Origin of the sequence: Propionispira raffinosivorans DSM 20765 (genome assembly GCF_000381065.1) — a bacterium.
GTDB classification, from domain to species: Bacteria; Bacillota; Negativicutes; order Selenomonadales; family Selenomonadaceae; genus Propionispira; species Propionispira raffinosivorans.
This window is the reverse complement of the sequence record NZ_KB905859.1, coordinates 1-90208: the sequence shown is the minus strand read 5'-3', so window position 1 is coordinate 90208 and position 90208 is coordinate 1. Positions and strand designations below refer to the sequence as shown.

Genomic DNA, 90208 nt, shown 5'->3' with positions numbered 1-90208 from the left:
TACGGTAGGAAGAAATAAAAAGCAGATAGAGAACTACATTAGGAATCAGCTAGAACAAGATCAAATAACAGAACAAATGAGTTTAAAAGAGTTTGTGGACCCGTTTACGGGTAGCAAGAAGCAAAAGGCATAAATAAAAAGCCCCTTTAGGGGTCGCCCGAAAAAGTAAAACGTTGGTTAGACCATTCGGACGCCCCTTGAGGGGCTTATGTTAGTAATATGCCCTTCCAGGGCTTGAGCAAGCCTCCGGTTTACCGGAGGTCATGACTTGCAGCAACTTTGTTTAATTCGTCAATTAAACTGTCGATGTCGATACCATGTGCGCCCGCACCTTGTTCAATATTTTCAAAACGAGCTGCAGCACAACCTAAACAACCCATACCGGCATTCATAAAAACATCAACGGTGTCGGGATATTTTTGGACAACATCCATAATTCCCATTTCTTTTGTAATATTCATGGTAAATAATCCTCCTGTGTTTATAATACTTTGACAAAAAGAATTATATCATAAATAAAATTCTTTTAACACTTATTCTTAAAAGAAACTAGTATTTTTATATGAATAAAGGTACAATATTAGACGTGTATTATTTTTATATAGGGGAGATTACAAATGGGCATCGTTGCATTTTCAATTGGTGATGTAAATGTATATTGGTATGGAATTATCATTACGATTGCAATTCTTATTGGCATGATAATTACTTGGATTAATGTATATTTGCGTGGACAAGAATTTTCAAGAGTGGTTGATATTTTGCTTTTTGGTATACCCATAGGTTTTTTATTTGGCAGACTGGGTCAGGTTATTTTACACTGGGACAACTATCAGAATAATTGGAGTGAAATCCTCCAATGTGCGCATGGCGGCATTTCAATTTATGGCGCTTTTTTGGGGTTTATATTAGTTGTTTTTCTTTATACTTCAGCGAAAAGACTATCTTTTTGGTTTTGGCTGGATATTTTAGTACCCGCAATTGTCTTTGCACTCATGCTGGATCAATTGGGGCATTTTGTTTTGCAGGTTACGGTGGGAACTCCATTGCCGATTAATATTCCGAATGATCATAGTTTGGTCCAATATATTGAATATGATTTTAGACCTTCTGGTTTTGAAGGGTATGAATATTTTAGGCCAGTTGCTTTATACCAAGCCATTGCGCAGTTTTTCGTTTTTGTTGCTGCCATTATCTTATCTTTTTTGCAAATTCGACGCAATCATATTAAGCAGGGCACCATCTTTTTAAGCAGCATTTTTTTTGTGGCACTCATCCGTTTCTTTTGTGGATTTCTTTATTTGGGAGCACCGGCGAATGATACATTACACTTTGGTCAAATAACCTGTCTTTTAGGGTCAATGCTTTGCCTTTGTATATGGTGCTTGCGTAAATATCAGAGACAAAATTTTTTTTGTGGAACTCTATTTAAATTTTTAAAGTGATTTCGGGGAAAGAGGAGCTTGATTCATGAAATTTTCTTATTTATATAAAAAAATAATTTTAGTGATGTTACTTGTTTTAATTCCGTTGCTTTTGCCTGGTCCCAAAATTTTAGATCAAAAACTTGTTGCCGAGAGTGCCAGTGATACAAGTGTTGTAATTTTGAACTATCATAAAGTAGATGATATGAAGATTTCTTTATCGGTCGCGCCAGTTGATTTCGAAAAACAAATGGCTTATTTAAAAGAGCAGGGGTATACGACAATTACAGCAGATCAGCTGCTGGATAATTTGGAAAATGGAACAGAGTTACCAGAAAAACCAATTCTTATAACATTTGATGATGGATATGAAGATAATTATAAAAATGCGTATCCTGTGCTTAAAAAGTATGGATTTAAGGCGACCATTTTTGTGATTACCGATTTTTTAGATCGATATCCGAATTATATAACCTGGGCGCAGGCAAAAGAGTTGCAGAAAAATGGTATCAGTATTGAATCACATACGGTTCAGCATAAATCTTTGACTGAATTAAATGATGAGGAAGTTCGTTCAGAACTTATAAATTCGAAAAAAGCTATTGATGAACACTTAGGTAAAGATACCCGCTACATTGCTTATCCAACTGGTACCTATAATCTTCATATTGCACAAATGGTAAAAGATGCTGGATATCGTGCTGCTTTCACGGTTAAATATGGGAATGTTGATAAAGCGAGTAATATATATGCCTTAGAGAGAGTACCAATTTTTCATACGGAAAATACGTTTAAGTCCTTTTATGAGCGTTTACACTATATTCCGATCTTTGAACACTTAGGATGGATTAAAAGCTAGGACAAAATGTTCAAATATAGCATAATATTCAAAAAACCTTCTAAAAAAGAAGGTTTTTTTTTTTTTACAAAGAATAGAAAATAAGTGATTGAAAGTGGAGAAATGTGGAGAAAAGTGGTTGATTTTACGATAAGGTGGTGATGAACGGTGCTGATGGGGGAATATTTACATAGTGTTGATGTAAAAGGACGAATCATATTGCCCGTCGATTTTCGTGAAGAACTCGGAACAACGTTTATTATCACGAAAGGTTTAGATCGTTGTCTTTTTGTTTATCACCAGAGTGAATGGAAAATTTTATCGGAAAAATTAAAACAGCTGCCGCTTTCAAAACCAGAAGCTCGTGCTTTTGTTCGTTTTTTCTTTTCAGGAGCAAGACAATTGGAATGTGATAAACAAAGCCGGTTTCTTGTGCCAGGAAATTTAAGAGATTATGCAATGTTAGAAAAAGATGTGGTTTTAATTGGAGTATCAAATCGTATTGAAATTTGGAATAAGGTTCAATGGGAAGCATATAATGATGAAATTAATCCGATGGTGACGACAATTGCGGAAACATTAACGGATTTAGGTATATGAGAGGATGTTTACTGTGGAATTTCACCATATAAGTGTATTAATGGAAGAAACTATAAATAATCTGGTAACAAACCCAGATGGTATTTACGTAGATTGCACGTTAGGTGGTTGTGGTCATTCAAAACGTATTATTAAACAGCTAAGTTCAAAAGGGCGATTGATTGGCATTGATCAAGATCCAACGGCGATTGCTGTAGCAAAAGAGCGTTTGGCAGGTGCTGATTGTAATATTGATATCGTCAATGATAATTTCAAAAATTTGTCCGCTGTTTTACAAAATCTGTCCGTGGAAAAAGTAGATGGGATTTTATTTGATTTAGGTGTTTCGTCGTATCAGCTTGATACAGCAGAACGGGGATTTTCCTACATGCAAGATGCACCACTGGATATGAGGATGAATCCAGCGGAAGGATTATCGGCGTATGATGTTGTTAATAAATATGAAGAAGAAAACATTGAAAAGTTATTAAAAGTTTATGGAGAAGAGCGCTGGGCAAAACGCATAGCACAGTTTATTGTAGAAGCGCGCCGGGAAAAACCGATTGAAACGACAGGGGAACTGGTTGATTTAATAAAGAAAGCAATTCCTTCGGCTGTGCGAAAAAATGCAGGAGGGCATCCAGCCAAAAGGACCTTTCAAGCGATTCGTATTGAAGTGAATAATGAGCTGGGAATTTTAGAAACTGCATTTCGCTCAGCCGTAAATCATCTAAATGTCGGTGGTCGGATTTGTATTATTACCTTTCATTCGTTAGAAGATCGAATTGCGAAGCAGACGTTACAAGAACTGGCAAAGGGCTGTATCTGCCCGCCAAGATTGCCAATCTGTGTTTGCAATCATAAGCCGGAGATTAAAATCATTGGAAAACCTATTGTTGCAACGCTTGAGGAGCTGGATCAAAATTCACGCGCCAAGAGTGCTAAATTAAGAACTGCTGAAAAAAAAGATATATGAGAGCATTTAATGGGAGGAAGGGCACATGTTAGCAAAGCGAAAAGAAGAATTTGAGCTTTACCAGGAAGTACCTGCTGTTAAATCGGTCGAGATACCGCAGCCTAAATTAAATACAACCCTTCGCGCGAAATGTTTTATGTTGGTAGTTTTACTTTCAATTATGGCTATGTTTACGATCATTCGCAGTGCGGAAAATGTGAGTAGAGGTTACGAATTAGTATCAATAAAGGCACAGGCCGATAAACTAGAACGCTCCAATGAGCAGCTTAAACTTGATATAGCCTATATGAAATCACCGCAACGGATTAAACAGATTGCCACGCAGGATTTGGGGATGGTGGTTCCCAAGGAAGTGTATTTTGCTTCACAAAAGACACAATAAAGCTTGAGCCTTTATCAAATCTATTCTTAGACTAATGAAAAACCTCAATACAGCAGCCGATTTTGGCTGCTGTATTGAGGTTTATTGAAATTTTTCATAGCTAACAGGCTGTTTTTAATAAAATAAATTAGATTTTTGAATTTTGACTATAAAAAAATGTCTATACGGTTTATAATATAATACGGTTTCATATTATATATATCAAATTATTCTACTTCAATAGAGATTAGAGGAGAATTTTAGATGAGTAAAACAATAAAAGAATTGGCAGCATTATTGACAGAGGTTAGCGTCGTTGGCGACGAAAATACGAGGATTCAATCCATAGCGCATGATTCGCGTAAGGTGACACAAGATACTTTGTTTGTTTGTATATCAGGAGCCACTGTTGATGGTCATAAATTTATCGCACAGGCAATAGAAAATGGCGCAGTTGCAGTCTTGGTTGAAAAAGATGTTATTGTGCCAAAACATATTACAGTGGTGCGCGTACCAGATGTCAAAGCAGCTATGCACCTTGTGGTACCTTATTTTTATGATTACCCAGCTCGCAAAATGAGATTGGTTGGTATTACAGGAACGAATGGTAAAACAACGACCAGTTATGTATTGCGGGCCATTTTACGTGAAGCTGGCTATAAAGTTGGTCTGATTGGAACCATTCAGATTATGATTGAAGATGAAATTCAGCCAATTCATAACACGACTCCAGATGTCATTGATTTGCAGTGCATTTTAGCCGATATGGCAAAGGCAAAGATGGATTATGTAGTGATGGAGGTTTCATCACATGCATTAGCGCAGGATCGTGTGATTGGCTGTGAGTTTGATACGGCAGTTTTTACAAATTTAACGCAAGATCATCTTGATTATCATAAGACTTTGGAAAATTATGCCAAAGCTAAAGCGAGACTTTTTGATCTTGTTAGTGCTGCTGGACAGACAAAGGAAAATAAGTCGGCAGTTATTAATATTGATGATGCGGCAAGTCTTGTTATGCTTGAACATACTACCTGCCAATGCTTGACCTATGCCATTCATAAAGAAAGTGATTTGAGAGCAAGTGCTATTAATGTTTTGGCAAAAGGGGCTAATTTCACAATTTCAGGTGTCTTTGGTACAATGGATTTAAAATTAAAAATTACTGGAATTTTTAATGTGTATAATGTATTGTCAGCAGTTGGTGCGGCTTTAGCGGAAAAAATAGCACCGCAAATTATTCAGGCGACTTTGGAAAAGTTTACAAGTGTTCCTGGACGTTTTGAGCTAGTCGATGAGGGACAGGATTTTAGTGTGATTGTTGATTATGCACATACGCCAGATGGTTTGGAAAACATTTTGCATACAGCTCGTCAAATTGCTAAAAAACGGATTATCACAGTTTTTGGCTGTGGTGGTGACCGTGATCGTACAAAACGGCCAATTATGGGGCGAATTGCGGCCAAGTTATCGGATGTTGTGATTGCAACCTCTGATAATCCACGAACGGAAGATCCGGAATTTATTTTATCGCAAGTGGAAGCGGGCGTTCAAGAAGAATTAGCGGGTAAACCACATGAAAAAATCATTGATCGAAAAACGGCGATTTTTCGGGCGATCGAAATTGCTCAAGTTGATGATATTGTAATTATTGCGGGCAAAGGACATGAAAATTATCAAATTCTTAAGGACCAAACGATCCATTTTGATGATAAAGAAGTGGCTCGTGCTGCAATTAGGGGGAAACACTAATGGCAAGCTTTACCCTTTCTGAAGTTCAGGCAGCTTTTGCGGCAGTTGTACTTCAAACAAAGCAAAACAAATTTTGTGATATTGTTACAGATACCCGATTCGTGAAAAAAGGTGTGCTTTTTGTTGCACTGATCGGAGAAAAATTCGATGGACATGATTTTTTACAAGCGGCTATTGAAAATGGTGCAGCTGGGGTTCTTGTCAGTCGTAAATATTCAGAAGCGGAACTGCATGATTTGCCTGTTACAGTAATTCAGGCAGCGGATACGTTAAAAGCATACCAACTTTTGGCAAAAGTCTATCGGCGACGTTTTTCGATTCCAGTCATTGCAATTACGGGGTCAAATGGGAAAACAACAACGAAAGATTTTACGGCAGCTGTACTTTCTGCTAAATTTAATGTTTTGAAAACGGAAGCAAATTTTAATAATGAAATCGGTTTGCCGAAAACATTGCTGCAATTACAGGCAAATCATCAAGCAGCCGTTGTTGAAATGGGAATGCGCGGATTTGGTCAAATTGCAGAATTGGCTGAAATTGCCCAGCCGACAATTGGAATTGTGACAAATGTTGGTGAGACTCACATGGAAATTTTGGGGTCACTTGCGAATATTGCAAAAGCAAAAGCGGAACTTGTTGAACATTTGGATGAAGCTTCTGTGGTCATTTTAAATGCTGATAATTCTTTTGTAGCAGCCATGCAGAGCAAGGTACAAGGTAAATGTGTTACATTTGGGATAGAAAAGCCAAGTGATCTACGGGCTGGACATATAAAAACCGTGCATAAAAATTGTACGGAGTTTGACTGTATGTTTAAAGGAAAAACGTATTCATTTGTTTTGCCGATAGTAGGCCGTCATAATGTTTATAATGTACTGGCAGCACTTGCTGTAGGGTTTACACTAGGATTTTCTGCACTTGAAATGCAAAAAGGTTTGGCTGGTTTTACCGCGACGAAGATGCGTTTTGAAATCCAGCAGGTAGGATTGTATCAGGTAATTAATGATGCTTATAACGCGAGTCCAATGTCGATGAAAGCTGCACTTGAAACACTAGTTGAAGTTGCCTCAGCACGTAAAATTGCTGTGTTGGGTGATATGCTCGAACTTGGCAGCGTCTCGGTCGAGGCACATAAAAATATAGGAAAAATGGTTGCTGCTCAAAAAATTGATGCATTGATAACATTTGGTGATATGGCAGCTCATATTGCGCATGAAGCCCGGACCGCTGGGGTTAAATTAGTATATACTTGCAACTCTCATGCTGAAGCGGGCACGGTTTTAAAAGAAATATTACAGCCGGATGATACGATCTTATTTAAGGGGTCACGGGGCATGCAGATGGAAAAAATCATTGATTTGATTTAATATTTGGGAGGAATCAGTTTTATTATGTCAGTTTTATTTTATCCGACACTGGTGGCGCTGCTGATTGTTTTAATCAGTGGGCCCGTGCTTATTCCCATATTACATAAAATGAAGTTTGGTCAGAGTATTCGTCAAGAAGGACCGAAGAGTCATCAAGCGAAAACCGGAACGCCAACAATGGGCGGACTTATGATTATGCTTGCTATTGTAATTTCAACGTGTTTATTTGCTAAACTAAATATGGAGGTTTGTTTAGCCCTTTTTGTTATGTTAGGTCATTGTGTTATTGGATTTTTAGATGATTATATAAAAGTTGTTTTAAAACGTAATTTAGGTTTAAAAGCAAAACAGAAACTTTTCGGACAGATTGTTATGGCATTGATTGTTACGTATATCGGGGTAAATTATATGGGAATGAAAACAGATCTATGGCTTCCCTTTAGCGGCATGACGTTTGATTTGGGTATCTTGTATTATTTTTTAGTGTTTTTCGTCCTCGTGGGGACAACAAATGCGGTCAATTTGACCGATGGGCTGGATGGTCTGGCAGCTGGAACAATGACCATTGCTATTTTGGCTTATGCACTTATTTGTTTACATTTTGGGAAAACCGATCTTGCTATTTTTTGTTTGGGTGTAGCGGGGGCAACGATAGGCTTTTTGTGGTTTAATGTGCATCCGGCAAAAGTTTTCATGGGAGATACCGGTTCATTGGCACTTGGCGGTGCGTTAGCTGCGGTCGCAATTTTGACTAAGACCGAAATTTTATTAGCGATTGTTGGTTTTGTTTTTGTCATAGAAGCGTTGTCCGTTATCATACAGGTTATTTCTTTTAAAACAAGAGGCAAACGTGTTTTTTTAATGAGTCCAATTCATCATCATTTTGAATTGAAAGGCTGGTCTGAAACAAAGGTTGTCGGAGTTTTTTGGCTGGTTGGTTTGATTTGCAGCGTGGCAGCTTTACTGATATTGAAGGTAAGTTAATCTGGAGGAATAGAAAAGATGGATTTTGTAGACAAACAAGTTGTTGTTTTAGGTGCTGGAATCAGCGGCTTTGCCGTTGCAAAACTGGCTTGTAAATTGGGAGCCCGTGTTATTTTAAGTGATACAAAAACAGAAGATAAGATTAAGCTTGATTTACATGAGTTGCGCGCTTGTGGCGTTACGGTTGTGCTTGGACCGCAGCAAGATAGTTTGCTGGCTGGTCTTGATTATTTGATTCTTTCACCAGGAGTTCCTATGGCGATTCCACTTGTGGCAAAGGCGAAGCTGCTTGGCATTGAAATTATGAGTGAAGTTGAAGTTGCTTATCGTTTAGCACAGGTACCAATTTATGCGATTACGGGAACGAATGGAAAAACGACCACGACCACACTTTTGGGTGAACTTTTGAAGACGTTGCAGCAAAATGTGGGTATCGGTGGCAATATTGGTGAACCACTTTGTGATGAAGTGATGCGTGTAGGCTCAACAGGTTGTGTTGCGGCTGAAATATCAAGTTATCAACTCGAAGGTGTTCGTGAATTTAAACCGCATATTGCCGCTGTTTTAAATGTGACACCGGATCATATTGCGCGGCACGGGTCGGTGGATGCTTATCAAAAAATGAAGGAACGGATTTTCCAGAAGCAAACCAAAGAGGATTATCTTGTACTTAATTATGATGATGCCAGGACACGTTCAATGGCAGCACGCGCTAGTGGAAAAGTGATGTTTTTTAGTCGTCTGGAGACACTAAAAGAAGGGACTTTTATTCAAGCTGATTCTTTTGTGATTATTTGGGACCAACAAATATATCGTATTTGTGCAGTCAAGGATATGCAGATCAAAGGCGGACATAATGTTGAAAATGCCTTGGCGGCAATTTCAATAGCATTTTTAGCTGGTGTTGATCCGATTGCCATGGTGGAAATTCTGAAGAAATTTGCCGGCGTTGAACATAGAATTGAACTGGTACGGACGATCGGGAAAGTACCCTATTATAATGATTCAAAGGCGACCAATCCGGAATCAGCCATCAAGGCACTCGAAACGTTTGACGGACATATAATTTTGGTTGCTGGCGGGCATGATAAAAATACAGATTTGACAGATTTTATGAAACGGGTTTGTGAAAAAGTGGATCAGCTAATTTTAATCGGTGCGGCAGCAGCTCGGTTTAAAGAGGCTGCCATTAAAAATGGATTTTCAGCAGCGAATATTCATGAAGCGGGCTATTCAATGGAAGCTGCTACACGTTTGGCATATCAGCTGGCACAGTATCCTCAAGTTGTTTTATTGTCCCCAGCGTGTGCAAGCTTTGACATGTTTGATGGATATGAAGAACGTGGTCGTGCCTTTAAAAAGTTAATACAACAGTTGAAATAGAATTTTGTAGTTTATAAGCAAGGAGCGCTTGATTGTGAAAATCATTATATCAGGTGGAGGGACGGGTGGACATATTTACCCGGCTATTACATTGATCAGGACCATCCAAAACCAAGTGGAAAATCTAGAAATTCTTTATGTTGGTACAAAAATTGGTTTGGAAGCAGATATTATTCCAAAAGAAGGATTACCATTTCAAACGGTTGATATCCGCGGGTTGGAACGGAAGCTATCGCTTAAAATGACGAAAACAGTTGGTAAAGCGATTCGTGGTGTTTGGCAGGCTAGACGGATTGTAAAACAATTTAAACCAGATGTTGTAATCGGCACTGGCGGTTTCGTCTGCGGACCTATTTTACTGGCGGCAAGTTTAATGGGGATTCCTACTTTAATTCAAGAACAAAATGTAATTCCGGGGATCACGAATAAGCTTCTGGCAAGATTTGTTACGAAAATTGCCGTGGGCTATCAGGACGCGGTGAAGTATTTCCCAAAAGAAAAAGTTGTGTTTACTGGTAATCCAATTCGAGCAGAAGTTTTATCAATGAATCGTCAGGCTGGTTTAGCAGAGTTTGGTTTTGATACGAATAAAAAGACAATATTAATTTCGGGTGGCAGTCGTGGGGCACGCAGTATGAACCGAGCCATGATTGATGTGCATAAACATTTTGCCGGTAGTCAAAACATACAATTATTGCATGTTACGGGGAAAAATGAGTATAATGATATAGTTGCCAGCGTGCAGGAACAGGGTCTTGATTTACAACAAAGCAGGAATATCCTGATTAAGCCATATTTATATGATATGCCCAAGGCACTGGCACTTGCTGATTTAGCAATATTTCGAGCTGGTGCAACAGGTATTGCTGAATTAACGGCGAAAGGTATACCATCTATTTTGATTCCATATCCATATGCAGCGGAAAATCATCAAGAATTTAATGCTTTAGCATTGGTAAAACGCGGTGCGGCAGTTATGATTCGCGATAAAGATCTTACATCGGCCGGATTGATTGAAGCGATAGAATCAATCATAAGTGAGCCGGTTAAACTTTTAAAAATGGCAACAGCGAGTCGGGAAATGGGTCGACCAGAAGCAGCCGAAGAAATTGCGAAAATCGTAATTTTGCTGGCTGATCAGGGACTAAAAAAATTATGCAATGATGACATATAAATAAAGGGGGAGAGTATCGTTGCTAAAACATATGAATAAAATTCACTTTGTTGGCATTGGCGGTGCCGGGATGAGTGCAATAGCAAAAATTTTAGTGGAAAAAGGTTATAGTGTTTCTGGGTCCGATTTACATGGATCAGAATTGGTTGAAAAATTAAAAGCGCAAGGGGCAAAAATAGTTCAAGGCCATAATAAAGAGAATGTTATTGGTGTTGATGCGATCGTTGTTTCAACGGCTATTGCCAATGATAATCCAGAAGTTATGGCAGCAAGAGAAAATAATATTACGATATTTCATCGTTCTGATATTGTGGCAATGCTGATGAATCAGGAAAAAGGGATTGCTGTAGCAGGTGCTCACGGGAAAACAACGACAACATCTATGCTGGGTGTGACTCTTGATCATGCAGGGATTCAGCCGACAATCATAATTGGCGGTGAAGTTGATTATTTAGGCAGTAATGCTAAGCTCGGCAATGGTGCGTATCTAGTGGCTGAAGCGGATGAAAGTGATGGTTCTTTCTTGAAACTCTTACCACATATTGCTGTAGTTACCAATATTGAAGATGATCATATGGATTATTATGGTTCAATGGAAAATATATTAAAGACGTTTAAACAATTTATTCGTAATTTGTCCCAAAAAGATGGCTTGGCAGTGCTGTGCTTTGAAAATGAGAATATAAGAAATATAGCTCCAACGCTTGATCGCCATTATTTGTCGTATGCTATTGATTATAAAGCCGATTATCAGGCGGCAAATATTCATATTGATGGTGCGGGAACGTCCTTTGATGTTATGCACAATGGTGTGAATTTAGGCAGGATTGCTTTACGTGTACCGGGGCGGCATAATGTACTTAATGCACTCGCGGCAACGGTTGTAGGTATTCAGCTTGGTTTGAGCGTTGAACAAATGGCAGCTGGATTTGTCCATTTTAATGGGGCGAAACGTCGTTTTCAAACCAAAGGACGTATCAATGGTATCTGGATTGTCGATGATTATGCACATCACCCTACAGAAATTCGTACGACACTTATTGCAGCGAAACAGACAAAACCAAATCGTGTGATCTGTGCATTTCAGCCGCATCGTTACACCAGAACAAAGCTTTTACTCAATGATTATGGCTCTTGCTTTAAGGAAGCCGATATTTTGGTTTTAACGGATATTTATTCTGCGGGCGAAGCACCGATTGCTGGTATTAATGGAGAAACGATAAAAAACGAAGTAGAAAAGCAAACTGGTAAAGAAGTAATTTACATTCCTAAGCGTAGCGATATAGCTTTTTATCTGCGAAGCATTGCCAAATCTGGCGACCTTATACTTAGTATGGGCGCTGGCGATATTTACCGTACGGGCGAAGAATTAGTAGACCTTTTAAACGGAAAATAATTGTGATATATATGGCATTAAAAATTTTACATGGTAATCGTCAGGAATGGGGTATAGGGCTCCGTGGCGTTACGTAGGAAGCAAGCGATGCCCTATCATTCCTGGCAGACTGATAGACTGGATGTAATTTATTTAGTGCGTCTATATAGATCGTAAATAGGAGGATTTTTAACGTGAAGGATAAGAAGATTATTGTCTTGATGGGCGGACCTTCAGCCGAAGCAGAAGTTTCATTAAATACAGGCAAGGCAATTTTAGCAGCACTCAAAGAAAAAGGGTATAATGCTGAGGGGTTGGAACTTGACCCGCATCATCTGGTTGAACAATTGCGGGAACGTCATTGTGATATTGTATTTAATGCGGTGCATGGTAAATTTGGTGAAGATGGTGTGCTCCAGGGTGTACTGGACATGATCGGGATACCCTATACGGGGTCGGGTGTTTTAGCCTCTGCGGTAACGATGGATAAAGTTGTTTCAAAAAATATTTTTATGGCACGGGGTATCTCAACACCTCGTTCAAAGTCATATCTCAAAGAAGACCAGCAGCGTGACCTGGTTAAGGAAATCATGCAAGAGTTTTCGCTGCCGGTTGTTGTGAAATCAGCGGCTCAAGGGTCCAGTATTGGCGTTAGCATTGTTGAAAAACAAGCAAGCTTGCAACAAGCGCTCGTTACAGCTTTTGAATACAGTAATGACGTTTTAGTTGAAGAATTTATTAAAGGGCGTGAACTGACGGTGGCTGTCTGGGGAAACTCTGCCGATAAAACAGCCTTGCCGATCATTGAAATCGTACCACATTCGGGTACCTATGATTATCAGTCAAAATACACGAAAGGTGCAACCGAATATATAGTGCCAGCAAACCTTGATGCAACGGTTACAAAATCCGTTCAGGAGCTGGCTGTCCGCACATTTACGGCGGCAGGGTGCTCAGGTATCGCTCGCGTTGATTTGATGCTTGATAAAGACAACATACCCTATGTACTGGAGGTAAACTCAGTTCCAGGAATGACTGCTACTTCTTTGGTGCCTAAAGCCGCGCAAGCTTTGGGAATTGAATTTCCAGATTTGTGTGAAAAACTCCTTGCTATGGTAAACTTGGATTAGATAAAAACTTAAAAATCAGGCGGTAAGTGTACTGCCTGGTTTTTATTTTTAATATACGGGACAAAAGTCGCTTTCTTATTGGTATTCATATGATATATAATAAATCTATTCACTTTAATATATCATGTGGGAGTGTTGTCGTTAAAATGAGGTGGAATTAAATGGATGAGATGGATCATGAAGCGAGAAAAAAAACAATTTCAAAACAATTCTTCCTGCTCGTATTCATTTTACTTATTTTTTTTATTGGCATGATCAGTTTGCTTTGTTCACCAGTTTTTAGTGTTAATCGTGTACAAGTAAGTGGAAACACGTATATGTCACAAGATGAAGTGATACGGATTGCTGGGCTGCCGGATCGAGTTAATATTTTTCGTCTGACAACCAGGGAAATTCAAACGAAACTCTGCAAGGACTTGCGTATTGAACAAGCGGTTGTTCAAAGAAGTTTTCCTAGTACAATTAAAATTCAAATTATAGAGCGCAAACCAATTGCATCTGTGGCCTGTGAGTATGGGTTTCTTGAAATTGATAAAAAGGGTATGGTCTTGGCTGTTCATAAAACCATAACAGATATGCAGGTTCCGATTATAACAGGCGTTGTGCTGCACAATTTATATATTGGTGACAGTGTACTGGATGCGACGTGTCTGAAAGTACTCGAGTATTTAGCGCAGCTTGATGAAACTTCAGTAAATCAAATATCAGAAGTTCATATAGCAGCACCAGACCAGATTGTGGCCTATACAAGAAATTCAGTCCAAATTCGTCTGGGTAGTACAGATCGATTATCGGAAAAGGCAAAAGCAACGCAGGATTTTATTCAAAACATGCAAACCATGAAACAGTCTATTGAATATATTGATTTTAATTTTACAGCACCTTTTATTAAATTTAAAAATAGATAGGAAGAGGGTCTACGAATGTTATCAATCAGACAAGGCCAAGTGTCCATTGCACTTGTCTGCATGGTATTGGGGTTTATGCTGGCGGTACAGTTTCGCACAACACAAGACAGCAAATCTTCGGTTTCTTATCAACGTGTTGAGGAATTGTCGCAGCGCCTGCTGCAGACTGAAAAAGAAAGAGATGGTCTGCTGGATGAGGTGAATCGTTTAAAAACGACTTCAGGTCAGGAGGCCCAATCGCAAGAACTTGCTGATTTAAAAATGGGAGCCGGTGTGGTTCCGGTAGAAGGACAGGGTATTACTATTACAATTGATGATAGTAAAACAAAGTCCAAAGCAGGTGAAAATCCAAATTTATATTTGATTCATGATGATGATTTATTAAAGGTTATCAATGAACTCAAGGCCGCGGGTGCGGAAGCAATTTCGATTAATGAACAGCGTCTTATCGCGACATCTGAAATTCGTTGTGCTGGTCCGACGCTTTCCGTGAATAATATACGGTCTGCTCCACCTTATGAAATTAAAGCCATTGGCGATGCAAAAAATTTGGAAAATGCATTAAAAATGCGAGGTGGTGTAGTGGAAACACTACAAGTTTGGGGTATACAGATTAATGTAAAACCAGATGCAAATGTTCATGTACCAGCCTATAAAAGTACCTTTCATTTTCAGTTTATGAAAGCGGCTGCAGAGGATGGTGAAAAACAATGATTTTACCTATAGCAGCGCTTATCGTTGGAATATTGATCGGTACATTTTCTCCAATTAGTATTCCCCAAGAGTATGCGAAATTATTTTCTGTGGCATTACTCGCATCCCTTGATTCTGTCTTTGGCGGGCTTAGGGCAGCAGCGGAAGAAAAATTTGATAATACAGTTTTTATTTCCGGATTTTTTACGAATGCACTCTTAGCAGCAGTTTTGGTTTACATTGGTGATCGATTGGGTATTGATTTATACTATGTCGCATTATTAGCATTTGGTCTTAGGATCTTTCAGAATCTTGCGATCATCAGACGATATTTTTTGACGAAATAATCCTTAATTTCATACTGTTTGCTAAATATAGCTGATATCTATAAAAATATTTCAGAAAAAAATGTACAGCAGTGGTTTTGATATGATATTATAAATGGTAGATTATTTTAACTGTGAAAAAAATATGTGTGAAACCAATAAAAGGATTTTTGGGGGAAAATTAAAATATTGAATTTAGAATGAAGAATGTCATGGAGGTTGCGTATAGTGCTTGAATTAGATATGGATCTTGATCAGTTTGCGAAAATAAAAGTTATTGGTGTTGGCGGCGGAGGCAACAACGCGGTTAATCGAATGATTTCATCTGGCCTGCAAGGCGTGGAATTTATTTCGGTTAATACAGATGCCCAAGCCTTGATTCATGCAATGGCGCCGAAACGAATCCAAATCGGAGAAAAATTAACGCGAGGGTTAGGCGCAGGTGCTAAACCAGAAATTGGTGAACAGGCAGCACAGGAAAGTCGTGAAGAAATTTTGGAAGCATTAAAAGGTGCTGATATGATTTTTGTCACGGCAGGAATGGGCGGCGGCACGGGAACTGGCGCGGCTCCAGTTGTTGCTGAATGTGCACGGGAAATTGGTGCACTTACAGTGGGGGTTGTAACGAAACCATTTACATTTGAAGGAAAAAAACGCCTAAAGCAAGCCGAATTGGGTATTGCTAAATTGAAAGAAAAAGTTGATACGCTTATAACGATACCAAATGATCGTTTACTGCAAGTCGTTGACAAAAAAACTTCAGTAATGGACGCGTTTCGCATCGCGGATGATGTGCTTCGCCAAGGGGTACAGGGAATTTCAGATTTAATTGCTGTTCCGGGGCTTATTAATTTGGATTTTGCGGATGTTAAATCAATTATGAGCGATACCGGTTCTGCTCTTATGGGAATTGGTATTGGTACTGGTGATAATGCAGCGGTAACGGCAGCTCAGGCTGCGATTAATAGCCCACTTCTAGAAACTTCGATTCAAGGAGCACGTGGTGTTTTACTTAACATTACGGGTGGTGCAAACCTCAGCTTATTTGAAGTCAATGAAGCTTCAGAGATTATTTCTGCAGCTGCTGATGAAGATGCGAATATAATTTTTGGATCCGTTATTGATGAAACGTTGCAGGATGAAGTACGTGTTACGGTTATTGCAACTGGTTTTGATGATCATACTGTAACAGTTGATGTTGCGGGTAAAAAGGTAGACGTAAATACAGATACGCATAAAATTGATGTCTTTAAAGTAAATAATATAGATATTCCAACATGGATGAGAAAAAGCAATAATTAAGTGTAATAGAGAAGTACAGTACAGGTGACCGTTTATTCTTTAAACGGTTATCTGTACTTTTTTTGAATAAAGGTTGTTAAAAAGGCAAATAATGATTATAATAATAATATGTGGCGAATTAAACAAAAAGAAAATAGAATGACTTTTTGGTTTTTTTATTTTTATGTGGAGGTTTGCAATGCAGCGGTATACGCCTTTGTTTTTAATAGCATTTGTATTTTCACTTGTGTTGCTGGCTGGCAATACGTATTTGACCGGATATGCTGACCAGACAGGAGCTAAGACAAATAAGAGCATCACAGTTTATACAACTTTACCAGTCGAACATGTAGCAATTTTGGCAGAAGCCTATGAAAAATCCCATCATGTCAAAGTGAATTTTGTTCCACTAACGAAAGAAGATTTATTGTCGCGTATAAAAACGGAATCAACTGTTCCAACTGGTAAGACAGATTTGGTTTTGGCAGATAAAGAAACTTTACTGCAAAGTGCAGCAACTCATGTATTTAGTCCATATGAATCAGAGCAGACCGATATTATTTCTGATAAATTTAAAGATCAAAATGGAGATTGGGTTGGAGTTTGGTATGATCCAATCATTTTTTGTGCGAATAAAGATTATTTGCTGACATTACCAGTTATACCGAATACCTGGGATGCTTTAGTAGCTTTGCCGAATGTTCGTATTGGTATTACCGATTTTTTTGCCGCAGATGCATCAGCTAATTTATTGTTTACGTTAATTGCGGAATATGATGAAAATAAAGTATTTACATTTTTAAATAAACTGCATCCGAAAGTTGTACAGTATTCAAAATATCTATCGACACCAGTTCGTATGGCTGGCATGGGCGAGGTAGATATATCGATTGCAGTACAGAGTGAAACGATTCGTTATATGAACGAAGGTTTTCCTCTTACTATTATTTACCCAACGGATGGAACGGCTTATAAGCTTACGGGCGTAGGTATCTTGAAAAATGCACCACAAAAGGCAGCAGCTGAGCAATTTATGAAGTGGCTCACCGAAGATGATGTACAATTTGTTTTGCAACAAAATAAATTCTTTTTTGTACCAACGAATCAGTCGACGGTCGCTTATAAATTATTTAACGGTAAAAATTTGACTTTATTTAATAATTATTCAGATCTGACCCTGCAGCAAAAACAAGCTGTAATGGACCGCTGGGTAAAAAATATACGCTTAAAGTAAACAGCAAATGTAGTTCAGATAAGATGATTTCTATCTGAACGTGATTGTTTATATTTGGAGGAATTAAATGTTAAAAGCAGGGTTTATTAGTTTGGGTTGTGCCAAAAATTTAGTAGATACAGAAGTTATGCTGGGGATTTTAGCAGAAAATGCCATAGAATTGACTACAGATCCCAGTACAGCGGACATTTTGATTGTCAATACCTGTAGCTTTATTAAATCGGCCAAAGAAGAATCTATTACGACAATTTTAAATATGGCTGAATATAAGACTGCAGGACAATGTAAGACACTTATTATTGCCGGATGTCTTGGTCAGCGTTATAAGCAAGAACTTTTAGATGAAATGCCAGAAGCTGATGCGATTATTGGTACAGGGGCATGGCATCGGATTATGGAAGCGGTGAATGAAACGCTGAAAGGCAATCGTGTCGTAATTGCTGGAAAAGCGGATACCATTTATGATGATAAAATGCCACGAATTCGGACAACTCCCGATTATAGTGCTTATATCAAGATAGCTGAAGGGTGCGATAATCGTTGTACGTATTGCGTGATTCCTATGGTCCGGGGCAATTACCGCAGCCGGACGATTGAAGATATTACAGCAGAAGTGAAGCGCTTGGCGGCACGAGGTGTCAAAGAAGTAAATCTTATTGCGCAGGATACAACAAACTATGGTCACGATATTTATGGAAAATCAAGACTTACTGATCTTTTACGAGAATTGGTTAAAATTGAGGAATTGAAATGGGTTCGTATTTTATATTGTTATCCCAAATACTTTACCGATGAACTTATTGAACTTATGGCTAATGAGCCTAAAATCTGTAAGTATGTAGACTTGCCGCTCCAACATGCGGATAATGAAGTTTTACGACGCATGAACCGTCGTGACACAAAAGAAAGTGTTGAGGAACTTTTACAAAAAATCCATGCACGCATTCCAAATGTTACCGTACGGTCTTCTTTTATCGTTGGGTTCCCGGGAGAAACGCAAGAACAGTATCAGAATTTGCGTGATTTTGTTGAAGCGCAGCGCTTTGATAAAGTCGGGGTATTTACGTATTCAAGAGAAGAAGATACGCCGGCCTTTGCTATGGAAAATCAAGTTACCGAAGAAGTTATGCAGGAACGCTATCACGATTTAATGAGTTTGCAATGTAAAATTTCCGAAGAAGTCAATTTACAATTGGAAGGCGCTACTTTTGAAGTTTTGATTGAAGGCCGTGATTTAGAGCAAAAGTCTGTTTCATATGGACGGTCTTATCGTGAAGCTCCAGAAGTTGATGGACAGATTTATGTTGAAAATGATCTGGATAGTCAGCCGGGAGATTTTATTAAAGTTAAAATTGTTCAGGGGTTTACGTATGATGTATTAGGTGAAAAAATACCGGAATAAGCGTGTTTTATAAAAAGCCATTCACAGACGGTTTCTTGGGTAAATCTGGTCGTGAAGTTAAGGTTTAAGCAAAGGGGTCACGGGAGTATGATTGTTGAAATTGTAACAACAGGAACTGAACTTTTATTAGGGCAAATTATCAATACGAATTCAGCTTATATGGCTGAGGGTTTAAATAATATTGGTTTTGATGTTTTATACCAGTCGACGGTTGGGGATAACCGTGTGCGAATGGAAAATGTATTGGCACACGCACTTACACGTGCTGATATTGTCATTACGTCAGGTGGCTTGGGACCGACACAGGGAGATATTACCAAAGAGGTTACGGCAAAACTTTTTAACCGCGAGTTGAAACTGCATGAAGAGAGTCTTGATCGGATTAAATCTCATTTTAAAAAGATTGATCGGACAATGACGGATAATAATATTCGTCAGGCAATGATTCCCGTTGGTGCGGAGGCTATTACAAATTATGCGGGAACTGCACCAGGGGTCATGCTTGAAAATGAAGGTAAAATAATCATTAATTTGCCAGGGCCGCCATCGGAAATGAAAGACATGTTTGATCGTAGTATTAAACCATTTTTGAAAGAAAAATATGGTTATAAATCCGTTATTATTTCACGCGTATTGAATACATTTGGAATTGGTGAATCCTCCTTGGAAGAACAGATTAAGGATTTGATTTTAGCTCAGACAAACCCTACACTGGCACTGCTTGTTAGACCAAGTGGTGTGATTATCCGCATCACGGCTAAAGCTGAGAAGGCCGAAAGCGCACGCAATTTGATTGCTGGAATGGAAACGGAAATTCGTCGTAGGATTGGTCAATATATTTATGCGGTTGACGATGAAAATATGGAAGATACCGTTGGAGCAATTTTAAAACAAAAACAGCTTACGATTGGTTGTGCTGAATCTTGCACAGGCGGTTTGCTTACGAGCCGTCTGACGGATGTAGCGGGTAGCTCTGCTTATGTAAAAGGATCTATTATATCATATACAAACGAAGTTAAAAGCGATGAACTTGGCGTGCTGAGGGAGCTTTTGCAGACGAAAGGTGCCGTATGTGAAGATGTGGCGAAAGCCATGGCAGAAGGTATAGCACTAAAAATGCACACAGACATCGGTGTCGGTATTACCGGCATCGCGGGCCCTGATGGCGGTACAGATGAAAAACCGGTGGGACTTGTTTATATAGCTGTTGCCGGTAAAAATGGCACAACAATAGCAAAGAACGTGTTTAGCGGAAAACGTAAAGCCATCAAATATCGAACGACACAAACTGCGCTCGATATGGTAAGACATTATATAGAAGAAATGTAACAAAAATCAGGAGGAAATATAATTTGAAAAAAGAAATGACATCATTCGGGGACATCCAATTAAGTAAAAAACTGCTTTTAGCAGTTAGTGATATGGGGTTTGAAGAACCATCACCAATCCAAAGCCAGACGATACCTTTAGTACTCGAAGGTAAAGATGTAATTGGCCAGGCACAGACAGGTACAGGGAAAACAGCCGCATTTGGTATTCCAACGATTGAAAAAATAATTGATGGTAGCCGTCATATACAAGCGCTTGTACTTACACCAACTCGTGAACTTGCAATTCAGATTGCAGAAGAATTCAACAAAATTGGTAAATACAAACGCGTAAAAACTTTGCCAATTTATGGTGGACAGTCGATTGACCGCCAGATTCGTGCTCTTCATGCTGGTGTACAGATTGTTGTTGGAACACCAGGTCGCTTGCTTGATCATCTTCGCCGCAATACGATGAAATTAAGTGAAGTAAGAATTCTTATTCTTGATGAAGCAGATGAAATGCTTGATATGGGCTTTGTTGAAGATATTGAAACAATTATGAAAAATATTACCCATGAAGATCGTCAAACATTACTGTTTTCAGCAACGATGCCAGCACCTATTGCTAAGCTTGCTGGTAAATACATGCGTGATCCACAGAAAATCTCAATTAGCCGTGAAAATCTGACCGTACCATTAATTGATCAGGTCTATTATGAAACAAGAGAAAAATTTGAAGGTTTATGTCGTGTTCTCGATATTGAAGAAACAGGTAAGCTGATTATTTTCTGTCGTACTAAAAAAGGCGTGGATGATCTTGTTGCATCCATGCAGGCTCGTGCTTACATGGCAGGTGGACTGCATGGTGACTTAAGTCAGGCACAGCGTGATCGTGTTATGAAGAAGTTTAAAGATGGTAAGTTAGAAATCCTTGTAGCGACGGATGTTGCTGCGCGTGGGATTGATATTGATGATATTACACATGTAGTCAATTATGATATTCCGCAGGATCATGAATCCTACGTACATCGTATTGGTCGTACTGGCCGTGCTGGTAAAAAAGGTGTAGCCGTTACATTTATTGAACCACGTGAATATCGCCAACTTAAATTAATTGAACGTTTGGCAAAAACTAAAATTGTTCGCAGAGATTTGCCATCTTCAGCGGATATTTTGGAACGTCAACGTGAAATCATTAAAGAACGTTTGATTAAGACCTTGTCAAATAATAAATTTGCTGATTACCATACGATTGTTTCGGATGTAGCAGCAGATGGCAGCTATGATATTGTTGATGTGGCAGCCGCCGCACTCAAATTGTCGGTTGAAGGTTTTAAGGAAAAAGAAGAAGTCGAAAATATCTCAAATACAAATAGCAGCAATAATGTTTCTTCGGCAGCTCGACTTGAAAATACGGGCGGCTCAGCTGGCATGGTTCGTTTGTTTATCAACATTGGACGCAGTCAGAAAATTCGTCCGGAAGATATTGTTCGTGCTTTCGCAACCGAAGCGGATATCCCGGGTAATGTCATCGGTGTTATTAATATTTATGATCGTTTTACCTTTGTTGAAGTACCGGAAGATGTAGCAGAACGCGTACTTGCGGTAATGCATAAAAATACGGTAAAAGGCTATAAAATCAACGTGGAACCAGCTAAAAAAGGTCGTTAAGATCAATAATTTACTATAAGCTGAAACTTAGAGACTGTGTCAAGATGAACAGTCTCTTTTTGCGATAAAAAATTAGAATTCCTGACGATTGCCATATAAAATATTTAATGCAACTTATATATAATATTTTTTGGGTATTGACTTTTCGAACAAATGTTTTATATAATTTAGTTAGATATAGAAGGGAGCGGGAACGCACATATGGATAAAAAACAGGCTCTGGAAAATGCATTAAAGCAGATTGAAAAAGATTTCGGTAAAGGTTCAATTATGAAACTAGGTGAAGCATCAGCTCATATGAATATAGACGTCATTCCAACGGGGAATTTGCCGTTGGATATTGCTTTGGGAGTTGGTGGTATGCCCAGGGGGCGTATCGTTGAAATATATGGACCGGAATCTTCAGGGAAAACGACCATTGCTCTGCATGTTATTGCCGAAGCACAAAAACTTGGCGGGATTGCAGCTTTTATAGATGCGGAACACGCTTTAGATCCGGTTTATGCAAAAAAACTGGGTGTTGATATTGACAATTTACTCATTTCGCAGCCAGATAATGGTGAACAGGCACTTGATATTGCCGATGCACTCGTTCGTAGTAATGCGATTGACATTGTGGTTGTCGACTCTGTGGCGGCACTTGTACCAAAAGCAGAAATCGAAGGCGAAATGGGTGATTCCCACGTTGGCTTGCAAGCTCGTCTGATGTCACAGGCAATGCGTAAGCTCACCGGTGTTATCAGCAAGTCCCATACGACGGCTATTTTTATCAATCAGATTCGTGAAAAAATTGGGGTTATGTTTGGTAGTCCGGAAACGACAACTGGAGGCAGAGCCTTGAAGTTTTATTCTACGGTTCGTCTGGATGTGCGTAAAATCGACACACTCAAACAGGGAAATGAAATTGTCGGGAATCGTACACGCATTAAAGTGGTAAAAAATAAAATTGCACCACCGTTTAAACAAGCTGAATTTGATATTATGTATGGGGAAGGCGTTTCTAAAGAAGGATGTATTGTTGATATTGGAACAGATCTTGAAATTATTGAAAAAAGTGGAGCTTGGTATTCTTATGCTGGGACAAGACTTGGACAGGGCCGAGAAAATGTAAAAGATTTTTTAAAACAGAATATATCGTTGCGTGATGAAATTGAAGTAAAAATCCGCGAAAAACTAATATTAAAGGCAGCGCCGGAAGAAGTCGAAAATGCAGATGAACCAGACATTAAATCAGAAAAAAAGTAAAAAAACAGCTTTAGTACAAGCAGTGGATTTACTTTCAAAACGGGCGCATAGTAAAAAAAATCTGGAAGATAAACTTAAACTGCGTGGCTACGAAGAAACAGAAATTGCGCTGGCGATTGCTCGGCTTACGGAATTAGGGTATTTAAATGATGAAGAACTTTGCCAAAGGCAGTTTCAGCGTTATTTAAACGAAAGTAAATATAGTGCGAAATATATTTGTTGTAAGCTATTGCAAAAAGGATTTTCGAATTCACTTGTGAATTCTTGCAAATCTTTTTCTTCCGACGAGCGCGAGGCAGCAGCTGCACTCAAGAATCTCGAACTCAAGTTTAAGAAAACAGTGATGCCGGAGCCGTTCAAATTTATGAAGTACTTATATACAAAAGGCTTTGAAGAAAAAGCGATTCAGCACGCTGTAACCGCGTTTCAAATGATTTGTAAAGAAGATGATGTTGAATAAAAAGGAAGATCCAGCGGGTAATGGCATCAAAAATAGATTTGTGACTTATGTTTATAATAAGTCACATTTTTTTTTCTGCGTTAAAGGGTTTTTGCTTTTTATGTCGGTGAAGTACAATTGCCGAAGGTCTAGGATTTTCTTAGCTTGACACCACTTTCAAAAACCTTTAAAATAAAAAATATACAGTTATACCACAATTTTATTATTGTAATTAAACGCTTAAACAGCACATGAGATATTTGTTAAAGGGAGCAATATCTCGAGATGATTCAAGTTATGGGGTTCGCACCCTATTTTGTTGGTACTAACTTAATACAAAAGGGGGTGAAGATTATCGTTGAGATATTATTAGCAGTGATACTTGCGGTAATAATTGGGGCCGGTAGTGGTTATTGGATGCGAAAGAGAACGGCAGAAGCTCAGATCGGATCAGCGGAAGAACAAGCAAAAAAAATCCTGATTGATGCGGAAGAAAAAGGCGAGACCAAAAAGAAAGAAGCTTTAATCGAAGCCAAAGAAGACATCCATAGATTACGACAGGAACTAGATAGAGATACAAAAGAACGACGCAATGAATTACAGCGTCAAGAACGAAGACTCGTACAAAAGGAAGAAAATCTAGACCGTAAGACGGATTCCCTTGAAAAGAAAGAAGAAGTTTTAGGGCAAAAAGAAGAAAAACTTGATGCGAGTCAGGTAGAAATTGCTGAACTTCATGAAAAACAGTTGTCTGAACTTGAACGAATTTCTAGTTTAACTTCAGAAGATGCTCGTACGATGTTACTCGCAAATGCGAAGGAAGAAATTAAGCATGAAACGGCAATTATGATCAAAGATTGTGAACAACAGGCAAAAGAAGAGGCGGATAAGAGAGCTCGTAATATTATTTCTCTGGCCATTCAGCGTTGCGCGGCGGATCATGTTGCGGAAACAACAGTATCCGTAGTTGCTTTGCCAAATGACGAAATGAAGGGCAGAATTATTGGTCGTGAAGGCCGTAATATTCGAACGTTAGAAACACTTACTGGTATTGATTTGATTATTGATGATACACCAGAAGCTGTAATCTTATCTGGGTTTGATCCAGTACGCCGTGAAGTGGCAAGAATTGCTTTAGAAAAACTGATTACTGATGGACGCATTCATCCGGCACGTATTGAAGAAATGGTAGAAAAAGCAAAACGTGAAGTCGAACAACGGATTAAAGAAGCTGGTGAACAGGCTTCTTTTGATACAGGAGTTCATGGATTGCATCCAGAAATTATTAAACTATTGGGTCGTCTTAAATATAGAACCAGCTATGGTCAAAATGTACTCAAGCATTCCATTGAAGTTTGTCATTTAGCTGGTGTCATGGCTGCTGAACTTGGCGTTGATGTCATGCTGGCTAAACGTGGGGGATTACTCCATGATATTGGTAAGGCTGTTGACCATGAAGTAGAGGGTCCTCATGTAACGATTGGTGCCGATTTGGCAAGAAAATACCATGAGTCACCAGAAGTTATCAATGCAATCGCTGCTCATCATGGTGATGAAGAAGCGACGACAGTACAATCCGTACTGGTTGCAGCAGCAGATGCTGTATCAGCGGCGCGTCCTGGTGCTCGTCGTGAAAGTCTGGAATCTTATTTGAAACGTTTGACTCGTTTAGAAGAAATAGCAGAATCATTTGAAGGTGTAGATCGTTCCTTTGCTATTCAAGCTGGTCGTGAAATTCGTATTATGGTAAAACCAGATAAAATCGATGATATTACTTCGGTAGGATTAGTACATGATATTGTGAAGAGAATCGAAAGTGAATTGGAATATCCTGGACAGATTAAAGTAACAGTAATTCGTGAAACACGTGCTGTTGACTATGCAAAATAATTGAATATAAACGACCTTGTATATACAAGGTCGTTTTTTGATAATTAGAAGTAAACGCTAGAGGAGAATCATTTTCTTTTAGCGAATAGAATCAATAGGGAAAGAAATAAGAAATCAAAATTGATTTCTTTGGTATTGGATGGTGAAGTTTTATGGTAAAGAAATTTGAGCAAGAAAAAAAACCTAATATGGATGGCGTAAATTTGCTCGTATCAATTCTTGTTTGTTATCCGGAAATTGGGACAATAAGTATTGAACCGAAAGATGATTCATTAAAGATGACATTTGTACTTGGTAAGGTTCCTGAAACAGGTGAGTTTGAGGCAACTAAAGAGTTTATTTTAAATAGTATTTTAACCTATCACACATTAGAAGGCTTTGAAAATGCAGAAATTCAGATTTCACTGAATCAACAAGATAGTGTAGCATTTATTAACATTCTTCGAGACATGAATACTATATCAAAAGGTGAAATTGCTCTTATCAGTACACTTATGAAAGAGCATTTTGGCACAATTTTGGTAAGTGATGCCAGTGAGGAAGATGCCGAGGAGGCAGATATGATTCAAGATGAATTTATTGATCATATGATAGGCAGCATGAAGATAAACCACGCCAGTGAAAAGTTGGTTGGTATTCGTGAAGATGGCAGAGTGATGGTATTTAATAAATAGTAATTTTTTTGGGGGCTTAGAATTGAATATTTTAATCGTTGGTGATGTTTGTGGTAATCCAGGAAGAAAAGCTGCAAAAAAATATATTCCACAAATGAAAAAAAAATATGCGGTTGATCTAACCATTGTCAATGGTGAAAATTCCGCCGGAGGTAATGGGATTACACAAAATTCACTCGATGAGCTTTACCAAGCCGGTGCTGATGTTATTACGTCTGGTAATCATATTTGGGATAAAAAAGATGTATTACAGTTTATCGACCATGAACCTTTTTTAATTCGTCCAGCAAACTATCCCGAAGGTGCACCTGGGAAAGGGTATTGTATCTATCCGCTTAAAGCGAAAAATATTGGTGTAATTAATTTATCGGGTCGTGCTTTTATGCCGCCACTTGATTGTCCTTTTCAAAAAATTGATGAGATTCTCAGAGAACTTAAAGGTAAATGTGATACCATTATTTTGGATATGCATGCAGAAACAACATCGGAAAAAATGGCAATGGGTTGGTATTTAGATGGTAAGGTTACCTGTGTAGTGGGTACGCATACCCATATTCAAACGGCAGATGAGCGCATTCTGCCACAAGGAACAGCCTATATTACGGATTTGGGGATGGTTGGACCTTGGAATTCCGTGCTTGGGGTAGAGGCAGAACGTATTTTGTATAAATTTCAAACGGGAATGCCCGTGCGTTTTGAATTAGCAGATGGACCCAATGTTTTTTCTGCAGTACTGCTTACTGTATCGGATGAAAACGGCAATGCGGAAAAGATTGAGCGAATCATGATTCAGGAAAGTGAAACTTTATAATATAGTAAAAATATGCGAGATTGCAGAGATCGAGCAGGATTTTATTTGTTTGACCAGAATACCATTACAATAAGATGATAAGCTTTTTTCGCTTCGTTAAAAGTTGGTCTTTTTCAATTATTGAAGGAGGGTGCTAATTAATCATGGGTGTTTTAAAAGTATCAGCAAAGTCAAATCCAAATTCAGTGGCAGGAGCTTTGGCGGGGGTGCTGCGTGAGGCAGGTACTGCGGAACTACAGGCTGTTGGCGCAGGTGCACTAAACCAAGCTGTGAAGGCTGTAGCGATAGCAAGAGGCTTTGTCGCACCACATGGTATTGACTTGATATGCATTCCAGCTTTTACCGACATTTTAATTGAAGGAGAAGAGCGAACTGCGATTAAACTTATTGTAGAACCGAGATAAAGTAGACTTTGAAGTAAACAATAAACCCTGTTCATTTTGAGCAGGGTTTATTGTTTGGGCAGCGAATATCATTTTCTGTTTGTGGAAATGTATGATATTATAGAACTATATAAGTTGCATTAAATATTCTATATGGCAATCGATGACCTATATCTCATTCCTGACAGACTAATAGGTTATGTAATTTCTTTAATGCATTGTATATGTACGCTTTGAGGTGAAGCTATATGAAATTGACTTTAGTATCTGGTTTAGTAGATAGTGTGATAGCCGATATACTTTTTATTACCATTTTTGAGGGTTCTTTATCAATAAAAGAAAATAAGGCAATTTTGTGTTTAAACCCATTAATACAGCAGCAAATTTTAAATTTTAGGCAAGTGTATCCTCAGTGCGTAAATTATGGTGAATATAATTTGATTCACCTGTTTGGGGAATTTAATGTAAAGGCAGTCTTCTTGATTGGGGCTGGTAAATCCGCAGATTGTACACGTGATAGGTTAGGGTCTTTATTTGGCAGTGCTGTAAGGGCTGTGCATAAGTTTATGGTTAAAACAATTTTACTATATGCAAATTTATCGTATACTTTTAATGAAATAGCAGCAGTGCAGACTATTGTAGAAGGCATGGTGCTGGGCAGTTATAAGTTTGATATCTATAAAAGTAAAAAAAATGGAAAAATATATCAGATTTTTTTGGCGGGAGTCAAAGCAGAATCCATTGAGACGATGGAAACCGCCTTGCATCAGACGCAAATCTTAACAGATAGTGTAAATTTGTGCCGCGATTTAATCAATCATCCGGCTTGTTATATAACGCCTGCTTTTATGGCAGAACGAGCACAGAATTTTCGGAAATACAAAAAGTTTGCTGTGGATATTTTTGAAGAAACAGCAATTCAGGAATTTGGGATGAATGCGTTTTTGGCAGTTGCAAAAGGTAGTGATCAATCGCCGCGATTGATTACGATTCATTATCAGGGTAACCCTGATAGTAAAGACCTGTTAGCCTATGTTGGTAAAGGGATTACGTTTGATAGTGGCGGTATCTCTTTAAAGTCAAGTATTAATATGAGCGATATGAAAACGGACATGGCTGGTGCTGCTGCTGTTTTGTATGCGATGCGGGCTATTGGTAAATTGCAGCCGAAAATCAATATCATTGCTGTACTACCATGTTGTGAAAATATGCCATCAGGACATGCAGTGAGACCCAGTGACGTTGTTAAAAGTCTGGATGGTACAACGATTGAAATTGATAATACGGATGCTGAAGGCAGACTCGTTTTAGCGGATGCCATAAGTTATGCAATTCAATTCGGTGCAACTAAAATTATTGATATTGCAACGCTTACTGGTGCCTGTGTCATTGCCTTAGGAAATACGGCAGCTGGTATAGTTAGTAATAATGATATACTTTGCCAACAAGTCTTATCTGCGGCTAGCGAAACGGGTGAAAAAATGTGGCGAATGCCTATATATGAAGAATATAAAGAGAGTCTGCACAGTGATATTGCCGATATAAAAAATACCGGAGGCCGAGCGGCCGGAATGATGAAAGCAGGGAGTTTTATTCAGCATTTTGTGAAAGAGCTGCCTTGGGTTCATTTAGATATTGCTGGCGTAGCCTATCTTAAGCAAATACGTGGGATCAACCCGAAAGGTGCCACTGGGTTTGGTGTTAAAACACTCGTCCAGCTGGCAATGGTAGAACAAATATGAGTAGTGATTTACATATGCATACAACCTTTTCCGATGGTGGATTAACGCCAGAAAAGCTTGTTTTGGCAGCAAAACAAGCAGGGCTTCATTATATGGCGATTACAGATCATGATACGGTTAGTGGTATTCGCAATTTGTATGAAAATGGTTTGTATCCTGCTAAAGGAATTGAACTTATACCTGGTATCGAGTTTAGTGTACAGGACCCGGAACATGAAGTGCATATTTTAGGCTATAATATAGATATCTTTAACTTGCAGTTACAAGAAAAATTAGATGAAGTGGTTGAACACCGTTGGATCCGATTCTCGCAAATTATTGAAAAACTACAAGATTTGGGATATCCGATTTCTGAAACAGATGTACTGACTATTGCTGGTGCAACAAAATCAATTGGGCGAGCCCATATTGCACGTGCTCTGGTAAAAAAAGGCTGCTTTAAAACGATGGGGGATGCTTTTGAAAAAGTCTTATATAAAAATGGACCGGTACATGTACCTCATTATAGATTGTCCTCAATTGATGTAATTCAGTTAATCCATGATGCCGGTGGTCTGGTTGTTTTAGCACACCCGAAGCTTATTCACGATGATGCCGTGATTGAACGGCTTATTAAAGAAGGTATAGATGGTCTTGAAGTATTTTATCCACAGCATAATGCCATTGAAACGCAGCTGTATAAAAATTTAGCGGAAAAATATCATTTATTTATGACTGGCGGGTCGGATTTTCATGCAATTGAAACTAGATATCCCCAAAAAATAGGTCAGTTTACAATAGAAGATTCCTATGCAGAAGAATTGTATGCAAGAAAAAAAGAAGAGGTTTTATGATAAAAGAATGACCCTGGAAAAGCGATTTACAAACAGCAGTTTCGTCAATCGAAAGAAGCAAGAAAAAAGTATTGGAGAGATTAAAAGTGGATGTTATTGCGCTCGTAGGGCCAAGTGGCACGGGAAAAAGCCATCGTGCATTAATTGTAGCACACGAACATAAAGCCGATGCTATTATTGATGATGGTTTATTGATTAAAGATGGGAAAATTATGGCGGGTCATTCGGCAAAAAGAGAAAGTAGTAAGATAATGGCCGTTCGTCGGGCTATTTTTTCTCTACCAGGTCATGCCGAGGAAGTTAGGAATGTTATTCAGGAAGTACAACCGCAGCGAATTCTTATTTTGGGTACTTCAGAAAATATGATCCATAAAATTGCTGAAATTTTAAAATTGCCATCAATTAGCACGATTATTCATATTGAAGATATTGCAACAAAAGAAGATATGGAAAAAGCTTATACTTGCCGGGTCAAAGAAGGTAAACATATTATACCAGTACCGACGATTGAACTAAAACCACATTTTTCTGGTTACTTAATTGATCCGTTGCAGTCTTTCTTTAAAAAATCGCGAAGAAATCGTCGTCGTCTCGGTGAGAAATCGATCGTTCGTCCGGTGTTTAGTTATTATGGAAAACTTATTATCGATGATTCGGCTATTGCGGCTATTGTAAATCAGGTTGCTGTGGCCGATGAGAAAGCAATTACAAAAACATCAAAAATAAAAGTGAAGCATATTTTGCACGATGACGAAGATCAGGGTATCGAAATTTCTTGTGAAGTGTCTGTGAAATATGGACAAGAAATTCCCGCATTGATTCGAATGGTGCAAAATAAAATTAAAGAAGCAATTGAATTTATGACTGGCATGATTGTCCATAAAGTCAATATAACAGTACAAACCTTGAGAGTTGGAATATAAAAGCAGCCCGGCGGGGCTGCTTTTTTTGAAATAAATAATCATATTCAGAGATCTTAAATCATGATATAATTTGTAAAATGATAAAAAATGAGGTTGAGTGAAGAATGCATCAATCAAAATATAAAATGATCATGTTTGTTCTTTTTTTAGCAGTTAGTTTATTGATTGGCTGGCTGAATCAAAAAACTTTATCGATGTTGTTACAATTTCTTTTACAAGGGGATATCGAAGCTATCCTTAGCTATATCCGTTCTTTTGGACAATATGCGGCAGTCATATGTTTTTTTATTATTGTTGCAATTAACGTGGTGGCCGTTTTACCAAATATTTTTGTTTTAGCAGCTGCCGGCATTATTTTTGGCATTTGGGAGGGTACACTGATTGCCTGGATAGCTGAATCCGTTGGCGTCATTATCAGTTTTGTCTTGATGCGTTATTTTTTTCGTGATTATGCCCATGTGGTAATTGAAAAAAGCAATGCTTTGCAAAAAGTAAATGATTTTAGTGGTAAAAATGGTTTTACAATCATGTTGATTGCTCGTAGTATTCCATTTGTCCCCTCTGGACTTATAACAGCGTTGGGAGCAATCAGTGATATTCGTTTAAAAGATTATATATTAGCTACTTTTATTGGTAAGTTTCCATCGGCATTGATTGAAGTGACGATGGGACATGATCTTGCATCGTATCGGGAAAATGAAACAAGATTGATTTTACTGATTGTCCTTTCAGCGGCAGCTTATTTTGGATACGTATGGTATAAAAAACGTACAGCTTAAATGTTGTTGTATAATTGGATTGATTAAGAGATCACAGATTTAACGTGTAGTTTGTTGATACTTTAAAAATGAGCTTTATAATTATTAAATGATGGGAGATTGAAATTATGCAGATTAAGACGATTCTCGTATTATTGCCAATCAAAGAAGAACAAAAACATTTACTGGAACAGGAAGCACTGGCAGCTCACTATGTCTATACTGGAGTAGACGCTTTGGATGTAGAAACTTTGCAAACGGCAGATATAATAATAGGTAACCCGCCGCCTGAAATGCTTCGTGATGTACCGAAACTCAAATGGATACAGCTGAACTCTGCTGGTAGTGATGCCTATATGAAAAATGGAGTACTAAAAGATGATGTATTGCTGACAAATGCTACGGGGGCATATGGTTTGGCTATTTCGGAGCATATGGTAGGCATGCTGTTGCAGCTCCTTAAAAAACTTCATATTTATAGAAAAAATCAAAAGCATCATCTTTGGCAAGATGAAGGTGAAGTCAAATCAATTTATCATTCTAAAGTTTTAATTATTGGGCTTGGTAATATTGGGGGTGAATTTGCCAAAAGACTCAAAGCCTTTGGTGCCTATACAATTGGTGTAAAGCGAACCCTTACAGCAAAACCTGATTTTATTGATGAATTATATGTACAGGATAAAATCGATGAACTCTTGCCTCTGGCAGATATTGTAGCCATTACAATCCCTAGTACAAAAGAGACCTATAAGATGTTTTCGCTGGAGCGATTGAACCGGATGAAAAAAGGTGCAGTGCTTCTTAATGTAGGGCGAGGTAATGTAGTCGATACGGAGGCTTTGTGTGATGCGGTTGAAAGTGGGCACCTATCCGGTGCCGGATTGGATGTTACAGACCCAGAACCGTTGCCTGCCAATCATAGATTGTGGGATATAGAAAATATAATTCTTACACCGCATATCTCAGGGGGTTATCATATTCCAGAAACACTGGAAGCTATTATCGATATTAGTGCGGGAAATTTAAAACGTTTTATGGCAGGTGAAAAATTAGTCAATTTGGTTAATTTTAAATAGAGTGGAATAATATAGTTTAATCATTATGAAATAAAAGGGTCGATAGCGGATATTCCTTTCCGGGGGATATTATGCATTGATCCTTTTATTTTATTTGTTCGATAAATTTCTGATAAACAGTTCCAAAGCTGAAAGCATAGAAGGCATTTAAAGGATTTTAGCGTATTTATATAACTGTAATATCTTCATTCTGAAATTCGAATTATTACCAATTCATTTAGACAGGGAGATGTCTGCTTATTCTTATAAAGAAGAATAATAATTCAAAATATTTAGACTGCATATCGTACGAATATGTGTTTTTGGTGTTAAGCGAGTGCAATATGTACTGTCCAATAAAGTTGGTAGAGAGAATTATAAAAATTTTTTATTTTTTGATTGGGGTGTGTAAATGATACGAATTTTAAAAAAAATTATTGATACAGAAGATAAAAAAAATCCTTTTACGGATGAAAAATTAGCTCAAATGATGTCTTTGTCCAGGGTAAAGGTAGTTCATTTAAGATTAATGGCAGGTATTCCTAATTCACGCGAAAGAAGGAAAAATATAATTCTGTCAGGATGTGCAAAGATAATTTTATCAGATGCTAAGTCTGAAATTTCTGACAGGCAATTTACTGGTCTTTTGAATCAGCAGGGATATAATATTTCACGTTATACAGCAGTGGAACTAAGAAAGCAAATTGAGTTAGAGGCTGCTCAGGGAAAATGGCAAGAAATGGTGCCGGTGAATTCTGAATTAGATCCAATTGAGATTACAGAATCTAAACAAGTTAGTAAGGAAACGGTGGCTGAAGATATTGCATTTAGTAATATTATTGGCTATAAAAAAGGCATAAAAACACAGATTAATCAAGCCAAAGCTGCAATTTTATATCCACCGCATGGGTTAAATACTTTATTAACGGGTCCGTCAGGGGTCGGAAAATCATATTTAGCTGAAAATATGTATAGATTTGCTATTAAAGAGGGGGTATTAGAAGATAAGGCGCCGTTTGTTGTATTTAATTGTGCCGATTATGCAGATAATCCACAGCTTCTTTTGGCGCAATTATTTGGTTATGTTAAAGGAGCGTTTAGTGGAGCGGTTACATCAAAAACAGGATTAGTAGAAAAAGCAAATCAAGGAATTTTGTTTTTGGATGAAGTACATAGATTACCAAGTGAGGGGCAAGAAATTTTATTTTCAATTTTAGATAAGGGTGAATTTAGACGCTTGGGTGAGACTTGTGCTACTAAAATTACAATCAGAATTATCGCGGCCACAACAGAAAATCTAGAATCAACACTTTTACTTACCTTTCGTCGGCGTATACCGATGGTGATAGATATTCCTTCATTATCAGAACGTCCAATAAGTGAGCGATTTTCTATTATAAAAAAATTTTTCAAACAAGAAGCTTTGCAGATACAACGTACGATAAAAGTTAATTCTGAAGTTATGAAATTTTTACTGGTATACGAATGTCGGGGTAATATAGGTCAACTGCTTAGTGATATACGTGTTGCTTGTGCAAATGGTTTTTTAAGTTGTATATCTGCTGGTACAGATGGAATTCTGATTTCTCCCGATACTTTATTAAATTATCATAGAGTGGATTTATTACAAAAGAATAGAACATATGGAGAAATTACACAATATGCAAGCAGCGATATTGTGTTTGATATGAATCCATTAAATGAAACAATAGAAGAAAATATGGAAATTTCATTCGAAAAAATTTATACCATTATTGAGAAGAGTTTTTTAGAGTTACGAAACAGTAAAATTTCAGAAAAAGAGGTAAATCTGATTGTTCAAAATCGTCTCAATTTAGAAATAAAAAAATATTTAGAGGGTAAAGAAAATTTAAATACAGCTATGTTAGAGCTGGAATCAATTATAGATTCGCATATGATTCAAGCTGTCAAGCAAGCTGTATGTATTGCAAAGCGTTATATTCCGCTGCTAGAAGATCGTATTTACTATTTTGTGTCGATTCATTTAAGTACACTTTGTGATCATATTAAAAGTGGTATCTATAAAACGGCGGCAGTGGATCTTATTAATATCAAGGAACATTATAAAAAGGAGTACGCTGTTGCTAAATTAATGATGCTTGAAATTGAAAATGAATTAAAGTTGACATTTCCTAAAGAAGAAGTTGCAATGCTGACGATGTATTTAAAAACATTTTCACAAGGAAATATAGACCCGACGGGAAAAGTAAAAGTTTTAGTTTTAACACATGGACGCGTGGCAAGTGGGATGGCAGAGGTGGTAAATCATCTTTTAAATGTAAATGATGCTGTTGGTATAGAAATGGGGTTGGATGAACATCCAGATAATGTGTTAGAAAGAACCATAAAAATTGTTAAAGAAATTGATGAGGGAAAAGGCTGTCTTTTATTAGTGGATATGGGGTCTTTGACAAAGTTTGGGGAGGTTATTACAAAGCAGACGGGTATACAAACCTGTAGCATTGGGCGGGTGGACACTGTAATGGTATTAGAGGCTGTGAGAAGAGCTGCATTGATGGATATGAAATTAGAGACTATCGTTGAAGCTTTATCACTTGATCCATATTATATAAATAAAATAGGTAGTGCTGGCAGTATTGATAAGACCAAACAGAAGGCAATTATTTTATCGTGCATTACAGGTGAAGGTAATGCAAAAAAAATGAAAGATTATATACAAGATGCGATTGCTGGTATTGAAGAAACTGTAGAACTTTTTACAGTTGGGGTTTTACAGGCACCCAAAATGGCGGAAAGTATAGAAGCAATTATGCAGCAGTATAATGTCATTGCTGTTGTGGGAACGATGAATCCATTCATTAAAGCTGTACCATTTATTTCTGTAGAAAAAGTTTTGAGTGGTGAGGGAATTTATCAAATCAAATCAGCGATTGGAATAAACGCCCAGCAACGAGTGGTTTTTACCGATGTAATTCATGAGGAATTGATAGTTTGTAAATTGGACTTAGCAGATAAGATACAAGTCATAGATTATATGTCGCAGATGCTTGAAAATTATGGAGCTGTAACTAAGGAGTTCGTTTTAAGTGCCTATAAAAGAGAAAGTATTGGAGCCACCTATCTTAATGGTGGGATTGGTATCCCGCATGGTGATGGTTCTTATGTTACAAAATCTGCCATGGCTGTGGCTAGTCTAGTTCAGCCAATTACTTGGGAAAATGATTTTATGGTAGATTTAGTTTTTTTATTTGCATTGACAGAAAATGATCAACAGTATATAAATTATTTTTATCAAATTATATCGAATAAAGAAGCTGTTTTAGGCTTAAAATCAGCAAATTCCATTCAGGGAATGCAGCAGATATTGAGTGGAAAACAATTTTAACCATTTATTGGCATGTGGCTTGCATAATAGATAAGTATGAATCAAAAGACGATTCGTACTTATTTTTTTTGGAGGTCATCAGATGAAAAAAAACCTAGCAGAATTTTCTCCTGTAACGGCTATTCTTAGAGGTTATGATTATGAGCAAGTGAAAACGGTAGTGGAAGTTTTGCTGGATAGTCAGATTCGTGCCGTAGAAATCACGTTGAATCGAGAAGATTCAATGCAGATCATTCGTAAAATTGTTGAAGTATATGGAGATTCTATTGCTATTGGGGCGGGAACTGTTCTAAAAAAACAAGAGCTTGAACAGGTAATAGAGATCGGTGCTGATTTTGTTTTATCACCGATTATGTTTTCCCCGGCAATGTTGGATTTATGTAAGCAACATGCGGTAATAAGTATTCCAGGAGCATATTCACCTACCGAGATCTATCAATCATTTCAAGATGGGGCGGATATTGTGAAAGTTTTTCCGGCAAGGGGGTTAGGGACAAAATATTTTCAAGATATTGCAGCGCCGTTTGGTGAACTACCACTCATGGCAGTGGGAGGCGTTAATGCAGAAAATGTTGCACAATACAGAAAGGCTGGAGCAAAATATGTCGGGATTGCATCGGGGATTTTTCAGCCTCAAGATATTAGAAGACAAGATAAAGTTGGTCTGGAAAAATCATTAGCATATTTTGAAAGTCGTGTCAAAGGAGATTGAAAAATGGATGATGGGTTATGTTTTAATGAAAAATTAATTTTTAAATTATCAGACGAAATTGATTCTAAGGAAATTGCTTTGAGCTTTTTGGCAGAGCAATTATATGCCAAAAAATATGTAACGGAAGGTTATAAAAAAGGTATATTAGAGCGAGAAAAAATATATCCGACAGGATTGTTTACGGGTGGTATTAATATTGCCGTGCCACATACGGATTGTATCCATGTTCGATACGATGCATTTGCTATGGGGATTTTATCGAAACCGCTTACCTTTTATGCGATGGACGATCCGGAACGAGAAATTGATGTAAACATAATTTTTATGCTTGCCTTAAGTCAGCCACATGGACAAATTGCAATGCTGCAGAAGGTTTTAGCTTTGGTCAAGGAACAAGAACAATTGAAGCAAATGATCAATTGTAAAGATGTAAAAACTATTTATGATATCTGTTTAAAATATTTAATTAGAGGAGACGAGTAATATGAAAAGAGTTTTAGTTGCGTGTGGAAATGGAATTGCTACATCAACAGTAGTGGCACAAAAGGTTCGCGAGGCTTGTGAAGAGAAAGGCCTTTCTATTTTAGTAAGTCAGTGTAAACTTTTGGAACTTAGTGGGAAAGCAAATGATTTTGATTTGGTTATAACGACTGGAAAATTTACTGGAGATGGTGTCACTGTTCCTATAATAGGCGCAATTTCATTATTAACTGGTGTTGGTGAAGACGAAACCATTGAAAAAATAATTCAGATACTGCAATAGGAGGTAGAAAAATGGATTTAGTTTATAGTGCATTTAATACATTATTATTAGCCGGTCCGATTGTACTTTTACCAATAATCATTACGGTTGTGGGGCTTTTGTTTAGAGTAAAGGTACTCAAGGCATTTCGTTCAGGTTTAATTATTGCCATTGTTTTTGCGGGCATTAAATTAGTTGTTAATTTACTTTCGGATAATTTAGGTCCTGCTGCGAAGGCGATGGTAACTAATTTTGGTATAAAATTGGATATTTTAGACGTTGGTTGGGGCGCAATTGCGGCGGTTACCTGGTCATCCCCAATTATTCCATTGCTGATTTTTGGTATTTTATTGACGAATGTTTTGATGCTTGTGTTGAAGCTGACGGACACGTTAGATGTTGATATCTGGAATTATCATCATATGGCTATTGTTGGAATTATGGCGTATTTTGCTACAAATAATGTATTTATCGGGTTAGGGGTATCGGTTGTTATGGCGATTATTTCTTTTAAATTAGCCGACTGGACAGCCCCAGCAGTTGAAAAGTATTTTGGTATTCCCGGAGTTTCATTGCCGACTATGTCCGCCTTATCATCTGTTATTATAGCAGCGCCACTAAATAAAATTATTGATCAAATTCCTGTAATTAATAAAATTGATTTTTCGGCAAAAGATGCGCAAAAATATTTAGGGTTTTTTGGAGAACCAATTTTTATGGGGTTGATTTTAGGATGTGGTATTGGGGTATTAGCCGAATATAAGATCACGGCAATCTTTTCGTTGGGAGTTAATATGGCAGCTGTAATGATTTTGATTCCTAAAATGACAGCATTATTTATGGAAGGGTTAATTCCAATTTCTGAAGCTGCTAAAAAATTAACCAAAGAAAAATTTAAAGGAAGAAAATTCTTAATTGGTCTTGACGCAGCAGTGGTTGTAGGTGATTCAACGGTTATTACAGCAGGGTTAATCATTATTCCATTAACGATTTTGATGGCAACGATTATTCCAGGTAATCGAGTTTTGCCATTTGCTGATTTAGCGGTTATACCTTTTAGGATAGCGTTGATTGTGGCATTGTGTAATGGGAATTTATTTAGAAGTATTTTAATTGGACTAGTTTGTATGGTGCTGATTTTATTGGCGGGGACGGCTACTTCACCAGTGCTAACTGGATTAGCAACTTCTGTGGGGATTGATATTTCAGCAAGTGGCGGGATTTCATCTTTTGCTGCAACGAGTTTAACTGTCAGTTATTTGGTATTTACAGCATTTACAAGTAATTTAATGTTGAGCCTGCCATTATTAGGTGCTGGAATTATTGGTACATGGATATATATTGAGAAATTTAAAGGTAATAAAATGAGTGAAGAAAAACTTGAAGATCTATAAAAATATAAATTTTATCGAAATACGCTATGGTAAGAAAAGGAGTGTAAAATTTTTGAAAATTTCAGCAATTAAAATATATAGGGTTAAGCCAAGATGGATTTTTATTAAAATTACCACAGACGAAGGGATCGAAGGCTGGGGAGAAATGATTTCTGGAACCAAAACAGAAACTGTGGTGGCTGGTGCAACTGAAATGGGCGAGTATCTTATTGGGCGTAATCCCTTCGATATTGAATCATTATGGCAGGAGCTTTATAAATCATTTTTTCGTGGTGGTCCGATCAATTCTACGATTGTATCTGGCATTGAAACTGCATTATGGGATATTAAAGGAAAGTTTTGTAATTTGCCAATTTATGAACTTTTGGGCGGCAAAGCGCGCGATAAGATTATGGTCTATTCATGGATTGGTGGCGACAGACCGGATGATGTAGTCAAAGAAGCGATAGATCGTAAAAACAGAGGCTTTAAGGCAGTGAAAATGAATGCAACAGAAGAACTGCATTATATTGATTCTTATGAAAAAGTACAAGCGGTTGTCGATCGAGTTGCTTCGATTCGAGATACTATGGGTATTGATTTTGGTATTGCCGTCGATTTTCATGGGCGAGTACATAAACCTATGGCAAAAGTTTTGGCAAGAGCCTTAGATCCTTATAAACTGATGTTTATGGAAGAAGTGGTTTTGCCGGAAAATGAAGAAGCATTTAAAGAGATTGCTAAATATACAGCCACACCTTTGGCTACCGGTGAGAGATTGTGTACGAGATGGGAATATAAAACTTTATTTAAAGAAGGGATTATTGATATTATTCAGCCCGATGTTGCTTTGGCAGGTGGTATTTTAGAAACGAGAAAAATTATTGCTATGGCAGAAGCTTTCGATATGGCAGCAGCACCGCATGCTCCGTATGGACCAATTGCGTTGGCGGCAACCTTACAAATTGATGCATGTTCACCAAATGTATTTATCCAAGAACAAAGTTTGGGGATTCATTATAATAAAGGTTTTGATTTATTGGATTTCATAGAAAATAAAGAAATTTTTCAGTATAAAAATGGATTTGTTGATTTACCAAATAAACCTGGTTTGGGTTTAGAAATCAATGAAGATTTGGTTAAGAAAGTTTCAGCAGAAGGCTTGGTTTGGACGAATCCAAAATGGAAAAATTATGATGGAACGCATGCGGAATGGTAAGTTTTCAATAATTTAAAGAGGAATATTTAAAACGTTTTAGGGCAGACGCATAAAAGGACCGATATAAAATATCCCGTTTACGGGCATATTTTATATCGGTCCTTTTTGATTTCTTAGAAAAAGGAAACATATAATATTTATCCTGTCTGGAGAAAACAGCTAAAAAATATTTTTGTGCAAATATTCTTACAAATGACAAGAAATTATAGTATTTTTCGTGAAAAGTAAGTGAAATAGCAAAATCTCAAAGATACATGAAGTTTATTATCGGTATAATGAGTACAAGAAGCCACTAACATACCTATAATATTATCTTTATAATGATTAATCATATCAAAATATATTCTTGATATGATCATTATGTACTGGTGATGCGGATTGGTAATAGATAGGGTACTTTTCTAAGGATTTAAATAAAAATAATTATATTGTAATCTGAACCCCTTTGCAGTGAATCGTAATTGTGCTGTTATGTGAGTAACGAAATCATTTGATCAGATGTATGACTCATATCAATTATGTGAGAGTCTCGTTATGATCTCTTGGGTGTTCAGATTTTAAAATATAAAAATAAAAGTAAAGGAGTTTAAAGTAATGCATAAATGGAAGCAAAAGACCGTCTTGGTTACCCTGATTTTGAGTGCTGTGGTTAGCTGTAGTAGTGTCTTTGCCGCTGAACCGCCGGTAGGTGTTTCAATCTTAAAATGTGACCGACCAGCAAGCACGAATGAGTTACCGCGGAATTTTCGAACAGCCCAAAGTGAATTTAAAAAGCTGACTACGGATCAAGTCATGCCTTCGCGGGAAGGGTTAGAAAATTTACGGCTTTCTGGTAGCAGCTATTTTTCTAAAAATGAATTTCGAGAAATGTTGAAGCAGCTGACAAAAGCTGATTTGGTGATTTTGGACTTGCGAGCGGAATCACATGGCTATATTAATGAAGTCGGTGTGAGCTGGTACACTGCTTATAAAGCCGCCAATCGCGGTATGAGTGCTAAACAGATTGAGGCAGTAGAAATGGAGGCGCTGAACGCAGTATTACATAAAACCGTTCCTGTTGCCGTCCTCAGTAAGGATAAATCGATTGCTTCGGAGGATGCTTTATATGTAGAACAGGTCATGACAGAAAAAGAATTTGTTGAATCGCAAGGTGTGAGATATTATCGCATCCCTGTTGCTGACTATGATGCACCTAGTGATGCAAATATTGATCGGTTTTTAAAGTTTTATAAGAAGCTGGCTGGCAATACATGGATACACACACATTGTGAAGCTGGTGAAGGGAGAACCACTACCTTTATGAGTATGATTGACATGCTGCATAATGCTGACAAACTTAGTTATGATGAAATTATGACCCGTCAAGTGCTGCTGGGAGGCCAGGATCTTCGGTCAGCAACATCAAAAGATCCGGTAAAAAAGGAAGGGTATCTTAGACGAGCGTTGTTCACCAAGCATTTTTATGATTATGTAAAAGCGAATCTGGATTTTGTAAAGAGTTGGAGTCAATGGGCTAAAGAGCAGGGATATTGATCTATCAGGGGATAAACAAAAATACAAAACCAATTAATGAAGACGTTCTTTTGCAATAAAAATAATTATTAAAAAATAAAAATTCATTTGTGACAACAGTATTTTGAATAAAAAATCAATTTTTGAGGGAGTGGTATGGGTGTATACGAAGACTAGTAAAAAAGGAATTTTGTCAATTCTACTGGCTTTTATTTTATTATTGCAGATGACAGCGATAGTTTTGGCAAAAGATGGTAGTGTTAGTGCTGAAAAAATGCCTAAATTGGCAGTTAAAATTGATCGAAATGATATAGATCAACTGCCGAGAAATTTCCGAATGTCTACGGATGAATTTAAAAGTTATCCTAAAAACGGCGTAATGCCCTCGAAAAAGGGTCTTGATACATTAGGTAATTCAGCGAGCAGCTCTTTTTCTGAAACTGAGTTCGCTAATGTTTTAAAGCAATTGCCGACAGTGCCTGATAAGGTCTATGTAATTGATCTGCGTGGTGAGTCGCATGGCTATTTAAATGGTACCTGTGTGAGCTGGTTTGCGCCACCGAATAATTGGGGCAATGATGGTCGGACACTAGAACAAGTAAAGGCTATCGAGCAGGATCAATTGCAGCAGCTGTTTAAAGATTCTCCAGCAAAAGTCTATAATTTTGATGACAATAAAAATGTTTTACTGGATCAGATTGAATTTTCCATAAATCGCGTGCGAACGGAAGAAGAAATGGTCAAAGAACATGGTGCCCATTACTTTAGGTTAGCGTTATCTGATCATTTTCGTCCAGATGATAGTGATGTGGATACATTTCTTGCTTTCTATAAAACTTTACCCAAAGATGCCTGGCTGCATTATCATTGTTTTGCAGGAATGGGAAGAACGACAATATTCGCTGTCATGGCAGACATATTGAAGAATGCCCATGATGTGAGTTTTAAAGATATTGTGGATCGTCAAGGTATTTTAGGTAATACAAACTTAAGCGATATACCAGACAATAAGAAAAATTGGGGTCGTAAAGCGTATATTGAACGTTATCAGTTCGTGAAACATTTCTATGACTATGTCAAAGACAGTCCACGTGATTTGCCGAAAACTTGGAGTCAATGGGCAAAAGAACATGACTATGAAACTTATACACCAGATTATGAAGGTTATGTATGGCGTGTTGATACGAAGAATGTTGATCAATTACCACGGAATTATCGAAGCTCAAACGATGTTTTTAAAGTGCCAGAGAAATTAAACAAAGAAGTTGATTTAACTTATATTCCGTCGCGTAAAGGATTGGATTCATTATATATTTCTGGTAGTGCTCAGTGTTCACAGCTAGAATTTAACCAACTGATGACAAAGCTTAAGACGATGGCTAAGGGGCCGGTCTATATCGTCGATTTAAGACAAGAATCACATGGGTTGCTCAATGGTAATGGGGTTAGTTGGTATGGCGATCGTGATTGGAGCAATGTAAATAAGACATATGATCAGATCATTGCTGATGAAAAAACACGATTGAAGGCTACGTTAAATAAAAAGACTGTTTTATCGGTACTTGATGATGATAAAAAAGCAGCAGATCCACAGCTGGAAAAAATTACAAGCGCTTTGACGGAAGAAGAAATGGTTAAAAATGCTGGAGTGAATTATTTTAGAATTACAGCAACAGATCATATTTGGCCGAGTCCAGAAAATATCGATCGCTTTATGAATTTTGTAAAGACTTTGCCGCAGAATTCATGGCTGCATTTTCATTGTCAGGCCGGTGAGGGGCGTACAACCGCATATATGGTTATGTATGATATGATGAAAAACCCAGATGTAAGCTTGAAAGATATTGTATATCGTCAATATTTGATTGGTGGCCAATATACGATGTTCACTGGAAGTGGTAAAAATAGTTGGAAAAATGATTATTATGCTGAAAAAGCCAGAATCATTCCACAATTTTATCAGTATGTGCAAGAAAATGCGGCTAATGGTTTTAAGGTTCTATGGTCGCAATGGATAAAAGAAAATAAACCTGCTAATACGGAGTCTGCTATACAGTAATGTTTGGCAGCAACTATATCAAAAAAATTTAGCAAAAATGGGGTGTGCGAAAATGAACAGAAAATTATTGGCAACATTGTTGCTGGGAGCACTTATTTTGACGAACGGAGTGACTACAACTTATGCTGCGGGGCTGCAGCTGCCTGGTGATGGAAAGCTTGGGAAATTAGGCGATGAGGTTACAGATGTTGATGGCGGTAAGGCTAAGACTGTTAAACAAGAGCTGAAAAAAGAAAAAGATGTGTCTGTTAAAATCGCAACAAAGACAGAAGTGAAGAACGATGCGGCTTCATCTACTAAAATAAAGCATGAAGGAAAATTATATGTAGACGGTAAAATTGATGATATGTGGACGGCAGAAGTCGGGCTGAATATTGAAACGAAGACCGATAATGGCAAACAAAGCGAAACCGAAAAGTGGGAAATGGAAAATGTCTGGTTGGAATATCAAAAATCACCAGAATTTTCTTTTAAGTTTGGTCGTCAAACCTATCATGTGGCGAAAGGGCTCTACATGGATCAGGATGGTGTCTTTGGCGGCAAGGCAATTTATAAGCTTGATAAAAATAATACGGCAGAAGTTTTTCTTGGTCGGGATGATCAGGATAGAGATGGAACTGGCATCAAGTTAAAAAATGGTAAGGTTACGGCTACGCCAGCAAGCAATACTACATTGGTAGAGGTATTGAATTTTGCTCATAAAATCAAGCATGGCTCAATTGGTGCGTATATAGCAAAACAGGATCGCCAGGATCAATATGGCGGTGGTACGGATCGATTCTTAGGACTATATGGTAATTATCGTGTATTGCCCAATACAGATTTCAATTTTGAATATCTGAAAAACAATGAGACAGATACAAACGGTTATGTTGCTGAATTAAAGTTCGGAAAGTTGAAAAAAGTCGGGGATTATACGTTTGCCGTAGACTATATGGATGTTGGCAAAGAACTGATGAATACAAATAGTTATACAGACTATGATAGTCAGATCAGTGATCCGGCACTAGGATTCAAAGGACCAGGAATTACCGTAGTAAATAAATTTTCCAAACATTCGCAGCTACAATTGCAGAGATGGTGGGGTCGCGATAAAGCGGATCAGACATCCATTCCGGTTACAAAATTGATATTGTATGTGAAGTTTTAAAAATGTCTAAGTGTAGAACTGCGTGCGGAAATCATTTGATGAGAAACATAGCATGATCGCCAGTACTATATTTTATAGGCATATGAAATAGCTTACATAAAAAGTAAGCTGAATAAGATGGCTGTATAGGAAATTGATAGATTTTCTGTACAGCCATTTAGCCTTGTGCGGAAAATAACATAGTTTTTTCAAGGGGGAAGTAATATTATGGCAGGTAATTTAAGGTTAAGAACAAAACTGCTCGTGCTGCTGCTCATTCCAATGATCTTTATTTTAGGTAGTGTGAGCATGTATTCATACTATGGTGCACGGAATTTATTAAATGATCAGATTAGACAGACGGCGCTTTATATTGTAAACAGCAATAGTGTAAAAATGTATTCATATTTAAAGGAAAAAGAAGCTTTGGCATCTATGGCAGCTGATTTTTTAGGAGGTAAAGAGATAAGTAAAGCGGATGAAATTGATTTTTTAAAGCATGTAAAGACTTCTTGTCCTGGGATACAGTCTGCATATATTGGGTATGCAAACTTAACAGCGGCAGATTCTCAAGGGGTTACCGAGCAAGAAAAACCTGCTGGCTATGATCCGCGAACTCGTGACTGGTATAAAAGTGCAGTGGCATCGGATACTGCTGCTTATACGCCGATTTATGAGGCTTCAGATAAAAGCCTTTCTGCCGGAGTCGTGAAGAAAATTATGCGAAATGGCCAAGTAGCTGGAGTTGCCGGAATTACTTTGGATATAAATCCTATTCGTAAGTTAGCACAAGAATTTAAACTGGCGGAAACAGGTTATGCAGCGATACTTGATGCGAAGGGGAATTTTGTATATCATCCTGAATTTCGTCTTACCGATAATATAGACGAAGTTGAAGACGGCGTTCTGGCAAAATATAGCCAGACTTTTATGAATGGTGAAAATTCTGTACAAACGGCGAATATAAATGGCAAGGAAATTATGATGGCAGCTTCTCCAATCGGAAGCACGGGCTGGACTTTTATGACATTTGTACCGCAGGAAGAAATGTTAGAAAAGGTAATGGTGTTAGGCAAGAACTTTTTGGTGGCTGGCATTGCAGGACTTTTTTTATTAACTGGAATAATTATAGGTATTACCATGAAAATTACAGCCAGAATTAAGATGGTAGAAATTATGGCTGAACAAGTAGCAAATGGAGATTTGTCTATCGGACAGGTTAGGACTAATATACGATTTGGTGACGAGATTGATAATTTAATCAGTAATTTTGTTAGGATGAAACGAAATTTGGGCGAACTTATTCAGCGAGTATATCATTCAGCTGAGCAGGTAGTGGCATCTAGTGAACAGGTCAAGCTTAATTCGAGCCAATCGGCGGCGGCTTCTGCGAATGTTGCTGAATCGATAACATTAATTAGCCAAGGCTTAGAAAATCAGGCAAGTTCATTAAATAGCATTGTTGCTGTTGTGAGTGGTATCGCAAAAAATATTGAAGGTGCTGCTGCTAGTGCTTTGGACATTAGGAATGTTGCAGAAAAAGCAACAAAGACAAGCAATACGGGACAACGGCTAATTGATCAAGCTGTTGAGCAGATGGATAATATGGTTCAGACAGCCAGGCTCGCACAAGAAACTTCTAGTAAACTGGAACAAAGTTCTATGGAGATTGTACAAATTGTAGAATTGATTTCCAATATTGCTGGTCAGACCAATCTTTTGGCACTTAATGCGGCAATTGAAGCTGCCCGAGCAGGTGAGCAAGGACGTGGCTTTTCTGTTGTTGCTGATGAGGTGAGAAAGCTTGCGGAACAATCTGATTTGGCGGCAAAAAAAATTGCTATATTGATTCAAGAACATAATCAGGGAATCAACAATGTTGTTAGTTCTATTGAATTGTCGATTGATAATGTTGATCAAGGGGTTCAAATTGTGAATTTGGCAGGCGCTGAATTTAAAAGAATTACTTCGTTAGTAAAAGTTGTAGGCGAGCAGGTGAGAAGTATTTCTAGTCTGATGCAGTCTTTATCAGTTGGAAGTAAAGCAATTGTTGTTTCGATAGATGAGGTCAATCAACAGAGTCATAATGCGATGGGAGCTGTACAAACTGTATCGGCAGCCGCAGAACAGCAATCAGCTGCTTTGGAAGAAATTTCGAAAACTTGCATGAATTTAGCAGATCTGTCTGAAGAACTTAAGGAACAAGTGAGGAAATTTAAAATTTAAAATTATTTATTGATAAATAGGATCTTTATAATGATGGGCAATAGATATAATTAAAATATGATAAAACTAAACATTAGACTATATTAATAAAGTACGGGGAAAATTGTTTTTTACGACAGTGAAGAATAATACAGAAAATACGAATGGAAAAACCGTATATCTCGCGACATATGGGTGTCAGATGTTTACGGTGTTAAGAACGTATTAATGAAAAAATAAGCTCATTTTAGTCAATTTGCTGTCAGCTTGATTTTGCAATTTCTTTAATTTGTGGTGCATTATCTGTCCATGAACCAGCCTGCCAAAATCCCGTCGCACAGCCATCATCAATTATAATGAATGCCTTTCTTTAATAATCATTAATAAATTAGTTATACTATTATATAATTAATTTATTATAAGTCAAATGATTATTTGACAATTATTCTTCTTTGCGGTACAATAGATATATAAAATTTTATCATGCATCGGACCATTTACAGCAAAATACTGAATCCCTACGAATATGGGCGGTAGATCTTTTACAGACACGCTTCATAAACGTAGGGTTTTTTTCTTATCCTAATCAAAAATAAAATAATATGTCTTGCTCTGTAGCCCTGCTGATCAACAAAGTGTCAGCTATAAAATTTTCACACCAGCACAGGCAGAACAAGGAGATCAATCTTCGCCAATTGATTTTTCTGAACATTTTTCCAAAGAAGCTACTGTGAGTAAAGTGATCCTAGACCCGGCTACAAAAGAATATTTAGTATATCTAACAGTAAATGATACGGGGGAAGAATTGGCGGAACATACTAGACACGGCCAGTTAAGCAGCCTGTTATTAACATCTGATTTAATAAATGCCAAAGAACAGTTCATGGGTAAAATAATTTATCCTAAAACGCGAAATTTGTCAGGCAGCGATGATGTAACAACACCTATTTTAATCGGTAGTGCTGTTACTGTAGTTGATGTAGTGGCTAGTTCACAAGCACAAAAACCAATTTCATTGGTTGTCTCTGTAAATGGGAAAAACGCTATTCTACCGATAGCTTATAGCTGGACTAATATACCAACAGCAAATTGGACAACGACACCAGCTTGGCAAGAAGATTTATTTTTACAAAATCCAAGAACTACATTAGGCTGGTCGTTAGCCGTATGGGAAAATATTGAAAAGGCCAGTGTGGTCGAAAATATGACAAAAGATCAGGTACTGCTCAGTTGGGGGAAACCAAATCGGACTGAAAGTAATTCAACTGCTTGGATTTACGGTTCCAAAAAGTTGAATTTCTCTGGCAGTGTAGTATCATCTATTGAAACGATCACCGAAACAGCTCCGATTGAAACAATCAACTAAATTTTGTTGGCTGTTTCTCACTATCCCAAATTGTCTAATCAAAAAATAAAATGAGGCTGTTGCAAAGCTTTTTTCAATGCTGACGGCAACCTTCTTTTTTGATTAATTTTATAGTACCCACACGTTATAACATAGGAAAAACAGGGAGAGAATAACGGTCTTCGTCGAAAAAAGGAGGAAGAACAATGAGTACAATTATTATGAAAGATGGCACACAGATTTATTATAAGGACTGGGGTACAGGTCAACCTTTGGTGTTTAGCCATGGGTGGCCCCTTAATTCAGATAGCTGGGAGGCTCAGATGGTGTTTTTTGCTTCAAAAGGCTATCGTTGTATTGCTCATGACCGCCGTGGACATGGACGTTCAAGCCAGCCTTGGGATGGCAATGAAATGAACACGTATGCCGATGACTTATCGGCACTAATCGAAAATCTCGACCTAAACAACGTTATTCTAATTGGCTTCTCCGCGGGCGGTGGCGAAATTGCTCGTTATATAGGCCGTCAAGGTACCAAGCGAGTGGAGAAGGCGGCTCTTATTTCCGCTGTTCCCCCGTTAATGCTGAAAACAGCGAAAAACCCCGGTGGTTTGCCGATTGATGCGTTCGACGAGATTCGCCAGGGATCTATTGCGGATCGTTCGCAGTTTTATAAAGATCTTGCGGCTGGACCATTTTTCGGAGCCAATAGACCCGGCGCTAAAGTATCACAAGGAATGATGGACTCATTTTGGCTCCAGGGGATGCAAGCCGGTCACAAGAATACTTTAGACTGTATCAAGGCTTTTTCTGAGACGGATTTTACAGAAGATCTTAAGGAATTCGATATTCCGACGCTGATTGTTCACGGCAATGACGACCAGGTCGTGCCGATCGGTGCGGCGGCTCTTCACTCATCGCAGTTGATCAAAAATGCAACCTTGAAAATCTATGAAGGTGCACCCCACGGTATCGTATACACCCATAAAGACCAGCTCAACGCTGATTTGCTGGAATTTATTAAAAAATGAGGATAACTTTTATTGATGTGTATGATTTTTTGTCAGTTTATTTGCATTTAGCGCCTGGCCTCTACAGGTAAAATGGCAGCATAATCTGTTTTTCCCTATTGCTTTTTTAATAAAAAAGAGGAGTGATGAACATGAATGAAGATATTCTAAAAGGAAAATGGATGGAAATTAAGGGGAGTATAAAAGAACAGTGGGGCAAGCTTACTGACGATGATCTTGTTGAGGTGGAGGGAATAAAAGAAAAACTAGAAGGTCTATTGCAGGTTAAATATGGTTATTCTAAAGACAAAGCGCAACAGGAATGTAGTAAGTTTATCAATAATTATAAAAAGAATAATCACTGAATTAGAAAATAAGAATCTAATGAAAATGGATGTGACAGTGTGGAAATATTCTGCACTGTAAATACAAATACGAAGGGAGAAAAATTATGTTAAATACAATTCTCCTTATCTTAGTCGTGATGTGGCTGTTCGGTATGGTTACTTCATATACAATGGGTGGTCTAATCCATATTTTACTTGTAATTGCCATCGTGGTGTTTCTGGTTAACTTCATTACAGCAAGACGCTCATTATAAGATAAGTGTAAGCTCGAAATTCAAAAACAAACAAGTATATTTTATAGATGAAGTTTTTCTTTTTTAGGAGAACAAGTCTTAAACAATCGAAAAATGATTCTATAATAAATGTTGGGGTAAGCAAAAAAACAAATTGCTTATTCTAACATATTTTTTTTGCATAAAAATGATAATAATATTTTTCTTAAAGATGTTTTTACAATTAAAATATGATAAAATTAAACATTAGACTATATCAATAAAGCACGGGGGAATTTGTTTTTTATGACAGTGAATAATAATATAGAAGATATGAATGAAAAAACTGTATATCTCGCAACCTACGGGTGCCAGATGAATACTAGTGATTCTGAACGTATGGAAGGTCAGTTAAAGACGATGGGTTATAACAAAACCGATAATATGGAAATAGCGGATTTGATTATACTCAATACATGCTGCGTGCGAGAGAGCGCTGAAAATAAAATTCATGGAAAAATCGGTGAGATCAAACGTCTTAAAATGGAAAACCCTAATTTAATTTTTGGTATTACCGGTTGTATGGCACAAAAAGATGGAGATGCTTTATTTATTAAAGCACCGCATATTGATTTTGTTTTAGGAACCAATAAGGTTCATGAACTTCTGAATGTAATTAAAGAAGTTCAATCATCGAATGGCCATGTTGTGGAATTATCGGCAGGAGATTCAGATATACCACGGAACATACCAACCAAGCGCAATGGATCAATTTCGGCTTGGGTGCCGATTATGTATGGCTGCAATAATTTTTGTACCTATTGTATTGTTCCATATGTTCGTGGTCGGGAACGCAGTCGTGCTTTAGAAGACGTTGTGGGCGAAGTAAAAGATGTTGTAGCGAAGGGTTTCAAAGAAGTGACTTTGCTTGGACAAAATGTTAACTCATATGGCAAAGATCAACAAGGTCCGGATTTTGCTGATCTATTAAAGGCCGTCGATGAGGTGAAAGGCATTGAACGAGTTCGTTATATGACCTCACATCCTCGTGATTTAAGCGATAAAGCGATAGCCGTGATCAAAAATAGTACACATATCTGTGAACAATTCCATTTGCCAATTCAATATGGCAGCAATAAACTCTTAAAAGCCATGAATCGTGGTTACACAATTGAATATTATCGTGACCTTGTGAAAAAAATTCGTGATGCTGTGCCTCTGGCAAGTATTACGACGGATTTGATTGTTGGTTTTCCGGGTGAAACAGAAGAAGATTTTCAACAGATGCTCGATTTCTTAAAAGAAATTCGCTATGATATGGCCTATACATTCCTTTATTCGAAACGCTCTGGAACGCCAGCGGCGACGATGGAAAATCAGGTACCGCAAGATGTCAAAAAGAAACGTCTGCAAATGCTAATGGATGTGCAAAACCAAATTAGTCTCGAGATCAATCAACAGCTAGATGGTAAGATCCTTGAAGTTATGGTTGAAGGTCCAAGTCGTACGGAAGAAAATGTTCTATCGGGTAGGACGCGAACGAATAAAATTGTGCTTTGGAATAAGCAAGGTACGGAAAATATAGGAGATTTTGTGCGAGTAAAAGTGACCCATGCACAAACCTGGATTTTGAAAGGGGAACTCATAGCTGATTAGATATGAGTTTAGTATAGATAACGTTAGGCTGAGGCTGTTGACAGAAAAATTGTCCTCAGAATTTAAACAGGAGGCATTTTATGGCGACTTTAACACCAATGATGCAGCAGTATCGCGAAACAAAAAGTCGTCACCCTAATGAAATTTTATTTTTTAGGTTAGGCGATTTTTATGAAATGTTTTTTGAAGATGCGAAACTTGCATCACGAGAATTAGAAATTACATTAACTGGCCGCGATGCTGGGATGGCAGAACGTATTCCAATGTGCGGGATTCCGTATCATGCGGCTGAAACTTATATTACAAAGCTGATTAACAAGGGCTATAAAGTGGCTATCTGTGAACAAATTGGTGATCCGAAGGCCAAAGGTCTTGTTAAACGCGATGTAGTTAAAATTATTACACCGGGAACGGTTTTGTCAGAATCCGTGCTTACAGATTCGAAAAATAATTATATTGCATTGCTTTATGAAAAAGATGAACAGATTGCCCTGGCTGGGGCGGATATATCAACCGGAGAATGTTTTTATGGGCTTTATCAAGGTCCTGACCGCAAACAAATGCTTTTTGATGAACTTTATCGTTTGATGATGCCAGAAGTTATTATTGTTGGAGCATTTTCGTATCAGGCTGACTTGAAAGAATTTGTCGATTTGCGGCTTGCCAGTTGTACATTTACGATACTTGATCAAGTAACCACAGCTGTGGAAGATCTTATTGTGCAGCATTTCGACAGCCATAATCGACCAATCATCGATATAGCAAAAGCAGCGGTAGCAACCTTGCTAGCTTACCTGCATGATACGGTGAAAACAGATTTGACGCATTTAAACAAATTAAGTTATTTAGATGCCTCAGAAAATTTGGTAGTGGATACCTATACGCTGCGTAATCTGGAAATTACCCGTAATTTGCGCGATGGAGGAAAGAAAGATACACTGCTGGCTGTCCTTGATTTTACCCAGACGGCCATGGGCAGTCGTCTGCTAAAGAAATGGCTGGAATACCCATTGCTTAATATTGTAAAAATAAATGATCGACTTGATGCTGTGAACGAGTTGCTCGAAGGCTTTGCGATGCGGAATACACTGACTGAGCGCCTGCGTGATATTTATGACTTTGAGCGTTTGCTTACCAGAATTGAAGTCGGAACAGCAAATGCCAGGGATTTGATTTCGCTAAAGGTTTCGCTGGCATCTTTGCCAGGAATTAAAAATGAACTGGAAACTGCCAAGTCAAAACTGCTCAATACTTGTTATAATTCGATTGAATTATATGATGAAGTTGTGGATTTGTTGACACGGGCAATTGTTGATGAACCAGGGATTTCGCTACGTGATGGCGGTCTGATTAAGGATGGTTATAACGCAGAACTCGATGAATACCGATTGATTTCACGGGATAGTAAAAAACTTTTACAGGATATGGAAGAACGTGAAAAAGAAACGACAGGAATCAAATCCTTAAAAATTGGTTACAATAAGGTTTTTGGTTACTATATCGAAGTTCGTCATAGTGGCACGGATTCGGTACCCGCACATTTTATTCGCAAGCAGACGTTAGCAAATGCAGAACGTTATATTACACCAGAGCTGAAAGAGTTTGAAACAAAGATTTTAGGTGCTCAGGAAAAAATCGTGAATATTGAATATCAACTCTTCACGGTTGTTCGTGAACAGATCAAAGCAAAACTCAGCAGTATTCAACAAACGGCACATCGAATTGCTATTGTTGATACGCTAGTAAGCCTTGCTGAGGTTGCCAGCCAATATAATTATACGCGCCCGAATTTGACGAACAATGGAGAAATTGTTATTAAAGATGGTCGTCATCCATTGGTAGAGCGTATTTTGACACGGGATTTATTTGTGCCAAATGATACAAATTTGAATCATCATGATAGCGAAATTATCGTGATTACTGGACCGAATATGGCTGGTAAATCAACGTATATGCGTCAAACAGCACTCTTGACGCTTATGGCACAAATGGGAAGCTTCCTGCCAGCGCGGGAGGCCTATATTTCACCAGTGGATCGTATCTTTACGCGGATCGGGGCCAGTGATGATCTCGTAAGCGGTCAGAGTACATTTATGGTTGAAATGAATGAAGTAGCACAAATATTAAAATATGCGACAAAAAACAGCCTAGTGATTCTCGATGAAATTGGTCGCGGTACGAGTACGTTTGATGGTATGAGCATTGCCCGGGCTGTGATTGAACATATGCGTGATAAGATTGGTGCAAAAACATTATTTGCGACACATTATCATGAACTTACCGACTTAGAAGAATCGGATAAGCGCATTAAAAATTACTGTGTTGCCGTGAAAGAACGTGGCAGTCAAGTTGTATTTTTGCGCCGTATTGTGGCAGGAAGTGCCGATAAATCCTATGGTATTCATGTGGCAAAACTCGCGGGACTGCCGAAAAATGTAACGGAGCGAGCGAAAAAAATTCTGGAAGAATTGGAATCGCAACATGCGAAAGAGTCGTTACAGCCATTACAAGACGATGCTATTGCAAAAGAACAGGCTTTGCCTGAAGTAGATCCGATGGACTCGCTGTTTTCTTCATCGCTCAGTGCGGATATATTAGCCCTTGATATTATGACAATGACACCTTTGGAGGCAATGAATGAGCTATATAAATTGCAAAAACAGGCAAAAGGTGAGGCTGGTAAAAAATGAGTATTATACATGTTTTAGATGAAATCACAATTAATAAAATTGCTGCAGGGGAGGTTGTCGAACGCCCAGCATCGGTTGTGAAAGAATTAGTCGAAAACTCAATTGATGCTGGCAGCAATAAAGTGGAAGTCGAAATTATGGCTGGCGGTACGAGTTTTATGCGCGTTACGGATAATGGGCGTGGCATGAGCTCTGACGATGCCAAGTTAGCTATTTTACGTCATGCAACAAGTAAAATTCAGGAAGTCAGTGATTTGAATACCATTAGTACACTAGGGTTTCGCGGTGAAGCATTGCCGACGATTGCTTCTGTTTCACGCTTTTCGTTAATGACGCGACAGCGTGACAGTGAATTTGGCACCTTGGTGGAAATCAAGGGTGGTAAAGTAGAGGACTTGCGTGAAGCAGGCTGCAATATTGGAACAACCATTAAAGTAGAAGATTTATTTTTTAATACACCTGCTCGCAAAAAATTCATGAAGACGCCGGTGACAGAAGGCTCAAAAATTAATGATTTCATCATAAAATTGGCCTTGTCTAATCCAGAAATTTCCTTTAAATTTATTAATAATAATAAACTGGTTTTGTCTACACCGGGTAATGGGTCACAATATGATGCGATTCAAAGTATTTATGGCGCTAAAGTCAGCGAGGAACTTTTGGGTGTGGAATTTGAAGATATAGATATTAAAATTACTGGCTTTTTGACAAAACCGTCGATGATTCGCAGCAGTCGGACTTGGCAGACCTTTATTGTTAATGGGCGTATCATATCTAGTCGATCCATTGGAAAAGCAATTGACAATGCATATCATTCACTTTTGCCGAAATCAGGTTATCCTTTAGCCGTACTTAAAATTGAAGTGCCGCAAAATACGATTGATGTCAACGTGCATCCGCAGAAAAGTGAAATGAAATTTGAAGATGAAGGACGTATCTTTAAAGCAGTTTACAAATCTGTACTCGATGCGATCCGTCCGGCTGGACAGTCTTTAGACTTTGTTGCTGCGCCGGTGGCGAACCTGGAACGACACTATACGATAGAACCTATGCATTTTGCTGTTCCGCATCAAACGGCTGTTACAGCCTATAATCCGCTGGTACCGCCATCGCCAATCGTACGAGAAAATACGGTGAGTTTTTCACAGGCACAAGCAATTTTAAATGCATCGTTGCCTAAGTCAGAAGACTTGTTACAGGATAATCGGCAAGGTGAATCTTTGTCGGTTTCTGCAAAAATGCCAGAAATAATGGAAAGTGCAGAACATGCGGCAACGGATTTACCGCAAATCATTTATGAAGGAACCCTTACGCCCATGGGACAGGTGGATAACTGCTATATTGTAGCGCAAGATCCAAAGGGTCTCTATATTGTTGACCAGCATGCAGCACATGAACGCATTCTTTATGATCGTTTTGCCGCACTAGCGGATAAGATTCCATCACAGCAATTATTAGTTCATCTTTTGCTTGATTTTGATGACAAAGAATGTACCTTGATTTTGGATAACCAAGAGCTTTTTCAAAGTTTGGGGTTTGATATGGATGCGAGTGGACCTGAGCAGATGCGTTTAAAAGAAATTCCTTCTGATATACCAGTTGGTGAGGCGGAGGCCATCATTCGTGAAATTTTAGAATCACTGCAAAATATGCATAACCTGACAGCACAGGAAATTCGCCATGCCTGTCTGGCTACAACAGCTTGTCGGGCGGCTATTAAAGCCGGTGATACACTAAATATAAGGCAAATGCAAATTATATTGGATGAACTTACCAACACAACCCTTCCCTATACGTGTCCACATGGCAGACCGACGATTATTAAGTTTGGTGCTGCTGAACTTGCCAAAATGTTTAAAAGGACATAGTCGATGCAGTCGATACAATGTATTGTGACGACAGGTCACAAATATAATGCAATGGTAGTGCAAACTGCAAAACAAAAAGCAGCCGAATTGAATCTTTTATTTATTGCCCGGGAAAATTTATCAATTGAGAGTATTCAAACGACTTACCAGACCCCGTTTGTTTTAGTTGTTAAGAAAACAGGGCTTGTTTTAGCTACGCCGGAAGGTGACTTTTTTTTCCATCCGAATATGGCCCAGCTTCGATTGAAAAATTTGCTCAAGGGGCAGAAGGATAATATGATTGAGGCTATGCAGTTGAAAGCCGGAATGGAAGTTCTTGACTGCACATTGGGGATGGCTTCCGATGCAATTATCGCAAGCTTTGTTGTTGGAGTAAGGGGGCGAGTTGTTGGTCTTGAAGCCAAGGTACTTATGGCGGCAGTTGTTCAGGATGGTCTGAAAAATTTTTCAACGCTAGAACCACTCGGTTTACAGGCGGCTATGAAACGGATTGAGGTCAGCCAGCAAGAATATGGAAACTATTTAAAATTGCTGCCAGATAAAAGTTTTGATGTTGTTTACTTTGATCCGATGTTTCGTCATCCCCTTAAAGAAAGTTTGCATCTATTGCCTTTACGTGCCCTTGCTGATCATCGTGCTGTTACGATAGAGGCAATCAACGAAGCCAGGCGAGTGGCAAGAAAATGTGTGGTCATGAAAGAAAATAGTCGAAGTCTTGAATTTGTGCGTTTGGGCGCAAACAGGGTTGTTGGCGGGAAATACAGCCATGTTCATTATGGTATCATTGACATAAAACCAAATTCGTAATTTGGAAAACTAAAAAACGGACGAAACAAGCATTTCAGGCTTGTTTCGTCCGTTTTTATGTATGTTTTATAATAAAAAGCCTGCACTGGTGGCAGCCAATGCAGGTAAGGATTGAGAAATATTTATTACATACATTATACCATGTGTATGTGAGGGGACGCAATGGGAATTTTTCGTTCCTGTTATAAAATTTTAAACAAAAAAAGATCGTATAGAAAGGCATCTATACGATCAAGAGTGTAGAAAAAATCAATTAGTCAATTGCACGATGACTTAATACATATTATAACTCAATTATATGGAAAAAAGAAGAAGAATTAAAAAATAATCAGCTTATAAGTTCTTTCGGCAAATTATATTTAAAATTTGCGTGTAAAGAATTCATTATCACTCATGAGGCTTTCGAGTGTTGTAAAATTGAGGCGGTATAACAACTCTAATACATAAGGATTATCCAGAGGTGTTTCATAGATAGCTTTATCTCCATATTGATTTACTTTGTCGCGTGCTTTATCTGGCTCAAGTAATGATTTTGGTCCCCCCACACAACCGCCTATGCAGCCCATACCTTCAAAAAAGTTTGCTTGTGTTTTTCCTCCAATTAAATCCGTAATCATTTTCTTACAATCTGGGACACCGTCAGCTTGCTGGGACCGTATTGCAATATGGCGGTTTGGACTAAGCCGAGCTAATGTTGATTTTACGGCTTCACTAACACCGCCAGTTCGAGCATAAATTCGACCAGCTTTTGAAGAAAACTCTTTTACATTGTCTTCCATTTGCGTGAGATTTACATGTAAGAGTTTAAATAATTCTTTTGTTTCTTGAAATGTTAATACATAATCAACAGCCCCAGCAATATCTTTTTCTCGTGCTTCTGCTTTTTTGGCCATACACGGACCGACAAAAACAGTAAGTGCATCTGGATGCAGTATCTTGACGGTTCGCCCAGCTGCAATCATGGGAGATACAGTTGCTGGCACATGCGGCATTAAATCGGTATATAATTTTTTGATCATAGCAATCCACATAGGGCAGCAGCAGCTTGTCAACTGATAATCATTGTTTGAATGGATATTATGGTCAAATTCCAAGGCTTCGCGTAGTGTAAGAATATCAGCAAAAACAGCAACTTCGAGCAGTCCGTTGAAACCGATTTTCTTAAAAGCGGTACGGATCATTCCAGGTGATACTTGGTCACTAAATTGTCCTAAAAAGGCTGGTGCAATCAAAATAAAAGCACGTTTCCCTTTATGGCTGGCTAAAGCATTTAAAACGGCCAAGCTGTCTTTGGTGATTGTGGTGCCCGATAAAGGTATTCCTGCTGGTGTAAGGATATCACTCAATTCCCAGGTTATAGGATATTCCTTTGGTTCAAACAGACAATTTAATTGACTTGGATCATACGTAAAATCTTCTTTCCCCGTAGATTCTTTTAATGCTTTTTGATACAGTTCCTTAATTGTAAGCATGGTTTTTTCTCCATTTCTATAAAAATCTTTTAGGGACTATTTTGTTTTTACAAGTAAAAATGAAGTTCAGATCGAAACGCGTTAGAAGAAGCTTAAAGCGATTTTGATTCTTGCATGTTTAACGATGAGGTACAATGCGGACAACGTGTCGCCAAATCATGAATTTCTGAAAAGCAATAAGGACACTTTCGAGTATTCGGCAGCGGTTCTTCTTGTTTTGTTGCAAAACGATTAATTTGTTTAATCATAATAAAAATAGCAAATGAAACAATTAAAAAATCAATAATTGTATTTAGAAACAAGCCATAGGCAATCACTGGCACGTTAGCTGCTTGTGCTTCGGCGATGGTTTGTACTTTTTCCCCAGAAAGGTTGATGAATAAATTTGAAAAATCGACTTTACCGACCAATAAACCAAGTGGCGGCATCAAAATATTTGAGACAAATGAAGAGACGATTTTATTAAAGGCGGCACCGATAATAATCCCGATTGCCATATCTAAAACGTTGCCACGCATGATAAATTTCTTAAATTCATCGATAAACATAGAAATAGAACCACTCCTTATACGATAACATTTCATGCATATTCATAGTAATACGGTTCATCGTTTTTTGATGAGCCTTTAATTATATTTCTCTAAAGCGTAGACAATATCCTGCTGTTGAAATATAAAGACACGGTAAAACCTCTTATATGAGGATGTCAGATATCTAAATAGAATGTTCGATACGAATCTGTGTTTTGATTGAATAATTACGCGGCGGGGGGTATAATTAAAAATGATTTTGTTTTTTTACTAAATTTTTCAAAGTTACATTACTGCTTAACACATAGGGTTTATAGGAGGAGTTTTTTTATGGTGTATGATGTGAACCACATCTTACGACGATTAGGTATTACTTTAGAAGTTTTTAAAATAGCATTAGCGGCAGGTTTATCCTGGTTTGTTGCTTCCAGTGTAACAGAAAATCCATATCCGATTTTTGCACCTTTAGCAGCTATTTTAACAACGCAGGTGACTATTGCTGATTCCGTAGAAAAAGGTGTATATCGGATATTAGGTGTTATTGTCGGTGTAACGATTGGTGGTTCATTCAGTTCTTTTTTTATTGTCAATGCGTGGAGCATTTTTTGTATTATAGGGTTGGGAATTGCCGTGGGCAGAGTTTTTCATTTGCATCCACAGATTATTTCGCAGATTGGTGTAAGTACTTTATTGGTACTCGAGTATGGGCATAGTCAGGGCTATATGATTGGGCGAATTGAAGAAACCATCATTGGTGCTATGGTTGCTGTTTTCTTGAATATTATTTTGAGTCCAGCGGAGTCATCCAGTTTTTTAGCTAAAAAAGCAGTTATGCAATCTATATTGTGCTTAACTAGTAATTTAGAACGTTTGTGGAAGGCTGAAACAAAAGAAGATTTAGCTGCTGGATTATATGAGGCCCGGAATGCAGTTCAGCAAATTCGCAAAGAACATTTTATGATTATTCAAGTTACGCAAAGTTTTCGTTATACGCCGTTTCGTCGGCAAGAACGTGACAAAATGGTTGATTTTTCTTTTGTTATGAATCGGCTTGAACATATCAGCCTTCAAGTGAGAGGGATTTCCCGGAGCTTACTTGATTTAGCCGAATTGGATATCGAATGGAAGCAGTTTCAGCAAGTCGTCCATGATGTCCAGCTTTGTTTAACTGTTTTTGCCCGGACGATTGATGGTGAAAATAAAGCTTTGTTAAATGATGCACTGCTGATGGCAGTCAGAGAAACAAGGGTTAATTTTTCGGGATACTTCCTGTCAATTCAAAATGCAACACAGTTTCCTATTCCAGAAATTGGGGCTATCTTTTCGGATTTAGGGCGTATTTTAGATGAAATTGAAGACAAGTTTCCGGATTTGAATAAAAAAGATGTCCTGTTTCGTAATCAACTTTTGAAAATTGGTGGTAATGATACTACGTAGTCTTTGTGATAAATCTGAATTGTTATCATACTAATTATAAAAAATATAGGAAATATTGCTTATTGGATCTAAATAAATATGATTTGGTTTATCCTGTATTTTAAATACGTTTATGTATTTAATGGATATTTAAAATATTGTAGATATGGTTAGAAAAAGAGCTCACAAGATGAGCTCTTTTTATTTTTGTTAAATATATATTTTTTTTTGATTTCAGAAAAGTTTTATCAAAAAAACCAGACTAAAGGTTCATTTATTCTTAAAAAAGCAAAGAATACTAAAAAAGACTTTACTTTTTTTGAAATTATTGTAATATATAAGTTGAATTAAGTAATATTAATTGAACTAAAAAACAATAATTGCATTAAATAATATTAATATATATACTTCAGATGATCATATATTTTTAAGATTGTTTGGATAAATAATAAATCAAACTAAATAAAGAAGGGTAATACAAATGAAAAAAATTCTAGAAAACAAACAAATTGTGGGATTGCTGTTTTTTATAGGGTTTTTATTTCTTTTTACAACAATTGGTTATGCAGCACAACCAAAATCAGTTGGTGTTCTTACCTTTAAAAACCTTTCGGGACAACGTGGACTGGAACAGCTCATAACGGATTCTCTCGTAGCAGAATTATCGAAAAATTCCAAGCTAAATGTCATTGACCGTGATGATTTAACGGCAATTCTCAATGAACAAGGCCTTAGTCGTATGGGGCTTCTAGCAAAAGACAATGCGGCACAGCTAGGCCGCATTAGTGGAATCAACTATATCGTAACAGGTAGTATTTCTGATTCGCATATTACAGATCAGTCGAATGTTGCAGCAGATAAAGCAAAAATCAATATAATTGTATTTTGGAAAATCCTTGATACGACTTCGGGGAGTGTTGTCTTTGCTGATACGACAAACGGAATTGTCAATAAAGTACGTGGTAAAGATAAGAAAGGTAAAAAAATCTGGAAAGTAGAGTTTAGCGAATATACGAAAACGGCGAAAGCTGTGTCCCAAAAAATTAGTGATATTTTAGATAAGAATCTAAATGAATCGCCAATTCCGGTACATATAGCAAGCATTGACGGTAATATCGTATATATTGATGCTGGATCAAATAAGCAAGTTATACCGGGACAGGTTTTTACGGTATATAAAGATGGTAAAGCAGTTTGTAATCCTAAGACAGGAGAGGTCTTAGGTGTACAACATAAGCTGGTCTGTCAGATTACAATAACCAGTGTAGAAAACAAAATGTCCATAGGTACAGTTACTAGCGGGGATATAGGGAATTTAAAAATTGGTGATAGTGCAGCTAGTCAATAGGGATTTAGCATTGCATTAGATAAAGGAATTTTATGTACAAGGAGGTGTAGATTAGAAAAAGGCTGGTGCAAAAATGATAATATGGCTCCATGGTAAAAAAATTTACTGCATTTTATGTACAATTTTTTTCTTAGCGCTGCATGCACAGGTATATGCATTAGAGTATATTGCAGAAGGAACTGGACCAACCCGTAAAGCAGCAATACAAGATTCTTTTCGCAATGCATTAGAAAATGTTGCGGGTATGACAATTGACAGCAGTACACATGTTAATAATACCAGAGTGACACATGACCAGATTTACACGCATTCCAATGGTTTTATAAGAAGTTATCAAGTATTGCAAACGCTCAATGATGGTGATCAATATATGGTGAAAACAAAAGTAGTCATTGACATGGAACCTAATGCAAAACTTATGTCTGGATTTGACAAAGTCAAAGCAATTCGTGTTGGCATCAATGATCCTCGGATTGGGATTGTTGTATTGAATCAAAATAATGCGATGAAGGTCTCTGATGTAGCCGTGGAAACGGCAATTGCTTCCGTACTAAATCAATCAGGTTTTTCTCATATTATTAATATGAATCAATTAAACCCAACGAAAACTAAACGCTTTAAAATTGCTGCAGCGAAGAGTGATTTTAATACCATTGGTCTTTTGGGAACGCAGGAACAACTAGACTATATCGTAACTGGAAGTATAAGGGCAAATGATATTGATCTTAAGTTTGATACACAAGTGCCAATGAAGGCGAATGATGCTACACTTACTATTAATACGACAAAGTGTGATACAGGTGAAGCAATCCAATTTGGCACATATCAGGAAACCAATATTGATATCACACAAAAAATAGCTGCTGATAATGCGAAATATAAAACTGGAGAGAAAGCAGGGCATGATATCGCCAACAAACTATTAAATTATGCAGCGAGTACTTCGAAAAATTATACGATATATGTTCATAATATAAAAGATCAAAATAGTCTTTCATTGTTAAAAGATTATTTGACCGATATATCTGGTGTACAGGATGTTTACATTAGAGAATTTAGAAATAATGCAGCTGTTATTGATCTTAGTTTTACAGGGGATAATCAAACACTCGCATCCTATGTAACAGAAGATACAGAGCAGCCATCACAAATTATGAAAATAACCAATAGTACAATTGATTTAAATATGCAATAATAATTTTATTTTAAAGGATGCGATTTTTTATGAAAAAACTATATATACTTTTGTTTTCATTGATTTTATCGACTACGTGTTTCGCTTCGGATATTAATTGGAACAGTAATACAATTACAGCAATTGGAATTGGTTCAGCACCCGCTTCCGTTACTGCAGGACAAGGCGACGCACTTGCGCGGCGTGCGGCAATCGTAGATGCGTACCGCAATTTAGCAGGCATTGTCTATGGCGTAGAACTCGAGAATCATACGACGGTTCAACAATTAGCAGTAAAAAAAGATACGATTAAAACGGCAATATCTGGTGCTATTAACAATGCTCGAATTACAGATGAAGAGCAGCTTGATAATGGTAATTACCAGGTTACACTTTGTATGCCGATTTTTGGTCAGAGAAACAGTTTAGCATCTGCCCTTTGGCAAGATAAGGTTGCTATGCCAGATTTTGCAAGTCAAAGTGATCCGGTTGCTCCAACGACCACTGTGCCTGCAGTTACGGAAACTCCTGTTGTGCCAGCAGCAGTCATTACTCCCGCAGCAACAGCACCAACGGTAATGCCAGCTGGTGCTATTACGGGTGTTGTGATTGATTGCCGGGGCCTTGGACTGGAACGGGCAATGGCACCAAATATTCTTGATAATTCTGGTAGAACAATTTATAATTCTAAAAACGTAGACGATAGTGCTATTATCAAGAATGGTTTGGCTAGTTATTCTAAGTCGGATTCTCCATCTAATATTGATTATGCCGGAGCTAATCCTTTAATTGTGAAAGCAGTTTCTTTAATGGATTTCAATAGGAACCCTGTTGTTTCTAAAGAGGACGGCGATAAAATATTAGCGGCAAACCAAAACTATGCTTTCTTGAAAAAATGTGCAGTTGTCTTTATTGAATAACTTCACACTAAGCGTGTATTAACAAGATACAAGAAAAGCTATTGGCAATGCCAATAGCTTGAACTTGTTTTATTTCTTCAGATCTAAAATGATTTTCCTCAATGATTTTAGAAAAAAAGATATTATTTGATTTGATTGGCTGGGGCAAGTACATAAGTTGGGCGAACGTAAATGAAACCAAGTCGTTCTAACATTCCGGTGATTCCCCGAATAGAATAGGTATAGTCGTATTTGCGTTTGATATATTCAGCAATCAAGTTGGCTGTCCATGGTAAATTTGTTACAAGGCCAACATCAGATGGCATATTGTTTAAAATGACCTGCTTTAGTTCGTTGAGTTGTTGTGGCGTTAGTCTGGAGGGCCGTCCTGGAATTGATTTATCCGGAATCACGGCAAGGCCGCTTTTTTTATAAGCTCTGTGAATATTACAAACGGTGATATCTGTCAGTCCAATGAGGCTGGAAACCTCTTTGCAGGTTTTGCCCGAAAGAAACAAATAAAGGGCTTGGTATCTTTTATAAACTCGCGGCATTTCTTCTTTTTCCATAGCGAATTTAATAGCCGCTAATTCTTCAGGGGTTGCTCTTATTTTCATGGTCTTGTCATCCTTGTCTAATAAATTAACGCATCCTTGGTTAACTTAAATTATTACATTCATTATTTATATCGGCAAATTACACTAAAAACTTAACTTGAATTCTGCATTTTGTGGATACAGTAAAATGATCCTAGTGGGAAATTATCGGAAAATGAATAGAAAATCTGCATAACAGTATAAAAAATTTAAATTCTTATCAATGAAAATGAGCTGAGTACAATAAATAGTGTTTGAGATCGTATTTATTGTGAATACAGCTTTAAAAGTTTAGCAAAACATCAACTAAATGCTAGCCTGATAAAGGTACTGTGGAGGGCACATATGAATTATACAACAAAATCCATCATAAATCATAGATCTATTTGGAATTATTTAAAAAAAGAAGTACCCGTGGAAATGGTTGACTCCATTATTGAAGCTGCAATGGCAATGCCGACACCCCGAGCTGGTCAGGAGTTATCCGTCCTTGTTATTAAAGATGATGCAATGAAGTTGTTTTTGGCATCTTTGTCTGGTGATAATAACTGGCTGGCGCAGGCACCTTTGTTTTTGATGTTTGTGGTTGATGTATCTAAATCTGCGAATCTTAGCATTAAAGAAGATATGGCTGAAATCAGAAATGAGGATTTAACACAAATAATGCATGGAACTTTTGAATGCGGTATGGCAATGGGCGCAGCTGTTGTGGCAGCGGAATCTATGGGGCTTGGTGTAGTGCCGTTGGAATCTCTTATTATGCATCCTGAGGCCGCTAAGCTACTTAAATTAGCAAAGTTTACATTTCTCGGTGCTGGACTTGTCGTAGGCTATCCTGCTGGTCAAACAAAACAAAAGCCAAGAGTTCCTCTCAATGCATTTATGCAAAATGAAACATATCAGATGAATGCTGTGGAATAAAAACTGTGATTTTACAAAAATTATAATAACAGTCTCCAAAAGAGCCGTAATATCGGCTCTTTTATTTATGATAAAACCAATTTTTTTTAATAGAAAACAATAAACAAAAGTTCAGTTTGATATTTACAAATGTTCAAAAAAGGTCTACTATAAAGTTATAAAAATGAAAAGAGGCGAAGTTTGATATGGATTATGAAACATTACTAAACAAAGCTTTTGAAGGAAGATCGCGGGCCTATGCACCTTATTCCAATTTTTATGTTGGTGCTGCTGTGGTTATGGAAGATGACAGTATCTATACGGGCTGTAATATTGAAAATGCATCCTATGGTGCGACAAATTGTGCGGAACGGACAGCTATATTCAAAGCTGTTTCCGAAGGACATACAAGCATCAAGGCAATTGTTATTGTTGGCGTAGAGAATGATTACACGTATCCTTGCGGGATTTGCCGACAGGTGATAGCAGAATTTGCGGCAGCCGATATCCAAATTATTTTAGGGAAAAATAAAAAAGAATATATTGTTAAAACTCTCGAAGAAATCTTACCAGGTGCATTTACTAAAAAAGACTTAGGAAAATAAATATTTTATAGACTATACAATTCGTCACTGTTAGCATATTTTGATAAAATTTAGGGGGATTAACCAAGTGAAATATATTATTGGAATAGTTGGACTATTTGTTGTATTAGCTCTGGCTTGGGTCGCAAGCAATGATAAGAAACATATTAAATATCGACCAGTGCTCATGATGATTATTTTGCAGTTTGTTTTTGGGTTTATTTTACTTAACACAGATGCTGGTAATTTTTTAATAGCTAATATAGCAACGGGATTTGGTCTGCTATTGAAATGTGCTGGTGAGGGCGTCAATTTTGTATTTGGCAACATGGTGAATGATAATAAATACACCTTTTTTATCAGTGTATTGCTGCCGATTGTTTTTATTTCAGCTTTAATTGGAATTTTACAACATTGGAAAATTCTACCGTTTATTATTAAATATGTTGGGCTTGTTTTAAGTAAAATAAATGGCATGGGGCAGTTGGAATCTTACAATGCGGTTGCATCGGTTATTTTAGGGCAATCGGAAGTTTTTATATCGGTAAAAAAACAACTTGCTTTTTTACCGGATCACCGTATGTATACGCTTTGTGCTTCAGCTATGTCCACCGTATCGATGTCGATCGTGGGTGCATATATGCTTATGATCAAGCCAGAATATGTTGTGACCGCGATTGTTTTGAATTTGTTTGGCGGGTTTATCATATCCTCCATTATTAATCCATATACGGTGAAACCCGAAGATGATGTTTTAGAAGTTCAGCTTGAGAAAAAACAGTCTTTTTTTGAAATGCTGGGTGAATATATTATGGATGGATTTAAAGTGGCTATGATTGTTGGGGCGATGTTGATTGGTTTTGTCGCATTAATTGCGATGATTAATGGCATATTTACGTGGATCATCGGGATTTCTTTCCAAGATACGTTAGGGTATATTTTTTCACCATTTGCCTTTTTGATGGGAGTGCCTTGGGATGAAGCAATCAAAGCGGCCAGTGTTATGGCAACCAAATTGGTATCGAATGAATTTGTTGCTATGATGTCACTTTCATCAGGTGATTTTAATTTTTCGGATAAAACACTGGCAATTGTATCTGTATTTTTAGTTTCGTTTGCCAATTTTTCTTCAATTGGAATTATTTCGGGAGCAGTTAAAGGCTTGAATGCAGAAAAAGGCAATGTCGTGGCTCGTTTTGGTCTGAAATTATTGTATGGAGCTACGTTAGTCAGTGTTCTTACTGCCACAGTGGTCGGATTAATTGTATAATAGAGAAGAGGGAGTGGTTTAAAATGAAAAAATTTAAACGAATACATATTATAGTTATGGATTCAGTTGGAATCGGTGAATCTCCTGATTCAAAATTATTTGGTGATGTTGGTGTTAATACACTTGTGCATATTGCAGAAAAGAAACAGGGCTTATATATGCCAAATCTGCAACAATTGGGCTTATCTAATATTTGTGAAATACAAGGAATAAAAAAAGAAGTATCGCCAAAAGCATATTTTGGTAAAATGCAGGAATCATCAAATGGAAAAGATACGATGACGGGGCATTGGGAAATGATGGGACTCTATATTGCTAGTTCATTTCGTGTGTTTCCTGATGGATTTCCTCCAGAATTAATTGAGAAAATCGAAACGTTCTCTGGTAGAAAAATTATTGGTAATAAACCAGCCAGCGGAACCGAAATCATTGAAGAACTGGGTGAAAGACAGCTTAAGACGGGAGAACTTATTGTCTATACATCAGCGGATTCAGTACTGCAAATCGCTGCCAATGAAGAGGTTATACCATTGGCTGAATTGTATAAAATTTGCCAGTATTGCAGGGATATAACACGCGAAGATCCGTATGCCTTGGGACGGATTATTGCCAGACCTTTTGTTGGAGATACGGCAGATACTTTTAAGCGGACACCGAACCGACACGATTATGCACTGAAACCTTTTGGCAAAACAGTGCTAGATTCTTTACAGGAAGCCGGACTTGATTCGATAGCAATTGGTAAAATAGCGGATATATTTGATGGTCAAGGTGTTACAAGAACAATACGGACAAAATCAAATATGGATGGAATGGATCAATTCATTGTTTTGCTCGATGAAAAGTTTCATGGGCTCAGCTTTACGAACTTAGTTGATTTTGATGCAGCCTATGGACATAGACGCGATCCAATCGGGTATGGGAATGCGCTGGAAGAATTTGATGCTCGGCTTACTGAAGTATTTGCTAAAATGACGGACGAAGATTTATTAATATTGACGGCGGATCATGGCAATGATCCAACTTATAAAGGAACAGATCACACCAGAGAATTCGTTCCGCTTATTGTATATTCTAAGCGATTTTCTGCAGGTAAAGATTTAGAAATTCGCCAGAGCTTTTCGGATCTGGGGGCAACGGTAGCCGATAATTTTGGCGTGAAAATGCCAGCATATGGAGAAAGCTTTTTAGGAAAATTAAAATAAAGGTGGTAAATAACCATGAGAATGGTAGATTTAATCTCGAAAAAACGTGATGGACACGAATTAACGACAGAAGAAATCAGCTTTTTCATTGACGGATATACCAATGGAACGATTCCTGACTATCAGGCCAGTGCCATGGCCATGGCGATTTATTTTAAAGATATGAATGATCGCGAAAGAGCGGACCTTACAAGATCTATGGTGAATTCAGGGGAAACGATTGATTTATCAGCGATTGAAGGTATAAAAGTGGATAAGCATTCAACGGGCGGGGTAGGTGATACGACAACGCTGGTTTTGGCGCCATTGGTTGCCTCACTTGGTATTCCAGTTGCCAAAATGTCCGGCCGTGGGCTTGGACATACAGGTGGAACGATTGATAAACTTGAATCGATCAGCGGGTTTCATGTAGAGCTGACAAAAGAAAAATTCATTGATTTGGTAAATCGTGATAAAGTAGCGGTAATTGGTCAAAGCGGTAACTTAACTCCGGCTGATAAAAAACTTTATGCGCTTAGAGATGTCACGGGTACAGTCAATTCTATTCCGTTGATTGCGAGTTCGATTATGAGTAAGAAAATTGCTGCTGGTGCAGATGCGATTGTGCTTGATGTGAAAACTGGTGCAGGAGCTTTCATGAAAACGGAAGAAGATGCTGAAAATTTGGCACATGCCATGGTGCAAATCGGCAATCATGTTGGGCGAAAAACGATGGCAATTATTTCGGATATGTCTCAACCACTCGGGTTTGCAATCGGAAATGCACTTGAAGTACAAGAAGCAATTGATACTTTGAAAGGTGAAGGTCCGGATGATTTAACTGAATTGGTTTTAACTTTGGGCAGCCAAATGGTTGTTTTGGCACACAAAGCTTCAACTTTAAAAGAAGCAAGAATAAAGCTGCAGGAATCTATTAAAAGCGGCAAGGCTTTAGCAAAATTTAAAGATTTTATCAAAAATCAGGGTGGGGATGTTTCTGTGGTGGATCATCCTGAAAAATTGCCACAGGCAAAATATAAAATTGAAGTTCGAGCGAAAGAAAGTGGATTCGTAGCAAAAATGGTGGCTGATGAAATTGGGATTGCGGCGATGCTCTTGGGGGCAGGTAGAGCAGCGAAAGATGATGTTATCGATTTGGCAGTTGGATTGATGTTGCGTAAAAAAGTAGGAGATCCAGTAACGAAAGGGGATTCACTTGTAACGATTTATACAAATTGTGAAGATGTAGACGCTGTAAAAACGAAAATATATGAAAATATTTTTATTGCCAGCGAGGCTCAAAAACCAGTTTTGATTCATAAAATCATTATCGAATAAATAGCAAAAAGCGTTCTGGTTCAATACTGGAACGCTTTTTTATTATAAATTTTGAAAAAATTTGTAATAAAAAAGGTTTTTTCTGAATTATCGAGAATGCTTATATGTTTGGGCTTTTGCCATTTCACAATAAGGAGGGATTATTTCTGATAACAAAATTTAACTGTACCTGCGCTTCGCTTGAAGATTTTCGTATGGCAAGGGAGTCTATACGAAAAAATCTTTGTACAATTTGTCCTGAATATTCGATGCAATTATTTGTAGTTATCAATGAAGCAGTAAATAACGCCTTTTTCCATGGTATAAATGATCATAAAGGTACTCACGTAACACTTGATATTCAGCGAAATCAACAAGATTTATGTATGATAGTAAAGCATAATGGTGAAGGATTTACCCCTGAATACATTGACTGTACCACCAACAGTGAGATGTATAATGAAAGCGGGCGTGGGATTGATATTATTAAACATTATGTGGATTCATTGGAATTCAGTGCCTCAGGTTGTGAGGTTATTATGCATAAACAATTAAGCATTTCATCTATGGGAGGAGTTATTTCATGAAAGCAGACATTAAAATGATCAATAATAAAGTAGTAATTACATTAGAAGGCAGCCTTTATGTTGAAGATGCGCTTTTGATTAGAACAAAAGCATTGTCTTATTTCCAAGACGGGCACAATAATTTTCTCATTGATTTAACACAAGTAGATTATATTGACAGTTCAGGACTCGGAGTCTTAGTTGCTCTGCAAAAACGGGCTTTAGAACATCATGGCGCACTTCAGCTGCGTGGATTAAATGGTGTTGTAAAAGAGTTATTTGAGCTTACTCGCTTAAATAAAATTTTTGAAATTGTATAATGTTTTTTTAGTATTTTGCTAGGAACCTTACATAATGAAAGGTTGCTAGTCTTGTTTTTGTATATTTAAAATACGAAAAGAACCATTGGGAGATCTTAATAATGAACGACTTGCCACTAGAAGAACTCGTCACGAATATTACTCATTTCTTTCCTGATTGTAGTTATTGGATATTTGATATGCTTAATGACCCTTTATTATTACTTGATGAGTTTGGTATGATTTTATTCATGAATGATAAAGCACGCACTTTTTATGGACACTCACTAGAAGAGGCGAAACAGCTTCATATAGCGCAACTTGATTTAAAAATAACCGTTTCTGCCCAATACTTGCATATGATTCGTAAATCTGGCGATGCAGGTTATATTTTCTTATCTACTCATAAAAAAAAGAGTAACGAACTTGTACCTATACAAATTCATGCCCGTTATATTACAGTGCACGATAAAAGCATTTTTGCTTTGGTGATAAAGGATATTTCAGTAGAAAAACAGCTTAAACAAGAATTTGAGCTTATTAGCCAAATGCAAAAAAATATGCTGCCCGCCAATTATAAAAATCCGCTTATTGAAATACGCTCTATTTATCGACCTTATAATTATGTAAGTGGTGATTTTTTTGATTTTAAATGGGAAAATAATCACATTTTACATGGCTATATTTTTGATATTATGGGGCATGGTTTGGCGACAGCATTCAATATGTCAGCTATTCGAGTTTTATTGTCGCAGGCTTTCGGACAGCACATTCCATTGAATGAAAAATTGGCTTGGTTTAACCAGCAGGCTATTTCGTTTATAGAGAATGATTCATTTGTGGCTGTTCTTGGCTTTTCATTTGACTTTACTACAAAACAACTGACCTACAGTATGGCTGGTATCAACCAGTTTTTAGCCATTAATCAAAAGCAGCCGCTGGTGGTCAAAGAGCCGGGGATTTTTGCCGGATTAGATAAAAACGCTGTTTATGAACAACATACCATGTCGTTTTTTTCAGGCGATATCTTTTATTTTATGACCGATGGATTATTTGAGTTGCTTCCGGCACCTGAACAACACTGCCCGAGCGGTTGCACGGCAAGTTATCGCTGGCTTTGTAAAGCTATGCGCAATCCGGCGTGTCGTGATGATATTTCTGCATTATGTTTATATATAAAATAAGCCCTTTATAGATTGGATGATGATACATGAAACTTACTTTACGTATGAAACTTTTGATTGGTTTTTTTTCGCTGATCGTGTTGACCTTGGTTGGTCAAACCGTCATGTTGAATAATCTTGGACAAAATTATGCCAGCTTGCTTGGGCAATTACTTAGCGAAAATATAATTTTACTTATTATCGAAATGGCAGTTGCTATTGGTATCGTTTTTCTTTTGGAAAGATCCATTTTAAGATCGATTGACACATTACGCCACACGATGAAACGTGCTGGAGAAGGTGATCTAACCGCACATAGTGACATGCAGACAAAGGACGAATTCGGTGAATTAGCGGGTTCTTTTAATACGATGATTGATAGTCAGGATCGGATCGTTCGGCAGGTATCAACTGCCAGCGACCAATTATCAGCGGCTTCGGAAGAAATGTCAGCTTCCTCACAGGAAGTAACTGCTTCATTTGAAGAAATTGCCAGTAGCATGGAATCTTTGTCGGGGGAAACCGAAAAAGGTAATAAAGCGGTACTGGAAGCATCACAGTCTTTGGTACAGTTATCATCGCTGATTCAAATGGCCAAGCTTAAAGCTAGCACGACAGAGAAAGATTCCGTGGCTACGCAAAATTCGGCACAAGAAGGTTTAAATAATGTGCATGAAACAATTCAGACGATGAATGAAATCAAAAACCAAACGCAAATAACATCGGATATGATTCATGATTTAGATGAATATTCGCAGCAAATCAGTCAGATTATTGATACGATTACATCAATTTCGAATCAGACGAATCTGCTGGCTTTAAATGCTGCGATTGAAGCCGCTCGTGCAGGTGAACATGGCAGGGGCTTTTCTGTCGTTGCGGAAGAGGTTCGGAAATTGGCGGAACAATCCAACCAAGGTACACAAGAAATTACTCATTTAATTGAAAACGTATCGCAAAAAACAGCTCAGGTAGTCACTGCTATGGCGGAAAATAGTACACAGGTAGAAGCTGGCGTAACGGCGGTTACACAAACGGGAACAGCATTGGATATGATTTTGCAGGCAGTAAAGCACACTGCAGCAGAAATTAATGCCATTACGAATATTGCAGCAGAAGAAGTTGCGAATTCGGATCAGATTGTTCAATTGATTGATAACCTTGCCAGTATTATTGAAGCAGTAGAAAAACATACGGAATCAATTTCAGCTGCCACCCAGCAGCAAACAGCAGCGATGCAGAATGTTTCAAGCTGTGCGGAAGAAACAGCTGCAATGTCCAGTACATTGAAAAATAGTATCCACCATTTTAAGCTATAATTCTTTTTCAAGAATGATGCAAAAAGGAGCCGATCAAATGGACACAAAACAAACTGCCGATAAATTACTACGATTGATAAAGACATGTCCATCACCGTTTCATACGGTTGAAACTAGCATACATATACTAGAAAAAGCTGGTTTTATAAAACTGCTTCCAACCGAAGTTTGGGAATTAGAATTAGGCAAAAAATATTACACGTCTGTCTATGGTTCAACGCTTATTGCTTTTCGTATTGGCGAAAAGGCGCGCGACGGATTGCGGGTAGCAGCAGCACATACGGATTTTCCCTGTTTGCGTATTAAACCTGCTGCTTCAATTGGTGAAAATACCTATGGCAAACTCAATGTAGAAACATACGGTGGACTTATCTTGAATACATGGCTGGATCGGCCGCTTTCTATAGCAGGTAAGGTAGCAATAAAGGGCAGTAACGCTTTTTCGCCAGAGATCAAGTTGGTTGATCTGAAACGCCCCTTGCTTACCATTCCTAATCTTGCAATTCATATGAATCGTAACGTCAATGAAGGTGTTGCCTTGAATCAACAAAAAGATATGCTGCCATTGGCAACAATGCTGAAAAAAGATGGGAAAGACAAAAATTTCTTTGATGGCTTTCTCGCAAAAGAAATCGGCTGTAATAAAGAAGACATTCTTTCCTATGAACTTACGTTATACCCCACCGAAATGGGATGCATTATGGGATTTAAGGATGAGTTTATTTCATCACCAAGACTCGATAACTTGACTTCAGTTCAGGCTTGCCTGACCGGAATTATAGAAGGAAAACGTAATCAGGGAATAGACATCATTGCTTTGTTTGATAATGAAGAAGTTGGCAGTCATACGAAGCAGGGGGCTGGATCGGTTGTTTTGCCGCAAACCATCGAACGCATTTATGAAACACTGGGGTATTCCCGCAGTGCGTATTTTTCCGATGTAGCCAAGGGCTTTATGTTGTCAGCAGATGTTGCTCATGCGATGCATCCTAACGTGCCAGAAAAAAATGACGTAACAAATAAACCCATATTAAATGGTGGAGTTGTTCTTAAAATGGCTGCAAATCAATCTTATGCCGGTGATACGGAAGCGATAGCTGTTGCCGCAGAACTTTGTAATCAAGCTCATATTTTATATCAGCATTTTGTTAATCGTTCTGACGCGAAAGGCGGTTCTACGCTTGGTTCTATCGTTTCGTCACTTCTACCAATGCGTACGATGGATATTGGGGTGCCGATTCTTGCGATGCATTCTGTGCGTGAATTGATGGGTATAAAAGATCAAAAAGCGCTTGAGGATATGATAAAAGCATTTTTCTCTTGAAAAAACAAAAAAAGCATGCTTTGTAAAATTTTACAAGACATGCTTTTTTTGTTTTTATGAAGATTTTTAATAAAGAATACGGATGCTGCCATCGTTAAAGATTTCAATATCATTATAACTATCCAATATATTTTTTGCCGTGTTCGGACCTACGGTTGAGATAGCAACCTGATCATAAATGATGGAACAATAACTATTGAAAATTCCCAGATTGTTGATGCCAATATAATGGTGAACATCATTTTTTCTTCCATTTGGCATCAATTTTAAGCCGTTCTTTTTTAGCCATTCAACCGTTTCCTCATGCGTTTTGAGACTTTTTGTGAGGTAGGCGATTACATGTCGATCTGTAGCAGCATGACCAATTTTGAATTGATCTAAACATTCTTGACAAATGCCTTTTTCACCAACAAAAGCATAGGCGACAGGTTTATCTTCGTAACAATAAAAGCAACTGCCATTATTATGGCGACGCCACTTATAAACATCTTCAAAAGTTTTTTTCTTTAAAAATACCATGCAGTAATTCTCCCTAATCTATTGAGTGATACCCATTAGTATATCTGTTTCGTATCCGCTTGTATATAAGAAGTCGATATTATGGCAGTTAGAAAGACTGGGTAGTAGATCACAGATCTACTTTATTAACGTCCTCTTTTTTATGTTGGAAATAATGAATTAGTGAATAATATAGTGGGATTGTTAGAAATAAAATCCAAGCTGGATGCCATATATTATATGAGAACCCGAGAATAAGGTAAAGCGTAGTAACCATGATAGGATAAGGCAGCAAAGACCAGCTTTTTCTTTGCCAGGCAGTTTTTAGGCCACGACTGAGCGGAATCAGTAAAAAGATAAGCCAGGTAGGATGCCAGATATTAAAAAATATGCCGATGGATAAAAAAACAATGATAGATAACATAATGATAGGAAAGGATGCAGAATGATGGTGTTTATAGCCCCATTTTTTGCGAGCTTCTTTAAAGGTATACTTTTCGCCGTCAATCATAACATGAGCCGTATCTTTCATATGCACGTTGTCATCTTGCTGACCATCAGCAGCATAAATTCCATCTCGACCAATATAGATTTCACCATCATCACTTTTTAGGTGAATACCCGTGAATTTTTGACGAGTGGTTTCTTCAATTGTTGATTCTGCTGAGGTAGTTGATTTAGAGTTCGTGTGTTCAAAAATTTCCTCTTCGGTAGATAGCAATTCATCGAGGGAGACCTGATAAATTTTCGCTAGTAATATGAGATTATCTGTATCAGGAGAAGATTCGGCTCGCTCCCATTTACTTACAGCTTGGCGACTAATGCCAAGCTTTTCTGCTAAGGATTCTTGTGATAAATTATTTTTTTTTCGAAAAGTAACCAATCGATTGGCAATTTCAATATTCATGGGACATTGCTCCTTTTATCTATAATAGAATATGAACTTTGACAAGCCATATCTCGCATTCATTATATAAAAACACGTGTAGTTGCACTATATATTCTACTTTTCATGTGCCGCAACTATTGGTTGCGGGTAAGCGTAAACGGCTTGATTAGTAGGCGTTCCTTTTAGTTTATCATATTTATTTTATAAAGAATATTTTATGATTTTTATTGGAAGCGGAGGGTATTCACTGTTTGTATAGCATCCGCCTTCAATAAAGGTATTTTTTTGTTGAAATATAGTTTAAGGCAGATATTATATTGACGAATACTTTGATTTCTGGTACGATGACTTTATAAATTATTGTTTGGCAATGGAGCCTCACCTTTTAAAGGGAGGTTTCTTTGTTTTTTTAGGGAAAAACAAACATTAAGGTGAGGAATGAATTTTATGCAACAAGATATTGATTTACCATTTTGTTATGGTGAGAATACAATATATGTAGTTGGTAATGCAAAAACACAACAAAATAATCCCATTACTATTCAATTTGGACAATTTTTTATTGGGTTTGTTATTGATAGGGAAACGGGTTTGATTATTCAATGTGATGTTTCAGCAACACTTCAGACGACAACGAAGTTTATTCGCAGCCTATTTATTGGTAAAAATATAAAAGATAATGCAGAAATAGTTAAACAAGAAATTGAAAGTCGCTATTTTGCATCATCACAAAAAGCTATTTTTGTAGCATATAAGGATGCACAAAAAAAGTTTAGCTGCATTCAAAAAGGAATACAAATCGATTTATCATAATATGTTTGAATTTTATGATAAAATCATTATCGTGCTAAAAGATGTTTCCTTGTTTTAATGAATACCATATATTTTTTGAATATTGTACATTTATGCTGCTTTATTTACATATATGCTTGCTTATAAACAGGTGTAGACTTAAATGAAATCCAGCAAGATATGTTCTCTTATGAGAGAACTGTCTTGCTGGATTTTTCTCGTTTATGGCAGGTGTAATTATCCGTTGGCATTATTAAATGTGGTTAAGTAAAATGATAAAAGAGAAGAAGGTTGTATTATGAAAATTACTGAAATTAAAATTGGCAAAGTAAGTATTCCCTTAAAAAAAACATTTAAAACGGCCTTACGACAGGTGGATTCAGCGGAAGATATCATTATTAAAATAATGACTGATACTGATGATATCGGGTTTGGTAATGCACCACCTACGGCAGTTATTACCGGTGACAGCCAAGACTCAGTAGTAGCAGCTATTCGTGATACGATAGGTCCGAAACTCATTGGCATGGATATAGAAAATATTGAAAAAATCATGACGGATCTAGATGCATCCATGCTGCATAACAATTCCGCTAAAGCGGCTATTGATATTGCTATTTATGATCTGTTTGGCAAACTGCATAAAATTCCTTTGTATAAACTATTTGGGGGATACAGTAGTAGTATGACAACGGATTTGACGATCAGTGTAAATGCTCCCGAAGAAATGGTGACAGATTCCTTAGAAGCATTGGCAGAAGGTTATACCGAACTAAAACTGAAAGTTGGCACCAATGCAGATTTAGATATTAAAAGAGTAAAGGCCATACGCGAAGCAGTAGGCAATGCTGTTAAAATTCGACTGGATGCAAATCAAGGCTGGAATCCAAAAGAAGCGGTTCGAACGATTCACAAATTTGAAGATCTTGGGCTGGATATTGAATTCATTGAACAACCAGTTAAAGCTCATGATTTTGAAGGTCTAAAATATGTAACAGATCATGTGGAAACCAATATTATGGCAGATGAAGCAGCCTTTGGTCCTTATGAGGTATTTAGACTTTTGTCGATGCGAGCTTGTGACTTGATTAATATCAAATTAATGAAAGCAGGTGGTCTGCATAATGCCATTAAAATTGCGGACATGGCTGAAACTATGGGGGTGCAGTGTATGATGGGCTGTATGCTTGAAAGTAAGGTTGGCATTAGCGCAGCAGCAAGTATAGCAGCTGGGAAAAAAATCATCACAAAGGCAGATCTGGATGCAGCAGTATTATTAGCCTCAGATCCAGTAGTAGGGGGGGTAGCTTTCTGCAAAAATCAGATTTTAATGTCCAATACTCCTGGGCTGGGGATAACAGCGATCGAAGACTGGCAAGAAATTGATAATAAAAATATAAAATAGAAAGGACTGAATGCTTTTATGGGAGTTGAAGAATTTAGTATTTTGTGGGGACTACTTGGGTTATTGCCACTTTTAGTATATGTTGTTCTGGTTTTTCGTGATATGGATCCTTTGCCAGTTACGGTTTTATGTGTTATTATCGGGGCCATTCTTACCAGTCAAACCCTCGTGTCCTTCGCAACTGTTATGTCCAATGCCATGGGATCTTTCTTGGCTTTAGTTGGATTGATTATCATGCTGGGACGTGGACTGGGAGAAGTTCTGACAGAGACAAAGGTCAGTCATACACTCGTACACAAAATCATTTATAGTATAGGTGTTGATACCGAAAACAAAGCAATGCTGGGTATGATGCTGGCTTGTCTTGTGGTTGTCGGACTTCTTGGTACTATGGCTGGTGGCAATGCTATTTTAGCACCGATTATATTGCCTATTGCTGCAGCGGCGGGTTTGACTCGTAGTACGGTGGGTGTACTGTTTCAAGCCTGTGGCGAAGAAGCACTCATTTTAGGACCTTTTACACCACCGGTTATTGCATTACTAGGGTTAACACATACAAGTTATGGTGAAATGCTTTTAAAGGTTGCGTTGCCAATTGCACTTGTAACGTTAGTCACGACTTGGATTGTGGTGCATCGCATTCAAAAAACAACAAAAGGAAAAAATGATTATGATATTCCGCAAAATGTTGAGCAATTTACGCCTACGAAGAGACAAAATTATTCAAGTCTTATTTTTATACTTGCATTTATTGCGGCTGTTGTATATGGCATTATAATGAAAGCGGGTACGGCCTACGTTATTGTCGTTATGCTTGGCTTATCAATCATTACAGGTCTGGTCGGTGGGTTAAACATTGATAAAATTTTCAAGCTGGTTGTCAAAGGTATGGCTGGTAATGTAGGGCTATTTATTCTATTTCTTTTTTTGGAACCATTTATGAATTTTATTGAACAGGCTGGAGGATTTAAAGCTTTGGGGCTTATTTTGCAACCTTTAGTTAATATGGGTGGTAAACCTTTTGTTGCGATTATTGGAGGCTTGACGGGTGCTTTTGGTTTAACGGGGGCTACGGTTGCCGTAATGAAAATGCTCAATGACATGTTTGGTACATTGGTAACGCAATATGGTGTATCGATGGCTGCTTGGTCAGTGGGGCTGGTGGTAGCTACTCGGGTGGCGAATTTCGTATATCCAGGTTCTAATATGTTTAGTTCGATGGGATTTGCCGAATCGAAGGATATTAAATCTATGATTAAAAATGGCGTTATCGTGGCATCCATGCAAATTGTATTTCTTATTATTTATGCCAATCTATTTTCGTAAATAAGTGATATCTTGATTTATATTTGAGTGAGTAACGTTAGGATTGGGTTTAATTCAGTCGTTTCACATAATCACTGAGTTCAATAGTTGAACTTAAATATATATTATATGAGGAGAAAATTATGATGAAGAAGTTTCTGGTAGGTAAAAACGTAATACTGTCAATATTCACATGTTTCATATTTATATATTTGATCGGGTTGAGTTTGCCCGAAGTAGCTGGTGCAGCAGAGCCAATGTCTGAAAAATGGTTAAGTAAACAGGTGTCAACGATACCAATAGAGAAAAATGTAAAATATGCGGTCTATATAAAAAATTTAAAAGTTGATGATAAGGCAGTCGTATTAAATTCTCATAAAATGGCTTCGGCGAGTTTAATTAAAATTCCGATCATGATTGAAGCATTTAATCAAAAAAATCAGGGAAAACTCAATTTTAATGAACAAATCGTTATTAAACATGCACAAGCAGTTGAGGGTGGATCTGTTTACAATCTGCCAGATGGCACGGTGCTGACAATAGGGCAAATTTTGGATTTGATGATTGTTCAGAGTGATAACACTGCAGCTAATATTTTAATTGATAAATTAAAAATGGAAAATATCAACGCCATGATTCAAAAATTAGGCTGTCAAGATACAATTTTGCAAAGGAAAATGATGGACTTTGAAGCTGTTAAGCAAGGTCGGCAAAATTATACTTCGGTAACAGATATGGCGAATATATTGGGAAAACTCTATACTTCAAAATGTCTTGATCCAGCCAGTGATAAGGCTATGCTTGCTATTATGCTTCGACAAGAAGATAATACAGTAATTCCGGCGCAAATACCTCATGATTTGAAGATAGCCCATAAAACAGGGGAATTAGATGGCATGTATTATGATTGCGGCATTATATATGGTCATAGTAGTGACTATATTCTCTGTATTATGGCTGAAAATGTGAAAGATGAACCGCATGTATTATATGATATGTCATCTTTATCTTTGGCAATTTATGATAAGATTGGCCGCTGAACAAAACGGCCAATAGAGACATCCCATGGATGGCGCAAAGAAGCAAATAGTTTGCTAAATAATAAGTATCCTAAATGAGAAAAGTATAGAAACATCGTACACCGAAAAAAATGCAATATTTTAGGAGAGTAAGGTCATTCAATTCATGGATGACCTTGCTTGAGCGCTGAAAAAAAGAACTAATTATATAGGGGGTATTGTGTTCTATAGCCATATAATGTATAATGAAAATCGTTGTAAGCCTTATAGCACTGGGCTTAGAATATTTTATAGTTTTATTGGGGATGTAGCTCAGCTGGGAGAGTACTTGAATGGCATTCAAGGGGTCAGGGGTTCGAACCCCCTCATCTCCACCAATGAAATCAAGGGTTGTGCGGTATGCAGCACACCGTCAAGTGGTCATGGATATGGCACATATGGGCACAATAGAGACTAAGCGGAGCAGCTTAATCTCTATTGTGCCTTAATTTATGTTGACAAACATTTTCCAATCAGTCCGCCCATCCGCAGAACGTTTACATCAATTGGCGGTGCATGCAAGTCGGCTTTATGAGGAAAAAGAGGACTTCGCTCGTCTTGGCTGTCTAAAGGGTGGATTAACCATATTGTGACTAGCGTGAATGGTAATGTATCAGATGCTATCCGTAACGGAAATACAACTGTTCATAAAATAGCTAAAAATAGTCATGCTTTGTCTATAATTGCCGATACCTTACAACAATCCATACAATTTTTTAGTTCAAAAAAGTAATATTCATATCAAATGAAACATGTAAAACCAGGTTTATTTTTTTTCTGCATTATATGTTGGAGAAGCAAAGATGTACTTAAGGGCTCAATCGGGTTCTATAATAGATGTTGAGGTAAGTAATTTGTTTTTTGCTTACCCCAACATTTATTATAGAACCAAAATACAATGGGGATTATCAAGAATATGGTAGCAAAGTAAAAGACGCAGGGGTTTATTTATAAATAGCGAATATACGTGAATAAGACTTAAATTAAAAGTATAAACAGAAAAAAGGGGTGCATGTATGGTGTATGGTAAAAAATGGTGGAGCTGTCTAGCCACGGCTGCTCTAGTAGTATTTACATTAAGTGCAACGGCACAGGCAGCGGATATTAAATTAGATATCAAAGAAAGTGTCTGGGAATTGAAACCGGGTCTGTCGACAACTGTATGGACCTATAATGGGACGATTCCGGGTACCCCGATTGTGGTTCATGAAGGCGAAAATGTTATTGTTGAAGGTGTAAATCATTTGCCAGTAACGACAAATATTCATTGGCATGGTTTAGTTGTACCGAACGATCAGGATGGTCCTAACCGCGTTATAGAACCAGGAGCTTCTTTTCGTTATGAATTTACCGCAAAAGAAGCTGGAACGTATTGGTATCATTCACATTATCGGCCTGTATTAACACAGGTTGATATGGGCTTGTATGCTCCGTTTATTGTAAAAACAAATGCGGATGATAAATATAGTGGAGATCATATTTTGGTACTTGATGATTGGTATTTAGACGAAAATGGTAATCGTTTGACAGGAACAGCCCGTGGAACTATGGAGCGCTATGGAAATATTGAAACGGTAAACGGCAAAACGGGCGAAGCAATTGAACCATTAGTATTTAAACCAGGTGAATTGCATAAATTAAGATTTATTAATGCTTCAACAGCCGCTTATCATACCTTGCAATTAGATGGGCATAGTTTTCGGGTAACACATACGGATGGACATCCGTTAGTAGAACCATATATGACGGATAAAGTTACCTTGGCACCTGGAGAAAGACTTGATATTGAAGTTGCAGCAGATGGAAAAGAAGGGCAAGTATATCATTTGACTAGTGATAGACCAGCGCTTGGAATCAATATTCCGATAGAATATAAAGGGAAAGCAGTCCATCAGGTGGTTTCCCCCTTTATATCTCCAGCAAGCAAAAGCTTTCCAGGTATAGCAGAAAAAACACCAGATTATGTTTTGGAACTGGGCTCAACGATGATGACCAAGATGTCAGATCATACAGGAACGACAGGTGCAATGCACGATATGGCGGGCATGAATCATATGATGAACAGCGAATCTGGAATGGTTACGAACGGCATGCAATCTAAAGACATGCCAATGAATATGTCGATGTCTGGGATGCAGTGGACGATTAATGGAAAGGTTTTCCCAGAGACAGACCCGTTGCAAGTAACTGTTGGAAAAGTCGTAAAAATTCGTTTTTGGAATAAAGATACCCAGGGTATGCATCCAATGGATCATCCAATACATTTGCATGGAACCTATTTTCAAGTTGTCTCTTTGAATGGAGCACCTCCGGAACGGGAAACTTGGAAAGATACGATCAATGTTCCAGCAGGACAATATGTAGATGTTGCATTTAAAATGGAAGAGCCAGGGACTTGGATGCTGCATTGCCATATTTTAGATCATGAAGATGGTGGAATGATGACAATGATTGAAGCTAAATAAATAAAAAGTCACCATTGTATATTCGGTAAAATCTACAATGGTGATTTTTTATGCATAAAGTGCTGCTAAGTTATCTGTATCCATAGCAAGTTCTGTATCACCTTTTTTGACGGTTGCTACAATTTTTATGCTGGCGATTGCTTCAATCATTTTGAGGTTGTCTTCTTCCATAGGTCGCCCAAATGAAAATTGTTCAGAATGATTCCCTGCACAGAAATTTTACGTGTGTGAAGATGTTCTATGGTGAGTACAGCAGTATTGATTGTGCCCAGACCGACATCAACGATGGTGTGAGTACGCGTAGCTTGAACTTTTTTACGAGAAGACCTGTTCATATGTTTTTCCAATATCGGGTTCTGTGACAGTGATACATTTCCCCATGTTTTATACTTCCTTTACTTCGATTTTTATAGGTTCGTTATTTTTTTGTATATCCAGCCAGAGGCTTGCTTTATAACAACGTACACTCAAAAATGCGGCGAGATAGCACAGACAAAAATCTCCTGGAATTTGCAAAATACCACTATACAGTATAAGCGGCCAAAAGGCAATTGGCGCATCGATTATATAGTTTGAGCTGATATAAAAGTAAATGAGTCCGAATATGTAGACAATGATCATGCCACCGAGATTTACGGCAAGCATATTATATAGTGTGATATTCTGATCGCGACGTGCCATGACACCAGTAAACCATGCCTGCAGTATAAAACCGACCAGGTAGCCAAAGGTCGGTTGCAGGATATAGCCAGGACCACCACCCTCGGCGAAAACAGGTACACCAATGAGCCCTAAAAGCACATAGACGCCAACGGCTGTTGCGCCAAGTTTACCGCCGAGTAATAAACCTGCAAGCAGGGTGAAGAGAAACTGCAGGGTAAATATATCCGTCCCAACGGGAATCTTGATAAATGCACCTATAGCCACGAGCGCTATAAAAAGTGCGCAGAGTGTCATTTCTTTAAGTTTTAAATTTTTCATTTTATCGCCTCCACAAAATTACTTTATAAGAATACGCTTTTACACTTTAATTGTCAACCTGTTTTTAAATTATAGTTTACTGATATTTACCAGCATAAATTGGTGCATAAATCTGGTCTGAGTGGCAATCCAATCCTATAATGGTACCATAAATCAAGACATTTTCTGAACACGATTATTATGATAGTTTAGCATTTACTGGTGCATAATGTATTTTGACGCTTACTTAATTTGGTAGTCTGAATTTCTACCGGAATTTTAAACTATACGTGTACAGAACCTCATATTGATCTGATAAAAAAGTGCGAGAAATAGTATTGGTATTCGGAAAAACAGAAAATAGCATGAAATATTCTGTTTCCATAAGACATTCTATAAAAGGGGAACAGATATTTTTTTTGTTTTTTTCCGCAATATCAGCCAGTTAAAAACGGACATCACATTTTATCGCATTTTTTGGCATTGAAATTGCATATATAAATATGCAGAACATTAAGAAAAAATTATTTCGATTAGGAGAGGGTTCAATATGAAGGCAGTTTTATTAGAAGGACCAAATAAAGTAAGAGTTGGCGAGATTGCTGTACCAAAATGTCCATCTGATGGATTTTTATTAAAAGTGAGTGCATGTGGTCTCTGCGGCTCTGATATCAGGACTATCCGCAATGGTAGTGGCAAAATAAAGCAATACCCCGTCATTATGGGGCACGAAATTACCGGAGTCGTTGCGGAAGTTGGCAGTACTTTACACGCAGACTATAAGGTCGGCGATAAGGTTGCTGTGGGGTCAACTGCATCGTGTGGTGAATGTTATTTCTGTAAAAAAGGACAGGAAAATCTTTGCTCTGATATTAAGTGTCTAGGTAATGGACCTGTAGATTTTCCCGGCGGTTTCGCAGAGTATGTTGCAGTACCTCATATGTTTATTGAAAAAGGTCCGGTTAAAAAGCTTACCAATAATGTTGATATTGATGTAGCGGCTTTAGCTGAGCCTCTGACAACGGTAATGAATTCACATGATAACATTACATTCGATTCCAATGATACAGCCGTAATAATCGGAGCAGGACCAATTGGTGCCCTCCATATCGCTAACCTGAAACTAAATGGTATTGGAACTACAATTATTGCTGATGTGTTTGAAGAAAGGCTGGCATTAGTCGCAGCGGCAGCTTCGCCGGACATTGTAGTCAACGTAAAGAAGGAAAACCTGGTAGATGTTATCAAAAAGGTTACACATGGAAGAGGCGCGGATATTGTGATCGTAGCATGTTCAGTAAAAGCTGTACAGGAACAGGCATTCAGCTATGTTCGCAAAGGAGGACATGTGATTTTCTTTGGCGGGCTCCCTGACCAAAATCGTATGATTCAACTGGACAGTAATGTTTTGCATTACAGCCAGCTTACCTTACATGGCACTTATATTTCTCGTCCGCATCACTTTTTTAAGGCTATTGAGCTCATTACTCAAAATAAAATTGATTTATCGAAACTTGTAACAAAAATGAAAATGGATGATTTCGATCAAGCCATGGCTCTGGCCGAATCGGGAAAAGTATTGAAGGTTGTTATAAATCCGTAAGTGAATATGGGAAATGGCCATCTTTTATTTGCTTATGGTTTTAATAAATAAATAAATAAAAATTAGGAGGAAAAAATTATGATGAACAGGTTGTATAGCCCACTATTAAACCCAATGACTGAAGGAATTAATTTAGATGATTACTGTGTTGCCACATATCTGATTGGCGCTGAAAAGGACGAGGACCCGATTATTAAAGCAGCCAGCATTGGCATAGAGCAAACCACGGGGTCTTGGACTGATGTAGAAGCAGAGACAGACGAGGTTAGAGCAAAATATGCTGCTAAAACTCTCTCTGTTTTTGAAGTACCTGATTATGAAAATTTTACCTATATGAAAAAGGACTTAGCTGATCGTGATATGCGCTTCTATGTAATCAGAATCGCTTTTCCTCAAATAAATATCGAAGACAATATGCCTCTTTTATTTGCCACAATTACTGGCAATATCACATCTATGCCATATTTACGGCTATTGGATATCGATTTTCCAGCTAAGTTTGTTGCTAAGTTCAAAGGACCTAAATTTGGTATAGCGGGTATCAGGAAGATCTTAGGTGTTAAAGACAGACCACTGTTAAATAATATGATCAAACCTTGCACAGGATATACACCAGAGGTAGGGGCAAAACTCTTTTATGACGCAGCAATAGGCGGTGTGGATATTATTAAGGATGACGAACTGATTTCGGGAGACAGAGCTTTCAACAAACTTGAAGATCGTGTGAAGCTGAACATGGCGGCTGCAGCCAAAGCTGATAAGATTAAAGGCGAAACTACTATGTATACCGTAAATATCACTGATGAAGTTCATAAATTAAAAGACAATGCCATGCGAGCTATTAAAGCTGGTGCTAATGCGATTATGGTAGACGTTTTTGGCATTGGTTTATCAGCACTGAGATCATTGGCAGAAGATCCGGATGTTAATGTTCCCATCCTGGCTCATACCTGCTACGGCGGAGCTCTGAAAACTTCCCCATATCAGGGAGTAAGTTCAAATGTATTATTCAAGCTATTGCGTATGTGCGGAGCTGATATTATTCTTATCGAGTGTCCTTATGGTAAATTTGATAATATTCAGAGTAAATATATACGTAGTATTCAAATTTGTCAAGGCAAGTTCTATGATCTAAAAGCTTCATTACCATTTATTGGTGGTGGAGTAATACCAGGATTGATTCCAACTATTATGCAAGATACGGGTTATGATGTATTGTTAGGAGCTGGTGCTTCCGTGCATGGTTTCCCAACTGGACCTGTAGATGGTGCTAAAGCGCTACGTCAGGCTATTGATGCTTGTATGGAAGGTGTAAGCCTGAGAGAAGCCGCTAAAGATCATAAAGAATTAGAGGCTGCTGTTAATAAATGGGGCATTTATGGAGAAGAAAATCTGAAAAACCTCTATGCTATTTAACTAAGTTTGGATTGGCTACTACCCCGGAGTGCCGCGAATTGGGTCTCCGGGGGTACTAGCCTTCAAAATATATTCTAATAGACATAGAAAAGAGGTGGATTTGTTTTGTTAGGGAACTTGACGAAGTATCTAAATGAAAAGACTATTCGTACACAAATTGAGTGCCAGGACTGGGAAGAAGCGGTCAGGAAAGTGGGAAATATACTATTTGAGAACGGTGATGTCGAAAGCTCCTACATTGACGGGATGATAAAATACGTTAAAAAGTATGGTCCATATATAGTATTGATGCCAGGTTTTGCCTTGGCCCATGCTCGACCAGAAGACGGTGCTAAGAAAGTAGCCATGTGTATGATCACCCTGAAAACCCCTGTTAAGTTTGGTCATGAGAATTATGATCCCGTTTATGTGGTAATGGGTTTAAGTGCACCAGCTAAAGAAAGACATGTTGAAGCTCTTGCTGATATTTGTAATATTTTAAAGGAAGAAAAAATTCTGGAAGTGATCAAGTGTGCCCAGACTGCAAATGATATCATGAAAATATTTAACTCTGACGAAACTTTACTTTCACAGCAAGAAATAGCCCCATCTTGATATAACTAGGAAAAGCAGACAATCGTCTGTATAGTTTTTTTCGATAAAAAGACGAAACCGTCTTGTAAACATTTTTATTGACATCGTTAAAGATATTCAATAATTGTTTTAAAGCAATTGTCCAATCTAGGTCAGCAACTTCATTGAACAACGCAAAAAACATATAAGCTCAACTTAATTGCGGTGTTGGAAAATTAGACGGAATAGCACTTTTATAAACAAGGAAGAGGGAAAATCCATATTCTTGACGATTTCTGATTTTATGAGATGCTTAAGCATATTCAATTTTTGAAATCCAGCACGTAATGAAAGTTGAGCATTTAAGAAATAACATTAAATAAGGAGGAAAAAATCATGGCTTGGAAAAAAGTAAACGGTGCTTGTATTTGTGGATGCGGAATGGGAAGTTCCCTGCTCCTGAAGATTCTTCTGGAAAGTATCCTTGAAGAGGAAAAAATATCTTCCAATATCGAATGCGTTGATTCGGGGAGTGTTCCCAACGGTCTTACTTTAGTGGTGACTTCTAGCGCTTTTGAAAAAGAAATGAACGACAGGTTTGAAGGAAAAATTCCGGTTATAGCAATAAAAGATTTTTACGGAAAAGGGGAACTTGAATCAAAACTTAGAGATATTGGTGTTATTGATTAAAAATCTTGTCTTGACAGGGTGATATCACGGCAAAAAGCATGAAGAGAATGTTTTGAAAACCCGGAAAATCTCTAGTGTACTGACACATTGACTTTTAAATAAATTAAATTTTAATATACTGGCAGCATATAAAGTGAGCCAAAAATACAAAACTAAATATCAATGTGTTAGTACACTAGAAGTACTGAGAGTTATGGTAGCTGCGCTGAATACACAAAGGAAGGCGGATTACATAGTGGCTCTCAAAAATAACCATAAAACTTTATATAAATATCAGAATATTCTAATGATTAAAGCAGGTACAGTGTTAAAGAAGAAACACTACAAATCTACGATACCCATAAAAAGAGGAGGTCGAAGAAAACTATGGTTAGTGCAATCATGGAATTTTTAGCTAACGAGGTTTTAACTCAGGCTGCAGTGGTCATGGCATTAGTTGGTCTTATTGGTTTAGTTCTCCAAAAGAAACCCATTGAAAGAGTTATGACAGGTGTTATTAAGATTTATGTAGGGATGACCATTTTCACCCTCGGGCTTAATGCAATTTGTGCTCAAGTTGACATTTTCACAAAAATGTCTTTGCAAATTGTAGGTGCTTCGAACGTATTGGAGGGTGCAACCAGGGTTCCTATCATTGCCTCATATGATAATGTTATGAGCGCGGCGGCATTAACGCTCGGTTTAGCGTATGTCGTAAATATCTTAATTGCGCGATTTACAAGGATGAAAATTATCTACCTGACCGGTCATTGGTCACATTGGACATGCATCTGTGTTTGTGCAGTGCTGATGAACTACCTGGGTATTGCAAGTACTACGGCTATCTTAATCGGCGGCGTTATTGTTGGGACATACCAAGTCGTGTTCCCCTATATGCTTCAACCCTATACCAAAGTACTAACGGGAGGGGCTCCCATAGCCTTCGGACATGGTGTCAGTTCCTGTGCCTTAATCGGTAGTTGGATCGGAAGCAAAATAGGGGACCCCAATAACAGCTTTGAAGATATCGAATTGAGCGGACGTTTATCTTTCCTAAAAGAAGTTGTTATCACAGTGGCTCTCACTATGTCAGTTATGTATGTGGGCTTGTCACTAATCGTAGGTAAAGATTTTGTTATGACATTGAGTGGTGGAAAGAATTGGATAATGTTTTCTATATTTTCTGGGTTTGGTTTCTCCGCTGGTCTTATGGCTCTTCTTTACGGAATTCGTATGTTTATTGCTGAAATCACCCCGGCTTTCCAAGGTATTTCCACAAAACTAGTTCCCGGTGCTATACCAGCTTTTGACTGCCCCGTTTTTTTCCAATACGGTGCCAACTCTTTGCTGATTGGTTTTGTTATTGCTCAGATTTGTTCTGTTATTAGTATGGCCATTTTAATGAGATTTGATATGACTGTTCCAATATTAATGGTAACCTATGAAAATTTCTTTGGCGGCGGTGTTGTAGCTATTTTTGCCAATAAATTCGGTGGTAAAAAAGCTGCTATAGTCGGTGCAATGTTCTTCGGTTTTACTGCAACATTGGGAAGATCTCTTTTCTTCCCAATGCTTGGTCCAATGGTTGCTTTTGCGCAAACGACAGCTGAATGGGACCAAATGGTTGTCTGTACAGTGGTAGGTTGGATTGGAAACCTCCTTGGTTTAGCACAATATATGTTCTAAACAATCGAACCGTTCAGACTATAAGCATAATCAACGCTATAATCTGAATATCAACAACATAAATGTAAAACATAAGGGGTGGATAGGTTACACTAAACTGGACAGATAAAATAAGGTCAAGTACACTTAAACTCAATATAAGATGAGGAGATTTACAATGAGCAAACGTGAACGCAGAACTTATACAGAAGAATTCAAAAACCAAATTGTCCAGTTATATTTAAATAATAAACCCCGACAGGACATCATTCGCGAGTACGAATTGACACCTTCTACCTTTGATAAATGGGTGAAACAAAATCAAACATCAGGTTCCTTCAAAGAAAAAGATAACCGTTCTCCCGATGAAGCTGAAATGATCAAACTCCGTAAAGA

Annotated in this window: 83 protein-coding genes, 1 tRNA gene and 1 pseudogene; 77 read left to right on the top strand and 8 right to left on the bottom strand. The window is 37.7% G+C overall.

Annotation, left to right across the window (positions count from 1 at the left end; translation table 11 throughout):
- Positions 1–133, top strand: a pseudogene (locus F606_RS23720) (IS200/IS605 family transposase); the annotation flags it as partial.
- Positions 134–251: 118 nt separating this feature from the next.
- Here F606_RS23720 and F606_RS0115180 read toward each other — a convergent pair.
- Positions 252–461: a DUF1858 domain-containing protein gene (locus tag F606_RS0115180; protein ID WP_019554742.1), complete on the bottom strand. Its 210-nt coding sequence runs from the start codon at positions 459–461 to the stop codon at positions 252–254.
- Positions 462–617: 156 nt separating this feature from the next.
- On the opposite strand from F606_RS0115180, the gene F606_RS21290 reads away from it, so the two are divergent.
- The 49 genes from F606_RS21290 (at position 618) to F606_RS0114935 (ending at position 57174) form a co-directional block, all read left to right on the top strand.
- The gene (locus F606_RS21290) at positions 618–1445 is read left to right on the top strand and encodes a prolipoprotein diacylglyceryl transferase (RefSeq protein WP_019554741.1); all 828 of its coding nucleotides are present in this window, start codon (positions 618–620) and stop codon (positions 1443–1445) included.
- A gap of 25 nt (positions 1446–1470) precedes the next feature.
- Positions 1471–2283, top strand: coding sequence for a polysaccharide deacetylase family protein (locus F606_RS0115170; RefSeq protein ID WP_019554740.1), 813 nt, complete (start codon positions 1471–1473; stop codon positions 2281–2283).
- Between the two features lie 147 nt (positions 2284–2430).
- Positions 2431–2862 (top strand): division/cell wall cluster transcriptional repressor MraZ, encoded by a 432-nt coding sequence (mraZ, locus tag F606_RS0115165; protein ID WP_019554739.1) that lies wholly within the window; start codon positions 2431–2433, stop codon positions 2860–2862.
- 13 nt (positions 2863–2875) lie between these two features.
- Positions 2876–3817 carry a 16S rRNA (cytosine(1402)-N(4))-methyltransferase RsmH gene (rsmH, locus tag F606_RS0115160; protein ID WP_019554738.1) on the top strand — a complete coding sequence of 314 codons (942 nt, stop codon included), beginning with the start codon at positions 2876–2878 and terminating at the stop codon, positions 3815–3817.
- 25 nt (positions 3818–3842) lie between these two features.
- Positions 3843–4199 (top strand): cell division protein FtsL, encoded by a 357-nt coding sequence (locus F606_RS0115155; RefSeq protein WP_019554737.1) that lies wholly within the window; start codon positions 3843–3845, stop codon positions 4197–4199.
- 243 nt (positions 4200–4442) lie between these two features.
- On the top strand, positions 4443–5930 hold the full coding sequence (locus tag F606_RS0115150; RefSeq protein ID WP_019554736.1) for a UDP-N-acetylmuramoyl-L-alanyl-D-glutamate--2,6-diaminopimelate ligase: 1488 nt from the start codon (positions 4443–4445) through the stop codon (positions 5928–5930).
- Entirely contained in the window at positions 5930–7297 is a 1368-nt protein-coding gene (locus F606_RS0115145; protein ID WP_019554735.1) for a UDP-N-acetylmuramoyl-tripeptide--D-alanyl-D-alanine ligase, read from the top strand. Before F606_RS0115150 ends, F606_RS0115145 begins: the two co-directional genes overlap by 1 nt.
- 24 nt (positions 7298–7321) lie before the next feature.
- On the top strand, positions 7322–8281 hold the full coding sequence (gene mraY, locus F606_RS0115140; RefSeq protein ID WP_019554734.1) for a phospho-N-acetylmuramoyl-pentapeptide-transferase: 960 nt from the start codon (positions 7322–7324) through the stop codon (positions 8279–8281).
- An 18-nt stretch (positions 8282–8299) separates the two neighbouring features.
- The gene (gene murD / locus F606_RS0115135) at positions 8300–9664 is read left to right on the top strand and encodes a UDP-N-acetylmuramoyl-L-alanine--D-glutamate ligase (protein WP_019554733.1); all 1365 of its coding nucleotides are present in this window, start codon (positions 8300–8302) and stop codon (positions 9662–9664) included.
- A 34-nt stretch (positions 9665–9698) separates the two neighbouring features.
- Entirely contained in the window at positions 9699–10838 is a 1140-nt protein-coding gene (gene murG, locus F606_RS0115130; RefSeq protein ID WP_019554732.1) for an undecaprenyldiphospho-muramoylpentapeptide beta-N-acetylglucosaminyltransferase, read from the top strand.
- A gap of 19 nt (positions 10839–10857) precedes the next feature.
- Positions 10858–12234 carry a UDP-N-acetylmuramate--L-alanine ligase gene (gene murC / locus F606_RS0115125; protein ID WP_019554731.1) on the top strand — a complete coding sequence of 459 codons (1377 nt, stop codon included), beginning with the start codon at positions 10858–10860 and terminating at the stop codon, positions 12232–12234.
- A 173-nt stretch (positions 12235–12407) separates the two neighbouring features.
- Positions 12408–13343 (top strand): D-alanine--D-alanine ligase family protein, encoded by a 936-nt coding sequence (locus tag F606_RS0115120; protein ID WP_019554730.1) that lies wholly within the window; start codon positions 12408–12410, stop codon positions 13341–13343.
- Between the two features lie 161 nt (positions 13344–13504).
- Complete coding sequence (locus F606_RS0115115) at positions 13505–14251, top strand: cell division protein FtsQ/DivIB (protein ID WP_019554729.1); 747 nt, start codon at positions 13505–13507, stop codon at positions 14249–14251.
- A gap of 15 nt (positions 14252–14266) precedes the next feature.
- Positions 14267–14965 (top strand): DUF881 domain-containing protein, encoded by a 699-nt coding sequence (locus tag F606_RS0115110; RefSeq protein ID WP_019554728.1) that lies wholly within the window; start codon positions 14267–14269, stop codon positions 14963–14965.
- Entirely contained in the window at positions 14962–15291 is a 330-nt protein-coding gene (locus tag F606_RS0115105) for a small basic family protein (RefSeq protein WP_019554727.1), read from the top strand. Before F606_RS0115110 ends, F606_RS0115105 begins: the two co-directional genes overlap by 4 nt.
- A gap of 207 nt (positions 15292–15498) precedes the next feature.
- Positions 15499–16572 (top strand): cell division protein FtsZ, encoded by a 1074-nt coding sequence (ftsZ, locus tag F606_RS0115100; protein WP_019554726.1) that lies wholly within the window; start codon positions 15499–15501, stop codon positions 16570–16572.
- Between the two features lie 178 nt (positions 16573–16750).
- A complete protein-coding gene (locus tag F606_RS0115095) occupies positions 16751–17785 on the top strand; it encodes an extracellular solute-binding protein (RefSeq protein WP_019554725.1) in 1035 nt (344 codons plus the stop codon).
- A 67-nt stretch (positions 17786–17852) separates the two neighbouring features.
- Entirely contained in the window at positions 17853–19187 is a 1335-nt protein-coding gene (rimO, locus tag F606_RS0115090) for a 30S ribosomal protein S12 methylthiotransferase RimO (RefSeq protein WP_019554724.1), read from the top strand.
- 87 nt (positions 19188–19274) lie between these two features.
- Positions 19275–20516 (top strand): competence/damage-inducible protein A, encoded by a 1242-nt coding sequence (locus tag F606_RS0115085; protein WP_019554723.1) that lies wholly within the window; start codon positions 19275–19277, stop codon positions 20514–20516.
- A 35-nt stretch (positions 20517–20551) separates the two neighbouring features.
- Positions 20552–22168 (top strand): DEAD/DEAH box helicase, encoded by a 1617-nt coding sequence (locus F606_RS0115080; RefSeq protein WP_033368485.1) that lies wholly within the window; start codon positions 20552–20554, stop codon positions 22166–22168.
- Between the two features lie 201 nt (positions 22169–22369).
- Positions 22370–23413 carry a recombinase RecA gene (recA, locus tag F606_RS0115075; protein WP_019554721.1) on the top strand — a complete coding sequence of 348 codons (1044 nt, stop codon included), beginning with the start codon at positions 22370–22372 and terminating at the stop codon, positions 23411–23413.
- Positions 23382–23873, top strand: coding sequence for a regulatory protein RecX (locus tag F606_RS21285; protein WP_071595060.1), 492 nt, complete (start codon positions 23382–23384; stop codon positions 23871–23873). The genes recA and F606_RS21285 overlap by 32 nt, the downstream gene beginning before the upstream one ends.
- Positions 23874–24149: 276 nt before the next feature.
- The gene (gene rny / locus F606_RS0115065; RefSeq protein ID WP_083924061.1) at positions 24150–25742 is read left to right on the top strand and encodes a ribonuclease Y; all 1593 of its coding nucleotides are present in this window, start codon (positions 24150–24152) and stop codon (positions 25740–25742) included.
- 152 nt (positions 25743–25894) lie between these two features.
- Complete coding sequence (locus tag F606_RS0115060; RefSeq protein ID WP_019554718.1) at positions 25895–26416, top strand: hypothetical protein; 522 nt, start codon at positions 25895–25897, stop codon at positions 26414–26416.
- A 22-nt stretch (positions 26417–26438) separates the two neighbouring features.
- Positions 26439–27227, top strand: a complete 789-nt coding sequence (locus tag F606_RS0115055; protein WP_019554717.1) for a TIGR00282 family metallophosphoesterase — start codon at positions 26439–26441, stop codon at positions 27225–27227.
- A 143-nt stretch (positions 27228–27370) separates the two neighbouring features.
- Positions 27371–27631 (top strand): stage V sporulation protein S, encoded by a 261-nt coding sequence (locus F606_RS0115050; RefSeq protein WP_019554716.1) that lies wholly within the window; start codon positions 27371–27373, stop codon positions 27629–27631.
- 227 nt (positions 27632–27858) lie between these two features.
- Positions 27859–29352: a leucyl aminopeptidase gene (locus F606_RS0115045; RefSeq protein WP_019554715.1), complete on the top strand. Its 1494-nt coding sequence runs from the start codon at positions 27859–27861 to the stop codon at positions 29350–29352.
- The gene (locus F606_RS0115040; RefSeq protein ID WP_019554714.1) at positions 29349–30185 is read left to right on the top strand and encodes a PHP domain-containing protein; all 837 of its coding nucleotides are present in this window, start codon (positions 29349–29351) and stop codon (positions 30183–30185) included. The genes F606_RS0115045 and F606_RS0115040 overlap by 4 nt, the downstream gene beginning before the upstream one ends.
- Positions 30186–30271: 86 nt before the next feature.
- Complete coding sequence (locus F606_RS0115035; RefSeq protein WP_019554713.1) at positions 30272–31108, top strand: Asp23/Gls24 family envelope stress response protein; 837 nt, start codon at positions 30272–30274, stop codon at positions 31106–31108.
- A gap of 104 nt (positions 31109–31212) precedes the next feature.
- Positions 31213–31887, top strand: coding sequence for a TVP38/TMEM64 family protein (locus F606_RS0115030; RefSeq protein ID WP_019554712.1), 675 nt, complete (start codon positions 31213–31215; stop codon positions 31885–31887).
- A 107-nt stretch (positions 31888–31994) separates the two neighbouring features.
- On the top strand, positions 31995–32942 hold the full coding sequence (locus F606_RS0115025) for a D-2-hydroxyacid dehydrogenase (protein WP_019554711.1): 948 nt from the start codon (positions 31995–31997) through the stop codon (positions 32940–32942).
- A 391-nt stretch (positions 32943–33333) separates the two neighbouring features.
- Positions 33334–36288 (top strand): sigma 54-interacting transcriptional regulator, encoded by a 2955-nt coding sequence (locus tag F606_RS0115020; protein ID WP_019554710.1) that lies wholly within the window; start codon positions 33334–33336, stop codon positions 36286–36288.
- A gap of 82 nt (positions 36289–36370) precedes the next feature.
- Positions 36371–37000, top strand: a complete 630-nt coding sequence (locus F606_RS0115015) for a bifunctional 4-hydroxy-2-oxoglutarate aldolase/2-dehydro-3-deoxy-phosphogluconate aldolase (RefSeq protein WP_019554709.1) — start codon at positions 36371–36373, stop codon at positions 36998–37000.
- Between the two features lie 3 nt (positions 37001–37003).
- Complete coding sequence (locus F606_RS0115010; RefSeq protein ID WP_019554708.1) at positions 37004–37483, top strand: PTS sugar transporter subunit IIA; 480 nt, start codon at positions 37004–37006, stop codon at positions 37481–37483.
- Position 37484: 1 nt separating this feature from the next.
- Positions 37485–37763 (top strand): PTS sugar transporter subunit IIB, encoded by a 279-nt coding sequence (locus F606_RS0115005; protein ID WP_019554707.1) that lies wholly within the window; start codon positions 37485–37487, stop codon positions 37761–37763.
- 11 nt (positions 37764–37774) lie between these two features.
- Complete coding sequence (locus tag F606_RS0115000) at positions 37775–39136, top strand: PTS galactitol transporter subunit IIC (protein ID WP_019554706.1); 1362 nt, start codon at positions 37775–37777, stop codon at positions 39134–39136.
- 52 nt (positions 39137–39188) lie between these two features.
- Positions 39189–40334 (top strand): galactonate dehydratase, encoded by a 1146-nt coding sequence (dgoD, locus tag F606_RS0114995; RefSeq protein WP_019554705.1) that lies wholly within the window; start codon positions 39189–39191, stop codon positions 40332–40334.
- Between the two features lie 594 nt (positions 40335–40928).
- Positions 40929–41867, top strand: a complete 939-nt coding sequence (locus tag F606_RS0114990; RefSeq protein ID WP_019554704.1) for a phosphatase domain-containing putative toxin — start codon at positions 40929–40931, stop codon at positions 41865–41867.
- 139 nt (positions 41868–42006) lie between these two features.
- Positions 42007–43905 (top strand): phosphatase domain-containing putative toxin, encoded by a 1899-nt coding sequence (locus tag F606_RS0114985; protein WP_019554703.1) that lies wholly within the window; start codon positions 42007–42009, stop codon positions 43903–43905.
- A 52-nt stretch (positions 43906–43957) separates the two neighbouring features.
- Complete coding sequence (locus F606_RS0114980) at positions 43958–45055, top strand: hypothetical protein (protein ID WP_019554702.1); 1098 nt, start codon at positions 43958–43960, stop codon at positions 45053–45055.
- 207 nt (positions 45056–45262) lie between these two features.
- Complete coding sequence (locus tag F606_RS0114975; RefSeq protein ID WP_019554701.1) at positions 45263–47260, top strand: methyl-accepting chemotaxis protein; 1998 nt, start codon at positions 45263–45265, stop codon at positions 47258–47260.
- A gap of 586 nt (positions 47261–47846) precedes the next feature.
- On the top strand, positions 47847–48605 hold the full coding sequence (locus F606_RS0114970; RefSeq protein ID WP_019554700.1) for a hypothetical protein: 759 nt from the start codon (positions 47847–47849) through the stop codon (positions 48603–48605).
- A 185-nt stretch (positions 48606–48790) separates the two neighbouring features.
- Positions 48791–49615, top strand: coding sequence for an alpha/beta fold hydrolase (locus F606_RS0114965; RefSeq protein WP_019554699.1), 825 nt, complete (start codon positions 48791–48793; stop codon positions 49613–49615).
- A gap of 131 nt (positions 49616–49746) precedes the next feature.
- Positions 49747–49959 carry a CsbD family protein gene (locus tag F606_RS0114960; protein WP_019554698.1) on the top strand — a complete coding sequence of 71 codons (213 nt, stop codon included), beginning with the start codon at positions 49747–49749 and terminating at the stop codon, positions 49957–49959.
- Between the two features lie 86 nt (positions 49960–50045).
- Positions 50046–50195: a lmo0937 family membrane protein gene (locus tag F606_RS23980; RefSeq protein WP_019554697.1), complete on the top strand. Its 150-nt coding sequence runs from the start codon at positions 50046–50048 to the stop codon at positions 50193–50195.
- A 264-nt stretch (positions 50196–50459) separates the two neighbouring features.
- Complete coding sequence (gene miaB / locus F606_RS0114950; RefSeq protein ID WP_019554696.1) at positions 50460–51809, top strand: tRNA (N6-isopentenyl adenosine(37)-C2)-methylthiotransferase MiaB; 1350 nt, start codon at positions 50460–50462, stop codon at positions 51807–51809.
- An 80-nt stretch (positions 51810–51889) separates the two neighbouring features.
- The gene (mutS, locus tag F606_RS0114945) at positions 51890–54499 is read left to right on the top strand and encodes a DNA mismatch repair protein MutS (RefSeq protein ID WP_019554695.1); all 2610 of its coding nucleotides are present in this window, start codon (positions 51890–51892) and stop codon (positions 54497–54499) included.
- Entirely contained in the window at positions 54496–56367 is a 1872-nt protein-coding gene (gene mutL, locus F606_RS0114940; RefSeq protein WP_019554694.1) for a DNA mismatch repair endonuclease MutL, read from the top strand. The genes mutS and mutL overlap by 4 nt, the downstream gene beginning before the upstream one ends.
- Before the next feature lie 3 nt (positions 56368–56370).
- Positions 56371–57174, top strand: a complete 804-nt coding sequence (locus F606_RS0114935) for a class I SAM-dependent methyltransferase (RefSeq protein WP_019554693.1) — start codon at positions 56371–56373, stop codon at positions 57172–57174.
- A 359-nt stretch (positions 57175–57533) separates the two neighbouring features.
- Here the strand turns inward: F606_RS0114935 and F606_RS0114930 are convergent, their stop codons facing one another.
- Together F606_RS0114930 and mscL are read right to left on the bottom strand one after the other, a co-directional pair.
- On the bottom strand, positions 57534–58646 hold the full coding sequence (locus F606_RS0114930) for a [Fe-Fe] hydrogenase large subunit C-terminal domain-containing protein (protein ID WP_019554692.1): 1113 nt from the start codon (positions 58644–58646) through the stop codon (positions 57534–57536).
- Positions 58647–58738: 92 nt separating this feature from the next.
- Positions 58739–59194 carry a large-conductance mechanosensitive channel protein MscL gene (gene mscL / locus F606_RS0114925; RefSeq protein WP_019554691.1) on the bottom strand — a complete coding sequence of 152 codons (456 nt, stop codon included), beginning with the start codon at positions 59192–59194 and terminating at the stop codon, positions 58739–58741.
- 312 nt (positions 59195–59506) lie between these two features.
- Here mscL and F606_RS22400 point away from each other — a divergent pair, with 312 nt between their 5' ends.
- From F606_RS22400 to F606_RS21275, 4 genes are all read left to right on the top strand, one after another.
- Positions 59507–60613, top strand: a complete 1107-nt coding sequence (locus tag F606_RS22400; RefSeq protein WP_019554690.1) for an FUSC family protein — start codon at positions 59507–59509, stop codon at positions 60611–60613.
- A gap of 460 nt (positions 60614–61073) precedes the next feature.
- Positions 61074–61940, top strand: coding sequence for a CsgG/HfaB family protein (locus F606_RS0114915; protein ID WP_019554689.1), 867 nt, complete (start codon positions 61074–61076; stop codon positions 61938–61940).
- 73 nt (positions 61941–62013) lie between these two features.
- Positions 62014–63135, top strand: a complete 1122-nt coding sequence (locus F606_RS0114910) for a serpin family protein (protein WP_019554688.1) — start codon at positions 62014–62016, stop codon at positions 63133–63135.
- A 29-nt stretch (positions 63136–63164) separates the two neighbouring features.
- A complete protein-coding gene (locus tag F606_RS21275; RefSeq protein WP_019554687.1) occupies positions 63165–64034 on the top strand; it encodes an LPP20 family lipoprotein in 870 nt (289 codons plus the stop codon).
- 122 nt (positions 64035–64156) lie between these two features.
- Here the strand turns inward: F606_RS21275 and F606_RS21270 are convergent, their stop codons facing one another.
- Complete coding sequence (locus F606_RS21270; protein WP_019554686.1) at positions 64157–64630, bottom strand: helix-turn-helix domain-containing protein; 474 nt, start codon at positions 64628–64630, stop codon at positions 64157–64159.
- 324 nt (positions 64631–64954) lie between these two features.
- Between F606_RS21270 and F606_RS21265 the strand changes: the two genes are divergently transcribed.
- From F606_RS21265 to F606_RS0114850, 10 genes are all read left to right on the top strand, one after another.
- Positions 64955–65530, top strand: coding sequence for a nitroreductase family protein (locus F606_RS21265; protein ID WP_019554685.1), 576 nt, complete (start codon positions 64955–64957; stop codon positions 65528–65530).
- 185 nt (positions 65531–65715) lie between these two features.
- A complete protein-coding gene (locus F606_RS0114890; protein WP_019554684.1) occupies positions 65716–66114 on the top strand; it encodes a cytidine deaminase in 399 nt (132 codons plus the stop codon).
- A gap of 67 nt (positions 66115–66181) precedes the next feature.
- Positions 66182–67363 (top strand): NupC/NupG family nucleoside CNT transporter, encoded by a 1182-nt coding sequence (locus tag F606_RS0114885; RefSeq protein WP_019554683.1) that lies wholly within the window; start codon positions 66182–66184, stop codon positions 67361–67363.
- A gap of 23 nt (positions 67364–67386) precedes the next feature.
- Positions 67387–68568: a phosphopentomutase gene (deoB, locus tag F606_RS0114880; RefSeq protein ID WP_019554682.1), complete on the top strand. Its 1182-nt coding sequence runs from the start codon at positions 67387–67389 to the stop codon at positions 68566–68568.
- A 15-nt stretch (positions 68569–68583) separates the two neighbouring features.
- A complete protein-coding gene (locus tag F606_RS0114875; RefSeq protein WP_019554681.1) occupies positions 68584–69885 on the top strand; it encodes a pyrimidine-nucleoside phosphorylase in 1302 nt (433 codons plus the stop codon).
- Positions 69886–69989: 104 nt separating this feature from the next.
- On the top strand, positions 69990–70451 hold the full coding sequence (locus F606_RS22395) for an ATP-binding protein (RefSeq protein WP_019554680.1): 462 nt from the start codon (positions 69990–69992) through the stop codon (positions 70449–70451).
- Positions 70448–70750, top strand: a complete 303-nt coding sequence (locus F606_RS0114865) for an STAS domain-containing protein (protein WP_019554679.1) — start codon at positions 70448–70450, stop codon at positions 70748–70750. The genes F606_RS22395 and F606_RS0114865 overlap by 4 nt, the downstream gene beginning before the upstream one ends.
- Before the next feature lie 101 nt (positions 70751–70851).
- Positions 70852–71913 carry a SpoIIE family protein phosphatase gene (locus F606_RS0114860; protein ID WP_019554678.1) on the top strand — a complete coding sequence of 354 codons (1062 nt, stop codon included), beginning with the start codon at positions 70852–70854 and terminating at the stop codon, positions 71911–71913.
- A gap of 26 nt (positions 71914–71939) precedes the next feature.
- Positions 71940–73211, top strand: a complete 1272-nt coding sequence (locus tag F606_RS21255) for a methyl-accepting chemotaxis protein (protein ID WP_019554677.1) — start codon at positions 71940–71942, stop codon at positions 73209–73211.
- Positions 73212–73248: 37 nt separating this feature from the next.
- On the top strand, positions 73249–74535 hold the full coding sequence (locus tag F606_RS0114850) for a M18 family aminopeptidase (protein WP_019554676.1): 1287 nt from the start codon (positions 73249–73251) through the stop codon (positions 74533–74535).
- A gap of 66 nt (positions 74536–74601) precedes the next feature.
- Here F606_RS0114850 and F606_RS0114845 read toward each other — a convergent pair whose 3' ends face one another.
- Positions 74602–75054 (bottom strand): hypothetical protein, encoded by a 453-nt coding sequence (locus F606_RS0114845; protein WP_019554675.1) that lies wholly within the window; start codon positions 75052–75054, stop codon positions 74602–74604.
- A 109-nt stretch (positions 75055–75163) separates the two neighbouring features.
- Entirely contained in the window at positions 75164–75940 is a 777-nt protein-coding gene (locus tag F606_RS0114840) for a helix-turn-helix domain-containing protein (protein WP_019554674.1), read from the bottom strand.
- A 429-nt stretch (positions 75941–76369) separates the two neighbouring features.
- Here F606_RS0114840 and F606_RS0114835 point away from each other — a divergent pair, with 429 nt between their 5' ends.
- The 7 genes from F606_RS0114835 (at position 76370) to F606_RS0114810 (ending at position 82947) form a co-directional block, all read left to right on the top strand.
- On the top strand, positions 76370–76735 hold the full coding sequence (locus F606_RS0114835) for a DUF3870 domain-containing protein (RefSeq protein ID WP_051083358.1): 366 nt from the start codon (positions 76370–76372) through the stop codon (positions 76733–76735).
- Positions 76736–77012: 277 nt separating this feature from the next.
- Positions 77013–78119: a dipeptide epimerase gene (locus tag F606_RS0114830; RefSeq protein ID WP_019554672.1), complete on the top strand. Its 1107-nt coding sequence runs from the start codon at positions 77013–77015 to the stop codon at positions 78117–78119.
- 18 nt (positions 78120–78137) lie between these two features.
- Complete coding sequence (locus F606_RS0114825) at positions 78138–79445, top strand: hypothetical protein (RefSeq protein ID WP_019554671.1); 1308 nt, start codon at positions 78138–78140, stop codon at positions 79443–79445.
- A 122-nt stretch (positions 79446–79567) separates the two neighbouring features.
- On the top strand, positions 79568–80464 hold the full coding sequence (locus tag F606_RS21250; RefSeq protein ID WP_083924057.1) for a serine hydrolase: 897 nt from the start codon (positions 79568–79570) through the stop codon (positions 80462–80464).
- Between the two features lie 280 nt (positions 80465–80744).
- Positions 80745–80820: transfer RNA gene (locus F606_RS0114815), tRNA-Ala, on the top strand.
- Positions 80821–80934: 114 nt separating this feature from the next.
- Positions 80935–81075 carry a hypothetical protein gene (locus F606_RS23520; protein WP_154651179.1) on the top strand — a complete coding sequence of 47 codons (141 nt, stop codon included), beginning with the start codon at positions 80935–80937 and terminating at the stop codon, positions 81073–81075.
- Between the two features lie 423 nt (positions 81076–81498).
- Positions 81499–82947, top strand: coding sequence for a multicopper oxidase family protein (locus tag F606_RS0114810; protein ID WP_019554669.1), 1449 nt, complete (start codon positions 81499–81501; stop codon positions 82945–82947).
- 48 nt (positions 82948–82995) lie between these two features.
- Here the strand turns inward: F606_RS0114810 and F606_RS23845 are convergent, their stop codons facing one another.
- Both F606_RS23845 and F606_RS0114800 read right to left on the bottom strand, forming a co-directional pair.
- The gene (locus F606_RS23845) at positions 82996–83118 is read right to left on the bottom strand and encodes a hypothetical protein (protein WP_281166776.1); all 123 of its coding nucleotides are present in this window, start codon (positions 83116–83118) and stop codon (positions 82996–82998) included.
- 213 nt (positions 83119–83331) lie between these two features.
- The gene (locus F606_RS0114800; protein WP_019554667.1) at positions 83332–83928 is read right to left on the bottom strand and encodes a biotin transporter BioY; all 597 of its coding nucleotides are present in this window, start codon (positions 83926–83928) and stop codon (positions 83332–83334) included.
- A gap of 529 nt (positions 83929–84457) precedes the next feature.
- Here F606_RS0114800 and F606_RS0114795 point away from each other — a divergent pair.
- The 6 genes from F606_RS0114795 to F606_RS0114765 form a co-directional block, all read left to right on the top strand.
- A complete protein-coding gene (locus F606_RS0114795) occupies positions 84458–85510 on the top strand; it encodes an alcohol dehydrogenase catalytic domain-containing protein (protein WP_019554666.1) in 1053 nt (350 codons plus the stop codon).
- A 78-nt stretch (positions 85511–85588) separates the two neighbouring features.
- Positions 85589–86926, top strand: coding sequence for a RuBisCO large subunit C-terminal-like domain-containing protein (locus tag F606_RS0114790; protein WP_019554665.1), 1338 nt, complete (start codon positions 85589–85591; stop codon positions 86924–86926).
- A 105-nt stretch (positions 86927–87031) separates the two neighbouring features.
- Entirely contained in the window at positions 87032–87520 is a 489-nt protein-coding gene (locus F606_RS0114785) for a PTS sugar transporter subunit IIA (protein ID WP_019554664.1), read from the top strand.
- A 354-nt stretch (positions 87521–87874) separates the two neighbouring features.
- Positions 87875–88168, top strand: a complete 294-nt coding sequence (locus F606_RS0114780) for a PTS sugar transporter subunit IIB (RefSeq protein ID WP_019554663.1) — start codon at positions 87875–87877, stop codon at positions 88166–88168.
- Positions 88169–88534: 366 nt separating this feature from the next.
- Positions 88535–89833: a PTS transporter subunit IIC gene (locus F606_RS0114770; RefSeq protein WP_019554661.1), complete on the top strand. Its 1299-nt coding sequence runs from the start codon at positions 88535–88537 to the stop codon at positions 89831–89833.
- Positions 89834–89990: 157 nt separating this feature from the next.
- Positions 89991–90208, top strand: a 218-nt coding sequence (locus F606_RS0114765) for a transposase (RefSeq protein ID WP_019554660.1), incomplete at its 3' end; no start/stop codon positions are given.

Coding starts and splice junctions, on each gene's coding strand:
- F606_RS0115150 (WP_019554736.1), top strand. CDS start 4,443: ATGAGTAAAACAATAAAAGAATTGGCAGCATTATTGACAGAGGTTAGC.
- F606_RS23520 (WP_154651179.1), top strand. CDS start 80,935: ATGTTGACAAACATTTTCCAATCAGTCCGCCCATCCGCAGAACGTTTA.
- F606_RS0115170 (WP_019554740.1), top strand. CDS start 1,471: ATGAAATTTTCTTATTTATATAAAAAAATAATTTTAGTGATGTTACTT.
- F606_RS0115005 (WP_019554707.1), top strand. CDS start 37,485: ATGAAAAGAGTTTTAGTTGCGTGTGGAAATGGAATTGCTACATCAACA.
- F606_RS0114845 (WP_019554675.1), bottom strand. CDS start 75,054: ATGGTATTTTTAAAGAAAAAAACTTTTGAAGATGTTTATAAGTGGCGT.
- recA (WP_019554721.1), top strand. CDS start 22,370: ATGGATAAAAAACAGGCTCTGGAAAATGCATTAAAGCAGATTGAAAAA.
- F606_RS0115080 (WP_033368485.1), top strand. CDS start 20,552: ATGACATCATTCGGGGACATCCAATTAAGTAAAAAACTGCTTTTAGCA.
- F606_RS0115095 (WP_019554725.1), top strand. CDS start 16,751: ATGCAGCGGTATACGCCTTTGTTTTTAATAGCATTTGTATTTTCACTT.
- F606_RS0114910 (WP_019554688.1), top strand. CDS start 62,014: ATGATAATATGGCTCCATGGTAAAAAAATTTACTGCATTTTATGTACA.
- F606_RS0115020 (WP_019554710.1), top strand. CDS start 33,334: ATGATACGAATTTTAAAAAAAATTATTGATACAGAAGATAAAAAAAAT.
- F606_RS0115050 (WP_019554716.1), top strand. CDS start 27,371: ATGGGTGTTTTAAAAGTATCAGCAAAGTCAAATCCAAATTCAGTGGCA.
- F606_RS0115010 (WP_019554708.1), top strand. CDS start 37,004: ATGGATGATGGGTTATGTTTTAATGAAAAATTAATTTTTAAATTATCA.
- F606_RS0114930 (WP_019554692.1), bottom strand. CDS start 58,646: ATGCTTACAATTAAGGAACTGTATCAAAAAGCATTAAAAGAATCTACG.
- deoB (WP_019554682.1), top strand. CDS start 67,387: ATGAAAAAATTTAAACGAATACATATTATAGTTATGGATTCAGTTGGA.
- murD (WP_019554733.1), top strand. CDS start 8,300: ATGGATTTTGTAGACAAACAAGTTGTTGTTTTAGGTGCTGGAATCAGC.
- F606_RS0115155 (WP_019554737.1), top strand. CDS start 3,843: ATGTTAGCAAAGCGAAAAGAAGAATTTGAGCTTTACCAGGAAGTACCT.
- rny (WP_083924061.1), top strand. CDS start 24,150: ATGGGGTTCGCACCCTATTTTGTTGGTACTAACTTAATACAAAAGGGG.
- F606_RS21265 (WP_019554685.1), top strand. CDS start 64,955: ATGAATTATACAACAAAATCCATCATAAATCATAGATCTATTTGGAAT.
- F606_RS0115045 (WP_019554715.1), top strand. CDS start 27,859: ATGAAATTGACTTTAGTATCTGGTTTAGTAGATAGTGTGATAGCCGAT.
- F606_RS0114915 (WP_019554689.1), top strand. CDS start 61,074: ATGAAAAAAATTCTAGAAAACAAACAAATTGTGGGATTGCTGTTTTTT.
- mscL (WP_019554691.1), bottom strand. CDS start 59,194: ATGTTTATCGATGAATTTAAGAAATTTATCATGCGTGGCAACGTTTTA.
- F606_RS21270 (WP_019554686.1), bottom strand. CDS start 64,630: ATGAAAATAAGAGCAACCCCTGAAGAATTAGCGGCTATTAAATTCGCT.
- miaB (WP_019554696.1), top strand. CDS start 50,460: ATGACAGTGAATAATAATATAGAAGATATGAATGAAAAAACTGTATAT.
- mraY (WP_019554734.1), top strand. CDS start 7,322: ATGTCAGTTTTATTTTATCCGACACTGGTGGCGCTGCTGATTGTTTTA.
- F606_RS0115110 (WP_019554728.1), top strand. CDS start 14,267: ATGTTATCAATCAGACAAGGCCAAGTGTCCATTGCACTTGTCTGCATG.
- F606_RS23845 (WP_281166776.1), bottom strand. CDS start 83,118: ATGGAAGAAGACAACCTCAAAATGATTGAAGCAATCGCCAGCATAAAA.
- rimO (WP_019554724.1), top strand. CDS start 17,853: ATGTTAAAAGCAGGGTTTATTAGTTTGGGTTGTGCCAAAAATTTAGTA.
- F606_RS0114980 (WP_019554702.1), top strand. CDS start 43,958: ATGAACAGAAAATTATTGGCAACATTGTTGCTGGGAGCACTTATTTTG.
- F606_RS0114935 (WP_019554693.1), top strand. CDS start 56,371: ATGCAGTCGATACAATGTATTGTGACGACAGGTCACAAATATAATGCA.
- F606_RS0114830 (WP_019554672.1), top strand. CDS start 77,013: ATGAAAATTACTGAAATTAAAATTGGCAAAGTAAGTATTCCCTTAAAA.
- F606_RS0114790 (WP_019554665.1), top strand. CDS start 85,589: ATGATGAACAGGTTGTATAGCCCACTATTAAACCCAATGACTGAAGGA.
- F606_RS0114975 (WP_019554701.1), top strand. CDS start 45,263: ATGGCAGGTAATTTAAGGTTAAGAACAAAACTGCTCGTGCTGCTGCTC.
- F606_RS21250 (WP_083924057.1), top strand. CDS start 79,568: ATGATGAAGAAGTTTCTGGTAGGTAAAAACGTAATACTGTCAATATTC.
- F606_RS0115025 (WP_019554711.1), top strand. CDS start 31,995: ATGCAGATTAAGACGATTCTCGTATTATTGCCAATCAAAGAAGAACAA.
- F606_RS0114770 (WP_019554661.1), top strand. CDS start 88,535: ATGGTTAGTGCAATCATGGAATTTTTAGCTAACGAGGTTTTAACTCAG.
- F606_RS0114810 (WP_019554669.1), top strand. CDS start 81,499: ATGGTGTATGGTAAAAAATGGTGGAGCTGTCTAGCCACGGCTGCTCTA.
- F606_RS21290 (WP_019554741.1), top strand. CDS start 618: ATGGGCATCGTTGCATTTTCAATTGGTGATGTAAATGTATATTGGTAT.
- F606_RS0114850 (WP_019554676.1), top strand. CDS start 73,249: ATGGACACAAAACAAACTGCCGATAAATTACTACGATTGATAAAGACA.
- F606_RS0115030 (WP_019554712.1), top strand. CDS start 31,213: ATGCATCAATCAAAATATAAAATGATCATGTTTGTTCTTTTTTTAGCA.
- F606_RS23980 (WP_019554697.1), top strand. CDS start 50,046: ATGTTAAATACAATTCTCCTTATCTTAGTCGTGATGTGGCTGTTCGGT.
- mutS (WP_019554695.1), top strand. CDS start 51,890: ATGGCGACTTTAACACCAATGATGCAGCAGTATCGCGAAACAAAAAGT.
- F606_RS22400 (WP_019554690.1), top strand. CDS start 59,507: ATGGTGTATGATGTGAACCACATCTTACGACGATTAGGTATTACTTTA.
- F606_RS0114835 (WP_051083358.1), top strand. CDS start 76,370: ATGCAACAAGATATTGATTTACCATTTTGTTATGGTGAGAATACAATA.
- F606_RS0115145 (WP_019554735.1), top strand. CDS start 5,930: ATGGCAAGCTTTACCCTTTCTGAAGTTCAGGCAGCTTTTGCGGCAGTT.
- F606_RS0114780 (WP_019554663.1), top strand. CDS start 87,875: ATGGCTTGGAAAAAAGTAAACGGTGCTTGTATTTGTGGATGCGGAATG.
- F606_RS0114990 (WP_019554704.1), top strand. CDS start 40,929: ATGCATAAATGGAAGCAAAAGACCGTCTTGGTTACCCTGATTTTGAGT.
- F606_RS0114890 (WP_019554684.1), top strand. CDS start 65,716: ATGGATTATGAAACATTACTAAACAAAGCTTTTGAAGGAAGATCGCGG.
- F606_RS0114800 (WP_019554667.1), bottom strand. CDS start 83,928: ATGAAAAATTTAAAACTTAAAGAAATGACACTCTGCGCACTTTTTATA.
- F606_RS0114865 (WP_019554679.1), top strand. CDS start 70,448: ATGAAAGCAGACATTAAAATGATCAATAATAAAGTAGTAATTACATTA.
- F606_RS0115115 (WP_019554729.1), top strand. CDS start 13,505: ATGGATGAGATGGATCATGAAGCGAGAAAAAAAACAATTTCAAAACAA.
- F606_RS0115015 (WP_019554709.1), top strand. CDS start 36,371: ATGAAAAAAAACCTAGCAGAATTTTCTCCTGTAACGGCTATTCTTAGA.
- F606_RS21275 (WP_019554687.1), top strand. CDS start 63,165: ATGAAAAAACTATATATACTTTTGTTTTCATTGATTTTATCGACTACG.
- F606_RS0114965 (WP_019554699.1), top strand. CDS start 48,791: ATGAGTACAATTATTATGAAAGATGGCACACAGATTTATTATAAGGAC.
- F606_RS0115060 (WP_019554718.1), top strand. CDS start 25,895: ATGGTAAAGAAATTTGAGCAAGAAAAAAAACCTAATATGGATGGCGTA.
- F606_RS22395 (WP_019554680.1), top strand. CDS start 69,990: ATGTTTGGGCTTTTGCCATTTCACAATAAGGAGGGATTATTTCTGATA.
- F606_RS0114795 (WP_019554666.1), top strand. CDS start 84,458: ATGAAGGCAGTTTTATTAGAAGGACCAAATAAAGTAAGAGTTGGCGAG.
- F606_RS0114840 (WP_019554674.1), bottom strand. CDS start 75,940: ATGAATATTGAAATTGCCAATCGATTGGTTACTTTTCGAAAAAAAAAT.
- F606_RS21255 (WP_019554677.1), top strand. CDS start 71,940: ATGAAACTTACTTTACGTATGAAACTTTTGATTGGTTTTTTTTCGCTG.
- F606_RS0114960 (WP_019554698.1), top strand. CDS start 49,747: ATGAATGAAGATATTCTAAAAGGAAAATGGATGGAAATTAAGGGGAGT.
- F606_RS0114860 (WP_019554678.1), top strand. CDS start 70,852: ATGAACGACTTGCCACTAGAAGAACTCGTCACGAATATTACTCATTTC.
- F606_RS0115105 (WP_019554727.1), top strand. CDS start 14,962: ATGATTTTACCTATAGCAGCGCTTATCGTTGGAATATTGATCGGTACA.
- F606_RS0114875 (WP_019554681.1), top strand. CDS start 68,584: ATGAGAATGGTAGATTTAATCTCGAAAAAACGTGATGGACACGAATTA.
- mutL (WP_019554694.1), top strand. CDS start 54,496: ATGAGTATTATACATGTTTTAGATGAAATCACAATTAATAAAATTGCT.
- F606_RS0115085 (WP_019554723.1), top strand. CDS start 19,275: ATGATTGTTGAAATTGTAACAACAGGAACTGAACTTTTATTAGGGCAA.
- F606_RS0115040 (WP_019554714.1), top strand. CDS start 29,349: ATGAGTAGTGATTTACATATGCATACAACCTTTTCCGATGGTGGATTA.
- F606_RS0114825 (WP_019554671.1), top strand. CDS start 78,138: ATGGGAGTTGAAGAATTTAGTATTTTGTGGGGACTACTTGGGTTATTG.
- F606_RS0115180 (WP_019554742.1), bottom strand. CDS start 461: ATGAATATTACAAAAGAAATGGGAATTATGGATGTTGTCCAAAAATAT.
- F606_RS0115000 (WP_019554706.1), top strand. CDS start 37,775: ATGGATTTAGTTTATAGTGCATTTAATACATTATTATTAGCCGGTCCG.
- F606_RS21285 (WP_071595060.1), top strand. CDS start 23,382: ATGAACCAGACATTAAATCAGAAAAAAAGTAAAAAAACAGCTTTAGTA.